This window comes from Sulfitobacter sp. TCYB15 (assembly GCF_040435955.1).
GTDB classification, from domain to species: Bacteria; Pseudomonadota; Alphaproteobacteria; order Rhodobacterales; family Rhodobacteraceae; genus Sulfitobacter; species Sulfitobacter pontiacus.
Genome location: NZ_CP159193.1, coordinates 2,680,015 through 2,791,824, shown reverse-complemented (window position 1 = coordinate 2,791,824; position 111,810 = coordinate 2,680,015). Strand labels below are relative to the sequence as shown.

Annotated in this window: 114 protein-coding genes and 1 tRNA gene (2 of these 115 cut by a window edge); 76 read left to right on the top strand and 39 right to left on the bottom strand. The window is 60.2% G+C overall.

All coding sequences use genetic code 11. The annotated features are described in order from the left end of the window. The 9 genes from ABM428_RS13455 to ABM428_RS13415 all read left to right on the top strand — a co-directional run. Positions 1-1,358, top strand: partial view of a trypsin-like peptidase domain-containing protein gene (locus ABM428_RS13455; protein ID WP_132997807.1) — the 3' portion only. The gene continues 13 nt to the left of window position 1, outside the view; only the last 1,358 of its 1,371 coding nucleotides appear in the window; its start codon lies off the left edge, out of view; its stop codon occupies positions 1,356-1,358. 4 nt (positions 1,359-1,362) lie between these two features. After that, the gene (locus ABM428_RS13450; protein ID WP_132997806.1) at positions 1,363-2,670 is read left to right on the top strand and encodes a replication-associated recombination protein A; all 1,308 of its coding nucleotides are present in this window, start codon (positions 1,363-1,365) and stop codon (positions 2,668-2,670) included. Between the two features lie 31 nt (positions 2,671-2,701). Continuing rightward, positions 2,702-3,082 (top strand): fluoride efflux transporter CrcB, encoded by a 381-nt coding sequence (gene crcB / locus ABM428_RS13445; RefSeq protein ID WP_168593289.1) that lies wholly within the window; start codon positions 2,702-2,704, stop codon positions 3,080-3,082. Continuing rightward, a complete protein-coding gene (locus tag ABM428_RS13440; RefSeq protein ID WP_005849777.1) occupies positions 3,079-4,128 on the top strand; it encodes an RluA family pseudouridine synthase in 1,050 nt (349 codons plus the stop codon). The genes crcB and ABM428_RS13440 overlap by 4 nt, the downstream gene beginning before the upstream one ends. Further along, positions 4,125-4,838, top strand: coding sequence for an ATP12 family protein (locus ABM428_RS13435; protein WP_353628011.1), 714 nt, complete (start codon positions 4,125-4,127; stop codon positions 4,836-4,838). Before ABM428_RS13440 ends, ABM428_RS13435 begins: the two co-directional genes overlap by 4 nt. Positions 4,839-5,023: 185 nt before the next feature. Further along, complete coding sequence (locus ABM428_RS13430) at positions 5,024-6,040, top strand: amino acid ABC transporter substrate-binding protein (RefSeq protein WP_037944858.1); 1,017 nt, start codon at positions 5,024-5,026, stop codon at positions 6,038-6,040. Positions 6,041-6,164: 124 nt separating this feature from the next. Next, a complete protein-coding gene (locus ABM428_RS13425) occupies positions 6,165-7,379 on the top strand; it encodes an amino acid ABC transporter permease (RefSeq protein ID WP_037944857.1) in 1,215 nt (404 codons plus the stop codon). A gap of 1 nt (position 7,380) precedes the next feature. Beyond that, a complete protein-coding gene (locus ABM428_RS13420) occupies positions 7,381-8,676 on the top strand; it encodes an amino acid ABC transporter permease (protein WP_005849768.1) in 1,296 nt (431 codons plus the stop codon). A 15-nt stretch (positions 8,677-8,691) separates the two neighbouring features. Beyond that, positions 8,692-9,462, top strand: a complete 771-nt coding sequence (locus ABM428_RS13415) for an amino acid ABC transporter ATP-binding protein (protein WP_005849767.1) — start codon at positions 8,692-8,694, stop codon at positions 9,460-9,462. Positions 9,463-9,493: 31 nt separating this feature from the next. Here the strand turns inward: ABM428_RS13415 and ABM428_RS13410 are convergent, their stop codons facing one another. The 9 genes from ABM428_RS13410 to rpmH form a co-directional block, all read right to left on the bottom strand. Continuing rightward, positions 9,494-9,991, bottom strand: coding sequence for a histidine phosphatase family protein (locus tag ABM428_RS13410; RefSeq protein ID WP_353628010.1), 498 nt, complete (start codon positions 9,989-9,991; stop codon positions 9,494-9,496). 94 nt (positions 9,992-10,085) lie between these two features. Further along, entirely contained in the window at positions 10,086-10,949 is an 864-nt protein-coding gene (gene argB / locus ABM428_RS13405) for an acetylglutamate kinase (RefSeq protein WP_174226614.1), read from the bottom strand. 30 nt (positions 10,950-10,979) lie between these two features. Beyond that, positions 10,980-11,630, bottom strand: coding sequence for a ribosome biogenesis GTP-binding protein YihA/YsxC (gene yihA, locus ABM428_RS13400; protein ID WP_132997802.1), 651 nt, complete (start codon positions 11,628-11,630; stop codon positions 10,980-10,982). Positions 11,631-12,077: 447 nt separating this feature from the next. Beyond that, the gene (yidC, locus tag ABM428_RS13395) at positions 12,078-13,892 is read right to left on the bottom strand and encodes a membrane protein insertase YidC (protein ID WP_132997801.1); all 1,815 of its coding nucleotides are present in this window, start codon (positions 13,890-13,892) and stop codon (positions 12,078-12,080) included. A 115-nt stretch (positions 13,893-14,007) separates the two neighbouring features. Next, on the bottom strand, positions 14,008-14,778 hold the full coding sequence (locus tag ABM428_RS13390) for an EAL domain-containing protein (RefSeq protein ID WP_132997816.1): 771 nt from the start codon (positions 14,776-14,778) through the stop codon (positions 14,008-14,010). Between the two features lie 390 nt (positions 14,779-15,168). Then, complete coding sequence (ttcA, locus tag ABM428_RS13385; protein ID WP_037965964.1) at positions 15,169-15,996, bottom strand: tRNA 2-thiocytidine(32) synthetase TtcA; 828 nt, start codon at positions 15,994-15,996, stop codon at positions 15,169-15,171. 95 nt (positions 15,997-16,091) lie between these two features. After that, positions 16,092-16,313 carry a membrane protein insertion efficiency factor YidD gene (gene yidD, locus ABM428_RS13380; protein ID WP_132997800.1) on the bottom strand — a complete coding sequence of 74 codons (222 nt, stop codon included), beginning with the start codon at positions 16,311-16,313 and terminating at the stop codon, positions 16,092-16,094. Then, a complete protein-coding gene (rnpA, locus tag ABM428_RS13375; protein WP_132997799.1) occupies positions 16,310-16,720 on the bottom strand; it encodes a ribonuclease P protein component in 411 nt (136 codons plus the stop codon). Before rnpA ends, yidD begins: the two co-directional genes overlap by 4 nt. A 46-nt stretch (positions 16,721-16,766) precedes the next feature. Next, positions 16,767-16,901: a 50S ribosomal protein L34 gene (gene rpmH, locus ABM428_RS13370; protein ID WP_005849748.1), complete on the bottom strand. Its 135-nt coding sequence runs from the start codon at positions 16,899-16,901 to the stop codon at positions 16,767-16,769. Positions 16,902-17,199: 298 nt separating this feature from the next. Between rpmH and ABM428_RS13365 the strand changes: the two genes are divergently transcribed. From ABM428_RS13365 to ABM428_RS13350, 4 genes are all read left to right on the top strand, one after another. Then, positions 17,200-17,934 carry a TVP38/TMEM64 family protein gene (locus ABM428_RS13365; RefSeq protein ID WP_064215823.1) on the top strand — a complete coding sequence of 245 codons (735 nt, stop codon included), beginning with the start codon at positions 17,200-17,202 and terminating at the stop codon, positions 17,932-17,934. Next, entirely contained in the window at positions 17,931-19,349 is a 1,419-nt protein-coding gene (locus tag ABM428_RS13360) for an NAD(P)/FAD-dependent oxidoreductase (RefSeq protein WP_132997798.1), read from the top strand. The genes ABM428_RS13365 and ABM428_RS13360 overlap by 4 nt, the downstream gene beginning before the upstream one ends. 11 nt (positions 19,350-19,360) lie before the next feature. After that, entirely contained in the window at positions 19,361-20,746 is a 1,386-nt protein-coding gene (locus ABM428_RS13355; RefSeq protein WP_132997797.1) for a HAMP domain-containing sensor histidine kinase, read from the top strand. Positions 20,747-20,823: 77 nt separating this feature from the next. Continuing rightward, positions 20,824-20,900: transfer RNA gene (locus tag ABM428_RS13350), tRNA-Arg, on the top strand. 207 nt (positions 20,901-21,107) lie between these two features. Here ABM428_RS13350 and ABM428_RS13345 read toward each other — a convergent pair. The 3 genes from ABM428_RS13345 to ABM428_RS13335 form a co-directional block, all read right to left on the bottom strand. Continuing rightward, positions 21,108-22,355 carry a saccharopine dehydrogenase family protein gene (locus tag ABM428_RS13345; protein WP_132997796.1) on the bottom strand — a complete coding sequence of 416 codons (1,248 nt, stop codon included), beginning with the start codon at positions 22,353-22,355 and terminating at the stop codon, positions 21,108-21,110. Positions 22,356-22,385: 30 nt separating this feature from the next. Then, complete coding sequence (nspC, locus tag ABM428_RS13340) at positions 22,386-23,480, bottom strand: carboxynorspermidine decarboxylase (RefSeq protein WP_132997795.1); 1,095 nt, start codon at positions 23,478-23,480, stop codon at positions 22,386-22,388. Positions 23,481-23,607: 127 nt separating this feature from the next. After that, a complete protein-coding gene (locus ABM428_RS13335; protein WP_005849734.1) occupies positions 23,608-24,468 on the bottom strand; it encodes a MurR/RpiR family transcriptional regulator in 861 nt (286 codons plus the stop codon). 114 nt (positions 24,469-24,582) lie between these two features. Between ABM428_RS13335 and ABM428_RS13330 the strand changes: the two genes are divergently transcribed. From ABM428_RS13330 to ABM428_RS13300, 7 genes are all read left to right on the top strand, one after another. Further along, entirely contained in the window at positions 24,583-25,350 is a 768-nt protein-coding gene (locus ABM428_RS13330; RefSeq protein WP_132997794.1) for an N-formylglutamate amidohydrolase, read from the top strand. Next, positions 25,347-25,868: a TRAP transporter small permease subunit gene (locus ABM428_RS13325; RefSeq protein WP_005849730.1), complete on the top strand. Its 522-nt coding sequence runs from the start codon at positions 25,347-25,349 to the stop codon at positions 25,866-25,868. The genes ABM428_RS13330 and ABM428_RS13325 overlap by 4 nt, the downstream gene beginning before the upstream one ends. Then, positions 25,858-27,183 (top strand): TRAP transporter large permease subunit, encoded by a 1,326-nt coding sequence (locus ABM428_RS13320; RefSeq protein ID WP_005849728.1) that lies wholly within the window; start codon positions 25,858-25,860, stop codon positions 27,181-27,183. The genes ABM428_RS13325 and ABM428_RS13320 overlap by 11 nt, the downstream gene beginning before the upstream one ends. A gap of 67 nt (positions 27,184-27,250) precedes the next feature. Continuing rightward, on the top strand, positions 27,251-28,288 hold the full coding sequence (locus ABM428_RS13315; protein ID WP_005849726.1) for a TRAP transporter substrate-binding protein: 1,038 nt from the start codon (positions 27,251-27,253) through the stop codon (positions 28,286-28,288). Positions 28,289-28,361: 73 nt separating this feature from the next. Then, positions 28,362-29,723 (top strand): glutamine synthetase family protein, encoded by a 1,362-nt coding sequence (locus tag ABM428_RS13310; RefSeq protein ID WP_005849725.1) that lies wholly within the window; start codon positions 28,362-28,364, stop codon positions 29,721-29,723. 3 nt (positions 29,724-29,726) lie between these two features. Next, entirely contained in the window at positions 29,727-31,103 is a 1,377-nt protein-coding gene (locus ABM428_RS13305; RefSeq protein WP_132997793.1) for an aldehyde dehydrogenase family protein, read from the top strand. Positions 31,104-31,108: 5 nt separating this feature from the next. Beyond that, the gene (locus tag ABM428_RS13300; protein ID WP_005849721.1) at positions 31,109-32,254 is read left to right on the top strand and encodes an iron-containing alcohol dehydrogenase; all 1,146 of its coding nucleotides are present in this window, start codon (positions 31,109-31,111) and stop codon (positions 32,252-32,254) included. A 152-nt stretch (positions 32,255-32,406) separates the two neighbouring features. Here ABM428_RS13300 and ABM428_RS13295 read toward each other — a convergent pair whose 3' ends face one another. Then, complete coding sequence (locus ABM428_RS13295; RefSeq protein WP_132997792.1) at positions 32,407-33,525, bottom strand: Do family serine endopeptidase; 1,119 nt, start codon at positions 33,523-33,525, stop codon at positions 32,407-32,409. Between the two features lie 157 nt (positions 33,526-33,682). Here ABM428_RS13295 and ABM428_RS13290 point away from each other — a divergent pair, with 157 nt between their 5' ends. The 16 genes from ABM428_RS13290 to ABM428_RS13215 all read left to right on the top strand — a co-directional run bounded on the left by ABM428_RS13290 (position 33,683) and on the right by ABM428_RS13215 (position 48,247). After that, entirely contained in the window at positions 33,683-34,354 is a 672-nt protein-coding gene (locus ABM428_RS13290) for a response regulator transcription factor (RefSeq protein WP_005849717.1), read from the top strand. Continuing rightward, the gene (locus ABM428_RS13285; protein WP_132997791.1) at positions 34,351-35,694 is read left to right on the top strand and encodes a HAMP domain-containing sensor histidine kinase; all 1,344 of its coding nucleotides are present in this window, start codon (positions 34,351-34,353) and stop codon (positions 35,692-35,694) included. Before ABM428_RS13290 ends, ABM428_RS13285 begins: the two co-directional genes overlap by 4 nt. Positions 35,695-35,805: 111 nt before the next feature. After that, positions 35,806-37,221: a cytochrome ubiquinol oxidase subunit I gene (locus ABM428_RS13280; RefSeq protein WP_132997790.1), complete on the top strand. Its 1,416-nt coding sequence runs from the start codon at positions 35,806-35,808 to the stop codon at positions 37,219-37,221. 10 nt (positions 37,222-37,231) lie between these two features. Then, positions 37,232-38,239: a cytochrome d ubiquinol oxidase subunit II gene (gene cydB, locus ABM428_RS13275; RefSeq protein ID WP_005849712.1), complete on the top strand. Its 1,008-nt coding sequence runs from the start codon at positions 37,232-37,234 to the stop codon at positions 38,237-38,239. Further along, on the top strand, positions 38,239-38,349 hold the full coding sequence (locus tag ABM428_RS13270) for a DUF2474 family protein (protein ID WP_005849709.1): 111 nt from the start codon (positions 38,239-38,241) through the stop codon (positions 38,347-38,349). The genes cydB and ABM428_RS13270 overlap by 1 nt, the downstream gene beginning before the upstream one ends. Positions 38,350-38,469: 120 nt before the next feature. Then, complete coding sequence (locus ABM428_RS13265) at positions 38,470-39,432, top strand: NADPH:quinone oxidoreductase family protein (protein WP_132997789.1); 963 nt, start codon at positions 38,470-38,472, stop codon at positions 39,430-39,432. Between the two features lie 140 nt (positions 39,433-39,572). Further along, positions 39,573-40,097, top strand: coding sequence for a CoxG family protein (locus ABM428_RS13260; protein ID WP_064215833.1), 525 nt, complete (start codon positions 39,573-39,575; stop codon positions 40,095-40,097). Between the two features lie 65 nt (positions 40,098-40,162). Then, positions 40,163-41,092 (top strand): ABC transporter ATP-binding protein, encoded by a 930-nt coding sequence (locus ABM428_RS13255; RefSeq protein WP_005849703.1) that lies wholly within the window; start codon positions 40,163-40,165, stop codon positions 41,090-41,092. Beyond that, positions 41,089-41,850 (top strand): ABC transporter permease, encoded by a 762-nt coding sequence (locus ABM428_RS13250; protein WP_005849702.1) that lies wholly within the window; start codon positions 41,089-41,091, stop codon positions 41,848-41,850. The genes ABM428_RS13255 and ABM428_RS13250 overlap by 4 nt, the downstream gene beginning before the upstream one ends. Before the next feature lie 52 nt (positions 41,851-41,902). Beyond that, a complete protein-coding gene (locus ABM428_RS13245; RefSeq protein ID WP_037944821.1) occupies positions 41,903-42,700 on the top strand; it encodes a S49 family peptidase in 798 nt (265 codons plus the stop codon). Between the two features lie 173 nt (positions 42,701-42,873). Continuing rightward, a complete protein-coding gene (locus ABM428_RS13240; RefSeq protein ID WP_132997815.1) occupies positions 42,874-43,827 on the top strand; it encodes a calcium/sodium antiporter in 954 nt (317 codons plus the stop codon). A 12-nt stretch (positions 43,828-43,839) separates the two neighbouring features. Then, on the top strand, positions 43,840-44,619 hold the full coding sequence (locus ABM428_RS13235; protein ID WP_132997788.1) for an SDR family oxidoreductase: 780 nt from the start codon (positions 43,840-43,842) through the stop codon (positions 44,617-44,619). Between the two features lie 284 nt (positions 44,620-44,903). Continuing rightward, positions 44,904-46,769: an excinuclease ABC subunit UvrC gene (gene uvrC, locus ABM428_RS13230; protein ID WP_037944819.1), complete on the top strand. Its 1,866-nt coding sequence runs from the start codon at positions 44,904-44,906 to the stop codon at positions 46,767-46,769. 122 nt (positions 46,770-46,891) lie between these two features. Next, the gene (gene pgsA / locus ABM428_RS13225; RefSeq protein ID WP_005849692.1) at positions 46,892-47,557 is read left to right on the top strand and encodes a CDP-diacylglycerol--glycerol-3-phosphate 3-phosphatidyltransferase; all 666 of its coding nucleotides are present in this window, start codon (positions 46,892-46,894) and stop codon (positions 47,555-47,557) included. Then, positions 47,557-47,802 carry a molybdopterin converting factor subunit 1 gene (gene moaD, locus ABM428_RS13220; RefSeq protein ID WP_005849691.1) on the top strand — a complete coding sequence of 82 codons (246 nt, stop codon included), beginning with the start codon at positions 47,557-47,559 and terminating at the stop codon, positions 47,800-47,802. The genes pgsA and moaD overlap by 1 nt, the downstream gene beginning before the upstream one ends. Before the next feature lies 1 nt (position 47,803). Beyond that, positions 47,804-48,247: a molybdenum cofactor biosynthesis protein MoaE gene (locus ABM428_RS13215; protein WP_009825254.1), complete on the top strand. Its 444-nt coding sequence runs from the start codon at positions 47,804-47,806 to the stop codon at positions 48,245-48,247. Between the two features lie 16 nt (positions 48,248-48,263). Here the strand turns inward: ABM428_RS13215 and ABM428_RS13210 are convergent, their stop codons facing one another. From ABM428_RS13210 to ubiA, 3 genes are all read right to left on the bottom strand, one after another. Further along, a complete protein-coding gene (locus tag ABM428_RS13210) occupies positions 48,264-48,590 on the bottom strand; it encodes a hypothetical protein (RefSeq protein WP_005849689.1) in 327 nt (108 codons plus the stop codon). 1 nt (position 48,591) lies between these two features. Next, complete coding sequence (locus ABM428_RS13205; protein WP_037944817.1) at positions 48,592-50,490, bottom strand: OmpA family protein; 1,899 nt, start codon at positions 50,488-50,490, stop codon at positions 48,592-48,594. Between the two features lie 63 nt (positions 50,491-50,553). Continuing rightward, positions 50,554-51,528 carry a 4-hydroxybenzoate octaprenyltransferase gene (gene ubiA / locus ABM428_RS13200; protein ID WP_132997787.1) on the bottom strand — a complete coding sequence of 325 codons (975 nt, stop codon included), beginning with the start codon at positions 51,526-51,528 and terminating at the stop codon, positions 50,554-50,556. Between the two features lie 12 nt (positions 51,529-51,540). Here ubiA and ABM428_RS13195 point away from each other — a divergent pair, with 12 nt between their 5' ends. The 3 genes from ABM428_RS13195 (at position 51,541) to ABM428_RS13185 (ending at position 54,319) form a co-directional block, all read left to right on the top strand. After that, the gene (locus ABM428_RS13195) at positions 51,541-52,263 is read left to right on the top strand and encodes a 16S rRNA (uracil(1498)-N(3))-methyltransferase (protein ID WP_037944814.1); all 723 of its coding nucleotides are present in this window, start codon (positions 51,541-51,543) and stop codon (positions 52,261-52,263) included. A 97-nt stretch (positions 52,264-52,360) separates the two neighbouring features. Beyond that, entirely contained in the window at positions 52,361-52,888 is a 528-nt protein-coding gene (locus ABM428_RS13190) for a hypothetical protein (protein ID WP_005849675.1), read from the top strand. Between the two features lie 60 nt (positions 52,889-52,948). After that, positions 52,949-54,319: a glutamate--cysteine ligase gene (locus ABM428_RS13185; protein WP_132997786.1), complete on the top strand. Its 1,371-nt coding sequence runs from the start codon at positions 52,949-52,951 to the stop codon at positions 54,317-54,319. Here ABM428_RS13185 and ABM428_RS13180 read toward each other — a convergent pair. The 7 genes from ABM428_RS13180 to ABM428_RS13150 form a co-directional block, all read right to left on the bottom strand. Beyond that, positions 54,313-54,588: a hypothetical protein gene (locus ABM428_RS13180; RefSeq protein WP_132997785.1), complete on the bottom strand. Its 276-nt coding sequence runs from the start codon at positions 54,586-54,588 to the stop codon at positions 54,313-54,315. The two genes, ABM428_RS13185 and ABM428_RS13180, sit on opposite strands and share 7 nt — an antisense overlap. Before the next feature lie 4 nt (positions 54,589-54,592). Then, the gene (plsY, locus tag ABM428_RS13175) at positions 54,593-55,204 is read right to left on the bottom strand and encodes a glycerol-3-phosphate 1-O-acyltransferase PlsY (RefSeq protein ID WP_005849669.1); all 612 of its coding nucleotides are present in this window, start codon (positions 55,202-55,204) and stop codon (positions 54,593-54,595) included. A gap of 2 nt (positions 55,205-55,206) precedes the next feature. Then, positions 55,207-56,487, bottom strand: coding sequence for a dihydroorotase (pyrC, locus tag ABM428_RS13170; RefSeq protein ID WP_132997784.1), 1,281 nt, complete (start codon positions 56,485-56,487; stop codon positions 55,207-55,209). A gap of 155 nt (positions 56,488-56,642) precedes the next feature. Then, positions 56,643-57,179, bottom strand: a complete 537-nt coding sequence (locus tag ABM428_RS13165; protein ID WP_009825246.1) for a hypothetical protein — start codon at positions 57,177-57,179, stop codon at positions 56,643-56,645. Beyond that, entirely contained in the window at positions 57,176-57,691 is a 516-nt protein-coding gene (locus ABM428_RS13160) for a hypothetical protein (RefSeq protein ID WP_037944806.1), read from the bottom strand. The genes ABM428_RS13165 and ABM428_RS13160 overlap by 4 nt, the downstream gene beginning before the upstream one ends. Further along, complete coding sequence (locus ABM428_RS13155; protein WP_037944805.1) at positions 57,688-58,128, bottom strand: hypothetical protein; 441 nt, start codon at positions 58,126-58,128, stop codon at positions 57,688-57,690. The genes ABM428_RS13160 and ABM428_RS13155 overlap by 4 nt, the downstream gene beginning before the upstream one ends. Next, positions 58,125-59,072, bottom strand: coding sequence for an aspartate carbamoyltransferase catalytic subunit (locus ABM428_RS13150; RefSeq protein ID WP_009825243.1), 948 nt, complete (start codon positions 59,070-59,072; stop codon positions 58,125-58,127). The genes ABM428_RS13155 and ABM428_RS13150 overlap by 4 nt, the downstream gene beginning before the upstream one ends. Before the next feature lie 156 nt (positions 59,073-59,228). On the opposite strand from ABM428_RS13150, the gene ABM428_RS13145 reads away from it, so the two are divergent. The 5 genes from ABM428_RS13145 to ABM428_RS13125 all read left to right on the top strand — a co-directional run bounded on the left by ABM428_RS13145 (position 59,229) and on the right by ABM428_RS13125 (position 66,151). After that, the gene (locus tag ABM428_RS13145) at positions 59,229-60,002 is read left to right on the top strand and encodes a uracil-DNA glycosylase (protein ID WP_353628009.1); all 774 of its coding nucleotides are present in this window, start codon (positions 59,229-59,231) and stop codon (positions 60,000-60,002) included. Next, positions 59,995-60,603: a LysE family translocator gene (locus ABM428_RS13140; protein ID WP_009825242.1), complete on the top strand. Its 609-nt coding sequence runs from the start codon at positions 59,995-59,997 to the stop codon at positions 60,601-60,603. Before ABM428_RS13145 ends, ABM428_RS13140 begins: the two co-directional genes overlap by 8 nt. Further along, on the top strand, positions 60,600-61,142 hold the full coding sequence (gene moaB, locus ABM428_RS13135; RefSeq protein ID WP_353628008.1) for a molybdenum cofactor biosynthesis protein B: 543 nt from the start codon (positions 60,600-60,602) through the stop codon (positions 61,140-61,142). Before ABM428_RS13140 ends, moaB begins: the two co-directional genes overlap by 4 nt. Positions 61,143-61,284: 142 nt before the next feature. Continuing rightward, positions 61,285-62,745, top strand: coding sequence for an efflux RND transporter periplasmic adaptor subunit (locus tag ABM428_RS13130; RefSeq protein WP_304950118.1), 1,461 nt, complete (start codon positions 61,285-61,287; stop codon positions 62,743-62,745). A 4-nt stretch (positions 62,746-62,749) separates the two neighbouring features. After that, the gene (locus ABM428_RS13125; protein WP_353628007.1) at positions 62,750-66,151 is read left to right on the top strand and encodes an efflux RND transporter permease subunit; all 3,402 of its coding nucleotides are present in this window, start codon (positions 62,750-62,752) and stop codon (positions 66,149-66,151) included. Here ABM428_RS13125 and ABM428_RS13120 read toward each other — a convergent pair whose 3' ends face one another. After that, positions 66,152-66,949 carry a protein-disulfide reductase DsbD domain-containing protein gene (locus tag ABM428_RS13120; RefSeq protein WP_235602558.1) on the bottom strand — a complete coding sequence of 266 codons (798 nt, stop codon included), beginning with the start codon at positions 66,947-66,949 and terminating at the stop codon, positions 66,152-66,154. It lies immediately after the preceding gene. A 129-nt stretch (positions 66,950-67,078) separates the two neighbouring features. Between ABM428_RS13120 and ABM428_RS13115 the strand changes: the two genes are divergently transcribed. Next, positions 67,079-67,639, top strand: coding sequence for a YqgE/AlgH family protein (locus ABM428_RS13115; protein ID WP_005849645.1), 561 nt, complete (start codon positions 67,079-67,081; stop codon positions 67,637-67,639). A 27-nt stretch (positions 67,640-67,666) separates the two neighbouring features. Here ABM428_RS13115 and ABM428_RS13110 read toward each other — a convergent pair whose 3' ends face one another. Continuing rightward, complete coding sequence (locus ABM428_RS13110; protein WP_353628006.1) at positions 67,667-68,611, bottom strand: L-threonylcarbamoyladenylate synthase; 945 nt, start codon at positions 68,609-68,611, stop codon at positions 67,667-67,669. A 152-nt stretch (positions 68,612-68,763) separates the two neighbouring features. On the opposite strand from ABM428_RS13110, the gene ABM428_RS13105 reads away from it, so the two are divergent. From ABM428_RS13105 to ABM428_RS13085, 5 genes are all read left to right on the top strand, one after another. Beyond that, complete coding sequence (locus tag ABM428_RS13105; protein ID WP_037966042.1) at positions 68,764-70,479, top strand: acyl-CoA dehydrogenase; 1,716 nt, start codon at positions 68,764-68,766, stop codon at positions 70,477-70,479. Then, positions 70,479-71,528, top strand: a complete 1,050-nt coding sequence (locus ABM428_RS13100; RefSeq protein ID WP_005849639.1) for an MBL fold metallo-hydrolase — start codon at positions 70,479-70,481, stop codon at positions 71,526-71,528. The genes ABM428_RS13105 and ABM428_RS13100 overlap by 1 nt, the downstream gene beginning before the upstream one ends. Positions 71,529-71,531: 3 nt before the next feature. Next, complete coding sequence (locus ABM428_RS13095; protein ID WP_005849637.1) at positions 71,532-72,017, top strand: DUF6173 family protein; 486 nt, start codon at positions 71,532-71,534, stop codon at positions 72,015-72,017. Between the two features lie 89 nt (positions 72,018-72,106). Continuing rightward, the gene (locus ABM428_RS13090) at positions 72,107-72,241 is read left to right on the top strand and encodes an aa3-type cytochrome c oxidase subunit IV (protein ID WP_005849635.1); all 135 of its coding nucleotides are present in this window, start codon (positions 72,107-72,109) and stop codon (positions 72,239-72,241) included. A gap of 31 nt (positions 72,242-72,272) precedes the next feature. Then, positions 72,273-72,875, top strand: a complete 603-nt coding sequence (locus tag ABM428_RS13085) for a hypothetical protein (protein ID WP_132997777.1) — start codon at positions 72,273-72,275, stop codon at positions 72,873-72,875. Here the strand turns inward: ABM428_RS13085 and ABM428_RS13080 are convergent. Further along, entirely contained in the window at positions 72,864-73,196 is a 333-nt protein-coding gene (locus tag ABM428_RS13080; RefSeq protein WP_009825231.1) for an AzlD domain-containing protein, read from the bottom strand. The two genes, ABM428_RS13085 and ABM428_RS13080, sit on opposite strands and share 12 nt — an antisense overlap. Further along, a complete protein-coding gene (locus ABM428_RS13075; RefSeq protein ID WP_005849629.1) occupies positions 73,196-73,930 on the bottom strand; it encodes an AzlC family ABC transporter permease in 735 nt (244 codons plus the stop codon). The genes ABM428_RS13080 and ABM428_RS13075 overlap by 1 nt, the downstream gene beginning before the upstream one ends. A 48-nt stretch (positions 73,931-73,978) precedes the next feature. Here ABM428_RS13075 and ABM428_RS13070 point away from each other — a divergent pair, with 48 nt between their 5' ends. From ABM428_RS13070 to glp, 4 genes are read left to right on the top strand one after another with little or no spacing between them, the layout of a single operon-like run. Beyond that, positions 73,979-74,866, top strand: a complete 888-nt coding sequence (locus tag ABM428_RS13070) for a formate dehydrogenase accessory sulfurtransferase FdhD (RefSeq protein ID WP_132997776.1) — start codon at positions 73,979-73,981, stop codon at positions 74,864-74,866. Continuing rightward, entirely contained in the window at positions 74,863-75,465 is a 603-nt protein-coding gene (mobA, locus tag ABM428_RS13065; RefSeq protein ID WP_132997775.1) for a molybdenum cofactor guanylyltransferase MobA, read from the top strand. Before ABM428_RS13070 ends, mobA begins: the two co-directional genes overlap by 4 nt. Then, complete coding sequence (gene mobB / locus ABM428_RS13060; RefSeq protein ID WP_005849624.1) at positions 75,462-75,953, top strand: molybdopterin-guanine dinucleotide biosynthesis protein B; 492 nt, start codon at positions 75,462-75,464, stop codon at positions 75,951-75,953. The genes mobA and mobB overlap by 4 nt, the downstream gene beginning before the upstream one ends. Next, entirely contained in the window at positions 75,950-78,025 is a 2,076-nt protein-coding gene (gene glp, locus ABM428_RS13055) for a gephyrin-like molybdotransferase Glp (protein WP_353628005.1), read from the top strand. The genes mobB and glp overlap by 4 nt, the downstream gene beginning before the upstream one ends. 3 nt (positions 78,026-78,028) lie before the next feature. On the opposite strand, the gene ABM428_RS13050 is transcribed toward glp, so the two are convergent. The 3 genes from ABM428_RS13050 to ABM428_RS13040 form a co-directional block, all read right to left on the bottom strand. Beyond that, complete coding sequence (locus ABM428_RS13050) at positions 78,029-79,063, bottom strand: hypothetical protein (protein ID WP_243250650.1); 1,035 nt, start codon at positions 79,061-79,063, stop codon at positions 78,029-78,031. Positions 79,064-79,078: 15 nt separating this feature from the next. Then, a complete protein-coding gene (gene greA / locus ABM428_RS13045; RefSeq protein ID WP_005849618.1) occupies positions 79,079-79,549 on the bottom strand; it encodes a transcription elongation factor GreA in 471 nt (156 codons plus the stop codon). 138 nt (positions 79,550-79,687) lie between these two features. Further along, positions 79,688-80,071, bottom strand: a complete 384-nt coding sequence (locus tag ABM428_RS13040) for a VOC family protein (RefSeq protein ID WP_353628004.1) — start codon at positions 80,069-80,071, stop codon at positions 79,688-79,690. 93 nt (positions 80,072-80,164) lie between these two features. Between ABM428_RS13040 and soxR the strand changes: the two genes are divergently transcribed. The 4 genes from soxR to ABM428_RS13020 all read left to right on the top strand — a co-directional run bounded on the left by soxR (position 80,165) and on the right by ABM428_RS13020 (position 85,209). Then, a complete protein-coding gene (gene soxR / locus ABM428_RS13035) occupies positions 80,165-80,617 on the top strand; it encodes a redox-sensitive transcriptional activator SoxR (RefSeq protein WP_132997772.1) in 453 nt (150 codons plus the stop codon). 152 nt (positions 80,618-80,769) lie between these two features. Beyond that, a complete protein-coding gene (locus tag ABM428_RS13030; protein WP_005849615.1) occupies positions 80,770-82,419 on the top strand; it encodes an electron transfer flavoprotein-ubiquinone oxidoreductase in 1,650 nt (549 codons plus the stop codon). 217 nt (positions 82,420-82,636) lie between these two features. Next, complete coding sequence (locus tag ABM428_RS13025; RefSeq protein ID WP_132997771.1) at positions 82,637-84,355, top strand: tetratricopeptide repeat protein; 1,719 nt, start codon at positions 82,637-82,639, stop codon at positions 84,353-84,355. Beyond that, positions 84,352-85,209 carry a 4-(cytidine 5'-diphospho)-2-C-methyl-D-erythritol kinase gene (locus tag ABM428_RS13020; protein ID WP_132997770.1) on the top strand — a complete coding sequence of 286 codons (858 nt, stop codon included), beginning with the start codon at positions 84,352-84,354 and terminating at the stop codon, positions 85,207-85,209. Before ABM428_RS13025 ends, ABM428_RS13020 begins: the two co-directional genes overlap by 4 nt. Positions 85,210-85,236: 27 nt before the next feature. Here ABM428_RS13020 and ABM428_RS13015 read toward each other — a convergent pair whose 3' ends face one another. After that, positions 85,237-86,235: a polyprenyl synthetase family protein gene (locus ABM428_RS13015; protein ID WP_132997769.1), complete on the bottom strand. Its 999-nt coding sequence runs from the start codon at positions 86,233-86,235 to the stop codon at positions 85,237-85,239. Between the two features lie 59 nt (positions 86,236-86,294). On the opposite strand from ABM428_RS13015, the gene ABM428_RS13010 reads away from it, so the two are divergent. From ABM428_RS13010 to ABM428_RS13000, 3 genes are all read left to right on the top strand, one after another. After that, positions 86,295-86,516 (top strand): DUF2007 domain-containing protein, encoded by a 222-nt coding sequence (locus ABM428_RS13010; protein WP_037944781.1) that lies wholly within the window; start codon positions 86,295-86,297, stop codon positions 86,514-86,516. Positions 86,517-86,521: 5 nt separating this feature from the next. Next, positions 86,522-87,271 (top strand): tRNA1(Val) (adenine(37)-N6)-methyltransferase, encoded by a 750-nt coding sequence (locus ABM428_RS13005; protein WP_132997768.1) that lies wholly within the window; start codon positions 86,522-86,524, stop codon positions 87,269-87,271. 112 nt (positions 87,272-87,383) lie between these two features. Beyond that, a complete protein-coding gene (locus ABM428_RS13000; RefSeq protein WP_005849604.1) occupies positions 87,384-87,548 on the top strand; it encodes a YdcH family protein in 165 nt (54 codons plus the stop codon). Positions 87,549-87,637: 89 nt separating this feature from the next. Here ABM428_RS13000 and phbB read toward each other — a convergent pair whose 3' ends face one another. The 3 genes from phbB to ABM428_RS12985 form a co-directional block, all read right to left on the bottom strand. Beyond that, complete coding sequence (phbB, locus tag ABM428_RS12995; protein ID WP_005849603.1) at positions 87,638-88,360, bottom strand: acetoacetyl-CoA reductase; 723 nt, start codon at positions 88,358-88,360, stop codon at positions 87,638-87,640. 183 nt (positions 88,361-88,543) lie between these two features. Next, positions 88,544-89,719 (bottom strand): acetyl-CoA C-acetyltransferase, encoded by a 1,176-nt coding sequence (locus tag ABM428_RS12990; RefSeq protein WP_005849602.1) that lies wholly within the window; start codon positions 89,717-89,719, stop codon positions 88,544-88,546. 121 nt (positions 89,720-89,840) lie between these two features. Then, complete coding sequence (locus ABM428_RS12985) at positions 89,841-90,683, bottom strand: EAL domain-containing protein (protein WP_009825218.1); 843 nt, start codon at positions 90,681-90,683, stop codon at positions 89,841-89,843. A gap of 126 nt (positions 90,684-90,809) precedes the next feature. On the opposite strand from ABM428_RS12985, the gene ABM428_RS12980 reads away from it, so the two are divergent. Next, complete coding sequence (locus ABM428_RS12980) at positions 90,810-91,397, top strand: DNA-3-methyladenine glycosylase I (protein WP_167543134.1); 588 nt, start codon at positions 90,810-90,812, stop codon at positions 91,395-91,397. A gap of 15 nt (positions 91,398-91,412) precedes the next feature. Here the strand turns inward: ABM428_RS12980 and ABM428_RS12975 are convergent, their stop codons facing one another. After that, a complete protein-coding gene (locus ABM428_RS12975) occupies positions 91,413-92,336 on the bottom strand; it encodes a response regulator transcription factor (protein WP_353628003.1) in 924 nt (307 codons plus the stop codon). Between the two features lie 486 nt (positions 92,337-92,822). Between ABM428_RS12975 and rpsD the strand changes: the two genes are divergently transcribed. From rpsD to ABM428_RS12955, 4 genes are all read left to right on the top strand, one after another. Then, a complete protein-coding gene (rpsD, locus tag ABM428_RS12970; RefSeq protein WP_005849596.1) occupies positions 92,823-93,443 on the top strand; it encodes a 30S ribosomal protein S4 in 621 nt (206 codons plus the stop codon). 167 nt (positions 93,444-93,610) lie between these two features. Next, a complete protein-coding gene (gene hisC, locus ABM428_RS12965) occupies positions 93,611-94,693 on the top strand; it encodes a histidinol-phosphate transaminase (protein WP_005849595.1) in 1,083 nt (360 codons plus the stop codon). Position 94,694: 1 nt separating this feature from the next. Continuing rightward, positions 94,695-95,615: a prephenate/arogenate dehydrogenase family protein gene (locus tag ABM428_RS12960; RefSeq protein WP_005849593.1), complete on the top strand. Its 921-nt coding sequence runs from the start codon at positions 94,695-94,697 to the stop codon at positions 95,613-95,615. Continuing rightward, positions 95,612-96,385 carry an extensin family protein gene (locus tag ABM428_RS12955; RefSeq protein WP_064217148.1) on the top strand — a complete coding sequence of 258 codons (774 nt, stop codon included), beginning with the start codon at positions 95,612-95,614 and terminating at the stop codon, positions 96,383-96,385. The genes ABM428_RS12960 and ABM428_RS12955 overlap by 4 nt, the downstream gene beginning before the upstream one ends. 11 nt (positions 96,386-96,396) lie before the next feature. On the opposite strand, the gene ABM428_RS12950 is transcribed toward ABM428_RS12955, so the two are convergent. Further along, positions 96,397-97,431, bottom strand: a complete 1,035-nt coding sequence (locus tag ABM428_RS12950; protein WP_353628002.1) for a DUF2125 domain-containing protein — start codon at positions 97,429-97,431, stop codon at positions 96,397-96,399. Between the two features lie 58 nt (positions 97,432-97,489). On the opposite strand from ABM428_RS12950, the gene ABM428_RS12945 reads away from it, so the two are divergent. The 3 genes from ABM428_RS12945 (at position 97,490) to ABM428_RS12935 (ending at position 101,048) form a co-directional block, all read left to right on the top strand. Beyond that, on the top strand, positions 97,490-98,020 hold the full coding sequence (locus ABM428_RS12945; RefSeq protein ID WP_353628001.1) for a gamma-glutamylcyclotransferase: 531 nt from the start codon (positions 97,490-97,492) through the stop codon (positions 98,018-98,020). 74 nt (positions 98,021-98,094) lie between these two features. Further along, positions 98,095-99,297 (top strand): hypothetical protein, encoded by a 1,203-nt coding sequence (locus ABM428_RS12940; protein WP_005849585.1) that lies wholly within the window; start codon positions 98,095-98,097, stop codon positions 99,295-99,297. Between the two features lie 2 nt (positions 99,298-99,299). Beyond that, positions 99,300-101,048: a peptidoglycan -binding protein gene (locus ABM428_RS12935; RefSeq protein WP_353628000.1), complete on the top strand. Its 1,749-nt coding sequence runs from the start codon at positions 99,300-99,302 to the stop codon at positions 101,046-101,048. 2 nt (positions 101,049-101,050) lie between these two features. Here the strand turns inward: ABM428_RS12935 and ABM428_RS12930 are convergent, their stop codons facing one another. From ABM428_RS12930 to gloB, 3 genes are all read right to left on the bottom strand, one after another. Beyond that, positions 101,051-102,019 (bottom strand): M23 family metallopeptidase, encoded by a 969-nt coding sequence (locus tag ABM428_RS12930; protein WP_353627999.1) that lies wholly within the window; start codon positions 102,017-102,019, stop codon positions 101,051-101,053. After that, positions 102,016-104,337 (bottom strand): ATP-dependent Clp protease ATP-binding subunit ClpA, encoded by a 2,322-nt coding sequence (gene clpA, locus ABM428_RS12925; protein ID WP_005849580.1) that lies wholly within the window; start codon positions 104,335-104,337, stop codon positions 102,016-102,018. The genes ABM428_RS12930 and clpA overlap by 4 nt, the downstream gene beginning before the upstream one ends. A gap of 175 nt (positions 104,338-104,512) precedes the next feature. After that, positions 104,513-105,280 (bottom strand): hydroxyacylglutathione hydrolase, encoded by a 768-nt coding sequence (gene gloB, locus ABM428_RS12920; RefSeq protein WP_340269451.1) that lies wholly within the window; start codon positions 105,278-105,280, stop codon positions 104,513-104,515. A gap of 150 nt (positions 105,281-105,430) precedes the next feature. Here gloB and ABM428_RS12915 point away from each other — a divergent pair, with 150 nt between their 5' ends. The 7 genes from ABM428_RS12915 to ABM428_RS12885 form a co-directional block, all read left to right on the top strand. After that, a complete protein-coding gene (locus ABM428_RS12915) occupies positions 105,431-106,201 on the top strand; it encodes a methyltransferase domain-containing protein (RefSeq protein WP_005849577.1) in 771 nt (256 codons plus the stop codon). A gap of 278 nt (positions 106,202-106,479) precedes the next feature. Further along, positions 106,480-107,040 carry a F0F1 ATP synthase subunit delta gene (locus ABM428_RS12910; protein ID WP_174226613.1) on the top strand — a complete coding sequence of 187 codons (561 nt, stop codon included), beginning with the start codon at positions 106,480-106,482 and terminating at the stop codon, positions 107,038-107,040. Beyond that, positions 107,041-108,579, top strand: a complete 1,539-nt coding sequence (gene atpA / locus ABM428_RS12905; RefSeq protein ID WP_064217142.1) for a F0F1 ATP synthase subunit alpha — start codon at positions 107,041-107,043, stop codon at positions 108,577-108,579. It begins immediately after the preceding gene. Between the two features lie 14 nt (positions 108,580-108,593). After that, positions 108,594-109,472: a F0F1 ATP synthase subunit gamma gene (locus ABM428_RS12900; RefSeq protein ID WP_005849572.1), complete on the top strand. Its 879-nt coding sequence runs from the start codon at positions 108,594-108,596 to the stop codon at positions 109,470-109,472. A gap of 19 nt (positions 109,473-109,491) precedes the next feature. Beyond that, the gene (gene atpD / locus ABM428_RS12895; RefSeq protein WP_005849570.1) at positions 109,492-110,916 is read left to right on the top strand and encodes a F0F1 ATP synthase subunit beta; all 1,425 of its coding nucleotides are present in this window, start codon (positions 109,492-109,494) and stop codon (positions 110,914-110,916) included. 12 nt (positions 110,917-110,928) lie between these two features. Beyond that, entirely contained in the window at positions 110,929-111,366 is a 438-nt protein-coding gene (locus ABM428_RS12890; protein ID WP_037966100.1) for a F0F1 ATP synthase subunit epsilon, read from the top strand. Between the two features lie 127 nt (positions 111,367-111,493). After that, on the top strand, positions 111,494-111,810 hold the 5' portion of the coding sequence (locus tag ABM428_RS12885; protein WP_081858800.1) for an H-type lectin domain-containing protein. Its footprint extends 22 nt past the window's final position; only the first 317 of its 339 coding nucleotides appear in the window; it begins with the start codon at positions 111,494-111,496; its stop codon lies beyond the right edge, outside the window.

The window sequence follows — 111,810 nt, the reverse complement described above, 5'->3', positions numbered from 1 at the left end:
TGATCCTGCTGACCGTTCTGTCTTTCCCTGCCGCTGCGCAAACGGTGCCAAGCTCTGCCGCGCAGATCCAGTTGAGCTTTGCGCCGCTGGTCCGCGAGGCCGCGCCCGCCGTGGTGAACATCTACGCCCGCACCATCGTCGAACAAAGCCGCACGCCGCTGCAGGCTGATCCCTTCTTTGAACGTTTCTTTCGACGGCCAGACGCCGGCCGCCCACGGGTTCAGAACTCGCTCGGGTCCGGCGTGATCCTGTCGGAGGACGGGATCGTCGTGTCGAATTATCATGTGGTCGGGATGTCGACGGACATTCGGATCGTCCTGTCGGACCGTCGCGAGTTTTCCGCCCGTGTGCTGCTGAGCGATGCAGAGAGCGATCTGGCTATCCTGAAAATCGATGACGTCGACGGGCTTACCCCTTTGTCGTTGCGCGATAGCGATACCGTCGAGGTCGGCGAGTTGACGCTGGCCATCGGCAACCCCTTTGGGGTCGGGCAAACGGTGAGCAGCGGGATCGTGTCAGGGCTTGCGCGGTCTGGCGGGATGAACGGTGGCGGGCAGGGATACTTCATCCAGACGGATGCACCGATCAACCCGGGCAACTCTGGCGGTGCGTTGATCGACGTAGAGGGGCGGTTGATCGGGATCAACACCTCGATCTTAACACGCTCGGGCGGGTCAAACGGGATCGGCTTTGCGATACCTGCCAATTTGATCGCGGCGTTCATGGCGCAGGCGCGCGACGGGGCCGTTGAATTTACCCGACCTTGGGCGGGGATGAGCGGGCAGCCGGTGGACGCGGATATGGCGGGCCCGCTGGGGCTGGACCGGCCTGGTGGCATCATCGTGTCTGGGATGCACCCTGCCAGCCCGTTTCTGAAGGCCGGTGTTGCAGTCGGCGATGTGATCACGGCGGTCGATGGGCAAGAGGTACATACACCCGCCGAGATGATCTACCGCATGAGCGTAGCCGGGATGCGGGCGCAAGCGCGGATCACGCGGCTGCGCGATGGCAAGGTGGAAGAGGTTGAGGTCGCCCTGATCGCCGCACCGGAAGAGCCATCGCGTGCCGCGCTCACGCTGGATGAAAGCAGCTTGCTACCAGGGTTGGCGTTGGCGCGGATCAATCCTGCTGTGATGGCTGAATTGAACCTCCCGCTTGAGGTAGCGGGTGTGGCGGTGATGGATACCGGGCCCTATGGTGCGCGCGTGGGGTTGCGGCAGGGGGATGTGATCTTGGCCGTGAACGGGGCCGAGGTGCAAACACCGTCGGACGTCAGCGACCAGATGGCGGGCAGCCGTCAGGTGTCGATGGTGGTGCAGCGTGGCGTGCAGCGTCTGTCGCTGCAATTCCGGGTCTAGCGCGATGGCGGACCTATTTGGATCGGACGCGCCGGCTGTGGAAAGCGGGCACCGCCCGTTGGCGGACCGGCTGCGCCCGCGGAGCTTGGGCGAGGTCATCGGTCAGTCACAGGTGCTGGGGCCGGACGCGCCGCTGACGGTCATGCTGCAGTCTGGGTCGTTGGGGTCGCTGATTTTCTGGGGCCCGCCCGGCGTTGGCAAAACGACGATCGCGCGACTGCTGGCAGATGAGACGGACCTGCATTTCGTGCAGATCAGCGCGATTTTCAGCGGTGTGCCTGAGCTCCGCAAGGTCTTTGATGCGGCGAAAATCCGGCGACAGAACGGGCAGGGGACACTGCTGTTCGTGGACGAGATCCACCGCTTTAACAAGGCGCAGCAGGACGGCTTCCTGCCTCATATGGAGGATGGAACGATCCTGCTGGTCGGGGCCACGACCGAGAATCCATCGTTCGAGCTGAACGCCGCTGTGCTGAGCCGGTCGCAGGTTCTGGTGTTGGAGCGCTTGCCGCTGTCTGATCTGGAACGGCTGGCCCAAAGGGCCGAAAAGGAACTGGGTCGTGGCCTGCCACTGGACGGGCCTGCACGTGAAAACCTGCTTGAGATGGCTGATGGCGACGGGCGTGCGTTGCTCAACCTGATAGAGCAAGTCGCCGCTTGGAAGGTCGAGGGCAAGCTGGACGGCAAGGCCCTGTCGGCGCGGTTGATGCGGCGCGCGGCGCAATACGATAAAGGGGGGGACGCGCATTATAACCTCATCTCAGCGCTGCATAAATCCGTGCGCGGCTCTGACCCTGACGCGGCGCTGTACTGGTTGGCGCGGATGCTGGAGGGAGGCGAAGACCCGCGGTATCTGATGCGCCGGATCACGCGCATGGCGGTCGAGGATATCGGGCTTGCCGATCCGCAAGCTCAGTCTGTTTGCCTGCAATCGTGGGAGACCTACGAGCGGCTCGGTTCGCCCGAAGGGGAACTGGCGATTGCGCAGGCGTTGACCTATCTCGCGCTGGCCCCGAAGTCGAACGCGGCCTACGTGGCCTATAAGGCTGCGCGGCGTGCGGCCAAGCAAACCGGGTCCTCTTTGCCGCCCAAGCACATCATGAACGCGCCCACCAAGATGATGAAAGAACAGGGCTACGGCGCGGGGTATGCCTATGACCATGATGCCGAAGACGGGTTTTCCGGCCAGAACTACTTTCCCGACGGGATGGAGCGACCGCAATTCTATCAACCTGTCGAACGAGGCTTTGAACGTGACCTGAAAAAACGGGTCGATTATTTCGAAAAGCTGCGGGCAACGCGGAAAACTTGACATTCGGGGCGTGAACCGTGAGAGACCGCAGATGATTTCAACCCTGTCCCTTGTCGCTATGGGCGGCGCGATCGGTGCCTCCTTGCGGTATCTGTTTGGTGTCGCCGTGACGCGGCTGGCCGGGCTGTCGGATTTTCCGATCGCGGTGTTGACGGTCAACATCATCGGGTCGTTCTTGATGGGCCTCTTTGTGGTGTGTGCCGCACAAAAAGGGCTGACGCAGATCAGCCCGTTTGTGATGACCGGCGTGCTTGGCGGCTTTACAACGTTCTCGTCCTTCTCGCTCGAGACGGTCACGTTGATGGAGCGCGGCCAGATCGGGGCGGCAGGGATATATGTGGCACTGTCCGTCGGGCTATCGGTGCTAGGATTAATGCTGGGCCTTTTCGTGGCCAGAGGGGTATTTGCATGAGCCGGGTTCAACATCTGGTCGTAGAAGAAGGCGACGGGGATCAACGGTTGGACCGTTGGTTCAAACGGACCTTTCCGCTGATTGGCCAAGGGCTGATCGAAAAGATGTGCCGTAAAGGTGACATCCGTGTTGATGGGGGGCGGGTCAAAGCCTCTACTCGGCTTGAGGTTGGGCAGACCGTACGTATCCCGCCGCTGCCTGATGAAAAGGCCCCGCCGCCGCCTAAGCGCACGCGGATATCAGAGGCGGATACCAAGTTTATCCGATCCTGTGTGATCTATCGCGACGATCACATCATCGCGCTAAACAAACCGCCGGGGCTGCCGGTGCAGGGCGGGTCTGGTCAATCGGACCGCCATGTCGACGCGCTTGCCGATGCTTTGATGTTCGAGCTTGATGAAAAGCCGCGCCTTGTGCACCGGTTGGACAAAGACACCTCTGGCGTGCTGATCATGGCGCGGACACGGTCAATTGCCGCCGCGCTGACAGCGTCGTTCCGGCATCGCGAAACCCGCAAGATCTACTGGGCTGCGGTCGCGGGCGTCCCGCATCCGCGCAACGGGACGATCAAATTCGGGCTGGTCAAAGCCTTCGGTCACGGGGCCCGTGGTGAGGGCGAAAAGATGTACTGCGTCCACCCGAAAGACATGGAAACAACCGAAGGCGCCAAGCGCGCGACCACCGATTATGCGACCCTCGCACAAGCCGGTAAGCGGACCTGCTGGATGGCGCTGATCCCTGTGACGGGCCGGACGCACCAGCTGCGCGCACATATGGCTGAAATCGGGCATCCCATTGTCGGAGATGGAAAATATGGCGGTTCAGGTCAGGAGAACATGGGCGACGGATGGGGTGCGCAACTGGGGGGTGATATCTCTAAGAAGCTGCACTTGCATGCACGATCCCTGACGCTGGAGCATCCTGTCACCAAGGCGCGGCTGAACCTCACGGCCCCGCTGCCGGACCACATGGCGCGCACCTGGGACACGTTTCAGTGGGCACCCTCCGACGTGCCTGCTGACCCGTTCGAGGAGGATTGGGGGTGAGCGATTGGAAAGCGAAACGTTTCTGGAAAGATGCGGCCGTTGTCGAGGCGGAGGGTGGCTATACTGTCGAGCTTGACGGGCGCGGGATCAAGACGCCGGCCAAACGTGCACTGGTGGTGCCAACCCGCGCTATGGCGCAGAAAATCGCCGCTGAGTGGCAGGCACAGGACGGGGTGATCAACCCCGACACCATGCCCGCTACCAAAACCGCCAATGCAGCGACCGACAAGGTTGCGCTGCAACATGCCGAGGTTGCGGATATGTTGGCGGCCTACGGCGACTGTGATCTGCTGTGCTATCGCGCGGATAGCCCGGCTGAGCTGGTCGCGCGGCAGGCCGAACAATGGGACCCCATGCTGGAGTGGGCCCGCGAAGCCTTGGGCGTGAGCTTGCAGACCCGAGTGGGGATCATGCACGAACCCCAGTCACCTGCGGATGTCGCACGCCTGTCGGCGCGCACCCATGCGTTAAGCAACTTTCAACTCGCTGCCTTCCACGACCTTGTGAGCCTGTCTGGCTCGTTGATCTTGGGCTTTGCGGCGGCGCTTGACGCAAAGGAAGCGGAATCGATTTGGGAAATCTCGCGTCTGGACGAGATTTGGCAGGCCGAGCAGTGGGGCAATGATGACGAAGCAGACGCCTTGGCCGCAGTGAAAAAGACTAGTTTCTTACACGCTAAGTTGATGTTTGACCTGAGCGTGCCCGAATAGGTTTCACGGTGACCCCAATACATAGGATTGAGGGCATTTTTTAAGCACACTGACTTGACGTTCCGGCGTAAATTCGCCCAAACTCCCTTCCACTGACGGGGATAACCCCGCCAAAACATCTCCGGTCCGAAAAGGTGCCGGGTGAACCGCCCTAAAACGTGGCGGAAAATCAGGAAGAGGTTAAAATGAACAAATCCGTATTTTTTGGTGCGCTAACAGTAGCCGGCCTTGCGGCTGGCGCAGCTGCTGCGTCCACGCTTGACGATGTCAAAGCGCGCGGCAAGCTGAACTGCGGCGTTACCACCGGTCTGGCTGGCTTTGCGGCCCCTAACGCCAATGGTGAATGGGAAGGCTTTGACGTGGCGGTATGCCGCGCCGTTGCCGCTGCTGTACTGGGCGACCCCGCAGCTGTCGAATTCATCCCCACAACCGGCAAAACACGCTTCACCGCGCTGGCTTCGGGCGAGATCGATTTCCTTGCACGTAACACCACATGGACCTTCAGCCGCGATGTCGACCTCAAGTTCGACTTCATCGGCGTGAACTACTATGACGGTCAGGGCTTCATGGTTCCGAAAGAGCTTGGCGTTTCCTCTGCCAAGGATCTGGATGGCGCGACTGTCTGCATCCAAACCGGTACCACGACCGAGCTGAACCTCGCGGACTTCTTCCGCAACAACAACATCAGCTACGAGCCCGTGCCCGTTGAAACAAACGCCGAAGGCCAACAGCAGTATCTGGCCGGTGCGTGCGACACCTATACTACCGACGCATCCGGTCTGGCCGCGACACGCGCGACCTTTGAAAACCCAGGTGAGCACATCATCCTGCCCGAAATCATCTCCAAAGAGCCTCTGGGCCCGCTTGTTCGCCATGGCGACAACGACTGGGGCGACGTAACCCGCTGGGTTCTCTACGCTCTGATCGCAGCTGAAGAGCTGGGTGTCACATCGGCAAACGTCGAAGAGATGACAACAAACACCACAAACCCAGAAGTTGCCCGTCTGCTTGGCACCGAAGGTACTTTGGGTGAAATGCTGGGTCTGGAAGCTGACTGGGCGAAAAAAGCCATCGCGTCGCAAGGTAACTACGGCGAAATCTTTGCCAAGAACATCGGCGAAGAAACACCAATCGGTCTGGCCCGTGGCCTGAACGCTCAGTGGACAGACGGCGGCCTGATGTACGCGCCTCCTTTCCGCTAAACACATCCGTCGAGGGGCGCGGAGCAATTCCGCGCCCTTTGCGCCTATACGACGCAAAAATAAAACCCGGCCCGCGACACCGAATGGTGCGTGAAAAACAGGTCCGGCACACAGGGAAAATCTGATGACGACAATGTCCGACCCTCAACAGGGCTCGTTCCGGCTGTCGATGTTGCTTAACGACACCCGCTATAGATCCTACACTTTCCAGTTTATCGCGCTGATACTGCTTATCGCACTGATGTCGTTTCTGGGCATTAACCTGGTACGAAATCTGGCAGAGGCCGGATTGAACATCTCCTACGGGTTTTTGAACGTGCCAGCCGGCTACGATATCAACCAATCCTTAATCGATTATAACAGCCAGTCATCGAATCTGCGTGCCGCAATGGTCGGTATCATCAACACACTTCTTGTTGCGTTTCTGGCCTGTGTCACTGCGACAATTCTGGGTGTGATCGCAGGTGTGGCGCGCCTGTCCAAGAACTGGCTCGTGTCCAAACTGATGTCGGTCTACGTCGAGATTTTCCGGAATATTCCGGTGCTGATCTGGATCCTGATGATCTACACCTTGATGACGGCCGTATTGCCCGCGCCCAACAAGTTCCGCGGTGACAACGCCACGTCGAGCATGCTTTTCGACGCCTTCGCCTTCACCAACCGCGGTATCTACATCCCCGCACCGGTTTGGGGCCCGGGGTCTATGATCGTGGTTGCGACCTTTGTGCTGTCGATCATCGCCGCGATTATCTATCGCCGGTATGCGGTTAGCCTTCTGTTCCGTACGGGCAAGCTGCTGCCTATGGGATGGCCCACTGTCGCGATCTTGCTGGTGCCGACGATTGTGATGTTCTTCATCATGGGCAGCCCCATCGCATTGGATTACCCCGAGCTTAAGGGCTTTAACTTCCGTGGTGGTCTGCAGATCGGCGCGCCGCTGATCGCATTGTGGTTGGCTTTGTCCGTATACACCGGTGCCTTCATCGCCGAAAACGTGCGTGCAGGTATTCAGGCGATCTCAAAAGGGCAGACCGAAGCTGCTTCGTCGCTGGGCTTGCGCCCGAAGCGGGTTATGAACCTTGTGGTTCTGCCGCAGGCGTTGCGTGTGATCATTCCGCCGCTGATTTCGCAATACCTCAACATCACGAAGAACTCGTCGCTCGCGATTGCCGTCGGGTATGCCGATATCACTGCGACACTGGGGGGGATCACCTTGAACCAAACCGGCCGCGCGATCGAATGCGTGCTTTTGCTGATGCTGTTCTATCTCACGATCTCGCTGTCGATCTCTGCGATCATGAACGTTTACAACAACTCTGTCAGCTTGAAGGAGCGGTAAGATGTCAGATACACACGCCGCCTCCGTCCCTTATGTGCGGGACACCATGTTGCCACAGCACGCGCCCCCGCCAACCGCGCAGGGGCCTGTAAAATGGGTCCGCGAAAGCCTGTTTTCGTCGATCCCTTACACCATTCTCACGCTCGCAGCGCTGTACGTTATCTACCTGATCCTTTCCGGCTTCCTTCCTTGGTTGCTGGGCGGCGTTTGGACGACATCCAACATTCGCGAGTGTCGCGAAGTATTGGACGGTGTCCAAGCCGGCTGTTTCTCGGTGCTGACAGAACGCTGGAACCAACTGTTGTTTGGTATCGCCTATCCGCAGGACGGCTACTGGCGCCCGACATTGGCATTCGTGCTCCTGTTCGTCGCTGTGTCACCGGTGCTGTTTAGCAATCTGCCACGTGGGCTCATCCTTTTTACCGTCATCTACCCTTTCATCGCCTTTTGGTTGATCTGGGGCGGTTCCCTTTTGGTGCCATTGTCGGCGTTGCTGGCCGTTGTGGTTGGCTATGTGGTCTACAGCAGAATCGTTAAGACAAGCTTTGCAGGCGGACTTTTTGCGGGTCTCATCGCAGGCATCGTGACGTGGTTTATCTGCGGCTTCATTACGCCAAGCCTATCGGGCGTGCTCGCGCTGGAACCGGTCGCCTCGCGGAACATGGGGGGCTTTATGCTCAACATGATCTTGGGCGTGATCTGTGTGTCTTTGTCCTTGCCGATGGGCATTCTGCTTGCGCTGGGTCGTCAATCGAGCTTGCCGATCATCAAACTAATCTGCGTTGTTTTCATTGAGTTTATCCGAGGGGTGCCTCTGATTACGTTGCTTTTTGTTGCCAACGTGGTCCTGGCGTACTTCCTGCCACCGGGCACAAACTTCGACCTGATCCTGCGTGTTATCATCATGATCACCATGTTCGCGTCGGCCTATATTGCCGAGGTGATCCGGGGCGGGTTGGCAGCCTTGCCACGTGGTCAATACGAGGCCGCAGACAGCTTGGGCCTTGATTATGCGCAGGCCATGCGCCTGATTATTTTGCCCCAAGCCTTGAAAATCTCGATCCCAGGGATCGTTAACGTGGCCGTCGGGCTGTTCAAGGATACTACGCTGGTGTCGATTATTTCGATGTTCGACCTGGTTGGGATGATCCGCGGGCCGATCCTAGCGTCGACTGACTGGAACGGCGTTTACTGGGAACTGTGGGGCTTTGCCGCCTTGCTCTTCTTCGTCGTCTGCTACGGCATCTCGCAATATTCACAATGGCTGGAACGTCAACTCCAGACCGACCACCATTAAGGAAAGGCTGTTATTATGGCTGAACAAGCACAAGCGCTGAAAGTCTCGAACGAGGTCGCGATCAGCATCGAGAACATGAACAAGTGGTACGGCACGTTTCACGTGCTGCGGGATATTGATCTGACCGTTTACCGTGGTGAACGTATCGTTATTGCCGGACCGTCGGGCTCGGGGAAGTCAACTCTGATCCGCTGTATCAATGCCTTGGAAGAGCATCAGAAAGGCCGGATCGAAGTCGACGGTACAGTGCTGTCTTCGGACGTTAAAAACATCGACAAAATCCGCTCCGAAGTCGGGATGTGTTTCCAGCACTTCAACCTTTTCCCGCACTTGACGATCCTCGAAAACTGCACGCTTGCTCCGATCTGGGTACGAAAAACACCTAAGAAGGAAGCCGAAGAAATCGCGATGCATTTCCTTGAGAAGGTTAAGATCCCGGATCAGGCGGACAAGTACCCAGGTCAGCTTTCTGGTGGTCAGCAGCAACGCGTGGCGATCGCGCGCAGCCTGTGTATGCGTCCGCGTATCATGTTGTTTGACGAACCAACCTCAGCCCTGGACCCGGAGATGATCAAAGAGGTTCTGGACACGATGGTCGAACTGGCCGAGGAAGGCATGACGATGCTCTGCGTGACGCACGAGATGGGCTTTGCCCGTCAGGTGGCCAACCGCGTCATCTTTATGGATGAAGGCCAGATCGTCGAACAGAACGAACCTGAAGAGTTCTTTAACAACCCCCAAAGCCCGAGGACCAAGCTCTTCCTCAGTCAGATTTTGGGCCACTAAGTTTCAAGGGCGGGGATTTCCCCGCCCTTTTTTATTGGGCAAGCATCCGTGGCGTCATGTACGCCTGTACGTCGCCGCTGTGCCAGTGCACACCCCTCCAGTCGTCCACTTCGAATGACATCACCATTGTCGCACCCGGTGGGGTTCCGGCTGCAAGATGAGCTGTGGCACCCACACGGGGCAGGAGGTGCGCCATCTCTGCCACGCCGGGGTTATGCGCAAGAACTAAAACTGTGGACCCTTCAGCGCCCTGTATGGCCGCCATCAGCCGTTCTGTATCTGCTAGATAAAGACGGTCTGTGAAGATTCGTTTAACAGCGGAGGGAATTTCCAAAAATTCGAGCGTTTCCGACGTTCGCCGAGATGCAGAGCATAGCACAAGATCAGGTCTGTAGTCTTCGGCGTCGAGCCATTGCCCGATTGCATGTGCGTCTTGCCGACCTTTGTCATCCAAAGGCCGGTCAAAGTCCATTGCGATCCCCGCCGGCCAACCTGCTTTTGCATGGCGCATCAGAATAAGGCGTCTCATCAACGTTTCCTTAATGTATCGGCCGCATAAACGAGAAGCTCAGACAGCCGGAAACAGGGGAGGGTGCAATATGCAGTAATTTATAAAGTGGTTGTTACTGGCCGCGGATAATGCTGCCTGCACCATGTTCGGTGAAAAGCTCCAACAAGCAGGCGTTAGGGGCTCTCCCGTCCAAAATCACCGCTGCGCGCACGCCACCGTCGATCGCATCAAGCGCAGTTTGCGTTTTGGGTATCATACCACCGGCAATCGTTCCGTCTGCCACCATCTCGCGTATCTGGCTCGCTGTTAGCTCCGTCAGCACGTCGCCTTCGGCATTCTTCACGCCTGCAACGTCAGTAAGCAGCAGCAAGCGGTCTGCCTTCAGCGCAGCTGCAATCGCGCCCGCCGCAGTATCGCCGTTGATGTTAAATGTTTCGCCGTTGCGGCCCATGCCAAGGGGCGCAATCACCGGGATAATCCCTTTGTCGGCTAGATCGCGGAGCAAACGAGGGTTTACTTCGGTCGGTGCGCCAACCAACCCCAGCTCTGGGTCCTCTTGGTCACAGATAATAAGGCCGCTATCCTTGCCAGACACACCGACGCAACGCCCACCCTGTGCCGTGATCGCTTGCACGATGCGGGCGTTCACAAGGCCCGACAGAACCATTTCAACGATTTCCATCGTGGCAGCGTCGGTCACCCGTTTGCCGTTTACGAATTCGGACTTGATGTTCAGCCGGCCGAGCATGTCGTTGATCATCGGGCCGCCGCCGTGAATGATGACGGGGTTCACGCCGACCTGGCGCATAAGTGCTACGTCGCGCGCGAACTCTTCCATCGCATCGTCGCTGCCCATGGCGTGACCGCCCAGCTTGATAACAACGGTCGCGTCAGCGTAACGCTGCAAGTAGGGGAGCGCTTGGCTCAGGGTGCGTGCGGTGGCGATCCAATCGCGATTCATGTCTTGTTTTCTCATTCTCTGCCTCGGTAAACGCCGAAGTGCTCGTCACTCCAACGTCGCGATAATGGCACGGAGCGTAGGGATGCCCCAGCCCTTTTCAGAAGACGTAACCACGATTTCGGGGTAGGCGGCTGGGTGCTTGGCAAGCGCACCACGGACCTGATCCAGAACTTTCTGACGCTCTACTTCTTTAACCTTGTCGGCTTTCGTGAGGACACATTGAAAAGTCACGGCTGAGCTGTCCAACAAGGACATGATTTCGTCGTCGACCTTCTTCACACCATGCCGCGCGTCGATCAGCACAAACGCACGGCGGAGCGTTTGCCGACCTGAAAGGTACTGTTTCAGCAACCGTTGCCATTTTTCGACGACGGGTAGAGGGGCGTTTGCATAGCCATACCCGGGCAAATCGACGAGGTAGTGATCGTGGGCCGCGGTAAAATAGTTGATCTCTTGAGTGCGCCCCGGCGTGTTGGACGCTCTCGCCAGCGCTTTTGTACCCGTCAAGGCATTGATCAAACTCGATTTACCAACATTTGATCGCCCTGCAAAACACACCTCCATCCGGTCGGCGGGTGGCAGGCCGTCCATCGCGACAACGCCTTTCACAAACAGCGTTTCGCCTGCAAATAGCATGCGGCCCTTTTCGGCTGCATAGGCATCAGGCTCTTCGGCGATGCTAAATTGGACTTGCATGAGTTAAAGTACCTTTACCTGGTCGCTAATTGCGACGGAGCCCGTGTGAATGACCTCAGCGTATACGCGGAAATCTTGGTGACCCCAAGTGCTCAATACGCGCAATATGTCGATGTCGCGCTCGCCGTTGTGTCGATTCGCGGTGGTAGCTTGGCACCGTTTGGTGCGGTCCCGTATGCGTAGGACAGTTTCGCCAAGTGACACGTCGTTCCCGACTCAATCAAGATCGCTTCATGGTGTTGCGGCATCAAACCAATGGTGCTTTTGACCCGGTGCTCAAATTTGCACAATGCGACCATTCGTTCCCATCTAGACGCGCCGCGCCATGCGCCACCGCCCAGGTCTGGTTCCACGGCATCGGCTGCCCCGTGGAGGGCGCTGTATGATCCAGCTCTTCGCGACCATTGCTTTTGAGCGGGTGGCGATAGAGCTGGGTCACCGTTGTCATTATTTCGGATCACCCTTCCGTCCGAATTTCATGCTGCCTTTAATATTCCCTAGGATATCAGGCTTATAGCCCTGGCTGCGCATGATCAGGTACTGCTGCGTAAAGGTAATCGTGTTGTTTGCGATCCAGTAGACGACGAGGCCAGATGCGAAACCGCCAAGCATGAACATAAAGACCCATGGCATCCATGCAAAGATCATCTGCTGCGTGGGGTCCGTAGGGGCCGGGTTCAGTTTCTGCTGCAGGAACATCGAAATACCCAGCAGCAGCGGTAGGATCCCGATAAAGACCAATGCAAGAACGGTCCCTGCTTCGGGCGCAGCCCATGGCAGCAGTCCATAGAAGTTGAAGATAGATGTCGGGTCTGGGGCGCTCAAATCCTGAAACGGGCCAAAGAAGGGTGCGTGGCGCAGCTCCAACGTGACGAAGATCACTTTGTAGAGGGAAAAGAAAATCGGGATCTGCATCAAAATCGGCAGACAGCCGGCGGCTGGGTTCACTTTCTCGCGTTTATATAGCTCCATCATGCCCTGTTGAAGCTTTTGACGGTCGTCGCCTGCATCCTTTTTCAGCTTCTCCATCTGTGGCTGAAGCTCTTTCATCTTCGCCATCGAAACGTAGGATTTATACGCAAGTGGGAAGAGCAGAGCTTTGATCAGCAATGTCAGGCCGATGATCGCGACACCCATGTTGCCGATCAGCAGGTTTAGATGGTGAAGTACCCAAAAGATCGGTTTGGTCAAGAAAAAGAACCAGCCCCAATCGATGGAGTCGATAAACTTGTACACGCCTTGCGCCTCATAGTCGCGCAAAATTTCCCATTCTTTGGCACCGGCGAACAACTGTGTGGTGACCGTTGCTGTCTGCCCGCTTGCGACAGTTTGCGTCGGCATCACGGATTCGGTTTGAAAAATCTCAGTGCGTGGCAGGTACTTGACTGATAAGCGCGTTGGCTGTGCCGGATCCGGGATCAGGTTGGTCATGAAATAATGCCCGGTGAAGCCGATCCAGCCGTTGGTTACACCGTCAATACGTTTGGATGGCACGCCGTTCACGACATCCAGCTCGGGAATGTCATCCCAAGCGGTCTCAAGCAGTTCACCATTGTTCATGGCGACAAGGCCCTCGTGCAGAATGAAGAAATTCTGCGCGTCGCTTGGAATACCGTGGCGTGCAATTAGCCCGTAAGGTGCAAGCGAAACCGAGTTGTCGGAAGTGTTCTCAACCTTCTGTTCGATCTTGAACATATAGTTTTCGTCGATTGAGATGGTGCGTGAGAAAAGCTGACCGGCGTCGTTGTCCCAAGTGAGCGTGACAGGGGTTTCGACTGACAGCGTTTCACCTTGGCTAAGTGTCCAAAGGGTGTTTGGTCCTGGAACCTGTTCAGGGGCAATCCCCGCACCTGGAGCCCAGCCGTAAAGCGCATAGTAGGCGTCGGGTGTGCCTGCAGGTGATAGCAAGCTTACGATAGGAGCATCTTCTTCGATAGTTGTGTTGTAATCCTTCAAATGAAGGTCGTCGACCCGCCCCCCTAGCAGTGAGATTGAGCCGGAAATGCGCGCCGTTTCAACGGGAATACGCGGCGCTTCTTCGAGAGCTGCCGTTGCCTCGTCCGATGCGTCGGTCACATTGTCGGCGGCACCGGCACTTGAAGGGACAACAGCTTCTGTCGATGTTGCGTCCGTCACTTGCTGTGTGGCAGCCGGGTCGGTGATGGTTTCGGTTTCCGGAGGCGGAAACAACATGAACCATCCTAGGATGACTATGAAACTTAGAACCGTCGCGAAAATGAGATTCTTGTTTTGATCGTCCATGTGACCGTCACCTGATGCCTGTAATATCAGCGTGGGTTCAACAGAGTAAGGCACCAAAGGTCAAGTAGATTCGCCTTTTCCCCTTTGGTGCACACTGATCTGCCGAAGCCAAACATCAACGAATGCCACCTACCACACCGGGCAGACGTGTCAGTTTTTGGCTATGTGTATGCATCCAAGTGGTCGCTTCGTGTATCTGCATGGGCGGCGCCATGCCGTCGCCTTGAACATGGTCGCAGCCCAGTTGAGACAATAAGCTATGCTCTCCGGCGGTTCGTATATCACAGGCCAGGGTTTCGACGCCTAAATCATGAGCCATCGCAACTACCGCTGACAGGATGCGGCGACGGTTGGGGTGTTTATCAACGTCATTAGTGAGAGACGGGTCGATAATAGCGAGGTCAACGCCGCATTTTTGAATAATCTCAACGCAGTGCGGACCGCTGCCAAAACCGTTAAGCGCGATACCGCATCCTAGCGTACGAAGGTCACGGCATGTGTAAATCAGTGGGTGAGAAGGCGTATGCTGGCAAAGGTGTTGCGGTAGGGCTAGTCGCAAAGTACCGGGTTTGACGTCAAGACGATCAAGTTCCCATTCCAGTTTTGCCGCCAGCTGCACGTCCTCGACTTGCTCGGTAGAAAGGCTGCATGTGATGCGAATAGGAAAGTGAGACGCTCGTTGCAGGGTTTTGGCCCTGTGCAGCGCGTGGGTCAGACTGCTGAAATGACTGAAAAGGGTTTCATCCTCTGCAATTTCCGAGGTGCTGACCGGCGCGGCCATGTCGGTGTTCATGCTAGTGTGGCAGGCCGGAACTGCAGAAAATCCGGTGATCATGCCGGAATGGGTGGATATCTGAGGCTGAAATAGAGTTCGAGCGTGCTGCATCGGTTCCCGAGGTGTAGGATCGGTGCCGCCGCTTGGTCGGGCAGTGGCCGTCCTTTCCAGCGGGCGCGGGTGCGTTGGTCCTGATGGTGTACTGCGCCAGCTATCTGAAGCCAAATACAGCAGAGGGGGAGCGACAAAGCCGATGATAATCAACCCCTGCCAGCCGAACCAAAATACGGACAGCGCAAACCCAAGCAAGAGCACGAGGCCAGCGGGTAGATGGCGACGGGTTGTGCTACGCTGGGAACGACTAGATTGAAGGTCGTGTTGCAAATGAAGCCTCGGCTGACAGTGTTACCGCCATACCGATAGCCCTTGCCTCTGACCAAAAGATTAATGTTCTGCCTTTGATCTAAAGGATTTGAATTAAACCCTCAGCTTTTCGAGGGTTTACTTGTCCCGAGTGAGGCCTGCAAAATCAAACAGGTTCGGATCCAACAGATGCGAAGGGCGTGCGTTCATCAGCGCGCGGAACATCACCTGACGGCGTCCGGGGCTATTCGCCTCCCAGCCGTCTAGAATCGATTTTACCTGCTGGCGTTGCAGACCGTCTTGCGAGCCGCACAAATCACACGGAATGATTGGATAATTCATGGCAGTAGAGAATTTTTCGCAATCGACCTCCGCGACATGGGCGAGGGGGCGGTATAGGAACAGATCGCCTTCTTCGTTCACGAGTTTTGGCGGCATGGTCGCCAAGCGCCCGCCATGAAACAGGTTCATGAAAAACGTCTCTAGGATATCGTCACGGTGGTGGCCTAGGACAACAGCGGTACATCCTTCTTCGCGTGCGATGCGATAGAGGTGCCCCCGACGAAGCCTACTGCACAACGCACAGAATGTGCGGCCCGCGGGTATTTTATCCATGACGATGGAATAGGTATCTTGGTATTCGATTCGGTGTTTGACACCCATCTTTTCAAGAAACGCGGGCAAGACCGTGGCGGGGAAATTGGGCTGGCCTTGATCAAGGTTGCAAGCGACCAGTTCGACGGGCAGAAGACCGCGCCATTGGAGCTCGTGCAAGATGGCCAGCAGGGTGTAGCTATCTTTGCCCCCGGACATGCAAACCAGCCATTTGCCGCCGGGTTCGATCATCCCGTATTGCTCAATCGCCTCGCGCGTTTGTCGCACAAGACGTTTGCGCAGTTTGCGAAATTCGGTGCTTTGGGGGGCACCGTTGAAGAGCGGGTGAATATCTTCGGGTTGATCAAGCATGGGCTTGGCTTAGTGCAACTGAGTTTGCCGATCAAGCGCCAGTGCATGTGTATGGCGGCGATTGGTGATGTAGAGAAAGGAGAGAAGCGGAAGGGCTAGTCGGGTACGTTGTCAATGCCGCTATCGCCCCAAGGGTGGCAGCGAGCGATGCGCCGCAGGGTGAGCCAGCCGCCCTGGATGCCGCCATGTTTAGTAAGTGCTTCCAGCGCATATGCGCTGCATGTCGGGTGGTATCGGCAGTTGTGGCCAACCCAGGGGCTGAAGACGAGGCGATACCCTTTCACAGGCAGTGCCAAAACGCGCGCCAAAGGGGTCACTTTTTTGAACCAGAGCGTTGCTTGCCGTGCAGGATCCCCAAGGCTTTGGTGAAATCCGACTGCAATTTGTCAAAAGGGAGGGATGCCGTGGCATTGCTGCGACCTACGAGGACATAATCCATACCGTCGCGTCCCTCGTGAGGGAGCGTCAGGCGTGCGACTTCGCGTAGACGTCGTTTGGCCCGATTGCGCGCGACGGCGTTGCCCACTTTTTTAGAGCAGGTGAACCCAACCCGTATGCCATCGGCTTCGCCCGCTGCGCGTTTACGCATCTGCAGGATGAAACCGGGCATGGCGACCCGAGGGGCACGGGATGCCCGTTGAAAGTCGGGGCGATTTTTGAGCGTTTGCACACGTAAAGAAACCGCCGGAAGCGTTTCCTCTGGTGTGGCGATGCTGCCATCCATAGGTGCCTCCGACGGTGTCATATCTTTTTGAAACCGAGGTCGCGTATTACGCGCTCAGTTCCTTCCGGCCTTGTGCACGGCGCGCGTTGATGATCTTGCGACCCGCTTTGGTTGCCATGCGTGCGCGGAAACCGTGGCGCCGTTTGCGCACAAGGTTTGAAGGTTGATAGGTGCGTTTCATCGCTCCGACTCCACTTTATACTTTAGCACGCGACCAGATTCGGCGCGTCACTGTCATTTCAAGCCCTGCTCCTAAAGCTGCAGCACGGGCAAGTCAAACCCTTGGTGCCGTTATTTCGGCCTTTGCAACAAATTAAGCCAGCTTATCTGCGCAATGTTACAGTTTTCTTGGGAATTGCCGTGACATCGTCATAAAAGCCGCCTTCACATCAACCACACGTGAGCACCCTATCTGACTGGCGATATTTGACCCATCTAATAAGGAGCAACTTATACCCTTTTGAAAGTGACCCGACAATATGTCCGCACAAGCCTCTGAAAAGCCTTCGTGGTTTCGCTACTTGCCCTTTGTGGTCATCTTGGCGGTCGCGGTGATCGGCTATTTCGCCCTGCGCGATTACCTTACCTTCGAGACGCTGCGCGACAACCGCGAGGCGCTGATCGCTTTTCGTGACCAGCACTACGCGCTGACGATCCTCGTTTTTCTGGGCATTTATATCATGATTGTGGGGTTTTCCCTTCCAGGGGCGAGTGTGGCAACAATCACTGGCGGTTTTCTATTCGGGACAGTGTTCGGCGTTCTGGCAAATGTCACCGGCGCGACACTGGGGGCGGTCGTGATCTTTCTTGCCGCGCGTATGGGTCTCGGAGAGACATTGAAGGCGCGCATGGACGCGTCGGAGGGGCTTGTGCGGAAGGTCAAAGCGGGCATTGACGAAAACCAGTGGTCGATGCTTTTCTTCATACGATTGGTGCCCGTGGTGCCCTTCTTTGTGGCCAACCTTATTCCTGCCTTTCTGGGCGTGCCTCTTTATCGCTTTGTGATCTCTACCTTTCTAGGGATCATTCCCGGGTCGCTTGTGTTCACCTCAATCGGTGCTGGGCTGGGTTCCGTTTTTGCACGGGGTGAAACGCCAGACTTCGGCATTATATTCGAACCTCACATCCTGCTTCCCATTCTGGGGCTTTGCGCTTTGTCGGTGCTGCCCGTCGTGTTGAAAGCTGTCACCGGCAAAAAGGAACTTTTGAAATGAACCGCATCAAAACTGACCTGTTGATCATTGGCGCAGGCTCCGGCGGGTTGTCCGTCGCGGCGGGGGCGTCACAAATGGGGGCGGATGTTGTGCTGCTTGAAGGGCACAAGATGGGCGGCGACTGCCTGAACTTTGGCTGCGTGCCGTCGAAGGCGCTGATTGCTACGGGCAAGGCGGCCTACGGGCAGCGGCACAGCGCGGAATATGGCGTGGCCAATGCGGCGGGCGAGGTAGATTACGCCGCTGCAAAAGATCATGTGGCGGACGTGATTGCGCAGATCGCGCCCGTTGACAGCCAGGAACGCTTCGAAGGCTTCGGGGTCAACGTGATCCGCGAGTACGGGCGCTTCATCTCCGAAGACGAAGTGCAGGCCGGAGATACGGTGATCAAGGCGCGGCGCATCGTCATCGCGACGGGATCATCGCCGCTGGTACCCCCGATTACAGGTCTGGATAAAACGCCATACGAGACGAACGAGACCATGTTCAATCTGCGCGAAAAGCCCGAGCATCTGCTGATCATCGGTGGCGGGCCGATCGGGATGGAAATGGCGCAGGCCCATATACGCATGGGGTGCAAGGTTACCGTGATCGAGGGAGATAAAGCGCTTTCAAAGGATGACCCCGAACTTGCCGCCATCGTTTTGCAAACGCTCAAGGACGAAGGCATCGAGATTGCAGAAGGTGCGCAAGCTGCTGAAATCCGTGGGGATGTCGGCGCGATAGAGGTGGAAGCAAAAGACGGACGCGTGTTCAAAGGCTCGCATCTTCTGGTGGCCGTCGGCCGCAAGGCAAACACGGATCGTCTGGACCTGGAAAAAGCGGGGATCGAACCGATCAAGAACGGGATCAAGGTTGACGATTCCCTGCGCACCACCAACCGCAAGGTCTATGCCATTGGCGACGTCGCAGGCGGGATGCAATTTACCCATGTTGCGGGCTATCACGGCGGCGTCGTGATCCGGTCGCTGATGTTCGCGCTGCCTGCCAAGGCGAAGACGGCGCATATCCCGTGGGCCACCTACACCGACCCAGAACTGTCGCAAGTCGGCCTGACCGAGGCGCAAGCCAAAGAGAAACACGGTGACAAGCTGGAGGTCGTGCGCTTTCACTATAACCACAATGATCGCGCCATCGCGGAGCGTAAAACCAAAGGTTTGATCAAGGTCATGGTGGTCAAGGGGCGCCCCGTGGGCGCAAGCATCGTCGGTTACCAGGCAGGAGAGTTGATTAACCTGTGGGCTTTGGCGCTGGCAAATAACATGAAAATGAGCCAGATTGCGTCTATGGTTGCACCTTATCCCACCATCGGCGAAATCAACAAACGTGCGGCGGGGGCGTATTTCAGCCCGCGTCTGTTCGAAAGCGATTTGGTCAAGACTGTCGTTCGACTGGTGCAGCGGTTCATTCCATAAAGCGCGCGCCTATGCTCAAATCCCTCTCTGGCAGGCTTCTTATTCTGACCACCATCTTTGTGATGCTGGCAGAAGTGTTGATCTTTGTGCCCTCTATCGCCCGCTTTCGCGAAGAATACATGATGAACCGGCTGGAGAGGGCGCAGATCGCGTCGCTGACCCTGCTCGCAAGCGATATGATCGACCCCGAGCTTGAGGCAGAGCTGTTGCGCACCGCGCAGGTGTTTAATGTGGTGCTGCGGCGGGACCGCATACGGCAATTGGCACTGTCGTCCCCGATGTCGCAGACGATCAAAGAAACATACGATCTGCGCGATGCCTCCGCATGGGTGTTGATTCGCGATGCGTTCCATCAGCTCGCCGAAACAGAGCCGGGGGTGATCCGCGTGATCGGTGCCCCGGTGCAGGATGCGGGCCTGCTGATCGAAATCACGATGGAGGCGGGCTCCTTACGGACGGCCATGATCGACTATGGTATTCGCATACTGGCGCTTTCTGCCGCCATCTCGATGATCACGGCGTTTTTGCTGTTTCTGACCATGCGGGCGTTTTTGCTGAAACCGATCAAGGGTGTGGTCGGGCATATGCAGAACTACGCTCTTGCCCCCGAGGATGCGCGACGAATCATTTCACCTTCTGCTGGTGTGACAGAGGTGCGAGAGGCCGAGGAAGCTTTGATGAAGCTTGAAACCGAACTGACCCAAGCCCTGCGCCAGAAAGAGCGTCTGGCGCAGCTGGGGCAGGCGGTGAGCAAGATCAGCCACGATCTGCGTAACATACTGACATCGGCACAGTTGTTTACCGACCGGATCGAAATGTCCGAGGATCCGACGGTCAAACGCATGGCCCCCAAGCTGGTCAGCTCAATCACCCGCGCCGTGCACCTGTGCGAATCCACGCTTGCCTTTGGCCGCGCGGAAGAGCCAAGTCCGACGCTGACGGTCACGCCACTGTTGCGCATCGTGGATGACGTCGTTGATAGCGAGCGGCTGGCGATCAACGGGGCGGACCTGACGTTCACCTGCGACGTGCCGCAAGATTTGCACGTGCGCGCCGATCCGGAACATTTGTTTAGGGTCTTGGCGAATCTTGTGCGCAACGCCCGACAGGCGATCATCGCCACGGGTAAATCCGGCGAAATCATCGTTGCTGCCAGTGAACAGGCCGGCGACTGGGTGATCCGCGTCAGCGACAACGGCCCCGGCCTTCCCCCCAAGGCGCGGGAGCATCTGTTTACTGCGTTCAAGGGCGGTGCGCGCAAGGGGGGCTCCGGTCTGGGCCTTGCCATCGCGGCAGAGCTGGTACGCGGTCACGGTGGGACGCTCAAACTGTCAGAGACAAGCGCGTCGGGCACGGTTTTCATCGTGACATTGCCCAAGGGCGACGGGTCTTTCTAATTTGTTTGAAGAAAATTCACGTTAGGCAAAAGAAGGGGTTGCAAACCCCCGCGCCCAGAACTAAACCCCGCCTTAACGGACCGATAGCTCAGCTGGATAGAGTACCTGACTACGAATCAGGGGGTCGGGGGTTCGAATCCTCCTCGGTCCGCCACTTTCAAACATCGTTAGATTTTGAACTTGGCGGCACAACCGTCCGCAATTTTCATAATCAAATTGATAACCCTGCACGCATGATCGCGCGCTGGGCTGTTTGTGTTTAATCGTTTGATTTTATGGGGGTATGGCCCCTCGGGGCGAGGTAACCCGCGCGGGTGCAAGGGCGCGCGGGTTGTTGGTGTGGGTGCCTCAGGCGGCAGGCTTAGGCGATGGCCTCGTCCCAGCCGGTGTCCTGATCCGCCAGTTTGACACGGGTCGGCAGACCGATGGTGTCGAGCAGGGCGAACAGCGGCTTTGGGTCCAGCTCTTCGACGTTCACCATCGTGCCGGTGTCGTAGGTGCCATCGGCAATCAGCATCGCCATCGCCACGGGGGGCACGCCAGCGGTATAGGAAATGCCCTGGCTGCCGACCTCGTTATAGGCGTCCTTGTGGTCGGCGACGTTGTAGACAAACACCTCTACATCCTTGCCGTCCTTGGTGCCTTTGACCAGATCGCCAATGCAGGTCTTGCCAGTATAGTTCGGGGCAAGGGTCGATGGGTCGGGTAGCACGGCTTTGACCACCTTCAGCGGCACGACCTCGAGCCCCTCTGCGGTCACAACGGGCTGTTCAGACAGCAGGCCAAGGTTCTGCAGCACGGTGAAGACATTGATGTAGTGATCACCAAAGCCCATCCAGAAGCGCACGTCGGCCTCCGGATAGTTCGCGGCGAGCGAATGCACCTCGTCATGGCCGGACATATAGGCCTTTTGCTTGCCAACGACGGGCAGATCCCATTCGCGGCCGACCTCGAACATCTTGTTCTCTTGCCACGCGCCGTCCTGCCAGCTGTAGACCGTGCCGGTGAATTCGCGGAAGTTGATCTCGGGGTCGAAGTTGGTCGAGAAATACTTGCCGTGATTGCCTGCGTTGATGTCGACGATGTCGATGGATTTCACCTCGTCCATGAATTCGTCCACGGCGAAACGGGCGAAGGCGTTAACCATACCGGGATCGAAGCCTGCCCCCAGAATGGCGGTGGTGTTGGCCTTGGCGCAATCCTCGCGGCGTTTCCATTCGTAGTTGCCGTACCAAGGCGGCGTTTCGCAGATTTTGGTCGGGTCTTCGTGAATGGCCGTGTCGATATAGGCGACACCGGTGCGGATGCAGGCTTCGAGCACGGTCATGTTCACGAAGGGCGAGCCGACATTGATCAGGATCTGCACGCCGAGGTCGTTGATCAGCGCCTCTACCGCGTCGCTGTCCATCCCGTCGACCGCATGGGCCTTGAATACGCCGTCCTGTTTCATCGCGCCTTTGGCATGCACGCTTTCAATGATCGCTTCGCATTTTGACACGGTGCGGCTGGCGATATGCAGATCGCCCAACACGTCATTATTTTGCGCGCATTTATGCGCCACGACCTGAGCCACGCCACCGGCGCCGATGATAAGAACGTTACGTTTCATGTATTCAGTACACCTCTTGTAAGGGAAGGGTTAGGAGAGGGCGGATTTGAAATCCTCGTAGTCGAATGACCGGACCGATGTGATCGTTCCATCAAGTTCACGAATGGCGATGCCGGGCATCTTGACGCCGTTGAACCAGTTCTTCTTGACCATAGTATAGCCCGCAGCGTCCTGAAACGAAATGCGGTCACCGGGTTTAAGCGGGGCGTCGAACTTGAACTCGCCAAAGATGTCGCCCGCAAGGCAGGATTTGCCGCAGATCATCCAGTCGTGGTCACCGGTGTTCGGGGCCACTTTGGCGGGCTCGCGGTAGATCAGCAGATCAAGCATATGCGCCTCGATGGAGCTGTCGACGATGGCAAGGTTCTTGCCGTTGTGCAGCGTGTCGAGCACGGTCGTCTCTAGCGTGGCGGCACCGGTAATCGCGGCTTCGCCCGGTTCGAGGTAGACCTGCACGCCATAGGTATCCGACAGGGTTTTCAATCGCGCTGCCAGACGGTCCAGCGGGTAGCCTTCGCCGGTGAAATGGATGCCACCACCAAGGCTGATCCAGTCCATCCGGTGGATCGTGTCGCCAAAGCGGTCCTCGATCAACGTCAGCATGTCAGCGAAGCGGTCATAATCGTCATTTTCGCAGTTGTTGTGGAACATGAGCCCGGTGATGCGGTCGGCCACGGCGGCGATCTGCGCCGGATCATGTTCGCCCAAACGGCTGAAGGGGCGGGCGGGGTCGGCCAGATCGAATTCCGATGTCGACACACCGGGGTTCACCCGCAGCCCGCGCGTATGCCCTGCCGATGCCACATCGAAACGGTCCAGCTGGCCGATGGAATTGAAGATGATCTTGTCGCTATTGGCCAGCACCTCGGCGATCTCGTCATCGTCATAGGCCACTGAATAGGCGTGGGTTTCGCCGCCGAATTTCTCGTACCCCAGTTTGACCTCATAGAGCGAGGAGGACGTGGACCCATCCATATACTGCGCCATGAAGTCAAAGACCGACCATGTGGCAAAGCATTTCAACGCCAGCAAGGATTTCGCGCCGGATGCCTCGCGCAGCCAGGCGATCTTTTCCATGTTGGCCTGAAGGCGGGATTTGTCGATCAGATAATACGGGGTCTTCATGGCAGATCCTTTACAAAACGACGCAGACGCGGTGCGCGTTCCGATTAGGGGATGTTGCCGTTCAACGCAAACTCTGATGTGCCACGAACGGAGGACGCCGTGCCGGCGTGCGGGGGGCGGCTGGGGCTTAGTTGCTGCGAAAAATGCGCGACTCGCCGATCATCTGTTCCAGCGCCGCGATCCGTTCCGCGCTTTGGTCGGAGCTGCGCGATTGCACGTCGGCGACCAGCGCTTCGATCAGAAAGTTAATCGCCAGCGTTGAGTCCCAGCTCGACGGCACCTCGACCATGGCGCGGAAACAGTGGCGGGCGTGTTTTTCGATAGGCGACCCCCAGGCATCGGTGAACAGCACGATGGTCGCGCCTTGCTTGACCGCAAGATCGGCGAGCTTTTCCAGCTCTTTTTCATAGCGGCGGATGTCAAAGACGATCAGCACCGAACCCGCGTCCATATCCAGCAAGGATTGCGGCCATGCACTGGGGGAGGAATCGAGCAGGGTGACCTGCGGCCGGATGATCTGCAGGTGGTTGAAAAAGTAATGCGCGTTAGACCGCGTGATCCGCCCACCCAGCAGATAGAGCCTGTGCGACGGATCGGACAGCAGCGCCGCAACCTCGTCGAATTCAGCCAGATCAAGCCGTTCAAGCGTGCGGTTCACATTGCCCGATACCGCCTGAATAAAGCGCGACACCATGTGATCGCTGCTGTCACCGGGGGTGTCGAGCTTGGCCAGCGGCTTTTTCATCCGTGCGCCGATTTCATCGCGGATGGCGTCCTGCATATCCGAGAAACCGTCGAACCCCAGCTTGCGCGCCAGTCGGATGATGGTGGGCGATGACACCTCGGCCAGCTCGGCCAGCCGTGTAATGGATTGCAGCCCCGTGAGCAACTGGTCGTCCAGCAGAACAGCCGACAGTTTACGCTCTGCCGCCGTTAGCTCGGTCTGCTTTTCTTTCAGCAGATCGCGGACCAGTGCTTTTTTGTGCAACTCATGTTCCTTTCGGTACAGCGCAGATCAGTGTGAAGCAAAGATTACAGAAAAAATCTTGACAGGCTAGAAAATTCTGTAGTGATTGTGAGGCAACAAGACGATAGGGGCGCCGTGACCAATACTGACTGGAATGCCGTAAACATCGTGAACCCGCAGGGGCAGGGGGGCTGGCTGTTGGTGTGTGAACACGCCTCGCGCCGGATACCCGATGCGTTGGACGGGTTGGGGTTGTCCCCTGCGGCAAGCTGTTCGCACGCCGCGTGGGACATCGGCGCGCTGGATGTGGCGCACGCGCTGTCAGATGCTCTGGACGCGCCTTTGGTGGCCGGTGACATCTCCCGTCTGGTCTATGATTGCAACCGCCCGCTTGCGGCCCCGGACTGTATTCCGGCGCGCAGCGAGATCTATGACATCCCCGGAAATGCCGCTTTGGACGATGCCGGACGGCAGCAGCGTTTTGATCAGGTGCATACGCCATTTCACGATGCGGTCGCGCGTGTTCGCGAAAGCTGGCAGCCCGCCCAAGCCGCACCGGTGCTGGTCACGATCCACAGCTTTACGCCTGTCTATAACGGGGCGACCCGCGCGGTTGAACTCGGCTTTCTCTATCACGCGCAGCCCGCCGCCGCGCAGGCATTGCTGGCGGTCGAACAGGCGCGGGGGCGATATGCTTCGGCGCTGAACGAACCCTATGCCGCGACGGACGGCGTGACCTATACGCTTGAAGAACATGGCGAGGCGCAGGCGCTGCCCGCCGTGATGATCGAGATTCGCAATGATCTGATCGATACACCCGAAAAAGCGCAGTCCATGGCGCGGCATCTGGCCGAAAGCCTGACCCAAGCCTTTCCCATCCCCGACAGCGAGGCCGCAGAATGAACGCGATGCGCAGATATATCCGGGTGGTCGATGGCTTTAACTATGGCCTTGGCCGGATCATGATGTACGGGATTTTTGTGCTCATGGGGATCCTGCTGTGGTCGTCCTATAACAAGACATTCGCCTCGCCCCAGATCTGGACGCTGGAAATGGCGCAGTTCGTGATGGTGGGCTACTACATCCTTGGCGGGCCTTATGCTTTGCAGATGGGCGCGAACGTGCGGATGGACCTGTTCTATGCCGAATTGACCCCGCGCAAGAAGGCCTGGACGGACTGTATCACCGTCTTTTTCCTGCTGATCTATCTGGTGATCCTGCTATGGGGCGGTATCGAATCCACGATGTATTCGTTCAAATACGGGGGGGAGCGCAGCCCGACCGCGTGGCGTCCCTATATGTGGCCGGTCAAAGTGACCATGTGCATCGGCATCACCCTGATGCTGCTTCAAGCTGTCTCTGAACTGTTCAAGGACATCCTTTTCCTCAAATCGGCAGAGGAGACCCGCGATGCCCTATGAGTTGATCGCCATCCTGATGTTTTCGACCATGATGCTGATGCTGCTGACCGGACAGCGCGTGTTCGGGGCCATCGGCTTTGTCGCGGTGATTGCGGCGCTGTTTCTTTGGGGGGATCGCGGCGGCTATGACATCGGGTTCTCTGCCGCGATCAAGCTGATGCGTTGGTATCCGCTGCTGACCCTGCCGATGTTCATCTTCATGGGCTACGTGCTGTCGGAAAGTAAAATTGCCGACGATCTATATAAAATGTTTCACGTGTGGATGGGCGGTTTGCGCGGCGGGCTGGCCATCGGGACGATCGGGCTGATGGTGCTGATCTCTGCTATGAACGGCCTGTCGGTGGCGGGCATGGCGATTGGGGCCACGATTGCGCTGCCCGAGCTTTTGAAACGCAACTATGACAAGCTGATGGTGACAGGGGTCATTCAGGCGGGGTCCAGCCTTGGCATCCTTGTGCCGCCGTCGGTCGTGCTGGTGCTGTATGCGATGATTGCGCGGCAACCAGTGGGGCAATTGTGGCTGGCGGGCGCGATCCCGGGGCTGATGATGGCCACGATGTTCATCATCTATATCGCCATCCGCTGCCGCCTGAACCCCGATCTGGGCCCCGCCCTTTCCGCCGAGGAACGCGATGTGGGTTGGCCCGAAAAGCTGCGCTTGCTGCGCGCGGGCCTGCTGCCGGTTGTGATCTTTGCCGTGATGATGGTGCCCTTTGTGAACGGCTGGACCTCGCTTGTCGAAAGCTCTGCCATTGGTGCGATTGCGGCCTTTCTGGCTGCGGTGCTCAAGGGGCGGATGACGCGGGCGGTGTTCGAGACTTCGGTGCGCCAGACCCTTGCGATCACGTGCATGTTCATGTGGATCATCCTCGCCGCGCTGGCCTTTGGTGCGGTGTTTGACGGGCTTGGGGCGGTCAAGGCGATTGAAAACCTGTTTACCGAACAATGGGGTCTGAACCCTTGGGTGATCCTGATCCTGATGCAGCTTTCGTTTCTGGTCATGGGGACGTTTCTTGACGACACGGCGATGCTGGTCATCGTGGCCCCGCTCTATGTGCCGCTGGTGGGCGCGCTCGGGTTCGATCTGGTGTGGTATGGTGTGCTTTATACGATCACCTGCCAGATCGCCTATATGACGCCGCCCTTTGGTTATAACCTGTTCCTGATGCGCGCCATGGCCCCGCCAGAGATCACGATCCGCGATATCTACCGGTCGATCATCCCCTTTGTCGGGGTGATGGTGCTGGCGCTCGCGGTGGTCATGATCTTCCCGCAGATCGCGCTTTGGCTGCCGGACTATGTCTATGGAAAATAAGCATTAACAACCAAGCGGTCAGAGCAACTGGCCCTTTTCATCCCAACCCCAACAAGGAGTATGAGACATGACAACAAGACGTAAGTTCCTGAAAGGTGCCGCCGTTGCCGGTCCGGCAACCCTTGCCGCACCATCGATCCTGCACGCCCAAGAGCCGATCCGCTGGCGTTTCCAGACCTATGCGGGGTCTGCACTAGGCGAAGAGGTGACGAAACCGGCCATCGACGCAATCAACGCCGCTGCCCAAGGTGAGCTGGAAATCGAGCTGTTCTACGCCGACCAGATCGTCCCCACGGGCGAGCTTTTCCAAGCGCTGCAACGCGGCACCATCGACGGCGTGCACTCGGATGATGACTCCATGGCGTCGCCCACGCCTGTGCGGTCCTTCGGCGGGTATTTCCCGCTGGCGACGAAACACGCGCTCGACGTGCCGGTGCTGTTTAACCAATACGGTCTGGCCGACATCTGGCGCGAGGAATACGCCAAGGTTGGCGTGCATTGGCTGTCTGCGGCGGGGCAAGATCCGTGTAACTTCAACACCGTCAAGCCGATCAAATCGCTGGCCGACATGGACGGGCTCAAACTTTATACCTTCCCGACGGCGGGTCGCTTCCTGTCGCAATTCGGCGTTGTGCCGGTTAACATCCCTTACGAGGACGCTGAAGTCGCGGTGCAGACGGGCGAGCTGGACGGTATGGCGTGGTCGGGCATCACCGAAGACTACACCGTCGGCTGGGCCGATGTGACCAACTACTTCTGCACCAACAACATCTCGGGGGCGTGGATCGGATCGTTCTTCGTCAACGCCGAGAAATGGGCAGAGCTGCCGGACCACCTCAAGCAGATCGTGAACTCCGCGATCGAGGCGAGCCACACCTACCGCAACCAATGGTACTGGGGCGGCGAGGCGCGTCTGCGTGCATCGGGCGAGAAGCTGGAGCTGACATCCGTACCGCAGGACGAATGGAAAGTGGTCGAGGAAGCGGCAGTGAAATTCTGGGACGAGATGGCGGAAGAAGGCGAAACCGCCGCCAAGATCGTGCAGATTTTCCGCGACTATAACAACGTCATCTCGAAAGCGGGCCCGCCCTATACTTTCGGCTGATCCGGCTTTGACATCATGACCATCGGGGCGGCGCATCTGTGCCGCCTCCTCACATCAAAAGGGACGTTTGCAGATGGGCAACCTTACTTTCGACACGCTCAAGGACCTGGCCGCCAAAGGCGAGGTGGACACGGTGCTGGTGGCACTGGTGGACATGCAGGGCCGCCTGATGGGCAAGCGTTTTCACGTCACGAATTTCATCGATCATTCCCACGCGGAGACGCATTGCTGCAACTATCTGCTGGCAACCGATCTGGTGATGTCCACGCCCGAGGGCTTTGCCTCGACCAGCTGGGAAACCGGCTATGGCGACTATGTGCTGCGGCCTGATCTGTCGACCATGCGCCATGTGCCGTGGCTGGATAAAACCGTGCTGGTGCTTGGCGATGTGCTGGATCACCACACCCACGAACCTGTCTCCCATTCGCCGCGCGCCATGCTGAAAAAGCAGATCGCCCGTCTGGATGCGCTTGGCTTTGACGCGATGATGGCGACCGAGCTTGAGTTCTTTCTGTTCGAGGGCGACTACCGCACCTTGCAGAAAGAAAAATACGCCAACCTCGTGCCCCTGAACGGCCACAACGAAGACTACTGCCTGTTCCAGACCACGAAAGAGGAAAGCTTCCTCCAGCCGCTGCGCAACCATCTGGTGGGGGCGGGGATTCCGGTCGAATGCACCAAGGGCGAGGCCGAGGTCGGCCAGCAAGAGCTTAACATCCGCTATGCCGATGCGCTGGCCTGTGCCGATCATCACACGATTTCGAAACAAGCGGTGAAAGAGATCGCCTATCAGCAGGGGTTCTCGGCCTCTTTCCTGCCCAAGTGGTCGGCGGATAAGGTGGGGTCGTCCAGCCACGTGCATATGTCGCTGTGGAAAGACGGCACGCCTGCATTCTATGACAAGGACGCCAAGCTGGGCATGTCGCAGATGATGCAGCATTTCATGGCGGGTCTGATCGCCTATGCCCCTGATATCACTTATTTCTTCGCGCCCTATATCAACAGCTACAAACGCTTTGCCAAAGGCACCTTTGCGCCTACGAAAACCGTCTGGTCTGTCGATAACCGCACCGCGGGCTTCCGGCTGTGTGGCGATGGCACCAAGGGGATTCGCGTTGAATGTCGCATCGGCGGGTCTGACCTGAACCCCTATCTGGCGCAGGCTGTGTTGCTGGCGGCGGGCCTCAAGGGGATCGAGGAAAAGCTGCCCCTGCAAGAGCCGACGATGGGCGATGTCTACGAAGACGCCAACGTCACCGAAATCCCCCGCACCCTGCGTGCCGCGACCCAAACGCTGCGCAACTCTGCCATGCTGCGCGAGGCCCTTGGCGACGACGTGGTTGACCACTACACCCGCGCAGCCGAATGGGAGCAGGAGGAATACGACAAGGTCGTGACCGACTGGGAAATCAACCGCGGATTTGAGCGAGCATAAGCCATGACAAACACTTTGAAATGTATCTCACCGATTGACGGATCGGTTTACCTTGAACGCCCTGTCCTGTCGCTGGATGCGGCACGCGATGTCTGCGCCCGCGCCAAGGCAGCACAAGGCGCATGGGCCGCGCGCCCCTTGTCCGAACGTGTCCAACTGGTGCGCGATGCCATTGCCGAGGTGGGCAAAACCACCGATCGTATGGCGCAGGAACTGGCGCATCAGATGGGCCGTCCCGTGCGCTATGGCGGCGAGTTCGGCGGCTTTGCCGAGCGCGGCAACTATATGGCAGATATCGCCGAAAAGGCGCTGGCCCCGACGATTGTCGAAGACAGCGACAAGGCTACCCGCAAGATCACCCGCGAGGCGCGCGGCGTTGTGCTGGTCGTGGCCCCGTGGAACTACCCCTATATGACGGCGATCAACACGGTCGCGCCAGCGCTGATCGCGGGCAATACCGTTGTGCTGAAACACGCCACCCAAACCCTGCAAGTGGGTGAACGTCTGGCCGAAGCTTTCCACGCCGCCGGCATCCCCGACGATGTCTTCCAGAACGTCTTTCTTGATCACGACACCACCTCGGCGCTGATCGCCGAACGGCAGTTCGGTTTCGTGAACTTCACCGGCTCGGTCGGGGGCGGCAAGGCGATGGAGATTGCAGCCGCAGGCACCTTCACCCCGGTTGCGACGGAACTGGGGGGCAAAGACCCCGGCTATGTGCGCGCCGACGCGGATGTCGACGCCGCTGTTGACGGGCTGATGGATGGGGCGATGTTCAACGCGGGGCAGTGCTGCTGCGGGATCGAACGGATTTATGTGCACGAAAGCCTGTATGATGCCTTTGTCGAAAAGGCCGTGGCTTGGGTCAATGCGCTCAAGCTTGGCAACCCGCTTGAGGCGGATACCGATATCGGCCCCATGGCGAACGTCCGTTTCGCCGCCGAGGTCCGCGCCCAGATATCCGAGGCCGTCGCCGCCGGTGCCACCGCGCTGATCGATACCTTTGAGGCGGATGACGGCGGTGCGTATCTCACACCGCAGATCCTGACCAACGTCACCCACGACATGCGCGTGATGCGCGACGAAAGCTTTGGCCCCGTCGTCGGCATCATGCCCGTCAAGGACGACGCCGAAGCGATTGCGCTGATGAACGACTGCCAGTTCGGCCTGACCGCCGCGATCTTTACCAAGGATGCGGATGCCGCCGATGTGATCGGCGCGCAGCTGGAAACCGGCACCGTGTTCATGAACCGCTGCGATTACCTTGATCCGGCCCTGTGCTGGACCGGCTGCAAGGACACAGGGCAGGGCGCGGGCCTGTCCGAGCTTGGCTATCAGTCGCTGACGCGCCCCAAATCTTACCACCTGAAAAAGGCTTGATCCGTATGGCACTGCAAAACAACTGGTCCTACCCCACCGCCATCCGCTTTGGCGCGGGCCGTATTTCTGAAATCGGAGAGGCCTGCGTGGCCACGGGGATGAAAAACCCCTTGCTGGTGACGGACAAGGGTCTTGCCTCGATGGAGATCACGACCCGCACGCTGGACCTGCTGGACGGCGCAGGCTTTGGCCGCGCGATGTTCTCGGAAGTGGACGCAAACCCGACCGAGCTGAACCTCGAGGCGGGGCTGAAGGTCTACCGCGAGGGCGGGCATGATGGTGTGATCGCCTTTGGCGGTGGCTCTGGTCTTGATCTGGGCAAGATGGTCGCCTTCATGGCGGGACAGTCGCGGCCTGTGTGGGATTACGAGGATGTGGGCGATTGGTGGACCCGCGCCGATGCCGACGCCATCGCGCCGATCATCGCGGTGCCCACCACGGCGGGCACCGGGTCCGAAGTGGGGCGCGCGTCGGTGCTGACCAACTCTGAAACCCATGTGAAAAAGATCATTTTCCACCCCAAGGTGCTGCCCAGCATCGTGATCTGCGACCCCGAACTGACGGTAGGGATGCCCAAACATATCACCGCAGGCACCGGCCTTGATGCCTTTGCCCATTGCGTCGAGGCGTTCAGCAGCCCGCATTACCACCCCATGTCGCAAGGTATCGCGCTGGAGGGCATGCGGCTGGTCATCGACTATCTGCCGCGCGCCTATGCAGACGGCAACGACATCGAAGCGCGCGCGCAGCTGATGTCGGCGGCGGCGATGGGGGCGACGGCGTTCCAGAAGGGTCTGGGCGCGATCCACGCCATGAGCCACCCGATCGGCGCGGTGTTTAACACGCACCACGGCACCACCAATGCGGTCTGCATGCCCGCGGTGCTGGACCTGAACGAGCCTGAAATCCGCGAACGCTTTGACCGCGCGGCAGGGTATCTGGGGATCGACGGCGGCTATGACGGCTTCCGTGCCTTCGTGCAGGAGTTCAACGACAGCTTCGGTATCCCGCGCAAACTGTCGGACATGGGCGTAAGCGCAGACCGGATCGACGATCTCGTCGCGATGGCGCTTGAAGATCCGTCTTGCGGTGGCAACCCCGTGACATTGACCACCGAAAACCTGCGCAAGCTGTTCGAGGCGACAATCTAAACTTCCGCAGAGGGCCCAAAAGAAAACCACCCCCGACGGTCTGCGTCGGAGGTGGTCTGCCGCACCGGGGGGACGGGCGGTGGGGCCCGCCGCGTTGGGGAACGCGGTCGGGCAAATCCAGCAGGGAACGAGGTAAGCCCGCTGGAAGACGCTTACGCTTTTTGATCGGCCAATGTGCCGATGGTGACCGTCCGCGTGACCTCTTTGCCCTTGTGCAGGACCATGACCTCGGCTTTGGCTTCCGGATCGGTTTCGGCCACAGCGCGGGTCAGATCGCGCAGTTCCTTGATCTCTGTGTCGTTGAACGACAGGATGATATCACCTTTCTCAAGACCCGCTTTCTTGGCCGGGCTGTCATCGCCGATGGCTTCGATCACCGCCCCTTTCGGCGCGTCCAGCCCCAGCACTTGCGCGACCTCTGCCGTCATCGGACGGATTTGTACGCCAAGCCAGCCGCGGGTGATTTCCCCGTCGTCGGACAGGTCGGCCACGATGTCCTGCACCAGATCGGATGGTACGGAAAAGCCGATCCCGACAGAGCCGCCATCAGGCGACAGGATCGCGGTGTTCACGCCAATCACTTCGCCCGCGTTATTGAACAGCGGCCCGCCGGAGTTGCCACGGTTGATCGCCGCATCGGTCTGGATAAAGTCATCATAGGGGCCTGCGTTGATATTACGCGACTTGGCCGAGATGATGCCGGTGGTGACCGTGCCACCCAGACCAAAGGGGTTGCCCATGGCGACCACCTCGTCGCCGACGCGCATGTCATCGGAAGACCCGAATTTCACCGCTGGAAGGTCCACATCCGCTTCGACCTTGAGAACGGCAATATCTGTCAGCACATCGCTGCCGACCACCTTGGCGTCAAAGCTGCGGCCATCGGCCAGCTTGACCTTGACCGTGTCGGCACCGGTGACAACGTGGTTGTTCGTTACGATCATTCCGTCCTTGGACACGATAAAGCCCGACCCAAGCCCGTGCATCGGCTGTGCGCCAGCCGGTCCTTGTGGCATCAGTTGTTCAAAACGTTTGCGCAGCTCCTCTGGCATGCCTTCGGGCAGTTGCACCTGCGCGCTGGCCTGCTCTGCCGTGCCGGTCACCTCGATGAAGACAACAGCGGGTGAGATTTGTTCTACCAGATCGGCATAGCCGCCGGCGGGCACCGCCAGAGCCGCCGTCGGGGCAAGCGTCATGGCCGAGGTAGAGGCGAGGGCCGCTGCGAGCACAAAGGGTGCGGCGCGGCGAGGGGAGGAGAAAAGAGTTGTCATGGGTGGTTCCTTCGTCTTCAGGGATGACACCCAAATGGCAGCCCATTCTAACAGCGGGTTTTTGCGGGCTATACAAATGTGTAAACTTGTCTCTCGCAGGTGGCAGCACGCCCTATATCAGGTATCGAAGGATCAAAGCCTCAATGGACCATTGTATATGAAACTGCTTGTCGTCGAAGATGATGCAACCACCGGAACCTATATCGCGCGGGGGTTGCGCGAAGAAGGGCATACCGTTGATCTTGTCGCTGAAGGGCGCGAGGGGCTGATACAGGCGACCTCGGGTGCTTACGACGTGCTGATCGTCGACCGGATGCTGCCAGAGATCGACGGGCTGACCCTGGTCAAGACCTTGCGCGGTGCGGGTAACCTGACGCCGGTGCTGTTTCTGACCGCCATGGGCAGCGTCGATGACCGTATCAGCGGATTGAACGCAGGCGGCGACGACTATCTTGTCAAACCCTTCGCCTTTGGCGAGCTTTCGGCGCGTGTCACCGCTCTCGCACGGCGCCCCCAAGCGATGGAGCAGGAAACCGTGCTGCGTGCAGGCGATCTTGAAATGCAACTGATCACCCGCAAGGTGACCCGCGCCGGACAGGAGATCGACCTGCTGCCTCGTGAATTTGCTCTGCTTGAACATCTGCTGCGTCGCAAGGGCAGGGTGCAGACCCGGACCATGTTGCTTGAGGCGGTCTGGGACATCAGCTTTGACCCGATGACCAACGTTGTCGAAACCCACATCAGCCGTTTGCGGGCCAAGGTGGACAAACCCTTTGACCGCGAGCTGATCCAGACCGTGCGCGGTGCCGGCTACCGGATCGACGGATGACCGCGCGTCTGGCGCAGCTATGGCGGTCCATGCCGGTGCGGTTGGCGCTGCTGCTGGTCTTGCTCTTCTCGACCGTCAGCCTGATGGGGTTGGCGGCCAGCTATGCGGTGACGCAGAATTCATTTGAAACCGCGATCCGTGCGGATCTTGAACAGGATATCGCGGGCTTTCGCGCGGCCCCCAATGCCCGCGCTGTGGCCCTGCTGGTGGACGCTGAATCGCGCGACGCCGATCCCAGCCGCGTAGTGCTTAGCTATATCACCCCGTCGGGGCGTATCTATGGTAACGGGGCCATCGCGCGAGATGACGAAGGCTATCATATCGTGTCGCTGGCCGAGGGACGGGCCGAATATGACGGGGTCTACCTGTCGCTGACAACGCCGCTGTATGGCGGGCAGTTGACCGTCGCCCGCAGCCGCGCGCAGATCGAAGGGTTGCGCACGGTGTTCCTGAATATCCTGCTGATCAGCCTGCTGCCCACGGTGCTGGTCGCTTTGTCGGGCGGGCTTTATCTGGCGCGGCGCAGCAAGCGGCATGTGGATGTCATCGGGCGCACGCTGGATGACCTGACGACCGGCGATCTTGCTGCGCGGGTGACCGTGTCGCCGGGGTGGGCGGATGATCTGCAACGTATCGGCAGCAAAGTGAACCAGATGGCAGGCGCACAAGAGGCGCAGACCCAGATGCTGCGGCAGGTATCGTCGGACATTGCGCATGACCTCAAGACACCGATCCAGCGCGTCGCGGTGCATCTGGACGATCTGGCGCGCAGCCTGCCCGAAGACACGGACGAAGGCATCTTGCTGGCCAAAGCGCAGGAGGAGGTCGCGGGCATCGCATCGGTCTTTCAATCGCTGCTACAGATCGCTTCGGTCGAGGCAGGGTCGCCCAAGACGCATTTCGCCTCTGTCGATCTGAACCAGCTTTGCGAGACCCTCACCGAAGTGTACGAGCCCGCCGCCGCGGCCAAGCAGCAGCGGTTGCACAGCGTCGTGCCCGACGCGCAAATCACCGTCTCGGGCGATAAGAACCTGTTGGGGCAGATGATGTCGAACCTGCTGGAAAACGCCATGCGCCACACGCCCGAGGGCAGCGAGATCACCCTGACGCTTTCCCATGCGCAGGGTCAGCCTGTGATCGAGGTGGCTGACAATGGCCCCGGCATCCCCGAAGACGCGCGCGACAAAGTGCTGCGCCGCTTGTATCGATTGGATGCCAGTCGCCACACGCCGGGCAACGGGCTGGGGCTCAGCCTTGTGGAGGGGGTGGTAAAGCTGCACGGCGGGCAGATCGCGCTGCTGGACAACGCGCCGGGGCTTCTTGTGCGCATCACCCTATAGCACGCCCGTCTTCTGCGGCGATTTGAGCATGTGACTTATGGGGGGTGCAGCGCTATCTAGGGTGTAAGGGCCGAAACCCGTTGTTTTTGGCCATTCACTACGAGGTACGACATGCTTGATGGGTTTTCCGCCGAGGTTCTGGCACGGGTCCAATTCGCCTTTACCGTTTCGTTTCACATTATTTTTCCGGCGTTCTCGATCGGGTTGGCCAGCTTTCTGGCTGTGGTGAATGCGCTTTGGCTTTGGACCAAGGACGAAACCTACAGGGTGCTTTTCGACTACTGGAAAAAGATATTTGCCGTGGCCTTTGGCATGGGCGTCGTGTCGGGCATTGTGATGTCCTATCAATTCGGGACCAACTGGTCGGTCTTCTCTGACAAGGCGGGGCCGGTGGTCGGGCCGCTGATGGCCTATGAGGTGCTGTCGGCCTTCTTCCTCGAGGCCGGCTTTCTGGGCATCATGCTGTTTGGTCTGAAACGGGTCGGGCCGGGGCTGCATATGTTTGCCACAGCGATGGTTGCCTTTGGCACGTTGCTTTCCGCCACTTGGATCTTGTCGGTGAACAGCTGGATGCAGACCCCCGCGGGCTATGGCTTTAACGACGTGGAGCAGTTCATTCCGCTGGATTGGTGGAAGATCGTCTTCAACCCGTCCTTCCCCTACCGTTTGCTGCATATGGTGCTGGCGGCTTATCTGACGACGGCGCTGGTTGTGGGCGCTGTGGGTGCGTGGCACTTGCTGAAGGACAATCAGGGGCCTGCGTCGCGGCGCATGTTCTCTATGGCGATGTGGATGCTGCTGCTGGTCACCCCCTTGCAGATCGCGGCAGGGGATTTCCACGGCATCAACACGCTAGAGCATCAGCCCGCCAAGGTCATGGCGATGGAGGGGCATTTCGACAGCCACCCCGACGGCGCGCCGCTGATCCTGTTCGGTATTCCTAATCAGGCAGAAAAACGGGTCGATTACGCCATCGAGGTGCCGAAACTGTCGTCGCTGATCCTCAAGCATGACCTGAACGCGCCGCTGGCCGGGCTGGACACGATCCCTGACGAGGACGAGCCGCCGGTTGCCATCGTCTTTTTCTCGTTCCGGGTGATGGTGGGGCTTGGTTTTGCCATGCTGGGCTTTGGCCTCTGGGGCGGGATCGCGCGCTGGCGCGGGACGCTGCACAGCTCGCGCTGGTTGCATCGGGCGGCGATCGTCATGGGGCCGATGGGCTTTGTCGCCGTGCTGGCCGGGTGGATCACGACCGAGGTCGGGCGTCAGCCCTTTACCGTCTACGGGCTGCTGCGCACCAGTGACAGCCTTGCGCCAGTCAGCGCGCCTGCGGTTGGTGCATCGTTGATCTCGTTCATCGTGGTCTATTTCTTCGTCTTCGGGGCGGGGGTGTTCTATATCCTCGGGCTGATGCGCAAACGCCCCCATGTGGGCGCGCAGGAAGAGCTCACCGACGGGCCGGTGCGGGCGGCGGGGACGACTCCGGTGGCGCAGGACAAGACCCAAGACATAGCAGCGTCAGAGTAGGAGACAGCAGATGTTTGGATTAGAGCTTTCGTTTATCTGGGCCGGCATCATCGCGCTTGCGGTGCTGATCTATGTCATTCTCGACGGATTCGACCTTGGGGTCGGGCTATTGTTCCCGTTGTCCAAGGACGAGGGCGAACGCGATGTGATGATGAACTCTGTCGCGCCGATCTGGGACGGCAATGAAACGTGGCTGGTTCTGGGCGGCGGCGGTTTGTTCGCCGTTTTCCCGCTGGCCTATGCCACGGTGATGCCCGCGCTTTATATGCCGATCATCCTGATGCTGCTGGGGCTGGTCTTTCGTGGCGTCGCTTTCGAATACCGCTGGCGCACGGTGCGGGGCAAACATCTGTGGGATATCTCGTTCTTCGGGGGCTCGCTGGTGGCCTCCATGTGTCAGGGGATCGCGCTTGGCGCGCTGGTGCAGGGGATCGAGATCGAGAACCGCGCCTATGCCGGCGGCTGGTGGGACTGGCTGACGCCATTCTCTGTCCTGACCGGTTTCGCGGTGACCGTCGGCTATGCGATGCTGGGCGCGACCTGGCTGAACATGAAGCTCGAGGGGCGTATTCAGGCGCATATGCGGCGGCTGGCCTGGCCCTTTGCCATTGCGACACTGGTGTTCATGGGGCTCGTCAGCCTTTGGACGCCCTTCCTGAATGACGCTTTCTTTGGCCGCTGGTTCGCCTTTCCGACCGCGATCTTCAGCTTTCTGGTGCCTGCCTTGGTGGCCGCGGCCGTCTATGGGCTGTTCCACGGGCTGCAACGTCATTGGGATGTGACGCCGTTCCTCTGCGCGCTGGCGCTGTTCGTGCTGGGCTTTATCGGGATCGGGATCAGCTTTTATCCCTATATCGTGCCTTCCTCGCTGACCATCGTCGAGGCCGCCGCACCAGACAGCAGCCTCAAGTTCGCCTTGGTCGGCACCTTGGTCCTGCTGCCGATGATCCTGTCTTACACGATCTATACCTATTGGGTGTTCCGCGGGAAGATCGACCCCGAAGAGGGCTACCACTGATGCGACGCAACTGGATGACACGCACCGGGTGGTTTGTCCTGATCTGGGTGCTGAGCGTCGCTGCGCTTGGGCTGGTGGCCTATGGGATCCGATTGATGATCATGCCCTGAGGGGGAGCATGGCGGGGCCAGGCATCTGCCGTTGGGTAATTTCACAAGGGCCGGGGCAAGGGGGTTGCAAAGCCGCCAATGCTCTGGCCCTTTTGCGTGAAATAGCAAAAGGATCCCCCGATGCGCGCCATGCAAGTCACCGCCTATGACCAGCCTGTGTCCGAACAAGAGCTGGAAATGCCCGTCCCCGCCGCTGGCGAAGTGTTGATCAAGGTCGATGCCTGCGGGTTGAACTTTGGTGACCTGCTGATGATCAAGGGGACATATCAGCAAAAGCCGGATCTGCCCTTCACGCTGGGGATGGAGCTTTCGGGCAGCGTCGCCGCCGTAGGTGAGGGCGTGACCGATCTGGCCGTTGGTCAACGGATCGCAGCCTATAGCGGTCTGCTGGGGCTGGCCGAATATGCCGCCATTCCCGCCAATGTCTGCGTGCCGATCCCCGACGATATGCCGGCCGAGGATGCCGCGGCCTTTCTTGTGGCCTATGGCACCAGCCATGTGGCGCTGGACTACAAGGCGCGGCTGCAACCGGGGGAACGTCTGCTGGTGCTGGGGGCATCAGGCGGGGTCGGGCTGACCGCGGTGGAGCTGGGCAAGCTCATGGGGGCAGAGGTCATCGCCTGCGCCCGTGGTGCGGCCAAGCTGGAGATTTGCCGCGCTGCCGGGGCCGACCATCTGATCGATTCAGAAACCGATGACATCCGCGAGGTGGTGAAATCCTTGGGCGGGGCGGATGTCGTCTACGACCCGATCGGCGGCGACCAGTTCAAGGCGGCGCTGCGGGCCTGCAACCCCGAGGCCCGCATCCTGCCGCTTGGGTTTGCCTCGGGCGAGGTGCCGCAGATCCCTGCCAATATCCTGCTGGTCAAGAACATCGACGTGCTGGGTTTTTTCTGGGGCGGCTACAAGAATTTCAAACCGCAGGTGCTGACAGACAGCTTCAAGGTGCTGATTGACTGGTATAGCGCCGGCAAGCTGAAACCCCATGTAAGCCACGTGCTGCCGCTGGATCAAGCGAACGAAGCGCTGGATCTGCTGCGCACGCGCAAGGCGACGGGCAAGGTCATCGTACGGGTCAGCTAGGGTCTGCGTTTTATTTGGAGATTTGGCGACTGTTGAGGTCTTTTGCGGCCCTATCGCAAAAGCCGGACCCGCGCGTTTGACCTTGGCGTCGCCAATTGATGTGCGCTAGGTTGTCGCAAAGCCATCAACGGAGAGCCCCCATGAAAATGTCAGAGACCCGCCAGATCGCAGCCAGCCCGGCAGAGGTATATGCCGCGCTGCTGGACCCTGACATGCTGATCAAATGCGTCCCCGGCGCGACCGAGGTGACCGGTTCGCCGGAAGAAGGGTTCGAGGCGACCGTGGTGCAGAAGGTCGGCCCCGTCAAAGCCACGTTCAAGGGGCAGGTCACCATGACCGATATGGTGCCTGACCAGTCGATCAAGATCAGCGGCGAAGGCAAAGGCGGTGCTGCGGGCTTTGCCAAGGGCGAGGCGGACGTGACGCTGGCTGCTGTCGATGGCGGGACCGAGCTTTCCTATGACGTCGAGGCCAAGGTCGGCGGCAAGCTTGCGCAGCTTGGCAGCCGGATCATCGACGGGTTTGCCAAAAAGATGGCGGACCAGTTCTTTAACAACCTGCAAGAAACGCTTGAGGGCCCAGCCGAGGATGCGCCGGCGGAAGCGGCAGAGGCAGCGGATGCACCAGCCGAGAAAAAGGGCTGGTTCGGCCGCAGCAAAAGCTGACGGGTAGGGCCTGTTCACTTTGGAATAATCAGTCTAGTTTCCGGCCAACAACACCGGAGACGCCCATGCCTGACATCGTAAAGATCACCGACCTGCGCAAGGCCTATGCGGATGGGTTCGAGGCGCTGAAAGGCGTGTCGCTGAACATCCGAGAGGGCGAAATCCTTGCCCTGCTTGGCCCTAATGGCGCAGGGAAAACAACACTTATTTCAACCATTTGCGGGATCACGACCGGCACAGGCGGTAGCGTCACTGTGGGCGGTTTCGACACGGTAGACGACTACCGTGGTGCGCGGTCGATGATCGGGCTGGTACCGCAAGAGATCAACCTTGAACCCTTTGAAAAAGTCATCAGCACTGTGCGTTTCTCGCGCGGGTTGTTTGGGAAGCCCAAGGATGATGCAGCAGTTGAAAAGATCCTGCGGCAGCTATCGCTGTGGGACAAGAAAGACAGCCAGATCCGCGCCTTGTCGGGCGGGATGAAACGTCGTGTCTTGATTGCCAAGGCATTGGCGCACGAGCCCCGCGTCCTGTTCTTGGACGAACCCACCGCCGGCGTCGACGTAGAACTGCGCCGCGATATGTGGAATATCGTCGCGGATCTGAAAGCCAGCGGCGTGACCATCATCCTCACCACCCACTATATCGAGGAAGCCGAGGCGATTGCCGACCGGATTGGTGTGATCGCCCATGGCGAGCTGCTGCTGGTCGAGGATAAAGACACGTTGATGTCACGCATGGGGAAAAAGCAGTTGGTGGTGCAGCTGACCCAACCGATTGACGCGATCCCCGACAGTCTTGTCTCTGACGCGCTGACACTGTCCGACGACGGGCACGCGTTGATCTATTCCTATGACACGCGGGCAGAGCGGACGGGCATCACCAAGCTCTTGTCCGATGTCGCGGCCGCGGGGCTTGTGCTGTCTGATCTTGAGACGTCGCAAAGCAGTCTTGAGGATATTTTTGTCGATCTGGTCAAGGAGGACGCGGCATGAACTGGATCGCTGTCAAATCCATCTACACGTTTGAAATGGCGCGCTTCTTTCGCACCATCACGCAGAGTCTGATCTCTCCGGTGTTGTCGACGTCGCTGTATTTCGTAGTGTTCGGCGCGGCGATCGGCAGCCGTATCCAAGAGGTAGAAGGCATCAGCTATGGCGCGTTCATTGTACCGGGGCTGATCATGCTTAGCGTGATCACGCAGTCGATCTCGAACGCGTCCTTTGGCATCTATTTCCCCAAGTTCATCGGCACCGTGTTCGAACTTTTATCCGCGCCGGTTAACTTTATCGAAATTGTCTGTGGCTATGTCGGGGCTGCGGCGACCAAAGCTCTGTTTATCGGGGTGATCATCCTGCTCACGGCGTTCTTCTTTGTGGACATCACCATTCAACATCCGATCTGGATGGTGGCCTTTCTGGTACTGACCTGCATCAGCTTTTCGCTGATGGGCTTCATCATCGGGATTTGGGCGGGCAACTTTGAACAGTTGCAGCTTGTGCCGCTGTTGATTGTGACGCCCTTGGTCTTCCTTGGGGGATCGTTCTATTCGATCTCTATGCTGCCGCCGGTGTGGCAGGTGATCTCTCACTTTAACCCGGTGGTGTATCTGATCTCGGGCTTCCGCTGGGCCTTCTTCGGATCGGCGGATGTGCCGATTGTAACCAGCCTTTTGGCCATCGCGGGCTTTACGGCGCTGTGTCTTGCGGTGATCGGTTGGATTTTCCGTACCGGCTGGCGGATTAGGCAGTAAGTATCGGGTGCCCTCCTTGTTTGCAGGTATGGTGCACTCTACATGGGAAGGTATGAGAAAATACCTTCCCTTTTTGGCCTCCCGTCCGACGGTTTCCGTGGTGCGACTGTCCGGCGTGATCGGGGGCCGCACCCGTGGTGGCCTGAACGACAGCGGCATTGGCCCCGCCATCGACAAGGCATTCAACCGCGGCAAACCCGCGGCTGTGGTTTTGGAAATCAGCAGTCCCGGCGGTAGCCCGGTGCAATCGTCGTTGATCGGCGCGCGCATCCGGCGTCTGGCTGAGGAAAAGAACATCCCCGTCATCGCCTTTGTCGAAGATGTCGCGGCCTCTGGCGGATATTGGCTGGCCGCGGCTGCGGATGAGATCTATGCCGATCCCAGTTCCGTTCTGGGGTCCATCGGTGTGATCTCGGCGTCTTTTGGTGCGGATGAATTTATCCAACGCCACGGGGTAGAGCGGCGGGTTTATACCGCAGGCCAGTCCAAATCCATGCTCGACCCGTTCCGCCCTGAAAAGCCCGAAGATGTCGCGCGGTTGAAGCAACTGCTGGAGGATATCCACGGAAACTTTATCGATCACGTCACATCACGCCGCGGGAGCAAGCTCTCCTCTGACACTGACCTGTTCACCGGAGAGGTCTGGCTGGCGAAACGCGCCACCGAGCTGGGGCTGATCGACGGCATCGGCCACCTGCGCCCGATGATCAAGCAACGCTTTGGCGACAAGGTGAAGTTCAACCGCTACGGCACCAAAAAAGGGCTGCTGTCCCGCTTTGGTGCGCAGATTATCGGCGACGCGGTCGACAGTATTGAAGAGCGCGCGGCCTATGCGCGGTTCGGGCTCTGACGCATGGTCTTTAAGATTGTCTTATTGTTTCTGGTCGCCATGGGCACGCTCGCATGGTTTGGAAAGATGCACTGGTTGGGCGGTAAGCGCCTGAGCCAGAAGAAATGTAATAATTGTGGACGCTATCGCATTGGGAAATCTCCCTGCGGATGCGGGGGTAAACGCGGATGATTATGCCTTGGGTTCTAAGTGTTTTGGGGCTGGTAATTTTGTTGCTGGCCGGGGATGCGTTGGTTAAGGGGGCGGTCAACCTGTCCTTGCGCCTCGGCGTGCCCGCTTTGATCGTCAGCCTGACGATTGTGGCGTTCGGGACGTCTGCGCCCGAATTGCTGGTGTCGATCAAGGCGGTGCTGGACGATTCACCGGGGATCGCATTGGGCAATGTCGTGGGGTCGAACACCGCCAACATCCTGCTGGTGCTCGGGGTGCCCGCCTTGCTGGCGACGATGCACACGTCAGAGTGTAGCACGCGCAAGACGTTCAACATGATGATTGCCGCTTCGGTTTTGTTCATCGGGCTGGCGTATCGTGGCGTTTTCGATTTCTGGGCGGGTTTCGTGTTGCTGGGGGCCTTGGCCTATGTGCTGTACGACATGTACCGCGACGGCAAAGAGCATCGCCGCGAATGTAAAAACGCTGCCGCCGCGGACCTGGAAGAGCCCGAAGGGGCCGATCCCGATATGCCGGGCTGGCGCATTGCGGTATTCCTTGTGCTCGGGTTGGTGGGTTTGCCCCTCGGGGCGGGGCTGCTGGTGGATAATGCGTCCATGATCGCGCGCGCCTACGGGGTTAGCGACACGGTCATCGGGCTGACGCTGGTGGCAATCGGAACCTCGATGCCCGAACTCGCTACGACTGTCATGGCTGCGCTGCGTCGTCAGGCTGATGTCGCCTTAGGTAATGTGATCGGGTCCAACCTATTCAACCTGCTGGGCATTATCGGTATCGCGAGCCTTGTAGGGCCGATCCGTGTTGATCCGGAATTCCTGCGGTTCGATCTGTGGGTCATGCTGGGGGCGTCGCTGCTGTTGATCCCCTTTGTGTATCTGGGGCGTGACATCAACCGTATCTGGGGCATCGTTCTATGTGCTGTCTATGCGGGCTATATGGCGGCTGTTCTGATCTAAAAGAGGTGCGGTATGAAACACGCGTTGGTAACCGGAGCCGGAGCCCGCTTGGGGCGTGCCATGGCGCTATATCTCGGGGATCGCGGGTATGACGTTGCGGTGCATTACAACAGCTCGTCCGACGGTGCCGACGAGGTTGTGTCCGAGTTGAAGGCAAAGGGGCGGCAGGCTGTCGCCCTGCAAGCCGATCTGCTGGACGAGACCGCAACGCATGATCTGCTGCCACGCGCGGCAGGGGCGCTTGGCGGGCCGATCACCTGCCTTGTGAACAACGCGTCGATTTTTGAATACGACAACATTTCTACCGCGACAGAGGAAAGCTGGCACCGCCATATCGGCAGCAACCTGCGGGCACCTTTCATTCTGACGCAGGCCATGGCCGCGCAAGGCTTGGCTCCGGAGACTGACGCGCAGGACGAGCCCGTCGCCGTGGGGCTGATCATCAATATGCTGGACCAGCGTGTGCGCAAGCTCACGCCGGAGTTCATGACATATACCATCGGAAAAATGGGGTTGTGGGCGCTGACCCAGACATCTTCCCAAGCACTGGCACCGGCGATACGGGTCAATGCAATCGGTCCGGGGCCGACCCTGAAGGGGGCCAAGCAGACCGACGAACACTTTGCGCGGCAGCGGTCCAAGGTGATTCTCGAACGGGGGGCGAATCCCCGCGATATTACTGCTGCATTGGGCTATTTCCTTGATGCGCCGTCGGTCACGGGGCAGTTGATCTGCACGGACGGGGGGCAGCACCTAGGCTGGAAAACCCCCGACGCGCAAGGCCTAGAATAGGCTTTCCACGCAAGTTGTGCACCGCGGTCACATTGGTAACAAAACCGTTACAAAAAGGGGCGTGTTTTCAGTGGGTTGGAAAGTGTTAATAAAAATAACGTCTAAAATCAATGGCTTGCACATATGCCTAAAAATTAGGCAAACACCGGAAGCCCCATTAATACATGGGAAAATCCGCGCTGTTTGAAAGTTATCTGCAAGGTTATCCACAAGAGTCGTGGGTATGTTTAATCTTGTCCTACCGCTAACACTGTTGCAGCCAAAAGGTCCGAACGCTCGAATCAATGTCAGACGCTAACGAAAAACCCAAAACCGGCCATGAGGTGATTCAATCGTACCTGAAAACGATTGATGGCTCTCCTGGTGTGTACCGGATGCTCGATTCGGAAAGCCGTGTCCTTTACGTGGGCAAGGCGCGGAATCTGCGGGCGCGGGTAAGCAACTACGCGCGGCCGTCAGGTCATTCGGGCCGGATCGCGCGGATGATATCAAACACCGCGTCGATGATGTTTCTGACCACGAAAACAGAGACCGAGGCGTTGCTGCTTGAACAGAACCTGATCAAACAGCTCAAGCCGAAATTCAACGTGCTGCTGCGCGATGACAAGAGCTTTCCCAATATTCTGGTAACGGCCACGCATGATTATCCGCAGATCAAAAAGCACCGTGGGGCCAAAAAGGAAAAGGGCAATTACTACGGGCCCTTCGCCAGCGCCGGTGCGGTGAACCGTACGCTGAACCAGCTGCAACGGGTGTTCCTGCTACGCGATTGCTCTGACGCGATGTTCGAAAGCCGCTCGCGCCCCTGTTTGCAGCATCAGATCAAGCGCTGCTCTGCCCCCTGTGTGGGTAAGATCTCGCCCGAGGAATATCGCAAGACGGTGCAGGACGCAGAGAAATTCCTCAACGGTAAGTCCACCGATATTCAGGGCAGGCTGGCGACCGAGATGGCCGAGGCGTCAGAGGCGATGGAGTTTGAACGCGCCGCCGCCCTGCGCGACCGGATCAAGGCGCTGACGCAGGTACAAACGGCACAGGGGATCAACCCGCAAGGCGTTGCGGAAGCGGATATTATCGCGCTGCACCTGGATCAGGGGCAGGCTTGCGTGCAGGTCTTCTTTATCCGCGCCAACCAGAACTGGGGGAACCGCGACTACTATCCCCGTGTGGGCCCCGATGTGGATGCCGCCGAGGTGCTGGAGGCTTTTATTGGTCAGTTCTATGACACCCGCGAACCACCGCGTCAGCTGATCCTGTCGAACGACATCGAAAGCCCCGATCTGATGGTCGAGGCGCTGTCGGGGAAGCTGGGGCGTAAAGTTGACATCGTGGTCCCCAAACGTGGCGAAAAAGCAGAGCTGGTCGATGGGGCGCTGCGCAACGCGCGCGAATCTCTGGCGCGTAAACTGGCAGAGACAGCGACCCAGACGAACCTTCTTAAAGGTATCGCTGACGCCTTTGATCTGCCTGCGCCGCCGCAACGGATCGAGGTCTACGATAACTCCCACATCCAGGGGACGAACGCGGTTGGCGGTATGATTGTCGCCGGCCCCGACGGGATGATGAAAAACCAGTACCGCAAGTTCAACATTCGCGGCGATGACCTGACGCCGGGGGATGACTTTGGCATGATGAAAGAGGTGCTGACCCGCCGTTTCAAACGGTTGCTCAAGGAAGACCCGGACCGCAAGCTTGGCATGTGGCCTGACCTGCTGTTGATCGACGGTGGTGCAGGGCAGGTCAGCGCAGTGGCGTCCATCATGCGCGAATACGGGGTCGAGGATATTCCGATGGTCGGCGTGGCCAAAGGTGTGGATCGTGATGCGGGCAAAGAGGAGTTTTACCGCGTTGGCAAGCGCCCGATGGCCTTGCGGCATAATGATCCGGTTTTGTATTTCATCCAGCGTTTGCGCGACGAAGCCCACCGTTTCGCCATCGGCACCCACCGCGCCAAACGTGCCAAGGCCGTGGGGGCGACGCCCCTTGATGACGTGCCCGGCGTCGGGGCCGCCCGCAAGCGCGCGCTGTTGGCCCATTTCGGGTCAGCCAAGGCCGTTGGTCGCGCGAACTTGAGCGACTTGAAGGCGGTCGACGGGGTGTCGGTTGCTTTGGCCGAACGGATTTATGCGTTTTTCCATGAACGCGGATAGCCCAAAATTTCAGCCTTCGGGCACGTGGTGGGGGCAGGACGCTCCGCGGGGAGTTTATTTTGCAAAATGAAGGCGATGTCTTGGCACTTTCCCCTGTCGTCTTGCCACTGTAGGGTAACGCTATGAAGTGGAATATCCCCAATATCCTGACGCTCTTGCGTCTTGTCGCGGCCCCGGGTGTGGCTGTGATGTTCTTGTATTTTACGCGTCCCTATGCGGACGCTTTGGCGATGTTCCTGTTCATCGCCGCAGCGGTCACCGATTGGTTTGACGGCTATCTTGCGCGCGCATGGGGGCAGGAAACCAAGCTGGGGACCATGCTGGACCCGATTGCCGACAAGGCGATGGTGGTGATTGCGCTGATGGTGATCGTCGCGTTTTCAAGCTGGTCGCCATGGCTGGTGCTCCCTGCCACCGTCATCCTGTTTCGCGAAGTCTTTGTTTCGGGCCTGCGGGAGTTTCTGGGGGATGTGTCCGGCACCTTGAAGGTCACGGCGCTGGCCAAGTGGAAGACAACCGCGCAGATGGTCGCGATTGCCGTGCTGTTCGGGCAGGGGCTGTTTGAACACTACTTTGGCATGTCGATTTTCGGCATGGATAACGCCTTGGTCGGTGCCATACTCTCTGGTGAGGAAGAGGACGTTCTAGGGCTCACCTGGAAGTTCCACGGGATGATCTGGGCCGGCCGGATCGGGTTGGTGCTGCTTTGGATTGCGGCGGCGCTGACGGCGATCACCGGCTATGATTATCTGCGCAAATCCATGCCCCATCTGGTGGAGCCACGCTGATGAATATCTTGTATTTTGCATGGGTTCGCGAACGTATCGGGCTTCCTCGTGAGAAGGTCGAGACGTCGGCGCGCACTGTTCTGGACCTTGTAGAGGAACTGCGCGCACGCGAAGAACGCTATGCTGTCGCCTTTTCCGATCTGTCCGGCCTGCGTGTCGCCGTGGATCAGGAACTTGCCGATTTCGATGCCTCGTTGGAAGGGGTGCGCGAAGTGGCGTTTTTCCCGCCGATGACAGGGGGTTGAGATGAAGATCTCGGTTCAGGAAGCGGGTTTTGATCTGGGGCAGGAAAGCCAGGATTTTGCTGCCGGCCATCGGGATATGGGAGCCATTGTGACCTTCACCGGCATCGTGCGCGATCTGCCCGATGATCCGTTGCAGGCGATGGAGATTGAACACTACCCCGGCATGACCGAATCTGCCCTGACCGAGATGGCTGAAACCGCGATGGCGCGGTTTTCGCTGGGGGATGCGCTGGTCATTCACCGCTTTGGCCGACTGCTGCCGGGCGAGATGATCATGATGGTCGCCACCGCTGCGCGCCACCGCAAGGATGCGTTTGAAGCGGCTGAATTCCTGATGGATTACCTGAAGTCGCGCGCACCCTTCTGGAAGCGCGAGATCACTGCCAAAGGGGCGGATTGGGTTGCATCAAAGGCAGAAGACGAAGACGCGCTGGCCCGCTGGTAAGCGGCACCTCGGTCTTTCAGCTGGCCTGTTGACGATCGATATAGGCGCGCATTTCTTCGGCTTCGTGACGTGCATCGCGCAACCCGTCCATCGCCGCGCGCAGCTCTGCCTCGGTCTGGTTGAGCTGGTTCGTCAGCTCTGCCTCGCGCTGTTGCAGATAGGTGATCGCCTGATCGCGGGTTTCTTCCGCTTCGTGCAATTCCTGGCTCATCCGGTCAAGCTGGGCGACATCGTCGGCCGCCACGCGGGTAAAGCGGTGCAGCAGCCAGTTGGCAAACCATCCAAGGCAGAAGGCGACGAATAGGATAATCGCTGTCGCGATGACAAATTCGGTTCTGCTCATGTTAGTTGCCTTCTTGGGTCTGGTCGGATGGTGTGTCTGTATCGCCTGTATCCGCGCCATTTTCCAGCGCTGTTTCGTCAGAATCTTCCGACGGGCCTTCATTGATCAGCTTAAATTCGATCCGGCGGTTCGCCTCGCGGCCTTCTTCGGTGTCGTTGGAGGCAACGGGCGATTCTTCGCCATAGCCCTTGGCCACGAAGGAGCCGGTGATTACGCGGCGGGCGCGCAGTTCGTTCAGCACCGATTGGGCCCGCGACTGGCTGAGCGCGAGGTTCATTTCCTCGCGGCCTTGGCTGTCAGTATAGCCCTGTACCTCAAGTGCTATGTCGCGGCAGTCTTGCAGGATTTCGGCAATTTGATCCATCGTACCAAGCGCCGAGGCGTCAATGGTGGCGCTGCCGGGTTCGAAGTTGATCTTGCCCTTGGCCACAACTTTGCCGATCTCGGCTTCGCATTCCTGCGGGGTGGGCAGGCCCAGAACGGGGTCGAGCTTTTCTTGATAGGCGACTTTGACCTCATAGTCTTTGCCTTCGCCCAGTTTGCCTGCCAACAAGGTTGCGATCTGCGTGCTGGCATCGGGGTTACCGGTGTTGCCCGCGACGCTGACGCTATCGGGGGTCACGATGACCGTCCCGTTGGCGAGCTTGGACAGCGCGTCGAGCGCCGACAACACACGCGTCGGCCAATCGGCGGGCAGATCATCGACAATCCGCGCGGCGGTATAGACCTTGTCCGAGCCAAAGCTCGCCTTGGCGTAGCTATCGGCCAATTCGCGCAGCGCGTCGTCTGTCAGACGGCCGCGCAGCTGCACCTGACCTTCGGGCGAGAGCGTGGCGACAAATTCGGGCGGGCCGGCGTCAGGGTCGACAGTTTGGGGCAGGCGGGCATTCAAAGCAAAGACGTCAGGCAGGGCGTTTTCCAGCTCTCCGACGACGCGGTCAAAGACGGCGCGTTCGGTGCCTTCGGCGGCGATCAGGCTGATATCGGCATCGGCAAAGCTGACGGAGCCGCCACCGATCTTGGACAACGCGCCGATGGCTTTCTCCACGGCTTCCGACCACCGCGGGCTTGGCACGCCAAGACCCACCGTGCAGCGTGCCGACCCCGGTGCGCCAGCCGCAACGGCCGCCTTGAGGATCCGGGCGCTGGCCTGTTCGGTATCCGCGCTGCAGGCGTCAAAGCCGGTGCTGTCTTCCTCGATCTGGAAGCGCAGGGTAAAGGGCGTGATCACCGGGCGCGGCGCGGCGATCTCCAGTGTCACCACCAGCCCGGGAGGGGCCGCACGTTTCAGCTGGTTTTCCAGCCGTGCCTTGGCTTCTGCGCTGTCGGAAATGGCCGTGATCGCCACACGCCCCGCTTCGGCAGAGACTTTGGCACGGGGCAGTTTCTCCATCGCGGAAATGGCGAAACCAAAGGCGTCTTCCCATCCGTCGGGGGCAGGGTAATTCGCTGATTCCAGTAGGTCCGCGACATGATCTTGACCGGCGATGGATTGGAAACGGTCGATGGCCGCATCGCGGTCGGTGGTCGTGGGAATCAGCCCGATGATCGAGACGCCGGAATCATTGCGCAAAATCTCGACCGAGAATTTCGGCGCGGCGATTGCGGCCTGCGCGGTCACATCCATCTGGTCAATCACGCGGGCAGCATCGACGATGGTGCCTGCGGTGCTTAGCGCATTGAACCGCGCGACTTCGTCCGGCGCGGTGCCCGACAGGGTGACCTGCAACCCGTCTGCCTGCACTTCGGCCCATGTCATCTCTTTTGCATCAAGCGCATCACGCACGCCGATTTCGGAGTTTTCCTCGATCAGGGTTACCGAAAAGTTCGCAGCCACCAATGAGACGGTCGCAGCAGCGGTAAAGGTCATCGCGATGATCAGGAGTGCAGATAGGCGCATAAGCTCGTTTCTGAAACCGTTAACGTTGGAGCCTTTGATACGCCCGAGGGGACAGGGGTGCAATCACGCCAGCAGGGCTGCGGCAAAAAACACCAGCGGGATCATGCCGGTATCGCGGTTCACACGAAACAGGCGCAAAAGCTTGTCGTTGTCGTTGATGTCGATACCACGCAGCTGCCACGCCATATGCCACCCCATTGCCCAAGGACCGCCAAGGGCGATGACCATCGCCAGAAAGGATGCGGAATCGCGCAGGGCAAAGATCACCGCCAGCCCCATCAGGCCCACGGTGGCGATCAGGAAGCGCCGCAGCCAATGGCCGGTATTGTCTCCGAACAGGCGGGCTGTGGATTTGACCCCGATCAGGGCGTCATCTTCCTTGTCCTGATGGGCATAGATCGTGTCATAAAAAAGCGTCCACGCGATGCCAGCAGCATAGAGCACCACCGCAGGCGCGCCGAGGCTGCCGGTATGGGCGGTCCAGGCCAGCAGCGCGCCCCAGTTAAATGCGATGCCAAGGAAAACCTGCGGCCACCACGTGAAACGTTTGGCAAAAGGGTAAACGGCGACAGGCAGCAGGGCCAGTACACCAAGGGCAATGGCAGCCCCGTTGAAGGTCAGCAAAATGCCAAGCGCGATCAGCATCTGGGCGATCATCCATGCCAGCGCGCCTTTGACGCTGACCTGACCCGAGGGGATGGGGCGTGACCGCGTACGGGCGACCTTGCCATCGATATGCCGGTCGGTGATGTCGTTCCACGTGCACCCCGCGCCGCGCATCAGCCAGGCACCGGCACCGCAGCCGATGAAGATCCACAGGTCGAACCAGCGCGGTTGCTGGTCAAACAGCATCGCCAGTGTCAGCCCCCACCAGCAGGGCAGCAGCAAAAGCCAGGTGCCAATAGGGCGGTCGGCTCGGCTGAGCCGCAGGTAGGGGCGGGTGAAACGCGGCGCAAAACGGTCGACCCAATTGTCCGCAGGGGCATCGACCACGCGTGTCGCATCATTGCCATCTGGTGTCGGCGAGGTGTCGTACATATATCTGTGCCCATGAACGCGAAAATCAGACTTTATGTAGATCATCCGTTGGGGCAGGGGCAATCCGTTCCTTTGGATAAGGCGCAGGCGCATTATCTCTTTGGCGTGATGCGCCAATCGGTGGGCGCGTCGGTTCTTTTGTTTAATGGCATTGATGGCGAATGGCGCGCCGAGGTCGCCGAGGCGGGTAAACGCGGCGGTGTGCTGGTCTGTGCCGAGCAGACGAAAGCGCTGCAAATGCCGCCCGACCTGTGGCTGATCTTTGCGCCGATCAAAAAGGCGCGCACGGATTTCATTGTCGAGAAAGCTGCCGAAATGGGGGCGCGGCGCATTGTGCCGGTGCAAAGTGAATTTACCAACGCCGGCCGCGTGCAGCGCGATCGTCTGCAAGCCCACGCGGTCGAGGCAGCGGAGCAATGCGGCGGGACTTTCGTTCCAGAGGTGGCCGATATGGTCCGGCTGGACCGTCTGATCGATCGTTGGGAGCCCGAGCGGTCCTTGATGTTCTGCGACGAGGCGCTGGCGGGCGAGGAAGAGGGGCTCGCGTCCGCGCGGCCCGGTCCTTGGGCCATCCTGATTGGACCGGAGGGCGGGTTTTCCGACAGTGAGCGCGTGCGTTTGCGCGGGTTGGACTGGTCGCGCCCCGTCGCCTTGGGGCCGCGCATCTTGCGTGCGGATACGGCGGCAGTGGCGGCCATGACCCTGTGGCAAAAGACATTGGGAGATTGGGCGTGAACGGGGTTTCTGGCACGCGCGTCGGAGTGGGGGTTTCACACCCCCACGCCCCCGTGGAGTTTATCTGGCAAAATGAAACCTGCACTAGGAGAGCACGATGAGTTTTCTGCGACCTGAGGCGAAGGCTGAACTGTGGCGTTGGCGCGAGGTTCTGGGCGGAATCGCGGTCGCTTTGATCGGGCTTTGGCTGGTGGCGGGGCCGGGGTTGCTGTTGGCGATACCGGGCTATGCGCTGATCCTTGCGGGGGTGATCTTTGTCTGGATTGGAGGACAGCGTGTGCGGTTTCGCAAGACCGGACTCGGGGCCGGAGCGGTGCAGGTGGATGAGGGGCAGATCGCCTATTTCGGTCCCCTGACTGGCGGCGTCATCGCCCTACGGGAGATGGAGCGTCTGAGCCTTGAGCGCGGGGCCTATCCGGCGCATTGGAAACTGGAACAGCCTGGACAAAATCCCGTGATGATCCCCGTGGATGCCGCGGGGGCGGACGCGCTTTTTGACGCTTTTGCCGCACTTCCGGGGCTGCGTACCGAAAGAATGTTGGCCGAATTGGCCGATGACAAGACCCTGTCCGTCGTGATTTGGGAGCGGCGTTCGATGCGGCCGGCCTCGACCCTGTTGCATTGACACCCCGTCCAAATCGCACCATCCCTTAGACCACAGAAATTGAACTCGGAGCCACCCCACATGTCTATCCCTCAATCCGGCGGCGGCCCGATCGAAAGTTACGACCAGCTGGTCAACTACCTCGCGGACGGGTGCAAGCCCAAGGAAGATTGGCGCATTGGCACCGAGCACGAGAAATTCGGCTACAACAAAGAGACGCTGCTGCCTTTGCCCTATGAGGGCGATTGTTCGATCCGCGCCATGTTGGAAGGGCTGCGCGACGGCCATGGCTGGGATCCTGTGGAAGAGGGCGGCAAGCTGATCGGGTTGGTCAAGGACGGGGCCAATATCTCGCTCGAGCCGGGCGGTCAGTTGGAGCTGTCGGGCGCGCCTGTCGAAACCATCCACGAGACCTGCGACGAGGTGAATACCCATCTGCGCGAAGTGCGCGATGTGGCGGACCGGATCGGCGCGGGGTTCATTGGCTTGGGCGCGGCACCGGAATGGTCCCACGACCAGATGGATCTGATGCCCAAGGGCCGGTACGAGTTGATGAACGAATATATGACCAAGGTCGGCACGATGGGCCGGGTCATGATGCGCCGGACCTGCACGGTGCAGGTGAACCTTGATTTCGGGTCCGAGGCGGACATGGTGCAAAAGCTGCGCGTGGCACTGGCCTTGCAACCTGTCGCGACGGCGCTGTTTGCGAATTCGCCGTTTTTCGAAGGCAAGCCCAACGGCCATAAATCATGGCGCAGCCGCGTGTGGCGTGATCTGGATGCGGCGCGTACGGGCATGTTGCCCTGGGTGTTTGAAGACGGCATGGGCTTTGAGCGTTGGGTGGAATATGCGCTCGATGTGCCGATGTATTTTGTTTACCGCGATGGAAAATATATCGATGCCCTGGGGCAATCTTTCCGCGACTTTCTGAAAGGCAAGCTGCCTGCGCTGCCCGGGGAAATGCCGACGCTGAGCGATTGGGCGGACCACCTGACCACCGCCTTCCCCGAGGCGCGGATCAAGAAATTCATCGAAATGCGCGGTGCTGATGGCGGGCCGTGGCGTCGTCTATGTGCCTTGCCCGCGTTTTGGGTCGGGCTGACTTATGACCAACAGGCGCTGGATGGTGCTTGGGATCTTGTTAAAGGCTGGGACGCGGAAACGCGCGAGGCGCTGCGGGTCGCGGCCTCTGTCGACGGGTTGCAGGCCAAGGTGGGCGGCGTGCGCATGCATGACATCGCGCGCGAGGCCGTGGCCCTGTCCGAACAAGGTCTGAAAGCACGGGCGCGCAGCGGTGCGGGCGGTATGGTCCCGGACGAGACGCATTTCCTGAACGCGCTGAAGGAAAGCATCGAGACCGGCAAGGTCCCTGCGGACGAGCTGCTGGAGGATTACAACGGCAAGTGGAAGGGTGACCTCAGCCGGATCTACGCCGATTATTCTTACTGATCCTCGATGATCAGCCCGCGGACAAAGGCGATAACCTTGGCCGCGGGCATTTCGCAGGGATAAAGACGTGCGCCGCTGGCAAGCGCATAGAGGTTCAGGCTGATATAGTCCGAGCCGCCCAATTCCTCGGCAACCAGTTTCCAGCTTTTACCTGTGTTGAAGGTGCTTTTTGACCAAACATAGCGGCGGGTTTGATATCTGCCGGTGTGAGTGCCGTCGGGCAGCGCGTGGAACGCGTCCAAAAAACGCGCGTCTACGGTAGCCGTCACAGGGTCAGTCTTTCTTGGCACCGATTTTGGGCTCGGTGCCCGCGCGGATGCGTTTGATGTTCTCGCGGTGGCGCCAGAACACCAGCAGGGTCAGCAGAATGCCCAGAAACAGGGCGCTGCCGTAGCCCAGGAAGATCATGAAAAAGGTCGATGCCGCGGCGGATGCCAGCCCCCCGATGGACGAGGTGCGGGTGACGGCCATGGCGATCAGCCACGCCAGACAGCAGGCGAGGCCGACGGGCCATGCAAGGGCCAGCAACACACCAAGGAATGTCGCGACACCCTTGCCACCCTTGAACCCCAGCCAGACCGGATAGCAATGACCCAGCATCGCGGCCAATGCGGCAATTTGGGCCGCGTCCTCGCCCGCGAAGAGCCGTGCCAGCAGCACTGCAACGGCCCCTTTGCCCCCATCCAGGATCAACGTCAGCGCCGCCGCTTTTTTGGAACCTGTGCGCAGCACATTGGTGGCACCGATATTGCCCGACCCGATGCTGCGCAGATCGCCCAGATTCATCGCGCGGGTCAGCACCATGCCAAAGGGGACCGACCCGATCAGATAGGCCGCAACGGCCCAGAACAGGAGCACGAATAGGGAAGAGTCGATCAGGGGCATATTCAGGAGGCCTTATAGATGCAGGTGCCGGAAACGTAAGTTTCCAAGACCTTACCTTGCATGCGCATCCCGTCAAAGGGGGTGTTGCGCGATTTCGACCGCAAAACCTCGCGGTTCATCACGAAAGGCGCGCCATCATCAAACAGCACCAGATCGGCGGGGGCACCGACGGACATCCGCCCCCCGGGCAGCCCCAGACGTTTCGCAGGGTTGAACGACAGCGCACGCCACAATGTGGCAATATCGATCATCTCGGAGTGGACCAGTCGCAAGGCTGCGGGCAGCAGGGTTTCCAATGCGACGGCCCCCGATGCGGCTTCCTCGAAGGGGAGCCGTTTGGATTCCTCGTCCTGCGGGGTGTGCATGGAACAAATGATATCGATCAGGCCAGAGGCCACGGCCTCTATCACGGCGATGCGATCCTCTTCGTCGCGCAGGGGGGGCTTGAGCTTGAAGAAGGTGCGATAGTCGGCCACATCCAGCGCATTCAGCGTCAGGTGGTGGATGCCGACCCCGGCGGTGATATCCAGACCGTTCTTCTTTGCACGCTCCAGCGCGGGCAGGGCGCGGGCGGTGGTGATCTGGTCGGCGTGATAGCGGGCACCCGTCATTTCGATCAGGGCGATGTCGCGGTCCAGCCCCATGCGTTCCGCCATGGGCGAGACGGCAGGCAGCCCGCGCAGCGACGCGAATTTACCAGAGGTCACCGCCGCCCCCTTGCTCAGGATGGGTTCCTGTGGGTGAGCGATGACAAGCGCGCCAAGGCTACGGGCATAGGTCAGCGCGCGGGAGAACACTTTGGTATCCGTCACCACGCGATCACAATCGGTAAAGCCCACGGCACCGGCATCCATGAGAAACCCGATCTCTGTCATCTCGCGGCCTTCGCGGCCCTTGGTCAGCGCAGCCATGGGCACGACGTTGACCGGCGCGGCCTCGTTCGCACGGCGGGTGACGAATTCAAGCACTTCGGGGCTGTCGATGGTGGGGTCGGTGTCGGGGCGGGTGACCATTGTCGTGACCCCACCCGCAGCCGCTGCCAACCCGGCGGAGCGGAAGCTTTCCTTGTGCCGCTCTCCGGGTTCACAAACCTTGACGCCCAGATCGACGATACCGGGGGCCAGGTATTTCCCACGGCAATCCACGACCTGCGCATCCCCGGGGATCGGTGCGGTATCGTCGAGTACCGCCGCGATCATGCCATCCTCGACCCGAAGCGTGCCGCGGGTGACTGTGCCTGCTTCGGGGTCGATCAGCTGCGCGTTGATAAAATGCAGGGTCATGGAGGGGCCTTCGTCGTTAGGAAAACAGGGGTGCCGCAGGGGCAATCAGAAAGGTCAGGACCCGATCCACACCAGCATGCCCGCCACGCCAAAGGCGACGAGCAGGGCAATCATGGCGATACGGCCGGACATCTTGGGATCGGGTTTGGGTTCTTTCACAGCAGCCACCATAGAATAAGACCGATCAGCACGATCACCGCCAAAAGCACGATCATACCGCCGGCGCCGCCCTTGGGCGGGGATTTCGGGGTCATATCCGCGGCACCGGTGTAGGGCTGCGCGGATTCAGCCTCAAGCGGGGTGACGGACATATCGGGCTGCGCCTCGCCATAGGTGCCGATCATCGTCAGTTCGGGGCCAAGGTCCAGCGTCGCTTCCTGCCCGTCAAAGGCCGAGGAGAACAGCAGCAATACATAGCCGTCCAGCGCATCCAACCGCGCGCGGTCGCGGCTGATCTGTTCACGAGGCACCGCATAGCCATCACCCAGATAGGAGGCGAGACCCACGCCGGTCAGATCGGACACGGGGAACAGTTCGGCCGCGCCTTCGGGCATAGGGCGGCCCAGCAGATCAGCAATCAGCGCCTCTTTACTGTCGTTGCGCAGGTCGCGGGCCAATTCGTCAATCGGGCGGTTCACGGCAAACAGGCGGATCTGGCCGATCTCGCCCTTGGGGATTTCGAGTTGTGTCATCGTGTTGCACCTTTGTACGGGGTTACCATCAATGCACTTAATCTGTCGCTGTCTTCGACATATTCAAATCCTAGATGCGCGGCGCGTGCCGGATTGCCCAGCTGTTCATGCCGGATAAAGAAAACCGACGGCGGGCTGGTCGGGCGCAGATCGGGTTTCGTCTCGGCGCTGCGGGGAAAAGCTTTGGCACGGGTGCCGTCGCGGGTCAGTTTGAAAAACAGGGCGCGGTGGTTGGTCAGCGCATAGCGGGTGCGGCGCAGGTCGGTCAGACGTTTCATCCCGCGCAGCAACGACAGCGCCACCAGCGCGACGATCACCGCCACCACGACCGATTGCGACACGGGCAGGGTGTTGCCCCGCAGCACAAATGCCCCCGCGACCACGGTGCCAATGGCCCCGACAAAGGGGCCGAAGAGCTGAAAATTGCGCAGCGACAGCTTGGGGCGGGGGCGCCCCGTCCAGAGCAGCTCTTCCTCGGGTTCAAGCAGGTCTTGCCAAAAACGATCGCTCATGATGCCGCCTCTATCGCTTGGGCAAGGCGGGCCTTGGTCTCTGCCCGGTTCGGCACCAGCGGCAAGGTGATCCGCTGGCCGTCAGGCAGGCCAAGACTGATCGACCACAAGGACAGTTTCCCGATCGACCGGATGTCGGTCAACGGCAGGACCAGCGGCTCTGCCGTATCGGGGGAGTTGATGTAGAGCGCACGGTTGGTCAGCCGCCAGACGGTATTGCGGTTGCTGTACCAGATCTGGAATTCCTCAAACACCCACATGTAGAAGACCGCAATCAGGACCGAGGCCAGCAGCCAGGTGATCGGGTCCAGCCAGATGAGCAAGGGCAGCGTAAACAACATGGTCAGCACCGCCAGCGCCACGCACCGCCAAAAGAACGCCCGCGGCGAGATACGCCAGTGCAGCAGGTCCTGTTCTTCGGGCGGGGCTGCGGTCATGCGGTGGCCTTGCGGCTGTCGACAAGGTTGCGCGCCAGCAGGTCCATCGCGGCCATGCGCACGGCGACGCCCATCTCTACCTGATCCTGAATGACGCTGCGGTTGATGTCATCGGCGAGCGTTCCGTCGATCTCGACCCCCCGGTTCATCGGGCCGGGGTGCATCACGATGGCATCGGGCTTGGCATGGGCCAGTTTTTCGGCGTCCAGCCCATATCTGTGATAATACTCGCGTTCGCTGGGGATAAAGCCGCCATCCATGCGTTCTTTTTGCAAGCGGAGCATCATCACAACATCAACGTCTTTCAGCCCTTCTTCCATGTCATCGAAGACTTCGACGCCGAATTCACCGATTTGCGCGGGCATCAGCGTCGGCGGCGCGATGAGGCGGATGCGGTTCTCCATCTTGCCAAGCAGCATGATGTTGGACCGTGCCACGCGACTATGGGCAATGTCGCCGCAGATGGCGATGGACAGGCGATGCAAGCGGCCCTTGGCGCGGCGGATCGTCAGCGCGTCCAGCAGTGCTTGCGTAGGGTGCTCATGCCGCCCGTCGCCCGCATTGAGCACCGCGCAGTTCACCTTCTGTGCCAGAAGATCGACGGCACCGGATTGTGGATGGCGGACCACCAGCAGATCGGGGTGCATGGCGTTCAAGGTCATCGCCGTATCAATCAGGGTTTCGCCCTTTTTGATCGAGGACGCCTGCATCGCCATATTCATCACATCCGCCCCCAACCGCTTGCCCGCGATCTCGAAGCTCGCCTGCGTCCGGGTGGAGTTTTCGAAGAACATATTGATCTGTGTCAGCCCGCTCAGCGCGTCGCTGTGTTTATGGGGCTGGCGGTTCAGATCGGCATAGCTGTCGGCCAGATCAAGCAGGGTGGTGATGTCGTCCTGGGACAGGTGTTCAATGCCCAGAAGATGGCGGTGTGCGAAACTCATGACGGGGGACCCCACGTTATTTTTGGCGTTATAGGCGGCGGCGCAGGGCGGGGCAAGTCGTCGGGCGGGGGCATCCGGCCGTGGGGGCCGCGTTGGATTTAAGACCATTTGGAAGTTGGCATTTTTATTGCCGACACCAGCGCGTAAGTTGGGCGCATGGAATCAGTGGATTATCATCAGGCGCTTGCGCTTTTGCATTGGCAGATCGAACTTGGCGCGACCGAGGCGATTTGCGATGCGCCGGTGAACCGCTACGAGGTGCCCGCCGCGGTCGAGAAGCCGAAGGCGCAAAAGGGCAAGAGCGGACCGGTGCCTTTGGCCGCCCAAGGGCCGGACGTGGTGGCAGAGGCGACTCAGGCCGCGGCTGGGGCTGCGACGCTGGATGAATTGCGTGCCGCCATGGCCGCCTTCGAGCATTGCGAGCTGAAACGCGGCGCGCGCAAAATGGTTTTCTCGGACGGGACGCCGGGGGCCCGGGTGATGATCGTGGGCGAGGCTCCGGGACGACACGAAGACCGCGAGGGCCGCCCCTTTGTCGGGCGTGCTGGCGTGTTGCTGGACAAGATGCTCGCGGCCATCGACATGGGGCGTCATCATCAGACGTCGCCTGTCTATATCACCAATGTCTTGCCCTGGCGGCCGCCGCAGAACCGCGACCCGAAGCCGGACGAAATCGCGATGATGAAACCGTTTCTGGCGCGGCATATCGCTTTGGCCAAGCCCGAGGTATTGGTCATCGTTGGCAATTGGTCCGCGCAGGCGTTGCTGGGCAAACGCGGCATCACCCGCTTGCGCGGTCAGTGGACGCAAGCCGAGGGGTTGCCCGCGTTGCCCATGTTCCACCCCGCCTATCTGCTGCGCAGCCCCGAGTTCAAACGCGAGGCCTGGGCCGATTTACTCTCACTGAAGGCGAAATTGACGCATGGTTGATCCCCTCACATTGCTGGCCTTTGTGCCCGCCGCCCTGGCGCTGAACCTGACACCGGGTGCGGATATGATGTTTTGTCTGGGGCAGGGCATGCGCTTTGGTCCGCGCGCCTCGGTTGCGGCCAGTGCGGGGGTCGCCCTTGGCGGTATGGTGCATGTGACCTTGGCGGGGCTTGGCCTTGGTGCGGTGGTGGCGGCGCTGCCGTGGGCGTTTGATGTGATCCGCTGGATCGGGGTTGGCTATCTTTTGTGGCTGGCCGTGCAGACCTGGCGTAGCAGCGGCGCGGCCGCAACACCCGTGCCTGCGCCGAAATCCGCGTTTCGCAGCGGTTTGATCGTGAACCTGACGAACCCCAAGGTGATCCTTTTCGTGCTGGCCTTTGTCCCGCAGTTCGTTGTGCCAGAAGCGGGGCCGGTTTTGCTGCAGTTTCTGATGCTGGGGTCCGTACTGTCGCTTGGCGGGTTGATCATCAACGCCTTGGTCGGTGTGTTTGCCAGTGGCCTCGGCCGCCGGATGGTGGGGGGCGGGCAGGCGCTGCGCTGGATCAGCAGCGGTATTTTCGTGGCCCTCGCCGCACGCCTTGCAGTATTGGAGCGGACATGAGCCGGATTGACGAGACGATTGACTTTATCCCCGTGCGTATCGCGGTGCTGACGGTATCCGATACCCGCGGTTTGGCCGAAGACAGGTCAGGCGATGTATTGGTCGCGCGCATCGCCGAAGCGGGGCATTTCCTCGCGGCACGCAGCATCATCCGCGATGAGCGCGGCGAGATTGCCGACCAGTTGCGCGACTGGTGTGCCGACCCTGAGATTGACGTGGTGATCAGCACGGGGGGCACAGGGCTGACGGGGCGCGATGTTACAGTCGAGGCACATCGCGATATCTACGAGAAAGAGATCGATGCATTCGGCACAGTGTTCACGATCGTATCCATGCAGAAGATCGGCACCTCGGCGGTGCAAAGCCGGGCCACCGCTGGCGTCGCCCAGGGGACGTATCTCTTCGCGCTGCCCGGGTCTCCGGGGGCGTGCAAGGATGCGTGGGACGAGATTTTGATCAAGCAGCTCGACTATCGGCACAAGCCCTGCAACTTCGTTGAGATCATGCCGCGTCTGGATGAACACCAACGCCGGAAATAGCAGCTGGGGCGATGAATTTGATCCAATTCCCCCGCCCTGCTTTGCGATGCGCCTGATAAGCCGTGCGTGGCTGTCACAACTGTGATTTTGTTCTGCAGGCCTGCGGGGTAAGCTGGCACGGACGAAATAGGATCGGGGCAAGATGCGTTTTCTACGGCAAAGCATGATCGGGTTGTTTCTGGCAGCGGCGACATTGGGGTTTCTGGTGCTTGCGGCGGACCTCATTGGCGGGGCGGTTCAGCAGCGTCTGACCGACACGCCGCCCGAGCGCGCCCCGCGTGAGCGGGTATTCTCGGTCAATGTGGTGCGTGCGCAGTCTGGGACCGAAGTGCCGGTGCTGCAAAGTTTCGGCGCGGTGCAAAGCCGCCGCACGCTAGAGTTGCGTGCGGCCGTGGGCGGGCGCGTGGTCGAGCTGGCTCCGGAATTCGAAGAGGGCGGGCAGGTCACAGCGGGTCAGGTTCTGGTGCGCCTTGACCGGTCGGATGCTTTGGCCGAGGTCGCGCGGGCGCAAAGTGCCGTACGCGATGCAGAGGCAGAGGGGCGCGATGCGGACCGCGCGCTGGCTTTGGGACTGGACGAGCTTGCCGCCGCCGAAGAGCAGGCCGCGCTGCGCACCCGCGCGTTTGACCGCCAGCGTGATCTGGGCGAACGCGGTGTCGGCACCGCGACGGCGACGGAAACGGCAGAGCTTGCTGCCTCAAGCGCGCGACAGGCCGTTCTTGCACGTCGACAGGTGGTGACCCAGACAGAAGCGCGCGTGGATAACGCGGTACGCTTGTTGTCCAACGCTCAAATCGCGTTGGAGGATGCGCAGCGTGCGTTAAAGGAAACCACGATCACCGCGCCGTTTGATGGGGCGCTGAGCGAAACCTCGGTCGTCGAGGGGCGCTTGGTCTCTGCGAACGAGAGGCTGGCAGAGCTGATCGCGCCGGATGATCTTGAGATTTCCTTCCGCATCTCGACCGCGCAATACGCGCGGCTGCTGGATGCGCAGGGCCGGTTGATCAAGGCAGAGATCACCGCGCGCCTTGATGTCGCGGGCGTGGACCTTGAGGCCCGCGGCCAGATCACCCGCGCGGGGGCCGCTGCGGGCGAGGGGGCCAGCGGGCGTCTGATCTTTGCCTCGTTGACGCAGGCACCGGGGTTCAAACCGGGGGACTTCACGACGGTACATGTGCGTGAACCTGCGCTGGACGATGTGATCCGCCTGCCAAGCTCTGCCCTTGATGCCACGGGAGCGGTCTTGGTGCTGGATGCGGAGAACCGATTGGAAAGCATTCAGGTCTCTGTTCTGCGCCGCGTGGGCGACGACGTGTTGGTCCGTGGTCCCGTCGAAGGTCGCGACGTGGTCGAGGCGCGGTCGCCCCTGCTGGGGGCCGGTATCGCGGTAAAGCCGTTGCGTCCGGGGGCGGATGAGACCGCGCAGGGAGATGTCCCCAGCATGATCGCCCTGACAGAGGAGCGTCGCGCAAAGCTTGTGGCCTTTATCGAGGGGAATAGCCGCATGCCCCAAGAGGCGAAGGCGCGCGTGCTGGCGCAGCTGGCCGAGCCGCAGGTGCCGGCGCGCATGATCGAACGCCTTGAAAGCCGGATGGGAGGCTAGGGAGATGGCGCGCAGCATGTCCGGTCGTGCAGGGGGAATCCTGTCGTATTTCACCCGTCACCGGACGGCCGCCAACCTGCTGCTTGTGGTGCTGCTGGTCTGCGGGGCGGCCGCTGCGCCGAATATGCGGGCGCAGTTCTTTCCTGATGTGATCATCGACAGCGTGTCGGTCACTACCGTTTGGGAGGGGGCGGGGGCCGACGATGTGGACAGTGCCATCGTTCAGGTGCTTGAACCGGTCTTGCTGGCGGTCGAAGGGGTCGAAAGCTCCACCGCTGCCTCGCGCGAGGGCAGCGGGACCGTCTCGCTCGAGTTCGAGCCCAATTGGGACATGGCCCGCGCCGCGACGGATGTGCAAACGGCGGTGGATTCGGTTACCACACTGCCAGAAGATGCCGAAGATCCGGTGGTCCGGCGTGGTATCTGGCGCGACCGTGTGACCGATGTGGTGATCACCGGCCCGATCAGCGCGGAACAGCTGGGACGTTTCGCGGATGAATTCGTCACGCGGCTGTTCGCGGCGGGTGTAACGCGCAGCACCATTCAGGGGGTCGCGGCGCCGCAAACCCTGATCGAGGTGCCGTCGACCAGACTGATCCGCCACGACATCACCATGGCCGAAATCGCCGCTGTGATCGCGGCCGAGGTGGACGCCAACCCCGCCGGTGATGTGACAGGCGCCAATGCGCGCGTGCGTACCGGCACCGCGAAGCGTAGCGCGGATGCCCTGTCTCGCGTCGTGTTGCGCAGCAATGCGGACGGGTCGTCATTGCTGGTCGGGGATGTGGCAAGGGTGATCGAGCAGGGCTCCGACCGCGAGGTAGGGTATTTCGTGGGGGATGATCCCGCGATCTCTGTGCGTATTGACCGCTCTGACGGGGGGGATGCCATCGGTATCCAGCATAGCGTCGAAAGCGTCGCGGCGGATATGGCTGTGATGCTGCCCAAGGGCGTGACGATAGAGCTGATCCGCACGCGGGCGGAGGCGATCACCGGGCGGTTGGACCTGCTGATTGATAACGGGCTGATGGGGCTCGCACTGGTGGTGGGGTTGCTGTTCCTCTTTCTTAATGCGCGCACGGCCTTTTGGGTGGCCGCGGGCATACCTGCGTCGATGGCCGCGGCGATTGCGCTGATGTATGCGGGAGGGATCACGATCAATATGATCTCTTTGTTCGGGTTGATCATCACGCTTGGCATTGTGGTTGATGATGCGATCGTTGTGGGCGAACACGCGGACTATCGCCACAAGGAGCTGGGCGAGCCCCCCATGCAAGCGGCAGAGAATGCGGCGCGGCGGATGGCGATGCCGGTCTTTGCCGCAACGATGACAACGATCATTGCTTTTTTCGGTCTGCTTGCCGTGGGCGGGCGCTTTGGCAGTCTGATCGCGGATATCCCCCTTACAGTGATTGCCGTGCTGGCCGCGTCACTGGTTGAATGTTTTCTGATCCTGCCGAACCATATGGCCCATGCGATGGCAGCAGGGGCCAAGCAACGGTGGTATGACCTGCCCAGCCGAGTGGTCAATCGCGGGTTTCTCTGGGTGCGCGAACGGCTGTTCCGCCCCTTCATGGCGGGGGTGATCCGCGCGCGCTATGTGGTGCTTGCCGGTGTGGTCGCTGTGCTGGCCTCGCAGGTGGCGCTGTTCATCCGGGGTGACGTGCAATGGCGGTTCTTCAATGCGCCGGAACGCGGGTCGGTGACGGGTAATTTTGCCATGGCCGAAGGGGCCACCCGCGCCGATACGCTGGCGATGATGCGCGAAATGCAACGCGCGACAGAGGCGCTGGGCGCGCAATACGCCGAGGAATACGGCACCAACCCCATCGACTATGTGATCGCGCAGATCGGGGGCAATGCGGGGCGCGGTCTGGACGGGGCCGACAGCAAGGACGCCGATCTGCTGGGCGGCATCTCGATCGAGCTGATCGACGCCGATCTGCGCCCCTATTCCAGCTTCGCCTTTGTCGCTGAACTGCAAGACGCGGTGGTCAATCATCCCCTTGCCGAAACCGTCAGCTTTCGCGGCTGGCGGTCGGGTCCCGGGGGGGACGCGCTGGATGTGCAGTTCTACGGCGCTGACACGCAGGTGTTGAAAGCCGCATCGCAGGATCTGCAAGATGCCCTGCGGCAATATCCCGAAGTCAGCGCGGTGCAGGATAACCTGGCCTACGACAAGGAAGAGCTGATCCTTGATCTGACGCCGCAAGGACAGGCGCTTGGGTTCACGATTGATACCTTGGGGCGGGTGCTGCGCCACCGTCTGGGCGGGATCGAGGCGGCGACCTATCCCGACGGTCCACGATCGGCGACAATCCGGGTTGAACTGCCCGAGGGAGAGCTCACCGCGGATTTCCTTGAACGGACGCAGATGCGCACGCCGGACGGGCAATATGTGCCGCTGGCCGATATCGTCAGCGTGGACCGACGCACCGGCTTCAGCACGGTCCGGCGCGAGAATGGCATCCGTCTGATTTCGGTCACGGGCGACATATCAGAGGATGACCCCGCCCGCGCGAGCGAGATCACGACGGCCCTGCGCGAGGATATCCTGCCGCGCATCGCCTCTGAACGGCAGGTGGATTTCCGCATCGGCGGGTTGAGCGAGCAGGAAGGCACGTTTCTGTCGGATGCGCTGACCGGTCTGATCCTTGTGCTGACGGGCATCTACCTTGTTCTCGCTTGGGTTTTTGGCAGTTGGACGCGGCCCATGGTGGTGATGGCGGTGATCCCCTTTGGTCTGGTCGGCACAATCTACGGGCACGCCCTGTGGGAGGTGCCGCTGAGCATGTTCACGGTCGTGGGCCTGTTGGGGATGACAGGGATCATCATCAACGATTCCATTGTTCTGGTGGGTACGATTGACGAATACGGAGCCACCCGTGGGGTGATCCCGTCGATCATCGATGGTGCGGCGGATCGGTTGCGGCCGGTGATGCTGACCACGCTGACAACGGTCCTTGGCATGGCGCCGCTGCTCTATGAGCAAAGCCAGCAGGCGCAGTTCCTGAAGCCCACGGTGATCACGCTGGTCTATGGTTTGGGTTTTGGCATGTTTCTGGTGTTGCTGGTCGTGCCTGCGCTGGTCGCGGCGCAGCATGATATCGGTCGCCAGATCCGGGCGATGCGTCGGGCCATGCGGGCACGGGCAGGGGGGCTGCGCCTCGGCATTCTGGCGCTTTGGGTGCTGGTGGTGCTGTGGGGTGGGGCCACGCTGGGGTGGGTCGCGGTGACGGGCGGACTGCATACCGCACTGGTCGAGCTGCTGCCTGAGCTCGGGGCGATGACCCCGCGCAGCGCGGCGCTGCTGCTGTTCCTGGCCGGGGCCGCTTTGATCGCGCTTGCGGGCTATATCGTCGGTGCGGTGGCGTTGCTGCTGTCGCGGCGCAAACGGGCCATGTGATCAGCCCGCGTTGCATCCCACAATGTCGACGGCCTGCTTGCTGCCCAATACCGTCATGCGGATATGCGACCGGTTCAGTGCCACGGGGCCGCCGCTGACGTGACCCACGTCCACCCGCGCATGTAGGACGTTGCCCTTGCGGGTGGTATCTGCCTCGCTGACCCAGAGATCAGGGTTGCCGGTTTCGATCACCACCAGCTCTTGCCCGCCCGCGGGCGGGAGGGTGATCGCGGCGTCCAGTGTCAGGTCCGCGCCTGCCATACCGATGGTGCAGGTCACGTCTTTCACACGGGCCTCTTTCGCCGAAAACGGGCGCTGCGCCAATGAGGCGGCAATCGCTGGATCGGCGCGGGTTGTGGTGGTGTCGATCACGCCGCTCAGCTCAAGCGAGGCGGGCACGCAGATGTCACTGCACACGCCCAGATCAATGGTGGTCTGGACCGTGACGGGGGCCCCTTTGTCGGGTACGCTGATCCGCAGCGGCAACACGACCTGATCCTTATACCCGATGGTGGTCAGATTGGGTTCGCGGAACACCGTAGGCGCAGGCCATTCCACGGCCACCGCCGACAGGTTGCGCGAGCCGGACCAGTCGAAGCTGGGCGGGATACCCATGTCACCGGGCGCGCGCCAGTAGGTCTTCCAGCCCGGCTCCACCGTCATGCGGATCGCGGCCATGCGGTTGCCATCGGGCAGCACCCAGCCTTGGAGGATTTCCCCGTGGATCACTTCCATTGCAGAAGCGGGCAGCGGGGCGATAAGGGCAGCGGCCATCAGGCCAAGAATTTTTCTGGTCATGGCGCTTTCATGGGCCATCTGCCCCCGGTTTGCCAAGTCACGTTTGCATTATGATGTGTTGCAGTCGCGGGGGTTGAAAGCCGCAGGGGCGCAGGTCATGCTATTGTAATGACGCATAAGGACGACAGCATGAAAATGGATCTGACCGGCCAGCTTTTGGTGGCGATGCCCGGCATGGGGGATCCTCGGTTTGATCATTCGGTGATCTTTATCTGCTCGCATGATGACGAAGGCGCGATGGGGTTGATCGTCAATAAACCTGCCGCTGATCTGAAGCTTGGCGATGTGCTTGACCGGCTCAGCGATGTGGACATGGACGATGTGTCCGGTCTGGGGGTGCATGTGGGCGGCCCCGTCGAGACAGAGCGCGGCTTTGTCCTGCACAGCGCCGAATACCGGTCCGTGATGCAGACGACGGATATCGCGGACGGGGTGGCGATGACCGCGACGCTGGACATCCTTGAAGACATAGCCCGCGGCAAGGGGCCGCGTCGGGCGATGTTGATGCTGGGCTATGCCGGTTGGGCCGCGGGCCAGCTAGAGGCTGAGATTGCCCAGAACGGTTGGCTGACCTGCCAAGGCGATAGCGCTATCCTCTTCGATCTGCCCGATGCGCGCAAATGGGAAGCGGCGCTGACCTCTATCGGGGTGGACCCTCTGGGGCTCAGCGCGACAGCAGGGCGCGCCTGACTTGCGAGGATCTGCGGGGCAAAAGCCCTAACGCGGTGCCGCCGCTCGGCGCAAACGGTCATTGATGGCACGGCCCAGACCGGTTTCAGGGATCGGGGCCACCGCAATCGGCTTTCGCAGCCGGTCAAGCGCGTGCAGCCGGTCAAACAGATGCGCCGCCGCTTCCACCAGATCGCCACTGGCCGATAGGGTCAGGTCATCCGGCCCGCTCCCGCTTGCCGCGCCAAAGCCAAGGTAAACCTCTCCATCCGTCGCCGCTTGGGCGTTCAGACGCACGCTGGCATGGGGCGCGTAGTGAGAGGCGAGCTGACCGGGGGCGATAATCTCTGCCCCGTCGGCCACATCCAGCGGTGCGCCAAGAGCGGCCTCTATCGCCTCCGACGGCAGCCCGCCTGCGCGCAGCAACGTGGGGCGGGGCTGGTTCAGGCCGATGATGGTGCTTTCCAGGCCCACCGTGCAGGGGCCGTCATCAACCACAGCGGCGATCCGCCCTTCCAGCCCCGACAGAACATGTTGCGCCGTCGTGGCGCTGATCTTGCCCGAGGGGTTGGCCGAGGGGGCCGCCACCGGACCGCCAAGCGCACGCAGAATGGCGCGGGCCGTGGGGTGCGCGGGCACGCGGATGCCGACGCTGTCCAGCCCCGCCGTCACCAGCGACGATAGCCCGTGCCCGTCGGCCAAAGGCAGCACGAGTGTCATCGGACCGGGCCAGAAGGCGCTTGCCAAAATCTCGACGGTGTCGGACCAGCGCCCGTAGCGCCGCGCTTGGTCCACATCGGCGACATGGATGATCAGCGGGTTGAAGCTGGGCCGCCCCTTGGCCTCGTAGATGCCCGCCACCGCCGTCCCGTTTCGCGCATCCGCCCCCAGACCATAGACCGTTTCAGTCGGCAGCGCGACCAATGCGCCTTGCTGCAGCAGGGTGGCGGCGCGGGAAATGCCGGAAGGGTCGGCTGGAAGAATCTCGGTCATTGGCTTCTCTCACGGGGGATGACGCCGCGTTTTGGGTTGCGGTGTGCAGGCTTGAGCGACATTCTCGCCGCAACAGCCCGGAGTATCGCCTTGGGCTTATCAGGTCGCTGTTCGGTTTGCCAAGCAGACGAACGCGTTAATGGAGGAAAACTATGCCCTATCGCGCCCCTGTCGAAGATTTTGCCTTTCTGTTTGATCATGTCGTAGGGCTGGACGCTGTGCGTCAGACCGACCGCTTCGAGGACGCCAGCGAAGACGTCACCCGCGCGATCCTCGAAGAGGCGGGTAAGATGACCAATGACGTTCTGGCCCCGCTGCAACGCGCCGGCGACCAGACCCCCGCCAAGCTTGAAAACGGCGTCGTGCGTACCTCGCCCGGTTTCGCGGACGGGTTCAAGGCCGTGGCCGAAGGCGGCTGGATCGGCATGTCCGCCGACCCCGAATTCGGCGGCATGGGCCTGCCCATGACCCTCACGACCGCCGTCAACGAAATGATGAGCGGCGCCTGCCTGTCGCTGCAACTTGCCCCCTTGATGAGCCAGGGTCAGATCGAAGCGCTTGAGCATCACGCCAGCGACGCGATCAAGGAGCTGTACCTGCCCAAGCTGATCAGCGGCGAATGGACCGGCACGATGAACCTGACTGAACCGCAAGCGGGGTCGGACGTGGGGGCACTGGCGACCAAGGCCGAAGACAATGGCGACGGCACCTATGCGATCTCGGGTCAGAAGGTCTATATCACCTGGGGCGACAACGACTTTGGCGGCAACATCTGCCACCTTGTCCTGGCGCGTCTGCCCGGTGCGCCTGCGGGCACCAAAGGCATCAGCCTATTCCTCGTGCCGAAATACCTGCCCAATGACGACGGCAGCCTTGGCAATGCCAATAGCCTCAAGGTGGTGAGCCTTGAGCACAAGCTGGGGATTCACGGGTCTCCGACATGCGTGATGCAATACGACAAGGCGACCGGCTGGCTGGTCGGGCCCGAGCAGGGCGGCATGGCGGCGATGTTCACGATGATGAACAACGCGCGGCTTGGCGTCGGCGGGCAGGGCATCGGCATCGCCGAAGCGGCCTATCAGCACGCGCTGGCCTATGCGCTGGACCGTAAACAGGGCAAGACATCGCGCCCTGACGGCACCGGCACCATCGTGGACCACGCCGATGTGCGCCGCATGCTGATGACGATGAAGGCCGAAACCTTTGCCGCCCGCGCCATCGCGCTGTGCTGTGCCAAGGCCATCGACATGACGAACGCCACCGGTCAGGCCGAGTGGAAAGCCCGCGCGGCCTTCCTCACCCCGATCGCCAAGGCGTTTGGCACCGACACCGGCATGGCCGTCGCTGAAATGGGCGTTCAGGTCCACGGTGGCATGGGCTTTATCGAAGAAACCGGTGCCGCGCAGTACAGCCGCGATGTGCGGGTGACCGCCATTTACGAAGGCACCAATGGCATTCAGGCGATGGATCTGGTCGCGCGCAAGATGATGGACGGGGGCGAGGCCGCGAACCGTTTGCTGGACGAGATCGAGGCAGACGCCGAAGCCGCCCGCGACGTTTTTCCGAATATGACGGACGCCCTGTGGCAAGCCTCGGAAACCCTGCGCGAGGCGACCGACTGGCTGACCGAGCAATCGAACATGGACACGCGCTTTGCCGGAGCGGTGCCGTATCTGCGCGCCTTTGCACGGGTGCTTGGCGCGCATATGCACCTCAAGGCGGCGCTGGCCGATAAGGGCGGGCCGCGCGAAAAGCTGGCGCGCTTCTACATCCTGCGTCTGCTGCCGGAACATGTTGGCCTGCTGGCCCATGCCCAAGCGGGCGAGGCTGATCTTTTCGCGCTTTCTGCTGACGAACTGGCCGCCTGATGCCTGATACCGCACCCACCGGTTTGCGTTTCCCCTGGGAGACGCCGCCCGCCCATGATGCGGCGATAGAGGTCGCCCCCGGCGTGCTTTGGTTGCGTCTGCCGCTGCCGATGAAGCTGGATCACGTCAACGTCTATGCCTTTGACGAAGGCGACAGCTGGACGATCATCGACACGGGGTTCGCGTCGAAAAAGTCCAAGGCGCTGTGGACGGATCTGATCGCGGGGCCCTTGGGCGGCAAGCCGGTGTCGCGGGTGATCGTGACCCACCACCACCCCGATCACATCGGGTTGGCGGGCTGGTTCCAGACCGAACACGGGGCAGAGCTGGTGACGACGCGCACCGCGTGGTTGACCGCGCGGATGCTGACCCTTGACCCGCAAGAAGCACCGCCAGCCGAGACGCTGGCTTTCTACAAACTTTCGGGGATGGATGCCGCGCTGTACGAGAAACGCGCCTCCGAGCGGCCGTTCAACTTTGCCGACATCGTCTCGCCTCTGCCGCTTGGCTTTACGCGGATCAAACAGGGCGACGAGATCACCATCGGGGGGCGTGTGTTTGACGTGCATATGGGCAATGGCCACGCCCCCGAACACGCCACCTTCTGGAGCCGTGATGACAATCTGGTGATTGCAGGCGATCAGATCCTGTCGTCCATCAGCCCTAACGTCGGCGTCTATGCCACCGAACCCATGGCCGACCCCATCGGCGAATGGATCGAGGCCTGTGACCGTCTGTCATTGCTGGCGCGCGAGGATCATCTGGTGCTTGGCGGGCACAAGCTGCCCTTCACCGGTCTGCCCACCCGCATGCGCCAGTTGATCGAGAATCACCACAGCGCCCTGCGCCGTCTGGAAAAGGCGATTGCAGAGCCGAAATCGGCGTCTGAATGTTTCTCGACCCTGTTCAAGCGCAACATCGGCGAAGGCGAATACGGTCTGGCGCTGGTTGAAGCGGTCGCCCATCTCAGCCATCTTTACCAAACGGGCCGTGCCACACGCAGCTTGCGGGCGCTGGACGGGGCTTGGGTGTATCAATCAAAGGGCTGACCGATGGATAATGAGATCAAGACAGCGGCCGAGGCGATCGAGGCCGACGCGCTGCCGCGCCTCTACGAGGTGCATTCGGACCCCGACAGACGCAATGCCTCTGACCAGCCGGTGCCCAAGGGGATGACCCAAAAACCCGCCGCGCAGAAATCACCAGCGCAATGGGCCTACGAGCGGGTCGTGCTTTACCTTAGAAATTTCGAAGAGCAGCTGGATGGCGATCACGAGGTCGCGATGGGGTTCGCAGGCGGTGACGCCGGTGTGCTGCGGATCGAGGGTATGGGCTATTTCGATCCGGACATCGTGACCTTTTACGGCAAGGACAACGCCGGGGCACGGATGCAGCTGGTGCAGCATGTCACCCAGTTGAATGTCGCCCTGCGTGCGCTGCCCAAAGCGGTGCAGGAAGCCCCCGCGAATCGTATCGGTTTCCGCTTGGCGCAAGACCTTGAAACGCAAGAGCCGGCACAGACAGGCGAAAACACCTGATCCCGCGCATTTTGATGCCGTGACATAGGCAGATGAATACAGTATTCCCCAGTTCAAATCATACGCACGTTAAGACAAGGATCGCGCAAATGGCCAAACATGAACACGGCTCGATGGACACCAGCACGCACGAGAAGACTTTTGACAGCTTCATGAACTTCGTCAAATGGTCGTGCATCGTGATTATTGCCATTCTGGTCTTTATGGCGATCTTCGCGCGCTAAGGCGGGCAAACCTAACCGACAGGATATTTCTATGCGTGTTTGGATGGCTTTGGCCTGCGTCGGGCTGCTTGCGGCCTGTGCGAATGATACCGGGATTGATAACACACCGGCAGAAGTCGCGGCGGCCGCCTATGTGGCACCGGGGCCACGATCCATCACGTTGATGACGATGATCAACAACCGCACCGGCAGCGGCGGCCATACGGCGCTGGTGGTCAATGGCTCGCAGCAGGTGATCTTTGACCCCGCCGGTTCCTTCCGCGATCCGCGCGTGATCGAACGCGGCGACGTGCTTTACGGTATGACGCCCAAGTGGATTCAAGGCTACAAATCCTCGCACGCACGCAGCACCTACCATGTTGTCAGCCAGGAACTTCAGGTGACGGACGCGCAGGCGGAACAGATCTTGCAGCTTGTGATGTCGAACGGCACGGTAGCAGGGGCGTTCTGCGCCAATGCGACCTCGGGCATTCTGTCGCAGGTCCAAGGGTTCGAAAGCATCTCCAAGACCTTCTATCCGGCCAAGCTCAGCGAACAGTTCGCCAGCTTGCCCGGTGTCACGACGACACAATACTACGAGAATGACGATGGCGATGTGATCGACGCGGTGCAGGCGTCGCTTCTAGCCCAGTAACCAAAGCAGACTGTAAAGCGTTGCTGCACCGCTGATGATGGCGAGCAGCACGTTTTTGGTGATCACTCCGATTGTCAGGGCCGCAGCCGCTGCCGCCATGCGCGGCAGATCAAGCTGCCCGTCCGTGGCTGCGGGCCAGATCACCTGCGGGGCCACCAGCGCGGGCAGGATCGCCACCGCCGTGTAGCGCAGGTGCCGCAGCAGCCATGCGGGCATCTCGCGGTCGCCAACCAATCCGGTAAAGACAAAGCGCAGCCCGAAGCTGCCGATGCCAAGGGCGATGATCACGAACCAAAGTGTGCCGGTGTTGATATGATCCATTATACCGCGTCCTGTTCAGGGTGTTGGGGCTGGCGCCGTTCCAGCCAAAGCTCTGTCTGCGCACCGGCCATCATCCCCGCAAGCCCCGCGATGATCAGCCCCAGCGAATAGGGCACACCCGCCGTCAGCAGCCCCGCGACAGAGGCGACCAGCGCCGCGACCACATGGGCCGGCGTGCGGAACATCGGCGCGATCATGGCCAGAAAGGTGATCGGCAGCGCAAAGTCCAGCGCCCAGCTTTCGGGGATCTGTGCGCCCACCATCGCCCCCACCAGCGTGAACAAATACCACAGCGGCACAATCGGGGTCACACAGCCAAAGAAATACGCCATCCGCTGCGGAATCGTCATATCGGGCTGTTTTTCGTACTGCGCCATCGCGCAGACATAGGATTGATCGACCGTTAGATAAGCCGCCAGCGCGCGCTGCCACAGCGGGGCGGAGCCGATGTAAGGGGTCAGCGACGCGGAATACATCGCCATCCGCAGGTTCACCGCCAGCGCAGAGGCCAGCACGATCGCCGTCGGGGCATGTTCCTGCATCAGTTGCAACGCCGTGAACTGTGCTGCCCCCGCAATGACCACAACCGAAAAGGCGAGCGTTTCAAATACGTTCAATCCCGCCTCGGTGGCGAGGATGCCAAACAGCGACGCAAAGGGAATGATCACCAGAACAAAGGGTGCGGCGTCGGCAAGACCTTTTCGAAAGGCCGATTTCGTGGTGGTGATGGCCATGCGTTCCCCCTAGATTGCCGGGACATGCTTAACTGCCGCTTTGGGGGGATGCAATTGTCCGTCAAGACAGACACCGATGCTTATTTGATCGCACCGCAACCGGGTTTGCCGCGGCTGACCCGTGCTGTGACCGGGCGCGACCAAACAGGGGCAGAAACAACGATCAATGTGGTCGAGGAACGCCCGCTGACGATCTATCTGAACGCGCAGGAAATCGTCACCGCGATGACGATCGGCGATTACCCCGAATACCTCGCGCTTGGGTTCTTGCGCAATCAGGGCATGCTGCGCGACGGTGAGGATATCACTGGCGTCGACTATGACGAAGAGCTTGAGGTCGTCGTGGTCCGCACCGCCCGCAAAACCGATTACGAAGACAAGATGCGCAAAAAGACCCGTACCTCCGGCTGTGCGGTCGGTACGGTTTTCGGCGATATGATGGAGGGGCTGGAGGGCGTGATCCTGCCCACGACCCCGCTGCGGACCTCGTGGCTGTATGACCTTAGCGCGCAGATCAACCGCACGCCGAGCCTGTACCTGGAAGCCGGGGCGATTCACGGCACGGTGCTATGTCAGGGCAATCGCCCGCTGGTCTATATGGAAGACGTGGGTCGTCACAACGCGGTCGACAAGATCGCGGGCTGGATGCTTTCTGAAAAGGTCTCGGCCGAGGATAAGATCCTCTATACCACGGGGCGGCTAACGTCCGAGATGGTGATCAAGACCGCGATGATGGGCATCCCCGCGCTGGTCTCACGCTCCGGCTTTACCGCCTGGGGGGTAGAGATCGCGCAGCAGGTCGGGCTGACGCTGATCGGCCGGATGAAGGGCAAACGCTTTATGTGTCTGGCGGGCGAGGACCGTCTGATCCGTGACGCGGACCCCGACGGAATCGCGGATGAACCGAAACGATCTGGGCGAAAGGGCAGCGCATGAAACAGCCACTTGGGGTGATCCTTGCCGGTGGGCAGGCGACGCGGATGGGCGGCGGCGACAAGGGGCTGTTGCAGCTTGGCGGTCAAAGCGTGCTGGGTCATGTGATTGAACGGCTGACCCCGCAGGTGGATCGCGTCGCGTTGAATGCCAATGGTGATGCCGCGCGGTTTGCGGGGCTGAAGCTGCCGGTGTTGCCCGATAGTATCGACGGGTTCGCCGGTCCCCTTGCGGGCGTGCTGGCCGGACTGGATTGGGCCGCTGAACAAGGCGCGGATACCATCGTCACGGCGGCGGCAGACACGCCGTTCTTCCCCGGTGATCTGGTGCCGCAGCTGTTGCTGGCAAGCGAGGGGATGACCCATCCGCTGGTGCTTGCCGCCACGCCGGATGCCAAACGCGGCACCGCGCGGCATCCGACCTTTGGCCTCTGGCCCGTGGCACTGCGCGACGATCTGCGCGACGCCTTGCAAGGGGGGCTGCGCAAGGTCGTAATGTGGACCCAAACCCATGAGGGTCGCGAAGCGCTGTTCCCCCATGAGGACGCGTTCTTTAACATCAACACCCCCCAAGATCTGGCCCGCGCACAGGAGATGATATGAGAGTTTACGGCGTTGTCGGCTGGAAAAACGCAGGCAAAACGGGGCTGATGGAACGCCTCGTGACCGAAATCACGGGCCGCGGGTTTTCAGTGTCTACCGTGAAACATGCGCACCACAGTTTTGATGTGGATCATCCGGGCAAGGACAGCCACCGCCACCGTGTCGCTGGCGCGCGCGAGGTGCTGTTGGCCTCGCGCAACCGCTTTGCCCTCATGCATGAGCTGCAGGGCGAGGATGAACCGACGCTCGACGCGCTGCTGGCCAAGCTTGCGCCCGTCGATCTGGTGCTGGTCGAAGGCTACAAGCGCGACGGTCACGCCAAGGTCGAAGCGCATCGGGCCGAAACCGGCAACGCGCTGATCGCGCCGGAGGATCCGACGATCAAGGCGATTGCCAGCGACACCCCCATGACGTTGGATCGCCCCGTGTTCGATCTGAATGATACCAGCACCATCGCCGATTTCATTCTGGCCGAGGTGGGCTTGTGAGCCATTTCGACACGTTTGTTGTGGTCGATTGGTCCGGCGGTAATGACACCGGACCAACCCCGCGCAAAGATGCGATTTGGGCAGGGGTGTCGCGGGGAGGCATCTCGGACCCGCCTGTCTATCTGCGCAACCGGTCCGAGGCAGAGGCTTGGATCGCCGCGTTGATCGAAGCAGAGCTGGCGCAGGATCGCCGCCTGTTCATCGGATTCGATTTCCCCTTTGCCTACCCCAGCGGTTTTGCCGAGGCCCTGACGGGCAGCGAGGATCCCTTCGCCCTGTGGGAGTGGTTCGAGGCGCGGGTCGAAGACGCGCCAGACCGTAACAACCGTTTCGATCTGGTGGCAGAGATCAATCTGGGTCTGGGCGATGGCAGCGGCCCTTTCTGGGCCAACGGTCTGCCCAACCGCGATATCGCAGGGCTGCCGCGCACCAAAGCAGGCTACGCCAACCCGTTCCCCGACAAGCGCGCGGCGGAACAGCGTGCCAAGGGCAGTTTCACCTGCTGGCAAATGGCGGGGGCAGGGGCTGTCGGGTCGCAGGTGGTCATGGGGCTGCCTGTGCTGTCACGCCTGCGTGCTCGTTTTGCCGATCATGTTGCGGTCTGGCCGTTTGAAAGGTTGGATGCGCAGGTGGTCTTTGCCGAGATATGGCCGTCGCTCACCGTGGGGCCCGCCCCTGACAACAGGGTCAAGGATGCGTGGCAGGTGCAGGAGCTTGCGCGGCAGCTGGCCGCCGTCACCGCCGCCGATCTGGCGCAGATGCTGGATGTCGAGGCAGCGGAGGAGGGTTGGATTTTCGGTCTGGGGTTCGAACATCTGCTCAAGGCCCCGCCACCGCTGCGCAACGACTGTTTTGCCCTGCCGCCGGGCGTGCATTGGACGCCGGTGGACGAGGCGCTGGCGCAGCTGCGGGCACGGCTGCATCCGGTGACCCCTGTCGAAGACGTGCCTTTGGCTGCTGCCTTGGGGCGCATCGCCGCAGCGGATGTGCTGGCACGCCGCGCCAATCCGCCGCTGCCCAATACGGCTGTTGATGGCTATGGCTTTGCCGGCGGGCGCGCGGCCGGGGCCCATGTGATGCCGCTGGCCGAGGGACGCGCGGCGGCAGGCGACGCGCCGGGGGCGCTTGCCGAAGGGCAGGCGATGCGCGTGCTGACGGGGGCCGCGCTGCCAGAAGGCGTCGATACCGTGGTGCTACAAGAAGACGTGACCATCGATGGGCGCACACTGCGGTTTAACGGTCCGGTGAAACAGGGTGCCAATACCCGCAAAGCGGGGGAGGACGTGACAGCGGGTGCCGTGACCCTGCGTGCGGGACGACGGATCACAGCGGCGGATATCGCCTTGCTCGCGGCCACGGGGACGGCGTCTGTGTCGACCCATCGGCCGTTGCGCGTTGGCGTGCTATCGACAGGGGACGAGATCGTCGAGGCCGGTCAAACCGCGGCCGACGGGCAGATATTCGATGCGAACCGTCCGATGTTGCTGGGGTTGGTATCGCAGTTCGGCCATCAGGGCGTGGATCTGGGGCATGTGGGTGACGATCGCGCAGCTTTGCGCAGGCGGCTGGATGAGACGCAGGGACGTGTCGACGCGATCCTGACCAGCGGTGGTGCGTCGGCGGGGGATGAAGACCACGTGTCGGCCCTTTTGTCCGAGGCAGGGGCGCTTGACCTGTGGCGCATCGCGGTCAAACCGGGGCGGCCCTTAGCGCTTGGCATGTGGCAAGGCGCGCCGGTTTTTGGTCTGCCGGGCAACCCCGTGGCGGCTATGGTCTGCACCCTGATTTTCGCGCGCCCTGCGTTGGCGCGGCTGGCGGGGCAGGACTGGCCTGAACCGCAGGGGTTCGACGTGCCCGCAGATTTCAGCAAACGCAAGAAACCGGGGCGGCGCGAGTATCTGCGCGCGCGGATGCGCGACGGGCGGGTGCAGGTCTTTGCCTCTGAAGGGTCGGGGCGGATCAGCGGGCTGGCTTGGGCCGAAGGATTGGTGGAACTCCCGGACGCCGCGGCCGACATCCAGCCGGGCGATCTGGTGCGCTATATTCCCTATGGGTCTTTCGGGGTCACCTGACCGCTAGTCGAACGTCCCCGCCACGCGGCCCAGCAACATGAAGGCCCGCACGGTGCGCGTGTCGGTCAGTGCCGAGATGTCGGCGTCAGAGGCCTCGGCTTCAAAGGCGGCGAAGGCGCGGTCGAAACGGCGCAGGAAGTGATGCGCGGCATCGCGGAAGATCGGGTCTTGTTTCATGCGGGCACTGGTCAGCGCCAGCGAGGACCGGTCACGGATACCGCCCAAAGCTGCGATCGGACGGCCTCGGGCCCCTTGGGCAAATTGGCGCCAGATTTCGGGGCGTGCACGGTCGGGGCGCAGGTCATCCATATAGATACCGTCCTGACTAAGCAGCGTCAGCACGTCCTGCGACGCCTGCACCAGCTGGGATGCATTGCGGTCTTTCAACGCCTTGCGCAGCGCCGAAAAGCCTTCGGTATCCTCTGCGGTTTCGGGGAAATTCAGCGCGCGAATGAAATCTTCATGCGACAGCGGCGGGGTCATATCCGCGGCCGAGGTGCCAAGCGCCAGCGCAGGCTGGTCATCGACCACCGCAGGCTTGAGAGGCGCAAGGCGGGTGCTGGCGTCGCGGCGGCTTTGGAAGGTGGCCAGCGTGCTTTCGGTCTTGCGGGCGGCGGCGGCAATTTCATCCAGCTTGCGTGCGACGGTCGCGTCTGCGCCAAGGTTCTGCCCTTGCTGTTGCGCGATATACGCCTGCCGGATCGCGTCGATCGCGGCCTGCAAGCGTTTGCTTTCCTCGCGCATGACACGGCTGGCGCGGGCCGCTGTGGCGGCGACCCAGATCATGCCAACGGGCATGAAGATCGCCAGCATCGTCATCAGGAACCGCAAGCCGGCACCGCCCGTATCGGGTTGCTGATCCGACGGCAGCATCAAGAAAAAGATCGCGGACCCCAGCAACCACACAGCACTTAGCACTGCGGCGATGAGTTCGATGTTCGAGATCCCGCCGTCGTTCGGGCGCGAATAGACGCCAAAGGGGGTAGACCGCGCGGATTGGCGCGGCGCGTTCGGTGTCAGCTGCGGTTTGTCGGTCATCTCTTTGTCCCCGGCTTATGCGTAGACGATTTTGAGAACCTCATAGGATTTGTCCCCCCCGGGTGTCCGCACCTCGACGCTGTCGCCTTCTTCCTTGCCAATCAGGGCGCGGGCGATAGGGGATTTGATGTTCAGCAGACCTTTTTCGATGTTGGCCTCGTATTCACCAACGATCTGGTAGGTCTTCTCTTCGTCGGTGTCCTCGTCCACGAGGGTCACGGTCGCGCCGAACTTGATCGCGCCGGACATCTTGGCCGGGTCAATCACATCCGCAAGGGAGATCACGCCTTCGAGCTCTTTGATGCGGCCTTCGATGAAGGACTGCTTTTCCTTGGCGGAATGGTATTCGGCGTTCTCGGACAGGTCGCCGTGTTCGCGGGCTTCGGCGATGGCTTTGATGATGGCAGGGCGTTCAACCGACTTCAGATGCTTGAGTTCGGTTTCCAAAGCCGTGTGACCGGCGCGGGTCATGGGGATTTTTTCCATCAGGGGGCGTCCACGCAATGAGGGTCACAGCCCCCGAACTGTCGTCCGAGGGTGCAACCGATTTGAATTGATCCTTACCTGACCCAAACTGCCCCGCGATTGCAAGAGCAGAGTCAGCCCGTCCGCGGCAATCCGCGCTTAGTCATCGTATTGGACCAGCTCGTATTCAACACCGTCGTGATCGCGAAAATAGAAGCGCCGCCCGGGTTCGTAATCGGCGTGGTTCACCGGCGTGAACCCCTGCGCTTTGACCAAGGTTTCGGCGGCGTCCAGATCATCGACGGTCACCCCGATATGGTTCAGCGCGCCGGTGGTGTCATAGCTGCTGGTGCCCGTGGCCGGCGTCTTTTTCGGTGTGTAAAGCGCCACGTATGAGCTGTCGGTTCCGATGTGAATAGTATGTCCGCCCGCTATCGCATCGCCTTGCCAGCGGATACGCCAGCCAAAGATCTGCGTCATCCAGGCGGCAGTGGCTTGCGGGTCGGTTACGGTGATGTTTGCATGTTCCAATTGTGCTGGCATTGTCGGGTCTTCCTTTCGTGTTTGTGACGTTGACCCTATGGTGTGTAATTTCTAAACCTAACTTTAGGTCAAGGATTATTTCGGGGAATGTCTATGGCGGTGAATGATGGGTTGTCGATTGGCGCTTTGGCGCGGCGCACAGGCTTGGCGGTGTCCGCCATCCGCTATTACGAGGCGCAAGGGTTGATCAAACCGTGGCGCAACAACGGCGGGCAGCGGCGGTTCGAGCGTGCCGATCTGCGGCGGCTGAGCTTTGTGATGATCGCGCAGCAATTCGGCTTTACCTTGCCGCAGATCAAGCAAGAGCTGGATCGCCTGCCAGATGGGCGCACCCCCACCAAAGAGGACTGGGCGCGTATCAGTCAAGCGTTTCGTACAACGCTGGACGAACGGATCGCGACGTTGACCCGCCTGCGTGACGACCTAGGTGGATGTATCGGATGCGGCTGCCTGAGCCTGCAGGCCTGTGCGCTTTATAACCCTCAAGACCGCGCGGGGGAGAAAGGGCAGGGGCCGCGCTATCTAATGGGAGATCCGCGCAGCTAGCATTTTGCGATGCGAAACAATATTGCTGCACCTGCAACATTTAAGATGCAAACTGTCGTGGGTGCGCTAATTTACGCTGTGTTGCGATTGCAATAGCGACCGTGCTGGTTTAGCGAAATCCAAACCGTTTTCTGCCCGAAGAGGAGCCCCAAATGGCCGAAGTTGAACGCGAAGCAATGGAATATGACGTCGTTATCGTCGGTGCGGGCCCTGCCGGTCTATCCGCCGCGATCCGTCTGAAACAACTCGACGCCGACTGCAATGTGGTCGTGCTGGAAAAGGGCTCCGAGGTGGGGGCGCATATCCTGTCGGGTGCGGTTCTGGACCCGATCGGTCTGGACGCCCTGATGCCCGACTGGAAGGAAAAAGGCGCGCCGATCAAGACCAAGGTCGAGGAAGACAACTTTTACATGCTGGGCGAGGCGGGTAAAATCCGGGTGCCGAACTTCCCCATGCCGCCGCTGATGAACAACCACGGGAACTACATCGTTTCCATGGCCAATGTCTGCCGCTGGATGGCAGAACAGGCCGAAGAGTTGGGGGTAGAGATTTTCCCCGGTATGGCGTGCTCAGAGCTTGTCTATGGCGACAATGGCGAGATCAAAGGCGTTGTGGCGGGTGAATTCGGCATCAGCGCCGATGGCACCAAGGGCGACGGCTATGAGCCCGGCATGGAGCTGCACGGCAAATACGTCTTCCTGTCCGAAGGCGTGCGCGGCAGCCTGTCCAAGCAGGTGATTGCGAAATACGATCTGGACGCCGGAAAAGAGCCGCAGAAATACGGCCTTGGCATGAAAGAAATCTGGGAGATCGACCCCGCCAAGCACAAAGAGGGCACCGTGACCCACACGATGGGCTGGCCTTTGAACAGCAACGCGGGTGGCGGGTCGTTCATCTATCACATCGAAAACAACCAGGTGTACGTCGGTTTCGTTGTCCACCTTGGCTACAAAAACCCGCATGTGTTCCCCTACATGGAATTCCAGCGCTTCAAGCACCACCCGATGGTTGCCGAGCTGCTGAAAGGCGGCAAGCGCGTGGCCTACGGCGCGCGCGCCATCACCGAAGGCGGCTACCAGTCGATGCCCAAGATGGTCGCACCCGGTGTGGCGTTGCTGGGCTGTTCGGTGGGCATGGTCAACGTGCCGCGCATCAAGGGCAACCACAACGCGATGCTGTCGGGTAAAGCTGCCGCCGAAGCGGCCTATGACGCGATCCAGGCGGGCCGCGCCGGTGACGAGCTGACCGCCTATGAGGAAGATGTCCGCAGCGGCGAGATCGGCAAAGACCTGAAAAAAGTGCGCAACGTCAAACCGTTGTGGAGCAAGTACGGCCTTGTGACCTCGCTCGCCGTGGGTGGGTTCGACATGTGGACCAATACTTTCGGCTTCTCGCTGCTGGGGACTCTGGGGCATGGTAAATCCGATGCTGAAGCGACCGAAAAGGCCGACAAGCACAAGAAGATCGATTACCCCAAGCCCGATGGCAAGCTCAGCTTTGACCGTCTGACCAACGTGGCGTTTTCATTCACCAACCACGACGAAAGCCAGCCCGCGCATTTGACGCTGAAGGACCCGTCGGTGCCGGTGAACATCAACCTGCCGGAATACGCTGGCCCCTCGGCGCGGTATTGCCCTGCGGGCGTGTATGAATTCGTCGAGGAAGACGGCAAGGATCCGCGCTTTGTCATCAACTTCCAGAACTGCGTGCACTGCAAGACCTGCGACATCAAGGATCCGACGCAGAATATCGTCTGGACCACGCCGCAGGGTGGGGATGGCCCGAACTATCCCAATATGTAAGCGTCGCTTACGGGCCTAATCTGTAAGCGTCGCTTGCGGGCCTGACGTGTAAGCATCACTTACTGGATGAAATCGATCAAAGGCGTGCTGCGGCGCGCCTTTTTTCATGCAAGGTTCCGCCGATAGAGGATAAGCGGGATGTCCCTTTGGATAGGCGGCATTGCGCTTGGTCGTGAACCTGTTAGCCTTGCGCCAAATACAAACGAGGCGTGCCAGTATGATCCGTAACCTTCTGTTGACCGCAAGCGTTTTGGCGCTGACCGGAGCCGTTGCAATGCCCGTACAGGCGCAATCGGCGGCGGGGGCCTATCTTGCCGGTCGGCATGCTGCGGTGCGCAGTGATTTTGCGGAATCTGCCAAGTATTATGGCGAGGCGCTGGCGCTTGATCCCAAGAACCCCGAATTCCTTGAAAGCACGGTTCTGGCGCTGCTCTCGCTAGGGGATATCGACCGCGCCCTGCCTTTGGCGCGCATCATGGCCGCGTCGGACCAGCCCGGGCAGATCGCCTATCTGGTGACAACCGCTGGCATGGCACAGGAAGAAAACTATGCGGGCCTGATCGAACAATCCGCAGACGAGGGCGGGATCGGCCCTTGGGTGGACGGTTTGGTCAAGGCCTGGGCGCATGTGGGCGTGGGCGACATGACCGCTGCCATCACCCAGTTTGACGATCTGAGCAAAGAAGCCGGCATGCAGGGGTTCGTGTTGTATCACAAGGCTTTGGCACTGGCGTCCGTCGGCGACTACGAAGGAGCAGAGGCGATCTTTGCTTCGAACCAAGCGGGATCGGCAGGGCAGACACGGCGCGGTGTGATCGCGCGGGCGGAAATCCTTGGCCAGCTCGGGCGGAATGAACAGGCTCTTGCGCTGCTGACCGATAGTTTCGGGGCCAGCAGCGACCCCGAACTTGACGGCTTGGTCGCCGCCTTGCAGGGGGAGGGGCAGGTCGCTTTTACCCAGATCCCCGATGCCAAGGCAGGCATTGCCGAAGTCTTCTTTACCTTCGCGGCCGTGCTGCGCAATGAAAGTGCCGGTGACTACTATGTGCTGCTTTATTCGCGCATTGCGCGTTACCTGCGCCCCGATCATATCGACGACCTGTTGCTGACCGCGGATCTGCTGGAAAACATCGGCCAGTACGAGCTTGCGATCGAGGAACTGCAGGACGTACCCGCCGACAACCCCGCCTATCACGCAGCCGAACTCGGGCGTGCGGCGGCGCTGCGACGGTCGAACAAACCGGAACAGGCGATCGAGGTTCTGCAACAGTTGACCCGCAGCCACGGCACATTGCCGTCGGTCCATTCCGCCTTGGGCGATGCGTTGCGGGCGCAGGACAACTTCAAGGCCGCAATCAAATCCTATGACCGCGCGATAGAGCTGACACCCGACAGCAATCCGCAACGCTGGGTGCTGTATTACGCCCGCGGCATTGCCGAAGAACGCTCTGGCAATGGCGAGGCATCCGAACGCGATTTTCGCGCCGCTCTCAAGATTAACCCCGATCAGCCGCAGGTGCTGAACTACCTCGGCTATTCGCTGGTGGAACAGGGGCGCAATCTGGACGAAGCGTTGAACATGATCGAACGCGCCGTCGCGGCGAGCCCTGAATCAGGCTATATCGTCGATTCACTGGGCTGGGTCTTGTATCGTTTGGGCCGCTACGAAGAGTCCGTCGACCAGATGGAAAGGGCCGTTGAACTGGTCGCCGTCGATCCGGTGGTCAACGACCATCTGGGTGACGTTTACTGGTCCGTTGGCCGTCAACGCGAGGCTGAATTCCAATGGCGTCGGGCGCTATCGTTTGTGGATCCAGAAGACAAAGACAGCGAGGCCGATCCCGACCGCATGCGCCGCAAACTCGAGGTGGGACTGGACGCGGTATTGGCCGAAGAAGGGGCCGAGCCGCTTAGCAAAGCCTCTGCCGAGAAATGACGACCCAAGCCGCTGCCCTCGGTGTTGCCAACGCGGGTTTCGCCTGGGCCAAGGTGAACCTGACCCTGCATGTCACTGGGCAGCGCAGCGATGGCTACCATCTGCTGGATAGTCTTGTGGTGCGCGCCGGCGTGGGCGACCGGATCGCGGTATCTCCCTCTGACCAGCTTGAGCTGTTTATCGATGGTCCCTATGGCGGTGCCGCCCCCCATGATGATCGCAACCTCGTGGTGCGTGGGGCAAGGCTGCTGGACGCGGGCGCGGGCAGGGGGGCGCGGTTGCATCTGACGAAAAACCTCCCCGCCGCGGCAGGGATCGGCGGAGGATCAGCGGATGCGGCCACGGCGCTGCGCTTGCTCTCGGCGCATTGGGGGCTGCCGGTGCCCGAGGACGTGGCGCGACTGGGTGCCGATGTTCCGGTTTGCCTGCATGACACCCCCCAACGGATGGAGGGGATCGGCGAGCGATTGACGCCCTCGCCCAAGCTGCCGCCCTGCTGGCTGGTGCTGATCAACCCGAATAAATCCGCCGCCACGCCCGAGGTCTTCTCGCGGCTCGAGTCCCGCGCCAACGCGCCCATGCCCAAAGAGCTGCCCGCATTCACCAGCGCGCCTGCGTTCGCCGCCTGGCTGGCCACACAGCGCAACGATCTGGAGGCACCGGCGATCCAGGTGGTGCCAGAGGTGGCAGATTGTCTGGGCAGCCTACAGGACGCGCTGCTGGCGCGTATGTCGGGCTCTGGTGCGACCTGCTTTGGCCTTTACGAGACCGAGGCACTGGCGCAGCGCGCCGTCACGCGTATTGCCGCGGCACAGCCCGGTTGGTGGGTCACCGCCGCACCGATGCTGGGGTAGCTTCGACGCGCCCCAATGGGGGGACGACTAGCTAATACGCGCGACGACGTAGTCGGCCAGATCGCGCAGCATCTGCGTCAGATCATGATCAGGCAGGGTGTTCAGCGCAGTCTTGGCCTGTTCCGCCCATGCCAGCGCCTCTGCCTTGGTTTCATCCAGAGTGCCATGTGCATTCAGCAGCGACAGAGCGTGTTCAAGATCGCCGTCCTCCTGCTTGCCCTTCTCGATGGTGCGGGTCCAGAAGTCACGTTCGGCCGCGTCGCCTTTGGCGATCGCCTTGATCACGGGCAGGGTCAGCTTACGCTCACGGAAGTCATCGCCGATGTTCTTGCCGGTAGCATTCGGGTCGCCTTGGTAGTCCAGCAGGTCATCAACGATCTGGAACGCGATCCCCAAGGCATCACCATAGTCAAACAGGGCCTGAACCTGTGCGTCAGGGGCCGCGGCAATCACCCCGCCCACCTGCGTCGCCGCCGAAAACAGCGCCGCTGTCTTCCCGCGCACGACCTGTAGGTAGATGCCTTCATCCGTGGCCAGATTCTGCGCGGCGGTCAGTTGCAGTACCTCGCCCTCGGCAATCGTGGCGGAGGCATTGGCAAGGATCGCCAGCACGCGCATGTTATTCGTCTCGGTCATCAGCTGGAAGCTGCGCGCGAAAAGGTAATCGCCCACCAGCACCGAAGATTTGTTGTCCCACAGCAAGTTGGCCGTCGGCCGCCCACGACGTTGCGCGCTTTCATCAACCACATCGTCGTGCAGCAGGGTCGCGGTGTGAATGAATTCTACCGTGGCGGCAAGGTGCACGTGGTAGGGGCCGTCATAGCCACACAAACGCGCCGCAGCGAGGGTCAGCATCGGGCGCAGCCGCTTGCCGCCTGCCTCTACCAGATGGGCCGTGACCTCGGGGATGCGCGGCGCATGTTCTGACGCCATGCGGTCGCGGATCAGATCGTTCACCGCGGTCATATCCGCGTTGAGATAGGCCGCCATCCGGTCATGTGGTTTCTGGGTGTTTTCGCTCGTCATTTACACGACCCTAATTGGAAGGCTCGACAATCAACGTCGATTGCCCTTACATCTCTGTTATGAAGGAACTTTTGCGCACAACCGATCCGACAATAATCGCCTTTGCCAGCGCCCTTCTTCAGGGCGAGGATATAGACTGCTTTCCGCTGGACGTAAACATGAGCGTGCTTGAAGGCGGGATCGGCATTTTCCCCCGCCGCTTGATGGTGCACGACGACGATCACACCGCCGCAACGCGGGTGTTGCGCGACAACGACATCCCCACCGGGCTGCCCAAATAACCGCTGTGGACGTCTTTGACCCCGACGCGCTCACGCGGGATGCGTTTCTGGGCGGCAAGCTGCATTTGTGGCAGCCGCGTAAAGGCTACCGTGCGGGCGTCGACCCTGTTTTATTGGCTGCAACGGTTCCGGCGCAGGCCGGTCAGCGCGTGCTAGAGCTGGGCTGCGGGGTAGGGGCGGCGTCGCTTTGTCTGGGCGCGCGGGTGCCGGGCTTGCAACTGACGGGGGTCGAGATCCAGCCTGCCTATGCCGCGCTTGCACGGCGCAATAATCCAACATTTGAAGTGGTTGAGGCCGACATTGATGCCATGCCGCTGGCCCTGCGGCAGCGACAATTTGACCACGTTCTTGCCAACCCGCCGTATTTTGATCGCCACGCCTCTATCGCTGCGACGAATACCGGTCGTGAAACCGCCTTGGGTGAAGCGACCCCTTTGGAAACCTGGGTCAAGATCGCGGCCAAACGCCTTGCCCCGAAAGGGCAGGCGCATTTTATCCATCGGGCGGAACGCCTGCCCGATCTGATCCGCGCGCTACCCCATGATATGGGCAGCATAGAGGTGCTGCCGATCGCACCGCGCATTGGTCGCATGGCTGAACTGGTCATCCTGCGTGCGCGCAAAAGCGGGCGGGGGGCGTTTCGCTTGAACGCGCCCCTTATCATGCACGAAGGCGCACAACATTTAAGCGACGGCGACAGCTATGTGCCCGAAATACGAGCGGTCCTGCGCGAGGGCGCAGCGCTGCCATTCTAAGCAGCCTCTCGCCGATATCTCAACTTGTCGATAGTTTTGCTGCGCTGCCGCGTGACAGGTGGAATATTTCGTGCTTCAATCATTCTACGCAACATAACCTAAGGAGAGTTACATGGCTTTTGACGCACATCTGGATGCTCTGAAACGGAAGCATTTGGCAATGAGTGACGCTGTAGAACAGGCCCAACGATCGCCGAGTATGGACGGGCTAAAGGTTGCGAATATGAAAAAGGAAAAGCTGCGCTTGAAAGAGGAAATTACCCGGCTTTCCGCCTGATAGATTATAATTTCGTTGGCGTGCCCATTGGGCCGCCGACAAAAAGGCCAGCGCGAAATGCGCTGGCCTTTTGCGTTCATGCCGGCCGTTTAGACCAGATGCTGCGCACCATTTGCGGTGATCGTGGACCCGTTGATAAAGCCCGCATCATCACTGACGAGGAATACAACCGCGCGGGCGATTTCTTCGGGTTCGCCCAAGCGGCCGGTCGGGATTTGCGCCACGATAGAGTCGCGCACCTTCTCGGGCACCGCCATCACCATATCCGTCGCAATATAGCCGGGGCAGATCGCATTCGCGGTAATATTGGCACGCGCGCCTTCCTGAGCGAGTGATTTCACAATGCCCAGATCGCCTGCTTTGGTCGCGGCATAGTTCACCTGGGCGAACTGACCTTTCTGCCCGTTGATCGAGCTGATGACGACGATCCGACCGAACTTGCGTTCGCGCATGCCAGGCCAAACCGGGTGGATCGTATTGAAAACACCCGTTAAATTGGTGCCAACCACTTCGTTCCACTGGTCGGGCGTCATCTTGTGGAAAGGTGCGTCGCGGGTGATGCCTGCGTTTGCTACGACCACGTCGATCGGGCCTAAATCTTCTTCGACTTTGGCAATCCCGGCTTTGGAGTCGTCATAGTCGGCGACGTTCCACTTGTAGGTTTTGATGCCCGTGGTTTCTGTAAACTGCGCGGCTGCCTCGTCGTTCCCGGCATATGTTGCCGCGACGGTGTATCCGGCGTCTTTCAAAGCTGTGGAAATAGCCGCCCCGATCCCGCGGCTTCCCCCTGTTACAAGTGCAACACGTGACATAAATCTCTCCCCTTAAGGCAATGTTGTTTCGTTTGCCTTGTTAATTTCGTAATTTAATTACGTGGGGAATTTGTAGTCAGGCTTGAAATTCATTGCAACAGTTTACGCAGGGAAAAAGCAGATGTTTTTCGCGTGGCGCGCGTTCTTGCCGAACACGCGCCACGCTTGATCGATTATACAGCGTTATGGGCGCTCAAGACACATGGCCACGCCCATGCCACCGCCGATGCACAGGGTCGCGAGGCCTTTTTTCGCGCCGCGTCGCTGCATCTCGAACAAAAGGGTGTTCAGGATGCGGGCGCCGGAGGCACCGATGGGGTGGCCGATTGCGATGGCACCGCCGTTCACGTTCACGATCGATGGATCCCACCCCATGTCCTTGTTGACCGCGCAGGCCTGCGCCGCGAAGGCTTCGTTGGCTTCGACAAGGTCTAGATCCTCGGCCTTCCAACCCGCTTTCTCAAGCGCTTTACGCGATGCATAGATCGGGCCGGCCCCCATGATCGTCGGGTCCAAGCCAACGGTCGCATAGGACGCGATGCGCGCCAAAGGTGTGATGCCGCGCTTTTCGGCGTTGTCTGCGGACATCAGCAATGCGCCAGCGGCCCCGTCGTTCAGGCCGGACGCATTGGCTGCTGTGACGGAACCGTCTTTGGTGAAGGCGGGGCGCAGTTTCTGCATCGCTTCCATCGTGGCACCGTGGCGGATGTATTCATCTTGATCGACAACCACCTCGCCCTTGCGGGTTTTGACGGTGAAAGGCACGATTTCGTCCTGGAATTTACCGGCCTTCTGGGCGGCTTCGGCTTTGTTCTGCGAGGCCACCGCGAATGCGTCTTGGGCGTCGCGACTGATATCCCATTTAGCGGCAACGTTTTCAGCTGTTTGGCCCATATGGTAACCGTGGAACGCATCCCACAGACCGTCGCGGATCATCGTATCGATAAGTTGCATGTCGCCCATTTTCTGACCCGGACGCAGATTTTGTGCGTGGGGGCTCATCGACATGTTTTCCTGACCACCGGCTGCCACAATATCGGCGTCGCCCAATTGGATGTGCTGCGCTGCCAAAGCGACCGCGCGTAGACCAGAGCCGCAGACCTGGTTGATCGACCATGCAGCACTTTCGATAGGCAGACCCGCATTCACATGTGCCTGACGGGCAGGGTTTTGCCCCTGAGCGGCGGTCAGAACCTGACCCAGAATTGTTTCATTGACCTCGGAAGGGTCGATGCCTGCACGTGCGACGATCTCTTTCAGTACCGCGGCGCCCAGATCGTGCGCGGGTGTATTTGCAAAGGATCCGCTGAAGCTGCCGACAGGCGTGCGCGCTGCGGATGCGATGACAACGTTGGTCATATGTGTTCTTCCCCTGAACTACTGACGTGGGGTAATATAATACGGCGTTTCCCCGTTCCCCCGTCTTCTATGGTTTGGACATATCCCATTGCTGCACATGCGGCAATCGCGCCATGTTCGCTTACGCATTTTTGCGCTCTTCTGGCGTGCTCTGCCAGTAGGGTTGGGTGGTTGGTGCGCCATACAGAAAACCCTGTTGGCAATCGACCCCAAGCGCGAGAAGCAGGGATGCATCGTCTTGATTTTCCACCTGTTCAGCGACGGTTATCATGTCGAAGTTGCGCGCGATCGACACCATGATCGACACGATTGCACGATTGTCGGGGTGGTCGCTTACGCCGCGGGCGAACTGCCCGTCGATCTTCAGAATGTCAAAGAACATCTCTTTCAAATAGCGGATGGCGATGTAGTCAGAGCCAAAGTTATCCAATGCAAAGCAAACGCCCCGTGTCTGGAGCTGGTCCATAAAGCTGGCGACGAGTTCGGGCATTTGCATCGCCGATTTTTCGCTAATTTCCAGGATGAGACGCTCGCCAATGGTGCCGTCGCGCGACAGCCACCGGTTCAAAAGGGTCGTCCATCCCGCATACCCGATAGAGCGCGCGGACATGTTGATCGAGAGGCGCAACCCTTTGTTTTCGCTCAGCGCGGCAAGCCCCGCATGGAGCGACAGCACATCAATCTCGCGGCCAAGCTGGGTCTTCTCGACCACGGGCATGAATTCGCGGGCGGGGATGACGCGACCAGTGGGATCCAGAATACGAATGAAACCTTCGTAAAAGGCGATTTTTGGGTCGTCCGCGTCCCGCATGACAGGCTGGTATGCCATCAATGTCTGATTATGCGCGACAGCAGCCCTGACCATGGCCAATGTGCTGCCGTCGCGTTGGGTCAGCGCGTAGTCGAGCGGGTTTTTCGTCCCCTCGGGCAGATCGGCGAGCGGGTGTGGTGATATATCTTCCAAAGTGGCGCTTCCATTTATCGCTGTACTCATGTCACCTTGGCGCGGAAACTTGTAACGCCGGGTTAACGCGGCAATGCAGTACAAATTTTAGCTATCCGGCCAGATCCGTCGGAGAAGGGGATGCGGATGCAGCGGTGTGATTGGGCGGGGCCAGAGCAAATTTATCTGGATTATCATGACACTGACTGGGGTGTGCCGGAGTATGACAGCCGCGCGCTTTGGGAAAAACTGATCCTTGATGGCTTTCAGGCAGGGCTGAGTTGGATCACGATACTTAAAAAGCGAGAGAATTTCCGCGAGGCTTTTGCCGGTTTTGACCCTAATGTCATTGCCACATGGGGTGAAGCCGAGGTTGAACGCTTGCTCGCCAACCCCGGCATTATCCGCCACCGCGGAAAGATCGAGGCGGCGATTACAAATGCACGCGTTTGGCAAGAGATTGAAAAGAAGGAGGGATTTGATCGGTATTTATGGAAATACGTGGGGTTCGAGCCACTGCAAAACCGGTTTGAGCGTCAGTCGGATGTTCCCGCATGGACGCCGCTTTCAAAGCAGATATCGGCTGACTTGAAAAAACGGGGGTTTAAGTTCTGCGGCCCGACAATCGTCTATGCGTTCATGGAGGCTGTGGGCATGGTGAATGACCATTTGACGTGCTGTCCCCGTCATCAGGCTGTGGCGCAAAGGCCCAAACATGACTGGGACGCCGGCTAGGTCACTTTGACCGTGTTAGGCGGTAACGGAACTTAGGCGCTTTGCGAGTTGGTCAAGCATCACAATCGTGTCGCCGCTGGTCGAGAATGCCTTGGTGCGGCAGTAGTCGACGTTGACCACGATATCGCGATGACATGCTGCCTCTGGCGAGGTCTGGACCGCGTTCTTCACCACGTCAGCAATATTGAGCGTGGATTGCGTTTTAAGCGCGGGCGAGAGCGCGGCGAAGGTGCCGTTTGATCGATATGTCACGATAAGGTTCACGCTGCTGAGCGCATCGGTCAACCTGCGTGCCAATCCGACGGAAAACTCGACGCGCTGGTCTTGCGGAACCTGCGAAAGCACATCCGCAAAGTTCTGCAGCACGATCACAGCGATCTGCATGCCGCCACCAAACTCGGATTGCATGCGCATAATGCAGTTTTCAAAGGCGTCCTGCGGGACAAGGCCGCTCTCGGAAAGCTCGGACGGCGACATCGGACGGTCGAGCGCGAGCTCTTTCAGAACGTCGAAATTCTCTTGGTTGGGGGATTCATGCGGGCGTTTCAGGTGCCGGACAAATTCGGCGTTGCGCATTTCCGCACCATGAATGCGTGCCTCAAGATCGAAAAACTCGAAGGGTTTGATGATATAGTCCCACGCGCCCGCCACGAAGGATTTCGCGATGCTTTCGCTGTTCTTCACGCCGGTGAGCATGATGATGGGCACAAATTCGTACCCGTCGATTTGTCGGATGTGGGGGATCAGCTCTACGCCGGACATTTCCGGCATCTGGATGTCGAGCAGTAGGCAGTCGAAAACAACAGGCGCGCTATGGATGATTTCAAGCGCTTCCTTGCCGGAGGCGGCCGTGCGGACATATTCGTGATCTTGCGTCCGAAGATATTCTTCTAGCAAATTACGCAGATCTTGATTGTCCTCGACGGCCAAGATCCTCATGTGCGTGGTCTTTCGACGCGATGCACCACAACTGCATTACGAGTTCCGATGAAGTGCATTGGATGCCAACGGTATCCGCCGCGATAGCCCATGTTATGCGTCACACTAGCCCCCTCAAACCGTTCAACACCTTGATGCTGCGTGACAATCGTTAACTTTTCAACTTAATAGTGCTCGCTTTAACCTTTTGTTAACGATTTTGGCGATTTTAAGGCAACGTTCAGCGGGTCACATGACGTAGGGCGGCGGAGCGTTCATCGAAATGCGCATTTTCACGGACTTCCCGGCCGCTGCTGCCTAATAAGCTACGATTTGAGGCTAATTGGGCCAAGTTCGTGCATTGACTCCAACCCGCAGCACCGTATAAGCGCCGCTTGATTGGTGTTGGTGGACCCCGCAAGGGGAACCCTGTCAGGCTTCGGCCAGAGGACAACGCCCTTTACCGCCCGTCGCAATCCTGCGGGGGCCTCAAAAAGGAGAACAGCCGTGACTAAGCGTACAGCTGCCAAGCACAAAATTGACCGCCGTATGGGCGAAAACATCTGGGGCCGTCCTAAGTCCCCAGTGAACCGTCGTGAATACGGCCCCGGCCAGCACGGTCAGCGCCGCAAGGGCAAAATGTCCGACTTCGGCATTCAGCTGCGCGCCAAGCAGAAGCTGAAAGGCTACTACGGCGATCTGACCGAAAAGCAATTCCGCCGCATCTACGGTGAAGCCGAGCGTGTAAAAGGCGACACAGGTGAAAACCTGATCGGTCTGCTGGAGCGTCGTCTGGACGCCGTTGTATACCGCGCCAAATTCGTCGCGACCGTTTTCGCTGCGCGCCAGTTCGTGAACCACGGGCACGTCAAAGTGAACGGCAAGAAGGTTAACATTCCTTCCTACCGCGTCAAAGAAGGCGACGTGATCGAAGTGCGTGACCGTTCCAAGCAAATGGTTGCCCTGCTCGAAGCGACGCAACTGGCAGAGCGTGACGTGCCTGACTACATCGAGGCGGATCACTCCAAGATGACAGCGACATTCGTGCGCACCCCCGCTTTGGGCGACGTGCCATACCCTGTCATGATGGAACCGAACCTCGTGGTCGAATTCTACGCGAAGAACTAAGGTTCCTCGCATATCAATGCCGAAGGGGCCACGCTGGAAAGACCGGCGTGGCCCTTTTTGCGTTTGGTGACGCGCCTTTAGCGCGGGGCCATATGACGCTGGGACAAGATCGTAGTGGCGCTGGCGACGGCGCGCGTTTATGGTCCGCCCGACAGGAGACATGACAGATGACAACCGCTATTCGCCCGCAACCCGGCATTATGGACATCGCGCTGTATCAAGGCGGGGCGTCCCATGTGGCGGGGCTTGATAATGTGATCAAGCTCAGCTCGAACGAGAACCCGCTTGGCCCGTCCGACGCGGCCGTCAAAGCGTTCCGCGATGCGTCCTATGATCTGCATCGCTATCCGTCCTCTGATCATACCGCGCTGCGTCAGGCGATCGCGCAGGTGCACGGGCTGGACGCTGACCGCATTATTTGCGGGGCCGGGTCGGACGAGATCATCGCCTTTTTGTGCCAAGCGTTCTCGGGCGAGGGGACAGAGGTGCTGCACACGGTGCACGGCTTTGGCATGTACCGGATCTCCGCGCTGGCCAACGGCGCGACCCCGGTCGAGGTGCCCGAAAACGAACGGGTCACGGATGTGGATGCGCTGCTCGCGGGATGCACCGACAAAACGCGGCTGGTGTTCATTGCGAACCCGAACAACCCCACCGGCACCATGATCGGGCTGAGCGAGATTGAACGTCTTGCCGCCGGTATCCCCAAACAGGCAATTCTGGTGCTCGACGGGGCCTATGCCGAATATGTCGAAGGCTATGACGGCGGCGCGGCTTTGGTGGATAGCCACGATAATATCGTGATGACGCGGACGTTCTCGAAGCTTTACGGTCTGGGCGGGCTGCGGATCGGTTGGGGCTATGCACCGGCGCATATTATCGACGTGCTGAATCGTGTGCGCGGGCCGTTCAACCTGTCCCAAGCCGCGCTGAATGCGGCGACGGCGGCGATCAAGGATACCGGCTACGCCGCCCATTGCCGGAGCGAGAACGCCAAATGGCGCAGCTGGATGGCTGATGCGCTGGCAGAGATCGGCGTGCCGTCTGATGTGTCTTGCGCGAACTTCATCCTCGCGCGGTTCAAGTCGCAGGACGAGGCCGAGGCCTGTGATGAATACCTCAAGACCCAAGGGTTGATCGTGCGGCGCGTGGCGGGCTACCAGCTGCCGACCTGCTTGCGGATCACCGTGGGCGACGAAAGCGCATGTCGCCGCGTGGTGCATGCGATCCGACAGTTTAAAGGCGACTGATATGCCCGTAATTTATGAGAAAGTCGCGCTGATCGGCTTGGGGCTGATCGCCTCTTCGATGTTCTGGGCGATGAAGCGCGGCGGGCTTGCGGGCCATGTGTCGGGCTTTGCACGCAGCGCCGAAACCCGCGACACCGCCCGCGAGATTGGACTGTGCGACGAGGTCTGCGATTCCATTGCCAAGACGGTGAAAGACGCGGATCTTGTGGTGCTTTGTGTACCCGTTGGCGTCATGGGGTCGGTCGCGGCCGAGATGGCCGGGCATCTCAAGCCCGGCTGCACGGTGACGGATGTGGGGTCGGTCAAGGCGGATGTGATCGCGCAAGTGGGCCCACTGCTGCCCGACGGGGTGCATTTCATCCCCGCACACCCTTTGGCGGGGACCGAACACTCTGGCCCACGCAGCGGCTTTGCAGAGCTTTTTGACAACCGCTGGTGCCTGCTGGTGCCTGTGCCCGACACCAACGCCAATGCGATCTCGCGGTTGCGGAACCTCTGGGATGGTATGGGTGCCAATGTCGAGGAAATGGATGCGGAGCATCACGATCTGGTGCTTGCGGTGACCAGCCATGCGCCGCATTTGATCGCGTATACGATGGTGGGCGTGGCCGATGATTTGCGCCGCGTGACCGATAGCGAAGTGATCAAATATTCCGCTGCGGGTTTTCGCGACTTTACCCGCATCGCGGCAAGCGATCCGACCATGTGGCGCGATGTGTTCCTGACCAACAAGGAGGCCACGCTCGAGATTCTGGGCCGCTTTACCGAAGAACTTTTCGCGTTGCAGCGCGCGATCCGTATGGGGGATGGCGATCATCTACATGATTACTTCACCCGTACCCGCGCGATCCGTCGTGGGATTATCGAAGCGGGGCAGGACACGGACGCGCCGAACTTTGGTCGCCAACCCGGCAATAAATGATCCGGGCGGCGCTGATATACGCGCTGCTTTCCGGTGCCGCACTGGCCGGACCCGATACCTCTTTGCGCCCGCCCGCTTTGGCCGGGGGTGCTGCGCTGACGCCCCAAGGGTCGATTGCCACGCCGCCGCGCAATGCGGGGGCCAAACGCGCGATAGCGGCCACGGGCGGGATCGCCTCCTCGCTACGGCCCAGCCTGCGCAGCCGTAAGGCAGAGCAAGCGGCCAAAGCCAAACGCCGCCTGCTGGCCAAGGGTGCGGTATGCGGGGATATTTCCATTCAGGGCAAAGCGATCGGACGGGTGCAACCCAAGCTCAAGGGATGTGGTGTCAGCGATGCGGTGCAGATCCAGTCGGTGTCGGGCGTACGGTTGAGCCAAGCGGCGGTTATGGATTGCAAGACTGCCAAAGCATTGAAAACATGGATTGATCAATCGGCAAAGCCCGCTTTTGCCGGTCAGGGTGGCCTGCGCGGGCTGCGTGTCGCCGCCCATTACGCCTGCCGGACGCGCAACAACCAGCCGGGTGGCAAGATATCAGAACACGGGCGCGGGCGGGCGATCGATATCTCGGGTTTCCAGATGCACAGCGGTGCCGAGGTCAGTGTGTTGAAGGGCTGGAATGCCCCCGCCAGCCGTAAGGCCATGCGTCGGGTGCACAAGGGGGCCTGCGGGCCGTTTGGCACCGTGCTTGGCCCGAAAGCGAACCGCTTCCATCTGGATCACTTTCATTTCGACACGGCGCGGTATCGCAAGGGGACCTACTGTCGTTGATTTAACGCAATTCAGCGCAAGATAATCTTGGGTGCTCGGCCCAAGGGGATGAAACCCATAGACATTTTTCCGTCCTTCACGGTGATGTCCAGATCCAGCGCATCGGTGTTTCCCGACATTTGCGCCAACCCCTTCAGCATTTGTTCCGCTTGGGGGCGGAAGTTGGGGGGAATGTATCCCGCGCTCTCAACCATGGTCAGCATCGTCGGCCAGTCTTGTGCCGCGACCGACAATGTCCCTGTCGCCAGACCATCTTCGGCGACCGCAATTGTACCGCGCAGGGACAGGGCGATGTCGCCCCAGGCAAGCTCGGCATGACGCAGGTCGATCACGCGGGGCTGGGGGCGGGTCCGGCCAAGGGCCTTACGATCCCACAGCCGGTCAAAGGTGATGGTCGCTTTGGCGGTGACGGTGTCAAACGCCTCTGCCCAATCGTCGGGCAGGCCGAACAGGCCGCGCAGTGCGGCACTGGGGGTGACATTCTGCGCGTCTAGCGCCAGATCGTAGATCGGCTGGCCGACGGTTTGTTGCACAGCGCTAACGTTCAGGCCGCGCCCCTCGACAGGGCCGGTGACGGGCAGGTCAAGCACCCAGGCACCGCCGTCCAGCGTCAACCGGTCCAGCTGGCCGGAAACACTGGGGCGCAGGCGCAGATCGGTGGTCACGTCCTCGGCCGACAACATGGCGCGCAAGTTGGGGCCGGACAGGCCAAGTTCGATATAGGGCGAGGCAACGGTGACATATCCGGGCCAGTATGCGGGGGTAGAGATGTCGATGCGCTTTGCCGCGACGGCGCTGGCGATCCCGCGCCCGGCATTTTGGGCCGGCGGGGTCAGGGTCACATCGGTCAGACGGGTGTGCAACCGCGTGGGGAAGCCCTGCTTTTTCATTTCGCCCACGTCTGCCTGCCACCCGGCTGCGCGGCGCGTTTCGATCAGTTTCGCGATGCCCCGCTGCAATCCGGACGAGGCAGCGACCCACCATCCGCACCAAACCGCCGCCAGAACGACAATAACCAACACGACCTTGCCCATTTTACCCAACACCTTATTAACGCCTGCGATAGCGCAGCTTTAAACAAGCCAATGATAAAGGACCAGAGACATGGCAATGTGGGTGTTCGGTTACGGCAGCTTATTGTGGAAACCGGGGTTTGACGTCGCGGAAAGCGTGATCGGGCGGTTGCCCGGGTATGCGCGGTCTTTCTGCATGCGCTCCATCCACCACCGTGGCTCGGTCGAACGTCCGGGGCTTGTGCTGGCGCTGGATGCGGATACCGGCACGGCCTGCGATGGCATGGCGCTGCGCGTGGCACCGGGCACCGAAGAGGCGACGCTGGCCTATTTGCGCGAACGCGAGCTTGTGTCGTCGGCTTATGTAGAGAAAACGCTGGATGTGCAGCTAGAGGACGGGCGCACGGTTGCGGCTTTGGTCTATGTGATTGACGCGGAACATGACCAATACTGCGGCGGCTTGCCGCTGGAAGAGCAGGCGCAGATCATCTCGGGCGCGGTTGGCGGCATGGGGCCGAATACCGAATATCTGTTCAACACCGCAGCGCATCTGACGCAGATCGGGCTGCATGATCCGTCGCTGGCGTGGCTGCACGACCGCGTAAAGACTTTATCCGCATAAATCCGTGGCATAACCGTCGGGATTAAGTGTAGGCTGCGGCAACAGAAGCACAAAAGTGTCAGGAGCCACGAGGCATGGCGCAGTCAGATCGCGAATCCAAACCACAGTTTTCCCAGCCGGTGCGGCAGATCACGCTGATGCTGATCGCCCTCGGGCTGACCTGCATCGGGGCTTTTCTGGCGCTGCCAAGCGTTTTGCCTATTTTTGCGGCGAACCCCTATTTGAACGGGGTCATTATTGTCGTCTTCTTCATCGGTGTGATCGCCTGCTTTTATCAGGTGGTGCAGCTGATCGGCTCTGTCCGCTGGATCGAGAATTTTGCCTCTGACGCGCCCAATGCCGATGCCGTCGCCCCGCAGCTGCTGGCACCGCTGGCATCGCTGCTGCGCACACGCGGCGCGCGGATGCAGGTGAACGCGACCTCTACCCGATCTATCCTGGATTCCGTCGCCACCCGCATCGACGAAGCGCGCGAGATTACGCGATATATCGTCAACATGCTGATCTTCCTCGGGCTTCTGGGCACGTTCTACGGCTTGGCGACGACCGTACCGGCGGTTGTTGAAACCATCCGCAGCCTCGCCCCGCAAGAAGGGGACGGCAGCACTGATATGTTCGCGCGCCTGATGACAGGGCTGGAATCGCAGCTTGGCGGTATGGGGGTGGCGTTCGGGTCGTCCCTTTTGGGGCTGGCGGGATCGCTGGTGGTTGGCTTGCTTGAACTCTTTGCCGGTCACGGGCAGAACCGCTTTTATCAGGAGCTTGAAGATTGGCTCAGCTCGATCACCCGCGTTGGTTTTTCCTCGGGCGAGGACGGGGCGTCGGATCAAAACGCGGTGGCTGGTGTGCTGGATCACATGGCCGAACAGATGGACAGCCTGCGTCAGTTGATCGGACAATCGGCGGAAAGCCAGACCGCGCTGAACAGCAAGATCGGCGCGCTGGCCGCCACGATGGAGGAATTGTCGGCGCGGGCCGCACAGACCGATACGCCGGCTGAAAGCCTTGACCGGATCGCCAAGGGGCAGGAGCGTATGGTCGCCGTGCTTGAAGGGCAGGGTGAACACGAACGCGCGGATGCGGAAAGCCGGATGCGCCTGCGGTCGATCGACGTGCAGATGCTGCGTATTCTCGAAGAGATTTCAGCCGGACGGCAGGAGACGATGGCCGAGTTGCGCAAGGATATATCCTTGCTGGCCAAGGCGCTGTCGGCCCCGCGTGGCGCTGAGCCGCGCCGCTTGCGCACCCCTGACCGTACCGACACCGAGGGCAGCTGATCATGGCGCTTTCCCGACGCACTGGGGCACGGTTTCAGGGCTCGATCTGGCCGGGATTCGTGGATGCGATGACGGGTCTTTTGCTGGTGCTGATGTTCGTGCTGACCATCTTTATGGTGCTGCAAGCCGTACAGACCCAGCGGATCAATGGGCAAGAGAACGAACTGAATTCACTGTCGGGCGAAGTCGCGGCACTGGCGCAAGCGCTTGGGATGGAACGGCAAACCACGGCCGAGCTTGAGGCCGAACTGGGGACGCTGAACACATCCCTCACCGCTGCACGCGATCAGGCGGCAGAGCAGGCGGAGATGATCGCCTCCTTGACCGCGACACGCGATGCGCAGGCCGCACAGCTTGACGCGGCAGAGGCCAAGATCTCCGGTTTCGAGGCGCAGGTGGCAAGTCTGCTGTCCCAGCGGGATGCGGCGGTCGCCCGTGGAGAAGCGCTTGAGACGCGACAAGAAGAACTGCTGAGCGCGCAAGAGGCGTTGAACCTTGCCTTGGCGCAGGCGCGGTCAGAAACGAATGCCCAGGCCGAAGCCGCCCGCCTTGCCGCCGCCCGCCGTGATGCGCTGACAGCGCTGGTGGATGATCTGCGAGCGCAAAATCAGGATGCGCAGACCGCTTTGGAAACCGCCGCCGCGCAGAATGCCGCCGCGCTGTCAGAGGCCGAAGCCGCTCGTTTGGCCGAAGCTGCCGCCGCCGAACGCTTGCGCGAAAAGCTGGAAAATGCCGATGCAGAGCTGACCGCAATGACGCTGGCGCTAGAGAAGCAGCGCAAAGAGGCCGAGGATACGCTGACCCTGCTGGCCGCCGCCCGCGCTGCCAAGGAAACGCTGGATGCAGAACTTGCCGCTGCGCTGGCGGAAACCGAAACTCTTGAAGCAACTCAGGCCGATCGGGCAGAGCTGCGCGCCAAACTGGCGGATGCGCTTGCGGCAAAGCTTGCCGCTGAGAACCGCGCCGAGGCAGAGCTGTCGGATGCAGAGAAACAGGCCGCTTTGCTGGATGCCGCCCGGTCCGAGCTGGCGCAGGAAGAAGCGGCGACTGCCGCCGCGCAGCGCCAGACAGAACTATTGAACCAGCAGGTCGCCGCCCTGCGCGGCCAGTTGGGAGAGCTGCAATCCCTGCTGGATGATGCCGTCGCACGCGATGCCGCGAAAGAGGTGCAGTTGCAATCGTTGGGGTCAGATCTGAACACCGCCCTCGCACGGGTCGCCGCCGAAGAACGCCGCCGCGCCGAGCTTGAAACGGCTGAACGTGCGCGGCTTGAGGCCGAGACAAAGAACCTCGAACAATACCGGTCCGAGTTCTTTGGCCGTCTGCGCGCGCTTCTGGGCAATCAGGAGGGTGTGCGCATCGAGGGGGACCGTTTCGTCTTCTCTTCCGAGGTGTTGTTCCCCCCGGGGGCCGCCACGCTGTCCGCCGATGGTCGTGGAGAGATCGCCAAGGTCGCCGGTATCCTGCGCAACATCGCAGCCGATATCCCGCCTGAAATCGACTGGGTCATTCGCGTAGACGGGCATACCGACAATCAGCCGCTGTCGGGGTTGGGCGAATTTGCGGATAACTGGGAGCTTAGTCAGGCGCGCGCCCTGTCAGTGGTCAAATATATGATCAACTTCCTCGGGATCGCACCGGAACGGCTGGCCGCGAACGGCTTTGGTCAATATCAGCCCGTTGCCAGTGGGAATACCGAAGCCGCGCGCGCGCAAAACCGCCGGATCGAGCTGAAGCTGACCGAGAGGTAGCGTTATTTGACCTCGATTTCCGTGCTGCGTTGGCTGATGATCTGCAGGCCGCGGATCATCGTCACCGTGCCGGTATAGATGCCCGCGGGCCAGTCCACGCGGCCACGTTTGCCGATGGCGCGAAAGGCTTGGGCCTGGGTTTTGGTCAACGTCACATCATCCGCGATCACCATGCCGTCAGGGCCGGTGATGGACAGGTTCACGATGTCATCTGCCCGCGTGCCAAACATATAGCCCCAGACAACCAGCGCATCCGCGTCCACGGGCAGGGACGCCGCCGCTGCCTCGCCTTGTTTGATGGCGTCATAGGCGGGGACCGCATCGGCAAAACCAACGCTGATCAACCCACCGGCGCGGTAGTCGGGTCGTTCAGCCCAAAGATTGCTATCACCGGGCGCGTCGCAGCTGGTGGTCCCATCGGGATCGAAGGGATCAACGACGTCCCCGTCTTTGCGCACCGACAGATGCACATGGGGGAAGGCGGCCTTTCCCGACTGCCCGACAAAGCCGATGGTGTCGCCCAAAGCGACCTCTTGCCCCGTGGTGACGCTGACGGAGCCTTGTTTGAGGTGGCAGTACTGCGTTTCCCAACCGTTCCCGTGGTCAAGCACGACGCCGTTGCCACATTCCTTACCGTCGATATCGGCAGCGTTTTCGCTGGTATAACCGCTGTCAGCCATACCGTCGCGCATACCGGTGACACGGCCTGCGGCGCTGGCAAGGACGGGGATGTTGTCGGCGATATGGGCCCGGCTGGGTAGTGCGAAATCCGTGCCTTTGTGCCCGTCATAGCTTAAGGCGGCACAGGTGAAATCCATCGCATCAGACGACGGGTCGCTATCTACATACTGCTGGATGAAGCAGTCTGTGCCAAGGTCGCAGTCAAGGGGCGGGGAGATAAGAAAACCCTCTGCCAGCACGGGGCTGGCAAAGGGCAGGGCAAGCGCAAATACGGCGCTGCGTGGTATCATTCAGCTGTCAGCAACGGTGGCTTGTTGCCTGTCAGCTTGGGGTTTTCCGACCCGAGGATCGTCAGGTCCAGCTCGCCCTTCTTGACGTTGACCTTGACCACACCACCTTTCGCCAGCTTGCCGAACAGCAGCTCTTCGGCGAGGGGCTTTTTGATGTGCTCTTGGATGACGCGTCCAAGGGGGCGCGCACCCATTCGTGCATCATAGCCTTTGTCGCCCAGCCATTCGGCGGCTTTGGTGGACAGTTCAATCGTCACGTTGCGGTCCATCAGCTGAGCTTCAAGCTGCAGCACGAACTTCTCGACCACCCGCAAGATCACGTCTTTCGGAAGCGGCGCAAAGCTGATCACCGCGTCCAGACGGTTGCGGAATTCGGGCGTGAAGGTCCGTTCGATCGCGGCGGTATCCTCGCCGGTGCGACGGTCACGGCCAAAGCCGATCGCTTCTTTCGCCTGCTCGGACGCGCCTGCGTTCGACGTCATGATCAGCACGACATTGCGGAAATCCACTGTCCGGCCGTTATGGTCCGTCAGCTTGCCGTGATCCATCACCTGCAACAGGATATTGTAGACGTCCGGGTGGGCTTTCTCCATCTCGTCGAGCAGCAGAACGCAGTGCGGGTGCTGGTCAACGCCATCGGTCAACATGCCGCCCTGATCAAACCCGACATAGCCGGGAGGGGCACCGATCAGGCGGGAAACGGCGTGTTTCTCCATGTATTCAGACATGTCGAAACGCAGCAGTTCCACACCAAGCGTGTCGGCCAGCTGTTTCGCCACCTCGGTCTTACCCACACCTGTCGGCCCTGCGAACAGGTAGTTGCCGATGGGTTTTTCGGGCTCGCGCAGGCCAGCGCGGGCCAGTTTGATCGCGGAAGACAGGGCTTCGATCGCCTTGTCCTGACCGAAGACAACGCGTTTCAGCGATGCCTCAAGATCCTTGAGCACAATCACATCATCCTTGGACACGTTCTTGGGCGGGATGCGCGCGATCTTGGCGACCACGGCTTCGACCTCTTTGGTGCCGATGGTCTTGCGCCGTTTCGAGGCCGCCAGCAGATGCTGCGCCGCGCCCGCTTCGTCGATCACATCGATGGCGGAGTCAGGCAGTTTGCGGTCGTTGATATAGCGGTGCGCCAGTTCAACCGAGGTCCGGATCGCGTCAGAGGTATATTTGACCGAGTGGTGATCCTCGAAGTAGGGTTTGATGCCCCGCAGGATTTTCACCGCATCCTCGACCGAAGGCTCGTTCACATCGATCTTTTGGAAACGACGCGCAAGGGCACGGTCTTTTTCGAAATGCTGGCGGAATTCCTTGTAGGTGGTCGACCCCATGGTGCGCAGCTTGCCGCCCGCAAGCGCGGGTTTCAGCAGGTTGGAGGCATCCATCGCGCCGCCGGATGTGGCACCGGCACCGATAACGGTGTGGATCTCGTCGATGAACAGGACGGCGTTGTCATGTTCTTCCAGCTCGGTCACGACGGCTTTCAGACGTTCTTCGAAATCACCGCGGTAGCGGGTGCCGGCCAGCAACGCGCCCATGTCGAGCGAGTAGATCGTGGTTTCGGCCAAGACCTCGGGCGTTTCACCGGCAACGATCTTGCGCGCCAGCCCTTCGGCGATGGCGGTTTTCCCGACGCCGGGGTCACCTACCAGCAGCGGGTTGTTCTTGCGGCGGCGGCACAGCACCTGAATGCAGCGTTCCACCTCGTCCGACCGGCCGATCAGCGGATCAACGTCGCCTTCGCGGGATTTCGCGTTCAGATCAACGGTGTATTTCGCCAGCGCGGATTCTTTCTTGTCGCCATCGGTGACGCCTTGGGCTTCTTCCTCGTGATCCGGCGCACCGGACACGGGGCGTGGTTCACCGAAAGCCGGATCTTTGGCGACGCCATGCGCGATGTAATTGACCGCATCATAGCGCGTCATATCCTGTTCTTGCAGGAAGTAGGCGGCGTTGCTTTCGCGTTCTGCAAAGATCGCGACCAGCACGTTCGCGCCGGTCACTTCGGTCCGGCCAGAGGATTGCACATGGATCGCCGCGCGCTGGATCACCCGCTGGAACGCTGCCGTTGGCACCGCTTCGGAGCCGTCAACATCGGTGACCAGATTGTTCAGGTCTTCATCGACAAATTCGACCAGCGTTTCGCGCAGTTCGGTCATATCGACAGAACAGGCTTTCATCACCTGCACGGCGTCGGGTTCGTCGATCAGGGCCAAAAGAAGATGTTCAAGCGTAGCGAATTCATGTTTGCGCGCATTGGCAAGGGCCAGCGCGGCGTGAATGGCTTGTTCTAGGGTAGACGAGAATGAAGGCACAGGCGTGCTCCTTTTCGATCTGTGTCGGAGGGGGCGTCAGAAACAGGACGCGCCGCAACCGAGCATGGCCTCATAGTATTAGAGTTTGGTTGATCACGGCGCAGCTTCAAGGTTTTTCTGCAATATCGCTGTCACATTTATCGTGAACGTCGATTTTAGACCATGATTGCGGCGGTCAGAAACGGTCTTTGCGCGCGCGAATTTCGGCAAACACATCGGTGTCGGTGGCGTTGACCATCCCCAGTTGCGCACGGATGCCCGGATCGGACGGGCGCAGGAAGGGGTTGGTTTCAAGTTCCGTTGAAAGCGTCGAGGGAACTGTCGGCTCGCCATCAGCACGGGCCTGATCGATCTCTCTTGCACGAGATATAAGTGCCGCGTTTTCCGGATCAACCGTCAGGGCAAATTTTGCGTTCGACTGCGTGTATTCGTGACCCGAACATACGGTGGTATCGGCTGGCAGGCGCATCAGCTTTTGCAGGCTGTCCCACATCTGCGCGGGCGTGCCTTCGAACAGGCGACCGCAACCAAGCGCCATCAGGCTGTCGGCGGTAAAGACGCATTTGGCCGCGGGGACGTGAAAGGCGATATGCCCGACGGTATGGCCCGACACATCGATCACATCGACCGTATGCGCGCCGAAGGTGAAGGATTGTCCGTCGTCATAGGCCGCGTCCAGCGGGGGCAGGCGTTCGGCATCAGCCTTGGCACCGATCACGCGGGCAGGGTGGTCGGCAATCAGCGCGGGCACGCCCTGAATGTGGTCGGGGTGGTGATGGGTCAGCCAGATCTCCGTGAGGGTCCAGCCCAACTCGCCCAGCTTGGCAGCGATCGGCGCGGCCTCGGGTACGTCGATCAAGGCGACCTTGCCGCTGGTCTGGTCGCGCAGCAGGAATGCGTAGTTGTCGGACAGGCAGGGGATGGTCACAAGATCAAAGGACATGGCAACGGCTCCGGTCGGGGTTTCGGGATGCGGATCACCACGCTAGCGCGGGCGGGGCGGTGCTGCAAACGGGTTTCGCGCAGTCCGCTCTTTTGCGGCGCGTGGCTTTGGTCTAGGGTCGGGGCGATCCACCCAACAAGGCCCTTTGCCATGCACCTTGATGTCCAAGACCTGCGCAACTTTTACTATCGCAGTGCCCTTGGCCGCGCGGCGCAGCATTCCTTGCGTACCCGCATGCTTGAGCTTTGGCCCGAGGCCAAGGGGCAGACCGTTGTGGGCTTTGGTTTCGCGGCCCCCTTGCTGCGCCCCTATCTGGCGGATGCGCGGCGGGTGATGACGCTGATGCCGGGGCCGCAGGGGGTCATGCCTTGGCCCGCGGGCATGCCCAATACCTCTGTGCTGACCGAAGAAACGCTCTGGCCGATCGAAACCGGACATGTCGACCGGCTGGTTCTGATGCACGGGCTTGAAACGTCTGACCGGCAGGGCGACCTGCTGGAGGAATGCTGGCGCGTGTTGGGGCCGGGGGGCAGGGCACTGTTCATCGTGCCCAACCGTGCAGGGTTCTGGGCGCGTAGCGATATCACGCCCTTCGGATACGGGCGGCCCTATTCGCTGGGTCAGCTCGAAACGCAACTGCGCAAACACCAGTTCCTGCCAGAGCGCCAGTTGGGTGCGCTGTATCTGATGCCCTCGACCAGACGGACGTTCCGGCGCGCGGGGCCGCTGTTTGAAAAAGTCGGGCGGCACATGCCGACGATCATGGCGGGCGGGGCGTTTATGGTCGAGGTGACCAAGCTGGTGTACCCGCCCAAGGGCAAGGTTGCACGCACGCCAGCGCGCCGGTCGATCCGCGTTCTGGAAGGGGTCGGCGCGGTGACACCTTCGGCAGTTCAGGCGGTCCTGCCACAGCCTATGTGACCCCCGCGCCACGGCGGCAAGAATCGCTGCCACACCCGAAATTGCCGGATGTCTATTGATTTTTAGGCAGGTTGATCAGGTCAAAGCGTCGCAGGGGTGCATTGCGTTAAGAATAAGGGGCGCTTTCCTGTGGCAACCTCACTATACTGTGTTGCGGGATGCGGGTCCGTCTGCTACATCCGCCCTGATTTAGACGTCTTGGGTAATTTCAAGTCGCGCCAACACCCCGGTGACGCGATGTATTCGCTTATCCGGCCCTGACGTATGAGAGGATGGACGTGTCCGAAACAGCATCAATCTCTACAGGTATCGCACAACGCTATGCGACCGCCGTGTACGAGCTGGCCCAAGAGGCCAAAGCCCTTCCCCAGATCGAGAAAGATCTTGATGCGCTGCAAGCCGCACTGGCCGAAAGCGAAGATTTCCGCGATCTGATCAATTCGCCGATCTACACGCGCGAACAGCAAGCCGCGTCGATCAGTGCCATCGCCAAAAAGATGGACCTGTCCCAGACGCTCGCCAGCACGCTGGAACTGATGGCCAACAAGCGCCGTCTGTTCGTCCTGCCGCAGCTGGTCCAGAACCTGCGTGACATCATCGCCGTCGAAAAAGGCGAAGTGACTGCTGATGTGATTTCGGCCAAGGCGCTGACCAAAGCGCAATCCGAAAAACTGTCCAAGTCGCTCGCCGCGACCACAGGCAAAAAAGTAACGTTGAATGCGACCGTTGATGACTCCCTCATTGGCGGTCTTATCGTAAAAGTGGGCTCTAAGATGATCGACACGTCGATCCGCGCAAAGCTCAATTCCCTCCAGAATGTAATGAAAGAGGTCGGATAAATGGGTATCCAAGCTGCAGAGATTTCTGCGATCCTGAAGGACCAGATCAAGAACTTTGGTCAAGAAGCAGAAGTTGCCGAAGTTGGCCGCGTTCTGTCCGTTGGTGATGGTATCGCTCGCGTGTATGGTCTGGACAACGTCCAGGCTGGCGAGATGGTCGAATTCCCCGGCGGCATCATGGGCATGGCCCTGAACCTCGAGACAGACAACGTCGGTGTTGTTATCTTCGGTTCCGACCGCGACATCAAAGAAGGCGACACCGTCAAGCGCACCAACTCCATCGTGGACGTGCCAATCGGCAACGGTCTGCTGGGTCGTGTTGTTGACGGTCTGGGTAACCCTATCGACGGCAAAGGCCCCATCGAATCCACCGAGCGTGGCCTCGCGGACGTTAAAGCCCCCGGCATTATCCCACGGAAATCGGTACACGAGCCAATGGCGACTGGCCTGAAATCCGTTGACGCGATGATCCCCGTTGGCCGTGGCCAGCGTGAGCTGATCATTGGTGACCGTCAGACCGGTAAAACTGCCGTTGCTCTGGACGCGATCCTGAACCAACAGCAGATCAACGACGCCGCAGGCGACGACGAGAGCAAGAAAATGTACTGCGTGTACGTTGCGATCGGCCAAAAACGTTCGACTGTTGCCCAGCTGGTTAAAAAGCTCGAAGAAACAGGCGCGATTGACTATTCCATCGTTGTTGCCGCCACCGCGTCCGAGCCTGCGCCAATGCAGTACCTCGCACCATACTCCGCAACAGCTATGGCGGAATTCTTCCGCGACAACGGCCGTCACGCGCTGATCATCTATGATGACCTTTCCAAGCAAGCCGTGTCCTACCGCCAGATGTCCCTGCTGCTGCGTCGTCCGCCCGGGCGTGAAGCTTACCCAGGTGACGTTTTCTATCTTCACTCCCGTCTGCTCGAGCGTTCGGCGAAATTGGGTGATGACGCAGGCAACGGCTCTTTGACAGCTCTGCCGATCATCGAAACCCAAGGTGGTGACGTTTCCGCGTTTATTCCAACCAACGTGATCTCGATCACCGACGGTCAGATCTTCCTGGAAACCGAATTGTTCTACCAAGGTATCCGTCCTGCTGTGAACACCGGTCTGTCGGTTTCGCGCGTTGGATCCTCGGCTCAGACCAAAGCGATGTCTTCTGTTGCCGGTCCGGTTAAGCTGTCCTTGGCTCAGTACCGCGAAATGGCGGCCTTTGCTCAGTTCGGTTCCGACCTTGATGCCTCCACTCAGCAGCTGCTGAACCGTGGTGCGCGCCTGACAGAACTGATGAAGCAGCCTCAGTACTCCCCCCTGACCAACGCGGAAATCGTCTGCGTGATCTATGCGGGTACAAACGGCTACCTCGACAAGATCGACGTCAATGAAGTTGGCCGCTTTGAAGCGGGCCTGCTGGCGCACCTGCGCAGCAAGCACGCCGACCTGATGGCTGACATCACCAACAACGACCGCAAGGTGAAGGGTGAGCTGGAAGACAAGATCAAAGCTGCCATCGATTCTTTCGCCGCTGACTTCGCTTAAGGGAGGGAGGGCACATGCCAAACCTCAAGGACCTAAAAAACCGGATCGCGTCGGTCAAATCGACCCGCAAGATCACGAAAGCCATGCAAATGGTTGCCGCGGCGAAGCTTCGCCGCGCGCAGGAAGCTGCCGAGCAGTCCCGCCCCTACACAGAGCGTTTTAACGCTGTGATGTCGCGGTTGGCTGCATCGGTAGGTGGGTCTGACACCGCCCCCAAGCTGCTGAGCGGCACAGGGTCGGATCAGGTTCACCTGTTGGTTGTCATGACCGCTGAACGTGGCCTGTGCGGTGGCTTTAACGCCAACATCGCCAAGCTTGCCAAAGCCCATGCTCGTGGCCTTATCGCCAAGGGTAAGGAGGTCAAAATTTTGACCGTTGGCAAGAAAGGCCGCGACAGCATCCGTCGTGACTTTGGCGACCTTTTGGTCGGTCACGTTGACCTCAGCGACGTCAAGCGCCTTGGCTATGCCGATGCGCAGGGGATCGCCAAGGACGTACTTGGCCGTTTTGACGCGGGTGAATATGACATCGCCACGATCTTCTATGCGAAGTTCGTGAACGTCGTCAGCCAGATCCCGACGGCACAGCAGATCATCCCGGCGACCTTCGAAGAGACCGAAGGCGCGGACGAGGCGACGACACTGTTCGACTACGAGCCCAGCGAAGAGGCCATCCTGGCCGACCTGCTGCCGCGCGGCGTTGCAACGGCGATCTTCTCGGCTCTGCTGGAAAACGCGGCCTCTGAACAGGGTGCCCGGATGTCGGCAATGGACAACGCGACACGGAACGCCGGTGACATGATCGAAGATCTGACCATCGAGTATAACCGTTCGCGTCAGGCCGTCATCACCAACGAGCTGATCGAAATCATTTCCGGCGCGGAAGCGCTGTAGGACAAATCGGAGAAACGACATGGCAAATGCAGTCGGCAAAATCACACAAGTCATCGGCGCCGTCGTCGATGTGCAGTTCGAGGATCACCTGCCAGAGATCCTCAACGCTGTTGTAACTGAAAACCACGGCAAGAAACTGATCCTCGAAGTGGCTCAGCACCTTGGCGAAAACACCGTGCGTACCATCGCGATGGACGCGACCGAAGGTCTGGTGCGCGGCCAGCGCGTCGAAGACACAGGCGCGCCAATCTCGATCCCAGTGGGTAACGCCACATTGGGCCGCATCATGAACGTTGTTGGCGAAGCCATCGACGAAAAAGGCGACATCCAATCGGCCGAGCGTCGCTCGATCCACGCGGATGCGCCCGAATTCGCGGAACAGTCGACCACATCCGAAGTGCTGGAAACAGGCATCAAGGTTATCGACCTTCTGGCGCCTTACGCCAAGGGTGGTAAAATTGGTCTGTTCGGTGGTGCCGGTGTTGGTAAAACCGTTCTGATCATGGAACTGATCAACAACATCGCCAAAGTGCACTCCGGTTATTCGGTTTTCGCGGGCGTTGGTGAACGTACCCGTGAAGGGAACGACCTGTACCACGAGATGATCGAATCCAACGTTATCAACCCTGATGATCTGGAAAAATCGCAGGTTGCGCTGGTGTACGGCCAGATGAACGAGCCTCCCGGAGCGCGTATGCGTGTTGCGCTGACCGGTCTGACACTGGCCGAACAGTTCCGCGACCAATCCGGTACCGACGTTCTGTTCTTCGTCGACAACATCTTCCGCTTTACCCAAGCCGGTTCCGAGGTTTCGGCTCTGCTGGGTCGTATTCCTTCGGCCGTGGGCTACCAGCCAACACTGGCGACCGACATGGGTGCGATGCAAGAACGTATTACATCGACCAAATCCGGTTCGATTACATCGGTTCAGGCCGTTTACGTTCCTGCGGATGACCTTACCGACCCTGCGCCCGCGACATCCTTTGCGCACCTTGACGCGACAACCGTTCTGGACCGTTCGATCTCGGAAAAGGGTATCTACCCTGCTGTTGATCCGCTCGGCTCCACATCGCGTCTGATGGACCCATCCATCGTTGGCGAAGAGCACTACAACGTGGCCCGTGACGTTCAGGGTATCCTGCAACGCTACAAGTCGCTGCAGGACATCATCGCGATTCTCGGCATGGACGAACTGTCGGAAGACGACAAACTGACCGTTGCCCGTGCGCGTAAGATCGAACGCTTCCTGAGCCAGCCTTTCGACGTTGCGAAAGTGTTCACCGGCTCCGACGGTAAGCAGGTTCCACTGGAAGAGACAATCACCTCCTTCAAGGCGGTTGTTGCCGGTGAATACGATCACCTGCCCGAAGGTGCCTTCTACATGGTTGGCGGCATCGAAGAAGTGAAAGCGAAAGCTGAAAAAATGGCGGCAGACGCCGCTTAAGGAGCGCTGAAAATGGCAGACACAATGCAATTCGACCTCGTTTCGCCTGAGCGGCGGCTGGCCTCGATGCAGGTGACGGCCGTTCAGATTCCGGGTGCGGACGGGGACATGACAGCAATGCCTGATCATGCCCCCACCATCACCACGCTGCGCCCCGGTGTGCTGCGTGTTGAAGGCCCGGAAGGCACTGCTGAGTATGTGGTAACCGGCGGCTTTGCCGAGATTTCTTCCGAAGGCGTATCGGTTCTGGCCGAACGCGCGGTGTCCAAGGGTGATATGACCCAAGAGCATCTGGACGAAATGATCGCCGAAGCCAAAGCCATGTACACAACGGCAAAAGAGGGTTTCGCGAATGAACCTGGCCCCGTAGACGACGCAGCCAAGCTGCTGTCCGACATGGTTGCCATGGGGGACGAAATCGGCTTGTCGAGCAAGCAACCCAGCCTCTGACGTTTCCTTGCCCGTTTTGATGAAAAGGCCCTGCATCCGCGGGGCCTTTTCTATTTGTTAACCTTAACTTATGGTTGTCAGATTGTAGCGGTAGGACGAGTTGGGGCAGGCCATCACGATGAAAAGAATGAACGCAAGCAGCGTTGGTATCGATAGCGGAGAGACGGTGTTGTTCTCCGATTTTCAGGATGGTGGCGAGATGTGGACGGGGAAGGGCCAGCGCGAGCGGCGCAACCATATCACCTTCTCCACGCCGTACCGCGATATCCCCACGGTACACGCCTCGCTTGCGCTGTGGGACGTGGATAACGCCACGGTCATGCGCGCGGATCTGCGATCAGAAAATGTGACGAAAGAGGGATTTGAACTGGTGTTCCGCACCTGGGGCGATACGCGTATTGCGCGCGTCAGGGCGTCTTGGATGGCCATCGGGCCGTTGCCGCA

Excerpts from the sequence above, each read along its gene's own strand:
- cydB (WP_005849712.1), top strand. The coding sequence starts at position 37,232 with ATGTTTGGATTAGAGCTTTCGTTTATCTGGGCCGGCATCATCGCGCTT.
- ABM428_RS13300 (WP_005849721.1), top strand. The coding sequence starts at position 31,109 with ATGGCACTGCAAAACAACTGGTCCTACCCCACCGCCATCCGCTTTGGC.
- ABM428_RS12980 (WP_167543134.1), top strand. The coding sequence starts at position 90,810 with ATGCAGCGGTGTGATTGGGCGGGGCCAGAGCAAATTTATCTGGATTAT.
- ABM428_RS13125 (WP_353628007.1), top strand. The coding sequence starts at position 62,750 with ATGGCGCGCAGCATGTCCGGTCGTGCAGGGGGAATCCTGTCGTATTTC.
- ABM428_RS13280 (WP_132997790.1), top strand. The coding sequence starts at position 35,806 with ATGCTTGATGGGTTTTCCGCCGAGGTTCTGGCACGGGTCCAATTCGCC.
- hisC (WP_005849595.1), top strand. The coding sequence starts at position 93,611 with ATGACAACCGCTATTCGCCCGCAACCCGGCATTATGGACATCGCGCTG.
- ABM428_RS12915 (WP_005849577.1), top strand. The coding sequence starts at position 105,431 with ATGCACCTTGATGTCCAAGACCTGCGCAACTTTTACTATCGCAGTGCC.
- ABM428_RS13235 (WP_132997788.1), top strand. The coding sequence starts at position 43,840 with ATGAAACACGCGTTGGTAACCGGAGCCGGAGCCCGCTTGGGGCGTGCC.
- ABM428_RS13025 (WP_132997771.1), top strand. The coding sequence starts at position 82,637 with ATGATCCGTAACCTTCTGTTGACCGCAAGCGTTTTGGCGCTGACCGGA.
- mobA (WP_132997775.1), top strand. The coding sequence starts at position 74,863 with ATGAAACAGCCACTTGGGGTGATCCTTGCCGGTGGGCAGGCGACGCGG.
- soxR (WP_132997772.1), top strand. The coding sequence starts at position 80,165 with ATGGCGGTGAATGATGGGTTGTCGATTGGCGCTTTGGCGCGGCGCACA.
- ABM428_RS12940 (WP_005849585.1), top strand. The coding sequence starts at position 98,095 with ATGGCGCAGTCAGATCGCGAATCCAAACCACAGTTTTCCCAGCCGGTG.
- ABM428_RS13425 (WP_037944857.1), top strand. The coding sequence starts at position 6,165 with ATGACGACAATGTCCGACCCTCAACAGGGCTCGTTCCGGCTGTCGATG.
- ABM428_RS13440 (WP_005849777.1), top strand. The coding sequence starts at position 3,079 with ATGAGCCGGGTTCAACATCTGGTCGTAGAAGAAGGCGACGGGGATCAA.
- ABM428_RS13095 (WP_005849637.1), top strand. The coding sequence starts at position 71,532 with ATGGATAATGAGATCAAGACAGCGGCCGAGGCGATCGAGGCCGACGCG.
- ABM428_RS13075 (WP_005849629.1), bottom strand. The coding sequence starts at position 73,930 with ATGGCCATCACCACCACGAAATCGGCCTTTCGAAAAGGTCTTGCCGAC.
- ABM428_RS13270 (WP_005849709.1), top strand. The coding sequence starts at position 38,239 with ATGCGACGCAACTGGATGACACGCACCGGGTGGTTTGTCCTGATCTGG.
- ABM428_RS13260 (WP_064215833.1), top strand. The coding sequence starts at position 39,573 with ATGAAAATGTCAGAGACCCGCCAGATCGCAGCCAGCCCGGCAGAGGTA.
- phbB (WP_005849603.1), bottom strand. The coding sequence starts at position 88,360 with ATGTCACGTGTTGCACTTGTAACAGGGGGAAGCCGCGGGATCGGGGCG.
- ABM428_RS13295 (WP_132997792.1), bottom strand. The coding sequence starts at position 33,525 with ATGACAACTCTTTTCTCCTCCCCTCGCCGCGCCGCACCCTTTGTGCTC.
- ABM428_RS13450 (WP_132997806.1), top strand. The coding sequence starts at position 1,363 with ATGGCGGACCTATTTGGATCGGACGCGCCGGCTGTGGAAAGCGGGCAC.
- ABM428_RS13000 (WP_005849604.1), top strand. The coding sequence starts at position 87,384 with ATGGCTTTTGACGCACATCTGGATGCTCTGAAACGGAAGCATTTGGCA.
- ABM428_RS13355 (WP_132997797.1), top strand. The coding sequence starts at position 19,361 with ATGCTCAAATCCCTCTCTGGCAGGCTTCTTATTCTGACCACCATCTTT.
- ABM428_RS12960 (WP_005849593.1), top strand. The coding sequence starts at position 94,695 with ATGCCCGTAATTTATGAGAAAGTCGCGCTGATCGGCTTGGGGCTGATC.
- ABM428_RS12930 (WP_353627999.1), bottom strand. The coding sequence starts at position 102,019 with ATGATACCACGCAGCGCCGTATTTGCGCTTGCCCTGCCCTTTGCCAGC.
- ABM428_RS13140 (WP_009825242.1), top strand. The coding sequence starts at position 59,995 with ATGGTTGATCCCCTCACATTGCTGGCCTTTGTGCCCGCCGCCCTGGCG.
- plsY (WP_005849669.1), bottom strand. The coding sequence starts at position 55,204 with ATGCCCCTGATCGACTCTTCCCTATTCGTGCTCCTGTTCTGGGCCGTT.
- ubiA (WP_132997787.1), bottom strand. The coding sequence starts at position 51,528 with ATGTACGACACCTCGCCGACACCAGATGGCAATGATGCGACACGCGTG.
- ABM428_RS13105 (WP_037966042.1), top strand. The coding sequence starts at position 68,764 with ATGCCCTATCGCGCCCCTGTCGAAGATTTTGCCTTTCTGTTTGATCAT.
- ABM428_RS13050 (WP_243250650.1), bottom strand. The coding sequence starts at position 79,063 with ATGACCGACAAACCGCAGCTGACACCGAACGCGCCGCGCCAATCCGCG.
- ABM428_RS13020 (WP_132997770.1), top strand. The coding sequence starts at position 84,352 with ATGACGACCCAAGCCGCTGCCCTCGGTGTTGCCAACGCGGGTTTCGCC.
- ABM428_RS13155 (WP_037944805.1), bottom strand. The coding sequence starts at position 58,128 with ATGACCGCAGCCCCGCCCGAAGAACAGGACCTGCTGCACTGGCGTATC.
- ABM428_RS12935 (WP_353628000.1), top strand. The coding sequence starts at position 99,300 with ATGGCGCTTTCCCGACGCACTGGGGCACGGTTTCAGGGCTCGATCTGG.
- greA (WP_005849618.1), bottom strand. The coding sequence starts at position 79,549 with ATGGAAAAAATCCCCATGACCCGCGCCGGTCACACGGCTTTGGAAACC.
- ABM428_RS13115 (WP_005849645.1), top strand. The coding sequence starts at position 67,079 with ATGAAAATGGATCTGACCGGCCAGCTTTTGGTGGCGATGCCCGGCATG.
- ABM428_RS13415 (WP_005849767.1), top strand. The coding sequence starts at position 8,692 with ATGGCTGAACAAGCACAAGCGCTGAAAGTCTCGAACGAGGTCGCGATC.
- ABM428_RS13100 (WP_005849639.1), top strand. The coding sequence starts at position 70,479 with ATGCCTGATACCGCACCCACCGGTTTGCGTTTCCCCTGGGAGACGCCG.
- ABM428_RS13290 (WP_005849717.1), top strand. The coding sequence starts at position 33,683 with ATGAAACTGCTTGTCGTCGAAGATGATGCAACCACCGGAACCTATATC.
- atpD (WP_005849570.1), top strand. The coding sequence starts at position 109,492 with ATGGCAAATGCAGTCGGCAAAATCACACAAGTCATCGGCGCCGTCGTC.
- ABM428_RS13345 (WP_132997796.1), bottom strand. The coding sequence starts at position 22,355 with ATGAAACGTAACGTTCTTATCATCGGCGCCGGTGGCGTGGCTCAGGTC.
- ABM428_RS12890 (WP_037966100.1), top strand. The coding sequence starts at position 110,929 with ATGGCAGACACAATGCAATTCGACCTCGTTTCGCCTGAGCGGCGGCTG.
- ABM428_RS13410 (WP_353628010.1), bottom strand. The coding sequence starts at position 9,991 with ATGAGACGCCTTATTCTGATGCGCCATGCAAAAGCAGGTTGGCCGGCG.
- gloB (WP_340269451.1), bottom strand. The coding sequence starts at position 105,280 with ATGTCCTTTGATCTTGTGACCATCCCCTGCCTGTCCGACAACTACGCA.
- ABM428_RS13090 (WP_005849635.1), top strand. The coding sequence starts at position 72,107 with ATGGCCAAACATGAACACGGCTCGATGGACACCAGCACGCACGAGAAG.
- rpmH (WP_005849748.1), bottom strand. The coding sequence starts at position 16,901 with ATGAAACGCACCTATCAACCTTCAAACCTTGTGCGCAAACGGCGCCAC.
- nspC (WP_132997795.1), bottom strand. The coding sequence starts at position 23,480 with ATGAAGACCCCGTATTATCTGATCGACAAATCCCGCCTTCAGGCCAAC.
- ttcA (WP_037965964.1), bottom strand. The coding sequence starts at position 15,996 with ATGCTTGATCAACCCGAAGATATTCACCCGCTCTTCAACGGTGCCCCC.
- ABM428_RS13145 (WP_353628009.1), top strand. The coding sequence starts at position 59,229 with ATGGAATCAGTGGATTATCATCAGGCGCTTGCGCTTTTGCATTGGCAG.
- ABM428_RS13265 (WP_132997789.1), top strand. The coding sequence starts at position 38,470 with ATGCGCGCCATGCAAGTCACCGCCTATGACCAGCCTGTGTCCGAACAA.
- moaD (WP_005849691.1), top strand. The coding sequence starts at position 47,557 with ATGAATATCTTGTATTTTGCATGGGTTCGCGAACGTATCGGGCTTCCT.
- ABM428_RS13325 (WP_005849730.1), top strand. The coding sequence starts at position 25,347 with ATGAACGCGATGCGCAGATATATCCGGGTGGTCGATGGCTTTAACTAT.
- moaB (WP_353628008.1), top strand. The coding sequence starts at position 60,600 with ATGAGCCGGATTGACGAGACGATTGACTTTATCCCCGTGCGTATCGCG.
- ABM428_RS13315 (WP_005849726.1), top strand. The coding sequence starts at position 27,251 with ATGACAACAAGACGTAAGTTCCTGAAAGGTGCCGCCGTTGCCGGTCCG.
- ABM428_RS13085 (WP_132997777.1), top strand. The coding sequence starts at position 72,273 with ATGCGTGTTTGGATGGCTTTGGCCTGCGTCGGGCTGCTTGCGGCCTGT.
- ABM428_RS13185 (WP_132997786.1), top strand. The coding sequence starts at position 52,949 with ATGTCTATCCCTCAATCCGGCGGCGGCCCGATCGAAAGTTACGACCAG.
- ABM428_RS12900 (WP_005849572.1), top strand. The coding sequence starts at position 108,594 with ATGCCAAACCTCAAGGACCTAAAAAACCGGATCGCGTCGGTCAAATCG.
- mobB (WP_005849624.1), top strand. The coding sequence starts at position 75,462 with ATGAGAGTTTACGGCGTTGTCGGCTGGAAAAACGCAGGCAAAACGGGG.
- ABM428_RS12975 (WP_353628003.1), bottom strand. The coding sequence starts at position 92,336 with ATGAGGATCTTGGCCGTCGAGGACAATCAAGATCTGCGTAATTTGCTA.
- ABM428_RS13310 (WP_005849725.1), top strand. The coding sequence starts at position 28,362 with ATGGGCAACCTTACTTTCGACACGCTCAAGGACCTGGCCGCCAAAGGC.
- ABM428_RS13215 (WP_009825254.1), top strand. The coding sequence starts at position 47,804 with ATGAAGATCTCGGTTCAGGAAGCGGGTTTTGATCTGGGGCAGGAAAGC.
- ABM428_RS13040 (WP_353628004.1), bottom strand. The coding sequence starts at position 80,071 with ATGCCAGCACAATTGGAACATGCAAACATCACCGTAACCGACCCGCAA.
- ABM428_RS13365 (WP_064215823.1), top strand. The coding sequence starts at position 17,200 with ATGTCCGCACAAGCCTCTGAAAAGCCTTCGTGGTTTCGCTACTTGCCC.
- ABM428_RS13360 (WP_132997798.1), top strand. The coding sequence starts at position 17,931 with ATGAACCGCATCAAAACTGACCTGTTGATCATTGGCGCAGGCTCCGGC.
- rnpA (WP_132997799.1), bottom strand. The coding sequence starts at position 16,720 with ATGGATGGCAGCATCGCCACACCAGAGGAAACGCTTCCGGCGGTTTCT.
- ABM428_RS13205 (WP_037944817.1), bottom strand. The coding sequence starts at position 50,490 with ATGCGCCTATCTGCACTCCTGATCATCGCGATGACCTTTACCGCTGCT.
- ABM428_RS13195 (WP_037944814.1), top strand. The coding sequence starts at position 51,541 with ATGAACGCGAAAATCAGACTTTATGTAGATCATCCGTTGGGGCAGGGG.
- ABM428_RS13250 (WP_005849702.1), top strand. The coding sequence starts at position 41,089 with ATGAACTGGATCGCTGTCAAATCCATCTACACGTTTGAAATGGCGCGC.
- yihA (WP_132997802.1), bottom strand. The coding sequence starts at position 11,630 with ATGCAAGTCCAATTTAGCATCGCCGAAGAGCCTGATGCCTATGCAGCC.
- ABM428_RS13210 (WP_005849689.1), bottom strand. The coding sequence starts at position 48,590 with ATGAGCAGAACCGAATTTGTCATCGCGACAGCGATTATCCTATTCGTC.
- ABM428_RS13150 (WP_009825243.1), bottom strand. The coding sequence starts at position 59,072 with ATGAGTTTCGCACACCGCCATCTTCTGGGCATTGAACACCTGTCCCAG.
- ABM428_RS13110 (WP_353628006.1), bottom strand. The coding sequence starts at position 68,611 with ATGACCGAGATTCTTCCAGCCGACCCTTCCGGCATTTCCCGCGCCGCC.
- ABM428_RS13190 (WP_005849675.1), top strand. The coding sequence starts at position 52,361 with ATGAGTTTTCTGCGACCTGAGGCGAAGGCTGAACTGTGGCGTTGGCGC.
- ABM428_RS13080 (WP_009825231.1), bottom strand. The coding sequence starts at position 73,196 with ATGGATCATATCAACACCGGCACACTTTGGTTCGTGATCATCGCCCTT.
- ABM428_RS13240 (WP_132997815.1), top strand. The coding sequence starts at position 42,874 with ATGCCTTGGGTTCTAAGTGTTTTGGGGCTGGTAATTTTGTTGCTGGCC.
- ABM428_RS13255 (WP_005849703.1), top strand. The coding sequence starts at position 40,163 with ATGCCTGACATCGTAAAGATCACCGACCTGCGCAAGGCCTATGCGGAT.
- ABM428_RS13130 (WP_304950118.1), top strand. The coding sequence starts at position 61,285 with ATGCGTTTTCTACGGCAAAGCATGATCGGGTTGTTTCTGGCAGCGGCG.
- ABM428_RS13420 (WP_005849768.1), top strand. The coding sequence starts at position 7,381 with ATGTCAGATACACACGCCGCCTCCGTCCCTTATGTGCGGGACACCATG.
- argB (WP_174226614.1), bottom strand. The coding sequence starts at position 10,949 with ATGAGAAAACAAGACATGAATCGCGATTGGATCGCCACCGCACGCACC.
- ABM428_RS13245 (WP_037944821.1), top strand. The coding sequence starts at position 41,903 with ATGAGAAAATACCTTCCCTTTTTGGCCTCCCGTCCGACGGTTTCCGTG.
- pyrC (WP_132997784.1), bottom strand. The coding sequence starts at position 56,487 with ATGACCCTGCATTTTATCAACGCGCAGCTGATCGACCCCGAAGCAGGC.
- uvrC (WP_037944819.1), top strand. The coding sequence starts at position 44,904 with ATGTCAGACGCTAACGAAAAACCCAAAACCGGCCATGAGGTGATTCAA.
- ABM428_RS13070 (WP_132997776.1), top strand. The coding sequence starts at position 73,979 with ATGCAATTGTCCGTCAAGACAGACACCGATGCTTATTTGATCGCACCG.
- ABM428_RS13120 (WP_235602558.1), bottom strand. The coding sequence starts at position 66,949 with ATGACCAGAAAAATTCTTGGCCTGATGGCCGCTGCCCTTATCGCCCCG.
- ABM428_RS13010 (WP_037944781.1), top strand. The coding sequence starts at position 86,295 with ATGAAGGAACTTTTGCGCACAACCGATCCGACAATAATCGCCTTTGCC.
- pgsA (WP_005849692.1), top strand. The coding sequence starts at position 46,892 with ATGAAGTGGAATATCCCCAATATCCTGACGCTCTTGCGTCTTGTCGCG.
- ABM428_RS13030 (WP_005849615.1), top strand. The coding sequence starts at position 80,770 with ATGGCCGAAGTTGAACGCGAAGCAATGGAATATGACGTCGTTATCGTC.
- atpA (WP_064217142.1), top strand. The coding sequence starts at position 107,041 with ATGGGTATCCAAGCTGCAGAGATTTCTGCGATCCTGAAGGACCAGATC.
- ABM428_RS13160 (WP_037944806.1), bottom strand. The coding sequence starts at position 57,691 with ATGAGCGATCGTTTTTGGCAAGACCTGCTTGAACCCGAGGAAGAGCTG.
- crcB (WP_168593289.1), top strand. The coding sequence starts at position 2,702 with ATGATTTCAACCCTGTCCCTTGTCGCTATGGGCGGCGCGATCGGTGCC.
- ABM428_RS13015 (WP_132997769.1), bottom strand. The coding sequence starts at position 86,235 with ATGACGAGCGAAAACACCCAGAAACCACATGACCGGATGGCGGCCTAT.
- ABM428_RS13165 (WP_009825246.1), bottom strand. The coding sequence starts at position 57,179 with ATGACACAACTCGAAATCCCCAAGGGCGAGATCGGCCAGATCCGCCTG.
- ABM428_RS13430 (WP_037944858.1), top strand. The coding sequence starts at position 5,024 with ATGAACAAATCCGTATTTTTTGGTGCGCTAACAGTAGCCGGCCTTGCG.
- ABM428_RS13305 (WP_132997793.1), top strand. The coding sequence starts at position 29,727 with ATGACAAACACTTTGAAATGTATCTCACCGATTGACGGATCGGTTTAC.
- ABM428_RS13390 (WP_132997816.1), bottom strand. The coding sequence starts at position 14,778 with ATGCAGCACGCTCGAACTCTATTTCAGCCTCAGATATCCACCCATTCC.
- yidC (WP_132997801.1), bottom strand. The coding sequence starts at position 13,892 with ATGGACGATCAAAACAAGAATCTCATTTTCGCGACGGTTCTAAGTTTC.
- ABM428_RS12945 (WP_353628001.1), top strand. The coding sequence starts at position 97,490 with ATGGCAATGTGGGTGTTCGGTTACGGCAGCTTATTGTGGAAACCGGGG.
- ABM428_RS12990 (WP_005849602.1), bottom strand. The coding sequence starts at position 89,719 with ATGACCAACGTTGTCATCGCATCCGCAGCGCGCACGCCTGTCGGCAGC.
- ABM428_RS12955 (WP_064217148.1), top strand. The coding sequence starts at position 95,612 with ATGATCCGGGCGGCGCTGATATACGCGCTGCTTTCCGGTGCCGCACTG.
- ABM428_RS13285 (WP_132997791.1), top strand. The coding sequence starts at position 34,351 with ATGACCGCGCGTCTGGCGCAGCTATGGCGGTCCATGCCGGTGCGGTTG.
- ABM428_RS13320 (WP_005849728.1), top strand. The coding sequence starts at position 25,858 with ATGCCCTATGAGTTGATCGCCATCCTGATGTTTTCGACCATGATGCTG.